Origin of the sequence: Phytomonospora sp. NPDC050363 (genome assembly GCF_040655735.1) — a bacterium.
Lineage (GTDB): Bacteria > Actinomycetota > Actinomycetes > Mycobacteriales > Micromonosporaceae > Phytomonospora.
The window spans coordinates 510332-625674 of record NZ_JBFAKK010000001.1; the positions used below are offsets into that span (position 1 = coordinate 510332).

Annotated in this window: 84 protein-coding genes and 2 pseudogenes (2 of these 86 running past the window's edge); 56 read left to right on the top strand and 30 right to left on the bottom strand. The window is 72.6% G+C overall.

Features of this window, described 5'->3' with window-relative positions; genetic code table 11:
* From AB0I28_RS02270 to AB0I28_RS02305, 8 genes and pseudogenes are all read left to right on the top strand, one after another.
* A protein-coding gene (locus AB0I28_RS02270) for a hypothetical protein (RefSeq protein ID WP_357488858.1) crosses the window boundary here: on the top strand, positions 1 to 448 show its 3' end. Its footprint begins 515 nt before the window's first position; only the last 448 of its 963 coding nucleotides appear in the window; its start codon lies beyond the left edge, outside the window; the stop codon is at positions 446 to 448.
* Position 449: 1 nt separating this feature from the next.
* Complete coding sequence (locus AB0I28_RS02275; protein ID WP_357488859.1) at positions 450 to 2180, top strand: hypothetical protein; 1731 nt, start codon at positions 450 to 452, stop codon at positions 2178 to 2180.
* Positions 2177 to 3070, top strand: a complete 894-nt coding sequence (locus AB0I28_RS02280) for a hypothetical protein (protein WP_357488860.1) — start codon at positions 2177 to 2179, stop codon at positions 3068 to 3070. Before AB0I28_RS02275 ends, AB0I28_RS02280 begins: the two co-directional genes overlap by 4 nt.
* Complete coding sequence (locus AB0I28_RS02285) at positions 3067 to 4566, top strand: hypothetical protein (protein WP_357488861.1); 1500 nt, start codon at positions 3067 to 3069, stop codon at positions 4564 to 4566. Before AB0I28_RS02280 ends, AB0I28_RS02285 begins: the two co-directional genes overlap by 4 nt.
* A complete protein-coding gene (locus tag AB0I28_RS02290; RefSeq protein ID WP_357488862.1) occupies positions 4563 to 7817 on the top strand; it encodes a hypothetical protein in 3255 nt (1084 codons plus the stop codon). The genes AB0I28_RS02285 and AB0I28_RS02290 overlap by 4 nt, the downstream gene beginning before the upstream one ends.
* Positions 7814 to 12934, top strand: coding sequence for a hypothetical protein (locus AB0I28_RS02295; RefSeq protein ID WP_357488863.1), 5121 nt, complete (start codon positions 7814 to 7816; stop codon positions 12932 to 12934). Before AB0I28_RS02290 ends, AB0I28_RS02295 begins: the two co-directional genes overlap by 4 nt.
* 280 nt (positions 12935 to 13214) lie before the next feature.
* Positions 13215 to 13499: pseudogene (locus tag AB0I28_RS02300) on the top strand (sensor histidine kinase); the annotation flags it as partial.
* Between the two features lie 136 nt (positions 13500 to 13635).
* Positions 13636 to 13945: pseudogene (locus AB0I28_RS02305) on the top strand (LuxR C-terminal-related transcriptional regulator); the annotation flags it as partial.
* Positions 13946 to 13949: 4 nt separating this feature from the next.
* On the opposite strand, the gene AB0I28_RS02310 reads toward AB0I28_RS02305, so the two are convergent.
* Positions 13950 to 14486 (bottom strand): AAA family ATPase, encoded by a 537-nt coding sequence (locus AB0I28_RS02310; protein ID WP_357488864.1) that lies wholly within the window; start codon positions 14484 to 14486, stop codon positions 13950 to 13952.
* Positions 14487 to 14716: 230 nt separating this feature from the next.
* Here AB0I28_RS02310 and AB0I28_RS02315 point away from each other — a divergent pair, with 230 nt between their 5' ends.
* Both AB0I28_RS02315 and AB0I28_RS02320 read left to right on the top strand, forming a co-directional pair.
* The gene (locus tag AB0I28_RS02315; RefSeq protein WP_357488865.1) at positions 14717 to 15613 is read left to right on the top strand and encodes an alpha/beta hydrolase; all 897 of its coding nucleotides are present in this window, start codon (positions 14717 to 14719) and stop codon (positions 15611 to 15613) included.
* A 47-nt stretch (positions 15614 to 15660) separates the two neighbouring features.
* Complete coding sequence (locus AB0I28_RS02320; RefSeq protein WP_357488866.1) at positions 15661 to 17148, top strand: FAD-dependent monooxygenase; 1488 nt, start codon at positions 15661 to 15663, stop codon at positions 17146 to 17148.
* Between the two features lie 128 nt (positions 17149 to 17276).
* On the opposite strand, the gene AB0I28_RS02325 is transcribed toward AB0I28_RS02320, so the two are convergent.
* Positions 17277 to 18893, bottom strand: a complete 1617-nt coding sequence (locus AB0I28_RS02325; RefSeq protein WP_357488867.1) for a condensation domain-containing protein — start codon at positions 18891 to 18893, stop codon at positions 17277 to 17279.
* A gap of 146 nt (positions 18894 to 19039) precedes the next feature.
* Here AB0I28_RS02325 and AB0I28_RS02330 point away from each other — a divergent pair, with 146 nt between their 5' ends.
* Genes AB0I28_RS02330 through AB0I28_RS02340 form a run of 3 tightly spaced genes read left to right on the top strand, consistent with a single transcriptional unit; the run spans position 19040 to position 34004 of the window.
* A complete protein-coding gene (locus AB0I28_RS02330) occupies positions 19040 to 19246 on the top strand; it encodes an MbtH family NRPS accessory protein (protein WP_357488868.1) in 207 nt (68 codons plus the stop codon).
* A gap of 49 nt (positions 19247 to 19295) precedes the next feature.
* Positions 19296 to 32717, top strand: a complete 13422-nt coding sequence (locus AB0I28_RS02335) for an amino acid adenylation domain-containing protein (protein ID WP_357488869.1) — start codon at positions 19296 to 19298, stop codon at positions 32715 to 32717.
* Entirely contained in the window at positions 32718 to 34004 is a 1287-nt protein-coding gene (locus AB0I28_RS02340; RefSeq protein WP_357488870.1) for an MFS transporter, read from the top strand. It begins immediately after the preceding gene.
* 61 nt (positions 34005 to 34065) lie between these two features.
* Here the strand turns inward: AB0I28_RS02340 and AB0I28_RS02345 are convergent, their stop codons facing one another.
* On the bottom strand, positions 34066 to 35091 hold the full coding sequence (locus AB0I28_RS02345; protein ID WP_357488871.1) for a TauD/TfdA family dioxygenase: 1026 nt from the start codon (positions 35089 to 35091) through the stop codon (positions 34066 to 34068).
* A gap of 166 nt (positions 35092 to 35257) precedes the next feature.
* Between AB0I28_RS02345 and AB0I28_RS02350 the strand changes: the two genes are divergently transcribed.
* The 4 genes from AB0I28_RS02350 to AB0I28_RS02365 all read left to right on the top strand — a co-directional run bounded on the left by AB0I28_RS02350 (position 35258) and on the right by AB0I28_RS02365 (position 47084).
* The gene (locus tag AB0I28_RS02350; protein ID WP_357488872.1) at positions 35258 to 36025 is read left to right on the top strand and encodes an alpha/beta fold hydrolase; all 768 of its coding nucleotides are present in this window, start codon (positions 35258 to 35260) and stop codon (positions 36023 to 36025) included.
* 28 nt (positions 36026 to 36053) lie between these two features.
* A complete protein-coding gene (locus tag AB0I28_RS02355; RefSeq protein WP_357488873.1) occupies positions 36054 to 37550 on the top strand; it encodes an amino acid adenylation domain-containing protein in 1497 nt (498 codons plus the stop codon).
* Complete coding sequence (locus tag AB0I28_RS02360) at positions 37547 to 43852, top strand: amino acid adenylation domain-containing protein (protein WP_357488874.1); 6306 nt, start codon at positions 37547 to 37549, stop codon at positions 43850 to 43852. Before AB0I28_RS02355 ends, AB0I28_RS02360 begins: the two co-directional genes overlap by 4 nt.
* A 166-nt stretch (positions 43853 to 44018) precedes the next feature.
* The gene (locus AB0I28_RS02365; RefSeq protein WP_357488875.1) at positions 44019 to 47084 is read left to right on the top strand and encodes a BTAD domain-containing putative transcriptional regulator; all 3066 of its coding nucleotides are present in this window, start codon (positions 44019 to 44021) and stop codon (positions 47082 to 47084) included.
* 3 nt (positions 47085 to 47087) lie between these two features.
* Here AB0I28_RS02365 and AB0I28_RS02370 read toward each other — a convergent pair whose 3' ends face one another.
* From AB0I28_RS02370 to AB0I28_RS02405, 8 genes are read right to left on the bottom strand one after another with little or no spacing between them, the layout of a single operon-like run.
* The gene (locus AB0I28_RS02370; RefSeq protein ID WP_357488876.1) at positions 47088 to 48119 is read right to left on the bottom strand and encodes a GntG family PLP-dependent aldolase; all 1032 of its coding nucleotides are present in this window, start codon (positions 48117 to 48119) and stop codon (positions 47088 to 47090) included.
* A complete protein-coding gene (locus tag AB0I28_RS02375) occupies positions 48116 to 49348 on the bottom strand; it encodes an ATP-grasp domain-containing protein (RefSeq protein ID WP_357488877.1) in 1233 nt (410 codons plus the stop codon). The genes AB0I28_RS02370 and AB0I28_RS02375 overlap by 4 nt, the downstream gene beginning before the upstream one ends.
* Entirely contained in the window at positions 49323 to 50381 is a 1059-nt protein-coding gene (locus AB0I28_RS02380; protein ID WP_357488878.1) for a cysteine synthase family protein, read from the bottom strand. The genes AB0I28_RS02375 and AB0I28_RS02380 overlap by 26 nt, the downstream gene beginning before the upstream one ends.
* 17 nt (positions 50382 to 50398) lie before the next feature.
* Positions 50399 to 51304, bottom strand: a complete 906-nt coding sequence (locus AB0I28_RS02385; RefSeq protein WP_357488879.1) for a kinase — start codon at positions 51302 to 51304, stop codon at positions 50399 to 50401.
* Complete coding sequence (locus AB0I28_RS02390) at positions 51301 to 52827, bottom strand: lyase family protein (RefSeq protein WP_357488880.1); 1527 nt, start codon at positions 52825 to 52827, stop codon at positions 51301 to 51303. The genes AB0I28_RS02385 and AB0I28_RS02390 overlap by 4 nt, the downstream gene beginning before the upstream one ends.
* A gap of 55 nt (positions 52828 to 52882) precedes the next feature.
* Entirely contained in the window at positions 52883 to 54682 is a 1800-nt protein-coding gene (locus AB0I28_RS02395) for a non-ribosomal peptide synthetase (RefSeq protein WP_357488881.1), read from the bottom strand.
* A 41-nt stretch (positions 54683 to 54723) separates the two neighbouring features.
* Positions 54724 to 55995 (bottom strand): Zn-dependent hydrolase, encoded by a 1272-nt coding sequence (locus AB0I28_RS02400; protein WP_357488882.1) that lies wholly within the window; start codon positions 55993 to 55995, stop codon positions 54724 to 54726.
* A gap of 4 nt (positions 55996 to 55999) precedes the next feature.
* The gene (locus AB0I28_RS02405) at positions 56000 to 56602 is read right to left on the bottom strand and encodes a TIGR00730 family Rossman fold protein (RefSeq protein WP_357488883.1); all 603 of its coding nucleotides are present in this window, start codon (positions 56600 to 56602) and stop codon (positions 56000 to 56002) included.
* A gap of 357 nt (positions 56603 to 56959) precedes the next feature.
* Here AB0I28_RS02405 and uraD point away from each other — a divergent pair, with 357 nt between their 5' ends.
* From uraD to AB0I28_RS02460, 11 genes are read left to right on the top strand one after another with little or no spacing between them, the layout of a single operon-like run.
* Complete coding sequence (gene uraD, locus AB0I28_RS02410; RefSeq protein WP_357488884.1) at positions 56960 to 57457, top strand: 2-oxo-4-hydroxy-4-carboxy-5-ureidoimidazoline decarboxylase; 498 nt, start codon at positions 56960 to 56962, stop codon at positions 57455 to 57457.
* Complete coding sequence (gene uraH / locus AB0I28_RS02415; RefSeq protein ID WP_357488885.1) at positions 57454 to 57786, top strand: hydroxyisourate hydrolase; 333 nt, start codon at positions 57454 to 57456, stop codon at positions 57784 to 57786. Before uraD ends, uraH begins: the two co-directional genes overlap by 4 nt.
* A gap of 7 nt (positions 57787 to 57793) precedes the next feature.
* Complete coding sequence (gene pucL / locus AB0I28_RS02420) at positions 57794 to 58657, top strand: factor-independent urate hydroxylase (RefSeq protein WP_357488886.1); 864 nt, start codon at positions 57794 to 57796, stop codon at positions 58655 to 58657.
* A gap of 6 nt (positions 58658 to 58663) precedes the next feature.
* Positions 58664 to 59536: an FAD binding domain-containing protein gene (locus AB0I28_RS02425; RefSeq protein ID WP_357488887.1), complete on the top strand. Its 873-nt coding sequence runs from the start codon at positions 58664 to 58666 to the stop codon at positions 59534 to 59536.
* Entirely contained in the window at positions 59533 to 60003 is a 471-nt protein-coding gene (locus tag AB0I28_RS02430; RefSeq protein ID WP_357488888.1) for a (2Fe-2S)-binding protein, read from the top strand. Before AB0I28_RS02425 ends, AB0I28_RS02430 begins: the two co-directional genes overlap by 4 nt.
* A gap of 1 nt (position 60004) precedes the next feature.
* Positions 60005 to 61357, top strand: a complete 1353-nt coding sequence (locus tag AB0I28_RS02435) for an 8-oxoguanine deaminase (protein WP_357488889.1) — start codon at positions 60005 to 60007, stop codon at positions 61355 to 61357.
* Positions 61354 to 63648 carry a xanthine dehydrogenase subunit D gene (gene pucD, locus AB0I28_RS02440; RefSeq protein WP_357488890.1) on the top strand — a complete coding sequence of 765 codons (2295 nt, stop codon included), beginning with the start codon at positions 61354 to 61356 and terminating at the stop codon, positions 63646 to 63648. The genes AB0I28_RS02435 and pucD overlap by 4 nt, the downstream gene beginning before the upstream one ends.
* Complete coding sequence (locus AB0I28_RS02445; RefSeq protein WP_357488891.1) at positions 63648 to 64751, top strand: XdhC family protein; 1104 nt, start codon at positions 63648 to 63650, stop codon at positions 64749 to 64751. Before pucD ends, AB0I28_RS02445 begins: the two co-directional genes overlap by 1 nt.
* Positions 64748 to 66100 (top strand): allantoinase AllB, encoded by a 1353-nt coding sequence (allB, locus tag AB0I28_RS02450; RefSeq protein WP_357488892.1) that lies wholly within the window; start codon positions 64748 to 64750, stop codon positions 66098 to 66100. Before AB0I28_RS02445 ends, allB begins: the two co-directional genes overlap by 4 nt.
* On the top strand, positions 66097 to 66432 hold the full coding sequence (locus AB0I28_RS02455) for a hydroxyisourate hydrolase (protein ID WP_357488893.1): 336 nt from the start codon (positions 66097 to 66099) through the stop codon (positions 66430 to 66432). The genes allB and AB0I28_RS02455 overlap by 4 nt, the downstream gene beginning before the upstream one ends.
* A gap of 4 nt (positions 66433 to 66436) precedes the next feature.
* A complete protein-coding gene (locus AB0I28_RS02460; RefSeq protein WP_357488894.1) occupies positions 66437 to 67090 on the top strand; it encodes a nucleotidyltransferase family protein in 654 nt (217 codons plus the stop codon).
* On the opposite strand, the gene AB0I28_RS02465 is transcribed toward AB0I28_RS02460, so the two are convergent.
* Complete coding sequence (locus AB0I28_RS02465; RefSeq protein ID WP_357488895.1) at positions 67068 to 67286, bottom strand: hypothetical protein; 219 nt, start codon at positions 67284 to 67286, stop codon at positions 67068 to 67070. The genes AB0I28_RS02460 and AB0I28_RS02465 overlap by 23 nt on opposite strands.
* Positions 67287 to 67601: 315 nt before the next feature.
* Positions 67602 to 68480 (bottom strand): pentapeptide repeat-containing protein, encoded by an 879-nt coding sequence (locus tag AB0I28_RS02470; protein ID WP_357488896.1) that lies wholly within the window; start codon positions 68478 to 68480, stop codon positions 67602 to 67604.
* Here AB0I28_RS02470 and AB0I28_RS02475 point away from each other — a divergent pair.
* Complete coding sequence (locus AB0I28_RS02475) at positions 68430 to 68993, top strand: hypothetical protein (protein WP_357488897.1); 564 nt, start codon at positions 68430 to 68432, stop codon at positions 68991 to 68993. The two genes, AB0I28_RS02470 and AB0I28_RS02475, sit on opposite strands and share 51 nt — an antisense overlap.
* A 257-nt stretch (positions 68994 to 69250) precedes the next feature.
* Here AB0I28_RS02475 and AB0I28_RS02480 read toward each other — a convergent pair whose 3' ends face one another.
* The 8 genes from AB0I28_RS02480 to AB0I28_RS02515 all read right to left on the bottom strand — a co-directional run bounded on the left by AB0I28_RS02480 (position 69251) and on the right by AB0I28_RS02515 (position 80311).
* Positions 69251 to 69577 (bottom strand): S8 family serine peptidase, encoded by a 327-nt coding sequence (locus tag AB0I28_RS02480; protein ID WP_357488898.1) that lies wholly within the window; start codon positions 69575 to 69577, stop codon positions 69251 to 69253.
* Positions 69526 to 69855: a S8 family serine peptidase gene (locus tag AB0I28_RS02485; protein WP_357488899.1), complete on the bottom strand. Its 330-nt coding sequence runs from the start codon at positions 69853 to 69855 to the stop codon at positions 69526 to 69528. The genes AB0I28_RS02480 and AB0I28_RS02485 overlap by 52 nt, the downstream gene beginning before the upstream one ends.
* Positions 69856 to 70094: 239 nt before the next feature.
* Positions 70095 to 71885: a S8 family serine peptidase gene (locus tag AB0I28_RS02490; protein ID WP_357488900.1), complete on the bottom strand. Its 1791-nt coding sequence runs from the start codon at positions 71883 to 71885 to the stop codon at positions 70095 to 70097.
* 149 nt (positions 71886 to 72034) lie between these two features.
* The gene (locus AB0I28_RS02495; RefSeq protein ID WP_357489283.1) at positions 72035 to 72214 is read right to left on the bottom strand and encodes a helix-turn-helix transcriptional regulator; all 180 of its coding nucleotides are present in this window, start codon (positions 72212 to 72214) and stop codon (positions 72035 to 72037) included.
* A 15-nt stretch (positions 72215 to 72229) separates the two neighbouring features.
* Positions 72230 to 74767, bottom strand: a complete 2538-nt coding sequence (locus AB0I28_RS02500) for an ATP-binding protein (RefSeq protein ID WP_357488901.1) — start codon at positions 74765 to 74767, stop codon at positions 72230 to 72232.
* A gap of 90 nt (positions 74768 to 74857) precedes the next feature.
* A complete protein-coding gene (uvrA, locus tag AB0I28_RS02505; RefSeq protein WP_357488902.1) occupies positions 74858 to 77332 on the bottom strand; it encodes an excinuclease ABC subunit UvrA in 2475 nt (824 codons plus the stop codon).
* A gap of 487 nt (positions 77333 to 77819) precedes the next feature.
* Positions 77820 to 79277: an NCS2 family permease gene (locus AB0I28_RS02510; protein WP_357488903.1), complete on the bottom strand. Its 1458-nt coding sequence runs from the start codon at positions 79275 to 79277 to the stop codon at positions 77820 to 77822.
* A 155-nt stretch (positions 79278 to 79432) separates the two neighbouring features.
* Positions 79433 to 80311 (bottom strand): LysR family transcriptional regulator, encoded by an 879-nt coding sequence (locus AB0I28_RS02515; RefSeq protein ID WP_357488904.1) that lies wholly within the window; start codon positions 80309 to 80311, stop codon positions 79433 to 79435.
* Between the two features lie 120 nt (positions 80312 to 80431).
* Between AB0I28_RS02515 and AB0I28_RS02520 the strand changes: the two genes are divergently transcribed.
* From AB0I28_RS02520 to AB0I28_RS02550, 7 genes are all read left to right on the top strand, one after another.
* Positions 80432 to 80776 carry a nuclear transport factor 2 family protein gene (locus AB0I28_RS02520; protein ID WP_357489285.1) on the top strand — a complete coding sequence of 115 codons (345 nt, stop codon included), beginning with the start codon at positions 80432 to 80434 and terminating at the stop codon, positions 80774 to 80776.
* Between the two features lie 330 nt (positions 80777 to 81106).
* Positions 81107 to 81607, top strand: a complete 501-nt coding sequence (locus AB0I28_RS02525) for a hypothetical protein (RefSeq protein WP_357488905.1) — start codon at positions 81107 to 81109, stop codon at positions 81605 to 81607.
* Positions 81607 to 83004, top strand: coding sequence for a hypothetical protein (locus AB0I28_RS02530; protein ID WP_357488906.1), 1398 nt, complete (start codon positions 81607 to 81609; stop codon positions 83002 to 83004). The genes AB0I28_RS02525 and AB0I28_RS02530 overlap by 1 nt, the downstream gene beginning before the upstream one ends.
* A complete protein-coding gene (locus AB0I28_RS02535) occupies positions 83001 to 84488 on the top strand; it encodes a VWA domain-containing protein (RefSeq protein WP_357488907.1) in 1488 nt (495 codons plus the stop codon). Before AB0I28_RS02530 ends, AB0I28_RS02535 begins: the two co-directional genes overlap by 4 nt.
* Positions 84489 to 84502: 14 nt before the next feature.
* Positions 84503 to 85618, top strand: a complete 1116-nt coding sequence (locus AB0I28_RS02540) for an AAA family ATPase (protein WP_357488908.1) — start codon at positions 84503 to 84505, stop codon at positions 85616 to 85618.
* On the top strand, positions 85615 to 88449 hold the full coding sequence (locus AB0I28_RS02545) for a DUF5682 family protein (RefSeq protein WP_357488909.1): 2835 nt from the start codon (positions 85615 to 85617) through the stop codon (positions 88447 to 88449). Before AB0I28_RS02540 ends, AB0I28_RS02545 begins: the two co-directional genes overlap by 4 nt.
* Positions 88450 to 88585: 136 nt before the next feature.
* Entirely contained in the window at positions 88586 to 90046 is a 1461-nt protein-coding gene (locus tag AB0I28_RS02550; RefSeq protein ID WP_357488910.1) for a carboxylesterase family protein, read from the top strand.
* On the opposite strand, the gene AB0I28_RS02555 is transcribed toward AB0I28_RS02550, so the two are convergent.
* The 3 genes from AB0I28_RS02555 to AB0I28_RS02565 are packed head-to-tail and all read right to left on the bottom strand — an operon-like array spanning position 90047 to position 92716.
* Positions 90047 to 91102, bottom strand: a complete 1056-nt coding sequence (locus AB0I28_RS02555; protein ID WP_357488911.1) for a hypothetical protein — start codon at positions 91100 to 91102, stop codon at positions 90047 to 90049. It abuts the gene before it with no gap.
* Positions 91099 to 92253 (bottom strand): hypothetical protein, encoded by a 1155-nt coding sequence (locus AB0I28_RS02560; protein ID WP_357488912.1) that lies wholly within the window; start codon positions 92251 to 92253, stop codon positions 91099 to 91101. Before AB0I28_RS02560 ends, AB0I28_RS02555 begins: the two co-directional genes overlap by 4 nt.
* Before the next feature lie 55 nt (positions 92254 to 92308).
* The gene (locus tag AB0I28_RS02565; protein WP_357488913.1) at positions 92309 to 92716 is read right to left on the bottom strand and encodes a MerR family transcriptional regulator; all 408 of its coding nucleotides are present in this window, start codon (positions 92714 to 92716) and stop codon (positions 92309 to 92311) included.
* 28 nt (positions 92717 to 92744) lie between these two features.
* On the opposite strand from AB0I28_RS02565, the gene AB0I28_RS02570 reads away from it, so the two are divergent.
* The 9 genes from AB0I28_RS02570 to AB0I28_RS02610 all read left to right on the top strand — a co-directional run bounded on the left by AB0I28_RS02570 (position 92745) and on the right by AB0I28_RS02610 (position 100091).
* Entirely contained in the window at positions 92745 to 93485 is a 741-nt protein-coding gene (locus tag AB0I28_RS02570) for a methyltransferase domain-containing protein (RefSeq protein WP_357488914.1), read from the top strand.
* A 121-nt stretch (positions 93486 to 93606) separates the two neighbouring features.
* Positions 93607 to 94464, top strand: coding sequence for an NAD(P)-binding protein (locus tag AB0I28_RS02575; protein WP_357488915.1), 858 nt, complete (start codon positions 93607 to 93609; stop codon positions 94462 to 94464).
* Between the two features lie 77 nt (positions 94465 to 94541).
* Positions 94542 to 95555, top strand: coding sequence for a beta-ketoacyl-ACP synthase III (locus tag AB0I28_RS02580; RefSeq protein WP_357488916.1), 1014 nt, complete (start codon positions 94542 to 94544; stop codon positions 95553 to 95555).
* 9 nt (positions 95556 to 95564) lie between these two features.
* The gene (locus AB0I28_RS02585; RefSeq protein WP_357488917.1) at positions 95565 to 95810 is read left to right on the top strand and encodes a phosphopantetheine-binding protein; all 246 of its coding nucleotides are present in this window, start codon (positions 95565 to 95567) and stop codon (positions 95808 to 95810) included.
* A 17-nt stretch (positions 95811 to 95827) separates the two neighbouring features.
* A complete protein-coding gene (locus AB0I28_RS02590) occupies positions 95828 to 97012 on the top strand; it encodes a beta-ketoacyl-[acyl-carrier-protein] synthase family protein (protein ID WP_357488918.1) in 1185 nt (394 codons plus the stop codon).
* Positions 97005 to 98057: a 3-oxoacyl-ACP synthase gene (locus AB0I28_RS02595; RefSeq protein WP_357488919.1), complete on the top strand. Its 1053-nt coding sequence runs from the start codon at positions 97005 to 97007 to the stop codon at positions 98055 to 98057. Before AB0I28_RS02590 ends, AB0I28_RS02595 begins: the two co-directional genes overlap by 8 nt.
* A 1-nt stretch (position 98058) precedes the next feature.
* Positions 98059 to 98922, top strand: a complete 864-nt coding sequence (locus AB0I28_RS02600; RefSeq protein ID WP_357488920.1) for a hypothetical protein — start codon at positions 98059 to 98061, stop codon at positions 98920 to 98922.
* Positions 98923 to 99286: 364 nt separating this feature from the next.
* Positions 99287 to 99442, top strand: coding sequence for a hypothetical protein (locus tag AB0I28_RS02605; protein WP_357488921.1), 156 nt, complete (start codon positions 99287 to 99289; stop codon positions 99440 to 99442).
* A gap of 265 nt (positions 99443 to 99707) precedes the next feature.
* Positions 99708 to 100091, top strand: a complete 384-nt coding sequence (locus AB0I28_RS02610; RefSeq protein WP_357488922.1) for a peptidase inhibitor family I36 protein — start codon at positions 99708 to 99710, stop codon at positions 100089 to 100091.
* A gap of 54 nt (positions 100092 to 100145) precedes the next feature.
* On the opposite strand, the gene AB0I28_RS02615 is transcribed toward AB0I28_RS02610, so the two are convergent.
* Complete coding sequence (locus tag AB0I28_RS02615) at positions 100146 to 100394, bottom strand: hypothetical protein (protein ID WP_357488923.1); 249 nt, start codon at positions 100392 to 100394, stop codon at positions 100146 to 100148.
* The gene (locus tag AB0I28_RS02620; protein ID WP_357488924.1) at positions 100381 to 101367 is read right to left on the bottom strand and encodes a crosslink repair DNA glycosylase YcaQ family protein; all 987 of its coding nucleotides are present in this window, start codon (positions 101365 to 101367) and stop codon (positions 100381 to 100383) included. The genes AB0I28_RS02615 and AB0I28_RS02620 overlap by 14 nt, the downstream gene beginning before the upstream one ends.
* Positions 101368 to 101441: 74 nt before the next feature.
* Here AB0I28_RS02620 and AB0I28_RS02625 point away from each other — a divergent pair, with 74 nt between their 5' ends.
* Together AB0I28_RS02625 and AB0I28_RS02630 are read left to right on the top strand one after the other, a co-directional pair.
* Complete coding sequence (locus AB0I28_RS02625) at positions 101442 to 102377, top strand: GNAT family N-acetyltransferase (protein ID WP_357488925.1); 936 nt, start codon at positions 101442 to 101444, stop codon at positions 102375 to 102377.
* 61 nt (positions 102378 to 102438) lie between these two features.
* The gene (locus AB0I28_RS02630) at positions 102439 to 103191 is read left to right on the top strand and encodes a spermidine synthase (RefSeq protein ID WP_357488926.1); all 753 of its coding nucleotides are present in this window, start codon (positions 102439 to 102441) and stop codon (positions 103189 to 103191) included.
* On the opposite strand, the gene AB0I28_RS02635 is transcribed toward AB0I28_RS02630, so the two are convergent.
* The gene (locus AB0I28_RS02635) at positions 103152 to 103814 is read right to left on the bottom strand and encodes a response regulator transcription factor (RefSeq protein WP_357488927.1); all 663 of its coding nucleotides are present in this window, start codon (positions 103812 to 103814) and stop codon (positions 103152 to 103154) included. The two genes, AB0I28_RS02630 and AB0I28_RS02635, sit on opposite strands and share 40 nt — an antisense overlap.
* Entirely contained in the window at positions 103811 to 104824 is a 1014-nt protein-coding gene (locus AB0I28_RS02640) for a sensor histidine kinase (RefSeq protein WP_357488928.1), read from the bottom strand. Before AB0I28_RS02640 ends, AB0I28_RS02635 begins: the two co-directional genes overlap by 4 nt.
* Before the next feature lie 165 nt (positions 104825 to 104989).
* On the opposite strand from AB0I28_RS02640, the gene AB0I28_RS02645 reads away from it, so the two are divergent.
* The 6 genes from AB0I28_RS02645 (at position 104990) to AB0I28_RS02670 (ending at position 111618) form a co-directional block, all read left to right on the top strand.
* Positions 104990 to 105916 (top strand): ATP-binding cassette domain-containing protein, encoded by a 927-nt coding sequence (locus AB0I28_RS02645; protein ID WP_357488929.1) that lies wholly within the window; start codon positions 104990 to 104992, stop codon positions 105914 to 105916.
* Positions 105913 to 107346 carry a hypothetical protein gene (locus AB0I28_RS02650; RefSeq protein ID WP_357488930.1) on the top strand — a complete coding sequence of 478 codons (1434 nt, stop codon included), beginning with the start codon at positions 105913 to 105915 and terminating at the stop codon, positions 107344 to 107346. Before AB0I28_RS02645 ends, AB0I28_RS02650 begins: the two co-directional genes overlap by 4 nt.
* A complete protein-coding gene (locus AB0I28_RS02655) occupies positions 107343 to 108131 on the top strand; it encodes an ABC transporter permease (RefSeq protein ID WP_357488931.1) in 789 nt (262 codons plus the stop codon). The genes AB0I28_RS02650 and AB0I28_RS02655 overlap by 4 nt, the downstream gene beginning before the upstream one ends.
* Positions 108128 to 109735, top strand: a complete 1608-nt coding sequence (locus AB0I28_RS02660) for a serine hydrolase domain-containing protein (protein ID WP_357488932.1) — start codon at positions 108128 to 108130, stop codon at positions 109733 to 109735. Before AB0I28_RS02655 ends, AB0I28_RS02660 begins: the two co-directional genes overlap by 4 nt.
* A gap of 69 nt (positions 109736 to 109804) precedes the next feature.
* A complete protein-coding gene (locus AB0I28_RS02665; protein ID WP_357488933.1) occupies positions 109805 to 110974 on the top strand; it encodes a histidine kinase in 1170 nt (389 codons plus the stop codon).
* Positions 110965 to 111618 carry a response regulator transcription factor gene (locus AB0I28_RS02670; protein ID WP_357488934.1) on the top strand — a complete coding sequence of 218 codons (654 nt, stop codon included), beginning with the start codon at positions 110965 to 110967 and terminating at the stop codon, positions 111616 to 111618. Before AB0I28_RS02665 ends, AB0I28_RS02670 begins: the two co-directional genes overlap by 10 nt.
* On the opposite strand, the gene AB0I28_RS02675 is transcribed toward AB0I28_RS02670, so the two are convergent.
* Together AB0I28_RS02675 and AB0I28_RS02680 are read right to left on the bottom strand one after the other, a co-directional pair.
* Positions 111603 to 112190, bottom strand: a complete 588-nt coding sequence (locus AB0I28_RS02675) for a DedA family protein (protein WP_357489287.1) — start codon at positions 112188 to 112190, stop codon at positions 111603 to 111605. The two genes, AB0I28_RS02670 and AB0I28_RS02675, sit on opposite strands and share 16 nt — an antisense overlap.
* 188 nt (positions 112191 to 112378) lie before the next feature.
* Positions 112379 to 112561 carry a hypothetical protein gene (locus tag AB0I28_RS02680; RefSeq protein ID WP_357488935.1) on the bottom strand — a complete coding sequence of 61 codons (183 nt, stop codon included), beginning with the start codon at positions 112559 to 112561 and terminating at the stop codon, positions 112379 to 112381.
* A 216-nt stretch (positions 112562 to 112777) separates the two neighbouring features.
* On the opposite strand from AB0I28_RS02680, the gene AB0I28_RS02685 reads away from it, so the two are divergent.
* The 3 genes from AB0I28_RS02685 to AB0I28_RS02695 form a co-directional block, all read left to right on the top strand.
* Positions 112778 to 113284, top strand: coding sequence for an SgcJ/EcaC family oxidoreductase (locus AB0I28_RS02685; protein ID WP_357488936.1), 507 nt, complete (start codon positions 112778 to 112780; stop codon positions 113282 to 113284).
* Between the two features lie 353 nt (positions 113285 to 113637).
* Positions 113638 to 114045 carry a type II toxin-antitoxin system Phd/YefM family antitoxin gene (locus AB0I28_RS02690; RefSeq protein ID WP_357488937.1) on the top strand — a complete coding sequence of 136 codons (408 nt, stop codon included), beginning with the start codon at positions 113638 to 113640 and terminating at the stop codon, positions 114043 to 114045.
* A 435-nt stretch (positions 114046 to 114480) separates the two neighbouring features.
* Positions 114481 to 115343, top strand: the 5' portion of a protein-coding gene (locus AB0I28_RS02695) for a chitinase (RefSeq protein ID WP_357488938.1). The gene runs 148 nt beyond the window's last position; the window shows 863 of its 1011 coding nt (coding positions 1-863); its start codon is at positions 114481 to 114483; the stop codon falls past the right edge of the window.

Below are 115343 nucleotides of genomic sequence, written 5' to 3' on the forward strand. Positions count from 1 at the left end.
GCAGGGCAACCTGCGGCGCTTCGCGGAGTCCTTCGGCCATTCCCTGCTGGAACTGCGCCGCGAGATCGAGGCGGGCACCCTGCACCAGCGCCTCACCGACGTGCTCACCAAGGGCCAGGCCGGGACCGTGCTCAAGGACCGCCTCAACGGACGCGTCCTCGACCTGCACCGCAGCCTCCAGGGCGACACGGTGCTGTTCAGCCAGCAGCTCTCCTCGGCCGGCTCCGACATCATCACCGGCGTCCACGAACTGGCCACCCAGCAAAGCGACGGCGGCGCCGCCTTCCTCGCCGACCCGCAGGTCAAGCAGGTCCTCGCGATGGCCGGCACCTACTTCGAGGCCGGCACACAGACCCGCCAGGAGAGCGAGCTCCAGACCTACCGCAAGAGCACCGTCAACGGCGGCCCGAAGCTCGGCGCCGTCTTCGCCATCCCGCCGGCGGTCTGACATGACCACCACCGCCGACCTCGACCGCCTACAGGCGCTGCTCAGCAGGCTCACCCCCGTCGCCTCCCGCCAACGGGGCGAGGTCATCCGCGCCGACGACTGGAACCTCGTCGTGGGCAGCCTCATCGAACTCGCGCGGGCGGTCCTCGCCGAGGCGGCCTCGCCGACCGTGCCGGCCCACGACCACACCGATCAGGTCCAGCTCTCCTGGCTCGACGGGCGGCTGCGCGGCATCCTGCAGACCGGGCCACTGGGCGACCCGGCCGCCATCACACGGCTGTCGGCGGTGGAGCGCAGGCTGTCCGGCTCGGGCGGGAACCTCGACGAGGTCAAGGCCGAGATCGACGCCCTGCGCGACCGTGTGGGCCAGGTGACGACCAGGGACCTGGTCCGCGAGTCCGACGTGACCCTCGTTCGCCGCTCAATGGCCGCGATCGGTGACACGCGCGGCGACGTGCTGAGCCTGCGCGAGACGCTGGCCGCGATCCGCACCGACCTCACCCGCGCCATCGAGGTCGGCCGCGAACTGGAGGTCGACGGCCGCCGCGTGGACATCCCGGGCCTGGTCGGCACCGTCGCCGAGCTGCAGAACCTGCGCGAGCACCTGACCTTCCCCGACGGCCGTCCCCTCGACGCCGCCGAACTCGAGCGCCGCCTCACCGAGCTGACCAACACCCTGGTCACCGAGGAGGAGCTGGACGCCGCCCTCGAAGAGGTCCGCGGACCGATTCCGGCGGACGTGCTCGAAGGCGTCAAGGGCGACGTGTTGCGCTCCACACTCGCGCAGGTGAACCCGAAGATCGACGACCTGCGCGCCGAGACCTCCGGCACCATAGACGATCGGCTGTCCGATCTGGACGGACGCATCGGCGGCGCCGTCGACGACCGCCTCCCGCAGGTGCGCGACGAGATCCTGTCGGCGGCGCAGTCGCTCGTCGACAGCGCGATCCTCGACGAGGACGCCGCCGTGCGCACACTGCTCGAACAGCGCCTCACCGCGACCTCGGCCGGGCTGCGCACCGAACTCGGCGAACGCGTCGACTCCGTCGAGGACACGATCGCGCCGACCTCGCGGACCGAGGCGTCGAAACTGCTCGACCAGCGGCTCCCGCCGATCATTGCGGCCGTCGCCGGGCTGACCGGCCGAACCGGTGAGCTGGAGTCCGACGTCACCGGCCTCGCCTCGCACAACGGCACCCAGGACGCCGCCATCGGCAAGCACACCGCCGACCTGGCGGCGCTGTCGGGACGCGTCGACCGCGAGATCCCCGCCGCGATCGCCACGGCCGACGTAAACGCGCAGGCCCGCGTCACCGAGGCAGGCGGGAAACTCAGGAACGAGCTGACCGCGTTCTGCGACCAGCGGATCGGCGAGAGCCTGTCCGACGTGCTCACCCAGCTGCGCGGCGAGGTCCGCGAGATCGTGCGCGACGAGATCGAGCCGGTCCGCGAGGAGCTGCGAAAGTACACCGACGAGCGGATCCGCGACCGTTTCGAGCAGTTGCCCGAGGACGTCCTCGACATCTTCAAGGCCGACTTCGCCCGGCAGGGCCCGCTGTACCAGCTCATCGTCGAGCGCAAGGGGATCGCCCCGAAGGCGGCCGCCGAGTCCGCCGGCGACGGGGGAGAGCCCGAGCCCACCGCGAGACCCGCCGCGCGCAAGGCCACGACGAAGAGGTCCGCCGCCAAGAAGTCCGCGCGCCGCAAGGGCTCCGGCGGGGAGAACACATGATCCGCGACCTCGAACTGCGTCTCGCCGAGGTTCTCGGCGAGCGCCTTCCCGCGCCGTTCGGCGGCCGGGTCGAGGCGGCTCCCGCCGAGGGCGCGCCGGGCGCCGAGCCGCGCGTCACCGTCGCGGCCGTCAGCGCCGAACGTGTCGTCGGGCAGCTCGGAGGCGAGGGGACACGCGTCGTCGCCGGTTCGGATCTGCCGCGCCGGGTGCTGCGTCTGGCGTGCGTGCTCACCGCCACGGTCGAGCCCGCCGACGGCGCCGGGCGCGCGCAGGAGGTCGCCGGCCTCGATGCGCTCGGCTACGCGCTCGACGATCCCGGCCTGCTCAAGGCCCTCGACCCGGCTCCCGGCACCGATCCGGGCTTCCAGCTCGACCTGCTCGATCTGACCGGCCTCGCCGCGCCGACCGATACCGCCGAGGGCCCGGCCCTGGCGAGGGTCGCCGCGCTGGGCTCGTTCTGGCCGGTCGGCACGGTCGGCGCGACCGGCCCCGCGATCGTCGAGATCCGTGTTCGCGCCGGACTCGCCCCGATCGAGCTCGTGCTGCCGCCCGACCCGTTCACCGCCGGCGGCCCGGCGGGCACGGTGACGCTGCGGGCCGGTTCCGCCGGAACCCTTCGGCTGCGCGAAAGCGGCCCGTCATCGGAGCCCTTCGGGAAACTCGCGCTGAGGCTGACGGCCGCGGGCGGGAAACCCGGCGCCGGATCACTCGGCGGAGGCGCCGCGGGCGCCGAGCCCGGTGTCCGGATCGTCGACCTGTCCGGCGGTTCGGCGTCGGTGACCTACACGCCGCCGGCCGAGGCGGCGCGCGACTTCCTCGTCGTCTCCCTCGACGACGCCGAGGGCGGCGCCTCCGCCGAACTCGGCCGAGCGCTCCTGGAGGTCCGATGACCGTCCTCACGGTCGCGAATGCCTCGATCGGCGAGGTCGCGATCCTCGCCGCGCCGATCGACATCGGCGCCGGCCACCGGCTCGCCTACGACTGGGCGCCCGTGCCCGGCGCCGACGGTGTCGAGATCGCCTCGGGGGATCTCGCGATCGTGTCGGCCCCGGGGGAGGAGTCGCTGAGCATGCCCGTCACCGCCGACGGGAACTCGCTCATCGTCACCCCGCCGCCCAATGTGGACGTCAAGGCGCTCACCCTCGTCGGCATGCACCGCTTCGACGGTGAGGACAAGGTCGTCATCCGCTCCCAGGCCGACCTCGCCGGCCGTCTGTCGGTGCGCGTCGAACCGGCCACCGGCGGCGGTTTCGCCGCCCCCGTCTACAGCGTCCCGGCCGTCGGGGCACATGGGTCGGTTCCGGCGACGCTCACCGGCGCGAGCCTCGGCTACTCGCCGCAACCCGCCCTGCGCCTGCCGCCAGGGGTCCGTGCCAAACGCCTCCGGCTGAGCCTGGTCACCGGGGGGACACCCGAGGAGTTCGAGGAGCGGCCGTTCGGCGTCGACCGCGTCCAGGGCCTGCTCGTGCGCCCACCGCGAGACATCACCGTCACCGGACCCGATGGCACGAAGGTGCTCGACGTCCCCGGCGAGGCGACCGCGGGTCGCCGCTTCGGCGTCGACCTCCTGCCCGAGGCGCGCAAGCTGCTCTCGGCCGCCCTCTCCGACGGGCGGCCCCTGGCCGGGGAGTTCACCGTGCGCGGTGCCGCCGGTTCCAAGGTCAGGATCACCGGCGGCAAGGTCGTCGGCGCTCTTACCAGGACCTTCACCGGCGTACGCGGCACCGCTCTGCGAGGGCAATCCGTCGTACCCGCCGGCTTCGCCGCCGCCGTTCCCGACGAAGCGCGCGGTGACCTCACCGTCACCTATCTGGGACTGCGCGTCCTTACCGGACTGTCAGACCCGGAACCCACCCGGCAGGGCGGCATCGGCGGGCCCGTCCTCACCCCGGACGGCTCCGCCGCCACACGCCCCTTCCCGCCCGCGGGAATCGGACCGCATCCCCTCGCGCTCATCGGACTGATCGGCCGCGCGACCACCGAGTGCGCGCTCACCGCCACCCTGATCCGCGCCGACGGGACCGCTCTCGGACCGTCCGCCCAGACGCCGATCCCGGCCACCGGGCGGATCGGCCTCACCTGGATCGCCCTCCCGGCACCGATCACGGTGACCGAGCCCGTCTCGCTCACGGTCGCCGTCACCCGCGGCCGCTACCTCTGGGCCGCCGAAACCCACCCGCTGGCCAGACTCGTCGTCGCCGACCCCGCGCCTCCCGCCACACCCCTCAGTCTCGGCGCGACCGTCCTCACCGAGGTCGCCGCCGCCGGGATCCACCTTCCCGCGCACACGCTGCCCCCGGCGCCGCTGGCCACCGGCGCGCCGCTCGCCTCGGACCTGTTCCTCCAGGTCGACCTGTCCGACGTCGTGATGAGGTACCGACGATGAGCCTGCTCGACGACCTCCAGAACATCGACCTCTCCGACATCCTCGACGCCCGCGCCGGCATCAGCGCCTCCGTCTCCACCGACGGAGTACAGGTCGTCATCGACGGCGGCGCCGTCACCAGCGCCCTGGGGCCCCTCGGCGAACAGCTCACCGCCGTCGTCGACGCCCTCGACGACCCCGCCGCCCTGATGGCGCCCCTCCTGGCCCTGTTCACCGAGTTGCTCGACCGCGTCGGAGCCACCGACCTGCCCATCGCCGACCTGGCCCGCGCCGTCACCGAAGGCGTCGAGATCCTCGCCGGTGTCCTCAACGGAATCGCCGACGACCCCCTCTCTGCCGGCGGCGCCCTCGGCCAGGCCCTGCCCCAGGCCCTGGAGACCCTCGGCCGCAACGCCGGCGGCTACGAACTCGCCGGCGGCGAGGGCATCGGTGCCTTCGGCGCGCTCATCACCCGCGCCGACGCCGGCCTCGGCGACCCGGCCGCGATCGCCGAACTCGCCCTCGACGTCCTCTCACCCTTCCCTCGCGACGCCCTCGACGGTCTGCGCGCGGCTGTCGCCGCCGTCCTCGCCGCCACCGGCGGCATCGCCCTTCCGGCCACCCGGACCCGGGGACTCGCCGACCGCTTCGACGCCGTGACCCTCGCCGCCGAGGCGGGAGACGCGGCCGGCGTCCTGCGCGCCGTCGCCGAACTCGACCGCGCCCGCGCGCAGGCGGTCGACGTCATCCGCGCCGACCTCGCCACCGTCACCGCGGCCATCGACCGCCTGCCCGTCGACGCGGTGGCAGGCGCGGTCGCCTCCGCCGGGAACGCGCTGGCCGGCGCCGAGAAGGGCGTCCTCGAACTCTTCGCCGAATGGAGCGCCGACGTCGCGAGCGTCCGCGCCATGATCGAAGGCCTCGACCCCGCTACGGCCCTCGCACAACTCGACCCGCTCGTCGACCGGCTCGAAGCATTCCTCCGCGAGCACTTCGAAGCACCGATCACCGCGCTCGCCGACGTCGTCGGCGACGAGGTCCACGCCCTGTTCGCGCACGTCCCGATCCGCCCGGTGCGGCAGACCATCAGCGACGCCCTGCACGAGGCGGCGCAGGCGATCGCCGACGCCGACCTCGACGCTCCCGCCGAACAGATCCGCGCCGTCCTGGGCTCCCTGCGCGAGCTGATCGCCGACGTCGACCTCGCCGACCGCGTCCGCGACGCCCTCGGCGAGGTGACCGGCACCCTGACGACGGCCCTCGACGGCGTCATCGCCGCCATGGAGAGCGTGGCCGCCGCCGTCAACGCCGTCGCAGGTCCCGCCGCCGACGTGCTCGGCCGGGCCGTCGCCGCCGTCCAGGCGTTCCAGGAGGCCGTCACCGCGGTCACCGCGACCGTCGGCGCGATAGACCTCAACGCCGCCGTCGACGAGGTCATGGCCAAGGTCCGCGAGATCCGCGAGGCCGTCGAAGGCGTGCTCTCCGAGGTCCCGCTCCCCGAACCGGTCCGGCCCCTGGTCACGCAGCTGGCCGAGCAGCTCGAGGCCCTCAACCTCGACGGCGACCTCGCCGACATCCCCATCCTCGCGCCGATGCTCGACGTCGTCGGCCGCCTCGAACTCTCCGAGACCCTCGGCACTGTCGTCCACGAAGGACTCACCGCACTGCGCGACGCCGTCGCGGGCATCGTCCCCGCGCAGATGATCGCCGACATCGAAGCCGAGATCCAAGCCGCCATCGACGTCGTCGCCGGCTTCGACCCCGCGAGCCTGCTGTCCGGCGTCACCGAACTCCTCGACGGCGTCGCCGGCCGGATCGAGGCGATCGACCTCGCCTCCATCGGCGCCGCGGCACACGGACCCTTCACCGAACTCCTCGCCGCCTGGGACCGCGTGCGCCCCAGCACCCTGCTCGCCCCCGTCTCGGCCGCCTACCGATCCATCCTCTCCGGGATCCCGGTGCCCACACCCGAAGCCGCGATCGGCACGGTCGGCGCACGGGTCGACTCCGCCGCGGATCAAGCCGGCCGCGCCGCCACCGCCCCACTCGCCCAGGCCGTCCCCGGCGCCGAACCCGCGCCCGCCGGGAACACCCCGCCCGCCGCCCCCGCACCGCCCACCGAGGCCGACCTCGCCGACCTGCGCCCCGGCGACGTCATCCGCCTCTTCGGCTACCTTCCGGGCAAACTCCGGCAGGCCCTCGCCGAACTCGACGCCGGACCCGCCGGACAGGCACTCGACACGATCGACGCCTTCATCGGCGGCCTCGCCCGCGACCTGCGGCGCCTGGCCACCGAACTCGCCGAGATCGAACGCCGCCTCGACACCGGACTCGACGCCCTCGTCGCACCACTCGCGCCGGCGCACGCGCGCGCTCAGATCGCCGTGCAGGCCAACTTCTCCGGCGGCGGCCTCGACCTGCAGATCGCCCTCGGCGGCGTCAACCGCAGCGGCCCCGCGGCCTTCCGCGCCGACCTTTCCGCGCACACCGCCGAGGCGCGCGGCCGCGTCGCCGGCGCCGGAACCCGCCACGCCTCGATCGCCGCGCGACTCCACCACATCGCCGCCGCCCTCGAAGCCTCCCACCTCGCGCGGCTCTCCGGCGGACTCGACGACCTCCTCGCCGCCCTCGACCCCGAACCCCTCGCCGTCGAGGTCGACGAACTCGTCTACGCCGTCATCCTCAAGGCGCCCGAACTCTTCGAGGCCATCGGCCCCGCCCTCGACGCCGCCGTCGAACGCGCCCGCGCCCTCTTCGGCGCGCTCAACCCCGCGGCCCTCGCCCAACGCGTCCTGCGCGCGGCCGTCGACGCCGTCCAGGAGGAACTCGCCGTCCTCGATCCGGCACTGCTCGCCGCCGAACTCGACGAGATCCACCAGGCCGTCCGCACCTCCCTCGCCGCCTACGACCCCGCCCTGCTCGCCGCCGAACTCGCCGGGGTGCAGGCGGAGGTCGTCGCCGCGCTGCGCGAGATCGACCCGGCCGTGATGCTCGGCGATCTCGGCGACCTGGACGGGCTCCTCGAACGCGCCGCCCAGGCGCTTCCCACCGGCATCCTCACCGGCTTCCCCGAGCAGCTCACGGCGCTCGACGAGGCTTTCGCCGCCGTCGACCTCGACGCGATCCTGGAGACGGTGGCGGGTCTGGCGCCGGAGATCCTCGAAGCCTTCCAGCACGCCCTCGACGGCGTGCGCAACGAGATCGTCGCCCTCCTCGAATCGCTGCGGTACGCCACCGCCCGCATCGAGGCCAGCGTGGAGGTGAGCACATGATCCGCTATCGCCTGACCGTGCCCGGCACGTGTTTCCAGCTCGACGTCGCCCGCGCCGAGGACGGCCGCCTCCTCGAACTGCGCTGCGGCGAGCGCGTGCACGCCCGCTGGGACGGCGAGGCGCTGCATCTCGGCGACGGCCTCGCGCGGATCGCCTCGCGCCCGCACGCCGACGGGTTCAGCCGGACCGTGGAGACGCCCACCGCGCGGTGGACCGAGAACTACCGCTGGGACGGCGACGAGCGGCTCGTCCACGTTGACGGCATGGAGATCCGGCGCGACGAGCAGGGCCGTGTCACGGCCTGCGTCGACGCCGGGCGGGTCTGGCGCTACGGGTACGCCGGCCGCGATCTCGCCGTCATCGACACACCGGACGGGCCCCGGCATCTCACCGCCGCCGAGGACGGCCGACCGGTGGGCGTTCGCGTCCAGGGCGCCCGCCGGCGCCTTGACTACGGTCCGGACGGGGCGCGGCCCGCCGCCGTTCCGGGAAGCTGGCACCACGACGAGGCCGGCCGGCTGTGGACCGTCATCGGCGAGGACGGCCGCGTCGAGGCCACCTATCTCTGGGACGGCGCCGCGTGCCTCGGGCGCGTCGACGGCCCGCCCGATCGTCCACTGTCGACGGTCTACTCGCTGGACCCGAGCGGCACGCCCGTCCGCCTCATCCGGCATGACGAGGCGGTGCGCGTCCCGCGCGACGCCTTCGGCGAATCACTCCTGGCCCACGACGGCGCGCCGGGTCTGTTCGGCGGGGCGGTCCACAGCGGATTCGTGCACCTGCCCGCCCGGACTCTCGATCCGCGCACCGGCTCCTTCTGCGCCGCCGATCCCTTCCACGGCGGCGGCGATGATCCCCGGCGCTCGGAGGGCTACCGGGGAGACCTGCCGATCGAGACCGGCGCCGCCGGGCCCTACGCGATCTGCCGCCACGACCCGGTCGGCCGCACCGACCCGACCGGCGCGATCTCCTGGTGGCTGCCGCTGTCTGACTTCACCTGGGGTCTCCAGAACAACATCGTCTCGCTGCTCGGCCTGGACTTCACGGTGAACTGGTGGGGGAGCCTGTTCAGCGGGCAGCCCGGCCGCTTCTTCCACTTCGACGGGGTGTCCACCAGCGACCGCATCGGCGCCTACGCCCTGCGGCGGGACGGTGTCTTCTCCGGGAGCCGGGCCTTCACCTTCGCCCACACCATGTTCGTCAACGACGAGGGACTGCGCCGCGTCACCAACGCCGAGCTGTTCCACCCCACCGCGGCTTTCAGCCCCACCTACTACGGCAGCGTCCTTCGCATGGCCCGCACCGGGGCCGAGGGACCGCCGCCGCTGCTGCTCGCCGGGGACTCCTCACTCCCCGCGTCGCCGCTGACCTGGGGCCGGGGCGGGGGACCGGCGACCGCCGCGATCCCCGGCACGCCCGCGACGGTCTTCCCCGAAGGCGGCCTGTTCTTCACCCAGCCCGGGGACATGCCGTGGCGGGCCGGGACCGACGCCACCCTCACCGAACTGTTCCCGGCGGGCACGCCCGCGCAGGGCGCCTTCACCGCCGGGACGCTGTCGGCGGCCATCACCGGCGCCGCCGGGCTGGCGGCCGCGCGCACCGAGCAGTACGGCGTCGCCGACCTCGCGGCCCTGGTGGCGGCGACCCCGCGCGAGACCTTCGCCGGCGGCACGGTCAACGGCACCGTCGTCTCCTTCACCGGCGTCGATCCCGGCGATGTGCGGCCGGGCCAGACCGTCCTGTTCGACGGTGTGCCCGAGGTCGTCACCACCGTCACCGTCACCTGCGAGTTCGACCGTGCCCTCACCGGCCTGACCGGGACGCTGACCCTCAGCCAGGTCGCCACGACCGGCCTCGCCTACGACGCGACCCTCCTGCCCGACGGCAGCCTCGCCGTGGCGCCCACGACGACCGCCGGCGGGATACGCACCCAGTTCCCGCGCTTCACCGCCGGGAACCTGGTCCAGGTCGCCTGGGCCTCGGCGACCCAGCCGGGACCCGACGAGTTCGCCGTCGCCGCCGCCGACGGGGGACACCTGACGCTCACCGGCGGCCGTGCTCCGCTCCCCGGCGACGCCACCGGCATCACCGTCACACTTCTCACGCCTTTGGCCGCGCCCGGCGGCAGTGTCGCCCAGGGCCGCGCCGGAGCGCTCGTCGCCGGTGCCACGGCGACCTTCGACCTGTGGCGGGCCGACCAGTCGACCGCCTGGACGGGCGCGAACACGATGCTCGCCGTCAGCGACGCCACCGCATCGCGGCCGGTGCGGATGGCGGCCGCCGCGACCCCGCCGGTCCCGCCCGACTGGAGTCTCACGCTCGCCGCCGCGCCCGCGGTCACCGCACCGGTCACGATCGTCGTGCCGCCGGCTCCGACGTCGACCCAGTACTACGCGACGGTGACCACGATCGGGGCCACCACGTCCCTCGCCGATCCCGACACCAGGGGGACCGAGCCCACCGGCGGCAATCTCGTCATCGCCACCGGCTTCGCGCCCGGCGCGACCCCGGTCGCCGCCGGGCGCGCCGAGAGCGCCGCCAGCCGTGTCGCCGAGGCCGAGGAGGACTTCGAGACCGACAAGTTCCAGGGCCTGATGGACCACGAGCTGATGCACACCGTGCAGTCGCAGCGGCTGGGTCCCTGGTTGCTGGCGTGCTTCCCGCTCGGCCTGTTCGAGCTCGGCCGCATCGCCCCCGCACTGCGCGACTTCGACATGCCCGACTACTCCGCCTTCGGCTCGGCGACCCTCGCGGCAGCCGAACCCGGCAGGCGGATCCTGACCATCGGCGACGCCGCCGGCGTCGGCTACGGCAGCGGGGACGACGTCCAGATCTGGAACGCCGGCCAGCAGTCGGTCGTCAAGCTCGGCGAGGTCTCGGGCGCCGGCGGCTTCGTCGTCAACGTCTCCGGGGTCGGCCCCGACGGGCCGGTGAGCATCCGCAAGGTCAACACCGGCACCGGACTGACCTGGTACCGCTCCTTCTACAACGCCATCAGCCTGCTCACGCACACCGGGATGATGAACCTCGTCGCCGGGACCATCTGGGGCGGACTGTTCTTCCTCATCGGGCGCGGGGTCGAGGCCATCGACCGCGCGTTCAACGAGATCACCAGCCCCGCCGAGTTCGACGGCACCGACGAACTCGTGCTGCGCCTGCGCCCCACCGGCAGCGACACGCAGAAGGAGAACACGATCGGGCACTTCCGCGGCGCGCGGCGGATCCTGATCAAGCAGAACGACAACTCCCTCCTCCGGGAGATCGCCGACGCCTCGGGCTCGCCGCTGCTGCGGCTGGCGACGCCCACCGCCTTGTCCGGCGACGTGACCGTCTCGCTCGACACCACGCAGGGCTCGGTGTGGGACGGCTACGACTACTACCCGGTCTCCGTCCCCGACGGCACAAGCCCCGGCACCGTCAAGGTGGAGCCCGCCGGGAGTAAAACGCTCACCCTCCACATCCACGACCGCGTGGCCGTCGAGTTCGCCGACGCCAACGGATCGAACTCCAACTCGGTGACCACCTACGTCTCCCATGTCCGCCCCGACGGCCTCGTCGAGCTGGAGAACCCGCCGTTCCTGGACGGCCGCCCGGCCGCGATCGGCCGGATCGCCAAGATCGCCTCTACCGACGGCGCCGGCTGGTGGGACAGCTGGCTCATGGAGCGCATGGGCATGGGCTGGATGCGCTGGATCTTCGACCCATACGGGCAGCTCACACTGCGTACCAACCCCGAGCACAACTCCGCCGGGGAGATCGTCGGCCGCGTCTTTCGCTACCTGATCGGCGGGAAGTCGTGGAGCATGGTCCCGCCGGTGTTCGGCTACTTCTGGTGGGACAACCTGTTCAACCAGCCTTCCAACGGCTACCGGTCCAAAATGGAGCAGGAGGCCTCCCAGGAGAGCGGGCGCCTCTACAGCGCCGAAGGGCGCCTGCGGATCGCGCCCGCCGTGGTCGGCGACGTCGGCCGTTACTGGTTCTTCGTCACCAGCAACCAGGATCCGCTGCTGATCGGCAGCCAGGACGAACCCGGCGTGACCGTCCCGCAGGTGCCGACCGTGATGCCGCAGGTGACCGCCGAGACCTCCGGGACCGTCCCGCCGTTCAACAAGGACGCCTCCGGCGGTCCGCGGACCGCCGTGCCCGGGGCACCCGACGACCCGGGCGGGTGCGTGCCCGACGTCTTCTTCGACAAGACCCCCGCCGGCGAGCCGACCGGCCCCGCCCGGTCGTTCCAGTTCACCGACCGGGGCGCCATTCCCGTCGGGCCGGCCACCGCCTACTCGGTCGGGATGCACACCGCCTTCTGCCGTCCCGGCAAGCACCGGATCACCCTCGCCAATGGCTTCACCGACGGTGACAGCGAGACCAAGGCCCGCGACGCCCAAGACCGCGACCTGCAACGCGTTTACTACGAGCCGACAATCGCCGACGTCGCCGTCACCCTCGGCGGGATCCCGGTCGCCGAGGGCGCCACGGTACGGCTCCTCGCCGGGCAGCGCGCGCCGCTCGTCGTGACTCCCGGCGGCGCAGGCCGCAAGCACGCGCTGACCGTCGTGCGCCCCGCCGACGGACCGGTGCGCACGGCCGACGACGGCGACACGCTCATCGCCGCTGCGGCCGTGACCGGCGCGCCCGCCGAGATCACCCGCCGCTACCGTCCCGGCGCCGATGGCCTGCACACCGACGGCGGCCTCGCCGGCCGCCGCGTTCATCTCGGCGGCGATGTGCACATCCCCGTCCGCGTCTTCTCCGTCGACGTGTCCACGACCCTGATCCTGCGGTCGGCGGCCGCGTTCGACCCCGCCGATCCCGAGTCGAACGCGGTCACCACCCTGCATCCCGGCCAGCCGGTCTTCCTGGTCCTGCCGGTGACCACCACGGGAGCGCCGACCGTGTCACCGGCGGGAGCGGTGAACATGACCGTGACGCCCGTGTCGCCCGTGCCCGCAGCTTTGACGGCGTTCGTCGGCGACGGCACGGTCCTCGAACTCTCCTTCGAGGCGCCGACGGCCACGACACCGTTCACGATCGGTGTGCCGGCCGCCATTCCCGGAGCGCCCGCCGAGCCGCCGGTGCCACTGGTCACCGGGGCGCTGACGCTGGAGACGACCTGAGTCCCGGGTGTACCCAGGTACACCCCGATCGGGCAGCCGGGTCCAATGGCGGCGAGTCCGCGCGGGCATCGTCGAAGCCGTCCTCTTCGTGACGGCGAAAGCGAGCCGGCGTGCGCACCCTCCAGATCCCCACGCCCACCCGCGCACCCCTGCGCACGATCCTGCCCCCGGCGGCGGTCTTCTTCGTCCTCGCGCTGGTCCTGTCGGGAGTCTTCGCCGCCGCGCAGACCGCCACCGGCGTCACTGGTACGCCTTCATTTCCGCGAACAGCACCGCGACCATGCTCGCCGCCGCAGCCCTCGGACTGGCGTTCATCGCGGCCGGGCTGCGGCTGTCGGCACCGGTCCTGCGGCTCCACGCCCGCTGGACCCGCCTCCTGCTCGCCGCGCCCCACTCGGCCGAGTTATCCCGCCGCGTCGAGCACCTCACGGACACCCGCGCCGACGCGATCGACACCCAGGCCGCCGAGCTGAGCCGCATCGAACGCGACCTCCACGACGGCGCCCAGGCGCGACTGATCGCCCTCGGCATGACCCTCGACCACGCCGCCCGCCTGCTCGACACCGACCTCGACAGCGCCCGCGATCTCCTCCTCGACGTCCGCGCGACCTCCTCGCGCGCCCTCCCGCACCGGTCGAGCCGGCCGCCTACTTCGCCGTCGCCGAGGCCCTCACCAACACCGCCAAGCACTCCGGCGGACGCTCCTGAAGGACAGGGTCACCGACACCGCCCAGTTCATCGACGCGGTACGACGGGTCGCGGCCGGCGGGACGGTGATGGACCCGCACGTGATCGCGCGCCTGCTCTCGCGTGGGGACGCGCGGCACCATCGGCTCGCTCACCCCTCGCGAGCGCGACGTGCTGGAACTGATGGCGGAGGGCCGGTCGAACGCGGCCATCGCGGCGAGCCTGCACTTCAGCCGGAGCGCGGTCGCCAAGCACACCGCCGGGATCTTCGCCAAGCTCGGCATCGGGGTGTCCGACGATGACAACCGCCGGGTGCCGGCGGTGCAACCTACCTGCGGCGCTGAGACGGCAGGCGGCCGAGCCGTTCCAGCACCTGGGTCAGCAGCTCCTCCACCGGTCCGCTCGTCTCGACGCGCACGACCGAATCCGGCCACGGCGCGTACTCCTCACGGCGGCGGCACACGTCGGCCCAGGTCGGGTCGGCGAAGTCCGGGACCGGCGGCCGGGCCTCCAGTCGCGCGCGGTGCAGGGCGAGGTCGTCGAGGACGCACTCGAACCAGACCACCGGGACCCCGGCCGCCGACCCGACCCGGTCCCAGGTCGCGCGTGCCTCGGCCACCGCGTTGACGGCGTCGACGACCGCGTCCCGGCCCGCCTTGAGCTGAACCTCCGCGACCGCCGCGGCGACCTCGTAGGCCGCGACACCGGCGCCGGCGTCCCGGCCGACACCGCAGCGCCACATCGCCGCCTCGGCGGTGTCGACCGACAGGTGGGTGCAGTCGAGCGCGGCGGCGGTCGCGGCGGCGAGGGTCGTCTTGCCGGCTCCGGGTAGTCCGGAGAAGACCACGAGCGTCGGTTCGGGCACCGTTCCTCCTTCGCGGGCGAGAGGGATCACGCTAGACCACCCTTGTCGGTGGTGCCTGCCGCTTCCGCCCGCTGCGGGCACGATCGTGGTCCCGCGGCGCCGGGCCGACCCGGCAACAGCGGCCGTCCAGCTCAGGCCCGCGCGTTTTCGCTGTCGGCGTAGACCCTCGGCCATGGCCCCGTGCCGGTCGTAGCGTTCCACCCACCCCGTCACGACCGGAAGGCCGAAGCATGCCCCTCTTCGAGGTCAACGGCACCCGCCTGTTCGCCGACGTTCGCGGCGCCGATGACGCGCCCCCGCTGCTCTACGTCCACGGAGGCCCCGGCATGTCGGCCTTCGATTTCATGCACGTTCAGGGCGACCGCCTCGCCGGGACGTCCCGTGTCATCGGCGTAGACCAGCGCGGCCTACTGCGCTCCGACCCCCTGACCGTGGGCACCGAGCTGTCGGCCGAACTGGTCATCGCCGACTTCGAGGCGCTGCGTGAGACGCTGGGATACCGGCGCTGGGCGATCCTCGGCCACTCCTTCGGCGGCTGGCTGGCCACCGCCTACGCCCACCGCCACCCCGAGTCGGTCTCGGCCGTCGTCTTCGACTGCCCCGCCTGGGACGCCGACGTCGCCAACAAGCACCGCCTGGCGCTCGTGGCCGACAAACTGGAGGAGATCGGCGACACGGAGGGCGTCGAGCGCGCGCGGGCGCTGATGACGCTGCCGCGTCGCCTCACCCTCGAAGACGACGCGTGGAGCGTCATCGCCCGGCTCGGCGCGCGCACGCTCGAACTGAACTTCCACCGGCAGGAGGCCGCCGTCGAGTTCACCGCCACCCGCGAGGACTCCGGTTTCACCGACGCCGACTTCGCCAGGGGCACCGCCGAACACGTCGTCGCGCTGCGCGGGTGCATGTTCGACTCCGCCCTGCCGCTGCTGCCCGGGCTGAAGCAGCCGAGCATGCTCGTCTACGGCCGCTACGACCCGGTGATGGCCCCGGTCGCCGTGATGTCCTACCGCGAGTCGCGGCCCGAGCCCGAGATCGCCGTTCTCGAAGGGTCGAGCCACCACACGCACATCGAGGAGCCGGACGCCTACGCGCGGGTCGTCGGCGCCTTCCTGAGCAGCCGGAGCTGACCTCGACCCCACCAGGTACATCCACAATGGACGCGTACGATGAGCCGATGCGCACCCAGGTGACCGTGGCGGGCGCCGGCCCGACCGGCCTCGCGCTCGCCGCCGGCTTATCGGCGCGCGGAGTCTCCGTCCGCGTCGTCGACGCCGCCGAAGGTCCGGCGACGACCTCCCGGGCACTCGGGCTGCAACCGCGCGGAGCCGAGGTCCTCGGCCGCCTGGGAGCCCTCGGCGGGCTGGCCGCCCGCGCGGTCGGCGCCAAGCGCCTCACGGTCAAGGAGGGCGGCCGGACGGTCTTCCGGCTCGACTTCACCAGGGCCGAGGCGGCGCACCGGATCCTGTTCGTCTCCCAGACCGAGGTCGAGGCCGCGCTCCGCGAGCGTCTCACCGGCCTCGGCGGAACCGTCGAGTGGGGCACCGGCGTCACCGGCGCCGAGCAGGACGGCGACGGCGTCAAGGTGACCGTGGCGACCGCAGACGGCACCGGCACCTTCGGTACCGACTGGCTCGTCGGCTGCGACGGCGCGCACAGCGCCGTCCGCGACCTCGCCGGCATCGGCTTCCCCGGCACCCGCATCGTCGAGAACCTGCTGCTGGCCGACCTGCGCGCCGACTGGACCTTCGACCGCGAGGGCTCCACCACCTGGCTCGGCGCGTCCGGCGCGCTGATCGTCATGCCGCTTCCCGACGGCGCCTGGCGCGTCATCACCGAGCCCGCGCACGACGTCGCCGCCGTCACCGCGACCGAGATCGCCGCGGCCGTCCGCGCCGATCTGGCCGCACGAACCGGCGCCGACGGCGAACCGGAAGTGCTGTGGACCTCCCGCTTCCGCGTCCACCGCCGCCTCGCCGACACCTACCGCAGTGGCCGCGTCTTCCTCGCCGGGGACGCCGCGCACGTGCACAGCCCGATCGGCGCGCAGGGCATGAACACCGGGCTCGCCGACGCCGAGAACCTCGCCTGGAAACTCGCCGCCGTCATCGGCGGCAGCGCCTCGCCGAGCCTGCTCCACACCTACGAGGCCGAGCGCAGGCCGCTCGCCGAGGCCGTCCTGGCGAACACCTCGACGGTCACCTCGCTGCTCCTGGCGCCCACCCGCGCCCGCCGCCTCCTGCGCGACCTTCTGATCCGGCCCCTGCTGCGCCTGCCCGCCGTCCAGAAGGGACTGTGGCGGCTCACTTCGCAGCTGGGCCAGCACTATCGCGGCAGCGTCCTCGCCGCCGGCGGCGGACCCCGCCGGGGCCCGCGCCCCGGAGACAGGGCCCCGAACCTCACCTGCCGCCGCCAGGACGGCGCGGCCACCGTGCTGCACGCCGCTCTCGACGGCCGCTGGGCCGTCGTGGCACCCGAAGGCGCCGCCGACTACACCGACGCGGTCGCCGGGGTCGTGGGCTCGGACGACGTGCTCACTCTCGCCCACGACGGGCGCGAAGTCCTCCTCGTCCGTCCCGACGGGCATCTCGCCTGGCGCCGGGACCCCTCCGACGGCGGACCCGCGGCACTCGCCGGCTGGTTGCGCGCGGCACTCGGCCGCTGAGCCCGGCACGCCCCCAGACGCGGGCGGTCCGGCCCCGTCTGCGCGGACGGGGCCGGATCGTTTCGCCTAGGGCGTGTCCGGTGGATCACCGCGGGTGCCCACAGGCCCCACGGGACGAGCGCCGGCCGTCAGGCCGCGTCGACCAGCGCCGTCACGCCGGCGGCGAACCCGCCGAGGGTCGGGCGGTCGAAGATCAGCCGCACGGGCAGCCGCACCCCGAGCTCCGAGCGCAGGCGGATGATCATCCGGGTGGCGGCCAGCGAGTGCCCACCGAGATCGAAGAAGTCGTCGCCGGCGGTGATCCCGGGCCGCTGGAGGACGTCCTCCCACACCGCGGCCACCTTCGCCTCCATCGGTGAGACCTCGGCGACGGGCGCGACCGCGACGGGCCGCGCGGCGGCGTCGCCGGCCACCGCCGGGGTCGCGGCGACCGCCGCTTCGACGGGACCGGCAACCGGCCGGTCGGGGTCGGCGGCGATCTCCTCCAGGATCCGGCGGTACTCGTCCTGGAGGACCGCGACGGCCTCCGCCGAGAGCACCCTCCCGTCGTAGTCCCACACGCCCTGGTGGCCGCCGACCTCGCTCATCACCGTCAGCACCAGGTCCACCGGCGGCGGCTCGGAGGCCATCGCCAGGGGCTCGATGACCGTCCCCGGCAGCTCCACCTCGGCCCGGTCGATGTCGACCAGCTGGAACATCACGTTGAAGAACGGCTGCCGGCCCGGCTCGCGCGGCGGATTGATCTCGGCGACGACGTGCTCGAAAGGCGCGTCCTGGTGAGCGTGCGCGTCGAGGGTGGTCGCCGCGACCGCGCCGATCAGCTCCCGGTAGCTCGGGTGCCCCGCCAGGTCCAGTCGCAGCGCGACGGTGTTGACGAAGAATCCGATCAGCGGCTCGATCTCGGTACGCGTGCGGCCCGACAGCAGCGATCCCACGACCAGGTCGCCGCGCCCGGCGTGCCGCCCGAGCAGCAGGCCGTAGGCGGCCAGCAGCACCGAGAACAGCGAGGCGCCCTCGCCGCGTGCCAGATCCTCCAGCGAGCTGAGCAGCTCCGCCGGGAGGGGCCGGCCGCTCGACCCGGGAATCCGCTCACCCGGACCGACCACGCCCAACGGGATCGGTTCGCTGCCCGACAGGCGCTCGCGCCAGTACCCGGTCTGCCGCGCCAGCTCGGCGCCGGTGAGCCAGTCGCGCTGCCATTCGGCGTAGTCGGCGTACTGGATCGGCGGTTCGGGCAGCGCCGGCGCGCCGCCGGCGGTGTATCCGGCGGTCAGTTCGGCGTGCAGCAGACGCAGGGAGGCCGCGTCGGCGGCGAGATGGTCGAGGGTCACGACAAGGACGTGCTCCTCGGCGCCGAGCCGAACGAGCAGCGCGCGCAGCGGCGGCTCGGCGGCCGCGTCGAAGGAACGCAGCAGCTCGGCCCGGGACACCCGGGCGAGATGGTCGTGGGGATCGGTTTCGGACTCGAGGTCGAGGGTCGACAGGGGCACCGGCGCCGGCGGGGCGATGAGCTGCACCAGCTCGCCGTCGAGGACGTCGAGCGTGGTCCGCAGCATCTCGTGCCGCGCGACGACGCCGTCGAGGGCGCGCCGCAACCGCTCGGCGTCGAAGACGCCGCGGAAGCGCAGGCCGACCTGGACGTTGTAGGTCGGTGCCCCGTCCTCCATCTGCTCCAGCATCCACATCCGCTCCTGAGCGAACGAGGCCCGCGCCACCAGCACTTCTTCCGCTGTCGGGGTAGTCACAGAGGTCTCCATGGGAGCGACCATCCGCTCCTGGGCTATCCGGTCGGTATCGGCTCGCCATCTCGATCGATAGCGCACCGAAAGGCCGCCGATAGACGCCGTCGCGATCGTTTCGGTCAAGCCCCGACAGCGAACAGGAGCACGCCGTGTTCGACGACGACCAGAGCACCTACCGCGTCGTGACCAACGACGAAGAGCAGTACTCGATCTGGCCCGCCCACCGCGACATCCCCGCGGGCTGGCACGACGAGGGCACCTCGGGCACCCGGCAGGTGTGCCTCGACCACATCGAGACCGTGTGGACCGACATGCGCCCACTGAGCCTGCGCCGCCGTATGGCCGACGCAGCCTGAGCCAGCCCCGAACCCCAGCCCGCCGCCTCGCCGCAAGGGATCGCCCATCATGACCTCAGACATCGCCGCCCCCCACCTCAGCGAGGCGAAACGGCTCCTGCTCGAACGCAGGCTCCGCGGTCTCGGCGCGGGCCCCGCACCGGCGGGGATCCCGCGCCGGACCGAGCCGGGACCGGCGCCCCTGTCGCCGGCCCAGCACGGCGTCTGGCTCGCCGACCAGCTCCGCTCCGACAACACGCTGTCGGGGGTCTACCGGGTCATGTGGCTGCGCGGACACGTCGACACCGCCGCCTTCACCGAGGCGGTCGCCGCCCTGGTTCGCCGGCACGAGATCCTGCGCACCACCTACGAATCCACGCCCGGCGGACCCGTGCAGGTCCCGCGCGAACCCGGCGAGGCGCCCCTGACCATCGCCGAGGCGCCCGGCGACACCCTCGCCGAACGCCGCGCGAACGCGCTCGCCGAGGCCGAGCGCCACGCCGGCGAGGCCTTCGACCTGGCGAACGGGCCGCTGTTCACCGCCGCGCTGACCGCCGTCGCCGACGACGAGCACCTGCTCGTCCTGCGAATGCACCACCTGCTCACCGACGAGTGGTCCTGCGGACTGCTCGCCCGCGAACTCGCCGCGCTGTACTCCGCGCGCCGCCGCGGCACCCCCGACGGTCTCGCCGAACTGCCCGTCCAGTACGCCGACTACGCCGCCTGGCTGAGCGAGCCGGCCCAGACCGAGCGCCGCGAGCGCGACACCGGTTACTGGCGCGACGCCCTCGCCGGTGTGCCGCCCGTCCTCGAACTGCCCACCGACCGCATCCGCCCCGACGAGCCGTCCTACCGGGGCGGCGTCGAGCGCCGGACGCTGTCGCCCGAGCTGAGCGCGGGCCTGCGGGCACTGGCCGCCGCCCACAAGACCACGATGTTCAGCGCGCTGATGGCGCTGTTCGGCACGGTCCTGCACCGCTACAGCGGTCAGGGCCGCTTCGCGGTCGGATCGCTGCTGTCGGGCCGGGGGAGGCCCGAGGCGGAGTCGATGATGGGCATGTTCGCCTCCACCGTGGCGATCCCGCTCGACTTCACCGGTTCCCCGTCCTTCGCCGAGGCGCTCGGCCGCGCCGGCTCCTCGGTCACCGGCGCCCTCGACCACCAGGACGCGACCTTCGACCAGGTCGTCGCGGCCCTGCGGCTGCCGCGCGAACCCGGCCGCAACCCGCTGTTCCAGGTCATTTTCCAGTGCGTGGAGGCCAGCGAGCACGAGTGGGACTTCGACGGCCTGAGCTGCGAGCCGGCCTGGTTCGACACCGGACTGGCCAAAGTGGACCTGACCCTGATCGCGGTCAACCACCCCGACGGAGTCACCCTCGACCTGACCTACGCCACCGACCTGTACCGCCCGCACTTCGCCGCGCGGCTCCTCGACCACCTCGCCAACATCGCGGCCGCCGCCGTCGCCGATCCGGGCACCCGTGTCGCCGACGCGGGCATGCTCACCGGCCCCGAGCGGCGCGACGCGCTCGTCGAGTGGAACGCCACCGCGATGGAGTACCCGACCACGGCGACGGTCCACGGCCTGGTCGAGGAGTGGGCGAACCGCGAGCCCGCCCGCCCGGCGATCTGGCGCCTCGACGGGACCGCCGTCACCTTTGGCGAGCTCAACGCCCTCGCCAACAAGACCGCGCACTACCTGCGCGGCCTCGGCGTCGGGCGCGAGACGCTGGTGGGCGTCTGCGCCGACCACTCCGTCGAGATGTTCGTGGCCCTGCTCGGCGTCCTCAAAGCCGGCGGCGCCTACGTGCCGCTCGACGTGGCCCTGCCCCGCCAGCGCGCCGAGTGGATCCTGGCCGACACGGCCGCGCCGATCGTGGTCACCACCGAGGCGCTGCGCGCGTCGATCCCGGAGACCTTCACCGGCCGGATGGTCACCATCGACGGGGACTGGCCGTCGATCGAGGCGTGCTCCGACGCCGATCCGGAGCCGCTGTCGACGGCCGACAACCTGCTCTACATCATCTACACCTCCGGCTCCACCGGCCGCCCGAAAGGCGTGCTGGTCCCGCACCGGGGCGTGGTGAACTACCTCTGGTGGGCCGTCGAGGGCTACGGCCTCGACGGCGAGCGCGGAGCCCCGATGCTGGGGTCGATCGCCTTCGACCTGTCGGTGCCGAACTTCTGGCTGCCGCTGACCGGCGGCAAATGCGTGACGCTGCTGCCGACCGACAAGAGCCTGGAGACGCTCGCCGAGGCGCTCACCGAGCCCGGCGACTTCAGCCTCCTCAAGATCACCCCGGGGCATCTCGACGTCATGCGCGGCATGCTCGAACCCGGCTCCGTCGACTCGGTGCGGACCTTCGTGGTCGGCGCCGACGAGGTGCGCCCCGAGACGGTCTCCGGATGGCGCGCGGTGGCGCCAAACGCCCGCATCATCAACGAGTACGGCCCGACCGAGACGGTCGTCGGCTGCTCGATCTACACCGTGCCGCCGGACTTCGACGCCTCCGTCTCGGTGTCGATCGGCAAGCCCATCGGCAACCTGCGCATGTACGTCCTCGACGCCGGCCTCAACCCCGCGCCCGTGGGCGTGGTCGGCGAGCTCTACATCGGCGGCGACGGCGTCGCGCGCGGCTACCTGCACCGCCCCGCACTCACCGCCGAGAAGTTCGTACCCGACCCCTACGGCGCGCCCGGCGAACGGCTGTACCGCACCGGCGACCTGGCCCGCTACCGCGCCGACGGCGACTTCGAGTTCCTCGGCCGCACCGACTTCCAGGTCAAGATCCGCGGCTACCGGATCGAGCTCGGCGAGGTCGAGGCCCGCCTGGGACTCCACCCCGGCGTCACCGAGGCGGTGGCCGCCGCCGTGACCGGCCGCAACGGGCACAAGCGGCTCGTCGGGTACCTCGTCGCCGCCGACCCGGACGCGGCGCCCGCACCGGCCGAACTGCGCGAGTTCATGGCCGCCGAACTGCCCGAGTACATGGTCCCGTCGGTCTTCGTGACCCTCCCGGCGATGCCCCTGACCTCGGCGGGCAAGGTCGACCGCACGGCGCTGCCCGACCCGGCGACGGCCCGCCGCGACGCCGCGTCCGCCGAACGGCCCGGCACCGCCGCCGAAACCGCGCTCGCCGCGATCTGGGCCGAGGTGCTGGGCGCGACGGCGGTCGGCCCGCACGACAACTTCTTCGAACTCGGCGGCGACTCGATCCTGGCGATCAAGGTCGTCGGCAAGGCCCGCGAGGCCGGACTGGCACTGCGGCCGACCGCTCTCTTCAAGCACCAGACCGTCGCCGAGCTCGCCGCGGCGGCGTCGGCGACGGCCACCGCCGCGCCGGTCGACGCCGAACAGGGCTTCGTCACCGGCGAGGTCCCGCTCACGCCCGTGCAGCACTGGTTCACCGAGCTCGACGTCCCCCGCGACCACTACAACCAGGCCGCGCGCCTGCGCTACGAGCGCGCCCCCGACGAGGCCGCGCTGCGCTCGGCGCTGACCGTCCTCGTCGGACACCACGACGCCTTGCGCTCGCGCCTGTCGAACGAGGACGGGACCTGGCGGCAGTTCATCGCCCCGCCCGGCGAGGCCGAGCTGCTCAGCGTCGTCGACCTGGCCGGCGTCGCCGATCCGGCGGCCGCGGCGCACGAGGCCGCCACCCTCGCCCACACCTCGCTGTCCCTGACCGGCGGGCCGCTGCTGCGCGCGGTGCTCTACCGGCTCGGCGACGGCTCGGCCGAACTGCTGATCGCCGTCCACCACATCGCCGTCGACACCGTCTCCTGGGGCGTCCTGCTCGAAGACCTCGACGCGCTCCTCGAAGGCCGGGCACTGCCGGCGAAGACGACCTCGGTGCGGGCCTGGGCCGAGCGCCTGGCGGCCTACGCCCGCGGTCCGGAGTTCGACGGCGAGGCCGACTTCTGGGCCCGCCGCGACGCCGAACTCGCGCTCGTGCCGCCGATCCCGACCGACCAGCCGCTCGACGGCAACCTGCTCGGCGACACCGCGCACGTCGCCAGTCGCCTGCCGGCCGCCGAGACCGAGGCCCTGCTGCGTCGCCTCCCGACCGCGCATCGCGCCGGCGTCGACGAGATCCTGCTGACCGCGCTGGCGAAGGCCGCGTTGACCCTGTGGGGCGGCACCGCTCTCGCCGTCGACCTGGAAGGGCACGGCCGCGAAGACCTGTTCGCCGACGTCGACCTCACCCGCACCGTCGGCTGGTTCACCACCGTGCAGCCGGTCGTGCTGCGTCCCGAAGGAGCCCGTCCCGGCGAATGGGTCACCGCCGTCAAGGACCACCTGCGCGCCGCCCCACGACGGGGGATCGGTCACGGCGTCGCCCGGCACCTTCGCGGGGGTGAGCGGCCCGCCGCCGGCGCGCCCCAGGTCTGCTTCAACTACCTCAGCGCCATCGACGGCAGCGCCGCCGACGCCCTCGGCGTCGAGCGCTCACCCGCCGGGCACCGCCCCTACCTCCTCGACGTGACCGCATACGTCCTCGACGGTGAGCTGTGGGTCGCCTGGCACTACGGGACCGGCTGCCACGACGAGGCGACCATCGAGAAGCTCGCCGGGCTCTTCGAGGACGCCGTGCGCGAACTGGCCGCCGACGGCGGGGGAGGGCCCGCCGCCGAGGACTTCCCGCTCGCCGGGCTCGCCCGCGACGGCTTCGACATCCTCGACGCCACCCACGACCTGACCGGCGTCACCGACGTCTACCGGCTGTCGCCGCTCCAGGCCGGGATGCTGTTCCAGACCGCAGCCCAGCCCGAACGCGGCGACTACGTCGAGCAGTTCGTCTACACCGTCGAAGGGGAGCTCGACCCGGCCGCGCTGCGCGAGGCCTGCGCGCTCGCGGTCGCCCGCCACCCCGCTCTGCGGACCTCCTTCGCCTGGCGCGGACTGCCGCACCCGGTGCAGCTCGTACACGCGCCCGGCGCTCCACAATGGACCGAGCTGGACTGGACCGGCGTGGCCGGCGGCGATCTCGCCGCCCGGCTGGAGTCCGCGCGGCTCGCGCCGATGTCGCCCGACACCGCCCCACCGCTGGAGTTCACGCTCATCCGTCTCGGCGCGGCCGAGCACCGCCTGGTCTGGCGCTTCCACCACATCCTCCTCGACGGGTGGAGCGTGCCGATCGTCCTCGACGAGATCCTCACCGCCTACCGCGCCCTCGCCGCCGGTGAACCGGTGCCCGCCATGCCCGAGCCCGTCGCCTACCGCGAGCACATCGCCTGGCTCGCCGGGCAGTCCGGCGAGACCGCGGGCGACTTCTGGCGCGCGGCGATGGCCGGCATCGACGGCCCCACGCCGATCTCGGCGGTGCGGCCGGAGAACGACGACGACTCCGCCGAGGTCGGCATCGCCCGCGCGACCTGGCCGCGGGACCGCGCCGAAGGGCTCGTCGCCTTCGCCCGCTCCCAGCGCGTCACACCGGGCACCGTCCTCCAGGCGGCCTGGGCACTGCTCCTGGCCGGCGACAGCGGGCGCGCCGACGTCGTGTTCGGCACCACCTCGGCCGGGCGTTCGGCGCCCGTCGAAGGCATCGACCGCATGGTCGGGCTGCTCATGAACACCCTCCCCGCCCGGGTGACCGTGGCCGACGCGCCCGTCGGCGACTGGCTGCGCGAACTGCACATGTCGCTCGGCGCTCTCCGCGAGCACGAGCACGTCTCCTTGAGCGAGGTCCGCCGCGCCGCGGCCCTGCCGGCCGGCGAGCCGCTGTTCGACAGCATCTTCGTCTACGAGAACTTCGGCGCGCCCTCCACCGAGGTCGCCGAAGGACTCCGCCTCGACCTCGACAGCGCCTACGAGCAGAGCGGATACCCGCTCGTGCTGGGTGCCGGGCTCCACGGCGACCTGCTCCTCAAACTCAACTACGACGTCGCGCGCGTCGGCGCCGACGCGGCTCACCGGCTCCTCGACTCCTACCTCGGGGCCTTGTCGCGGCTGCTCGAACCCGGCGCGGAACTCACCGCGATCGCCCCCGTCGGCCGGCCCCGCCGGGCGCCCGCGCCCCGCCGCGAGGACGCCGGCTTCGCGCCCGTCGCCTACGTCGCGCCCCGCGACGAGACCGAACGCGCACTGGCCGCACTGTGGGCCGACCTGCTCGACGTCCCGCGCGTCGGCGTCCACGACGACTTCGTCGCCCTCGGCGGCGACTCGATCCTCGCGATGCAGGTCGTCGCCCGCGCCCGCGACCTCGGCCTCACCCTGCGACCGCGCGACCTGGTCCGCACGCCAACGATCGCCGCGCTCGCGGCCAAGGCCGACCGCCCCGAGGCGCCGGCGACGGTCGCGCGTCCGTCCGGAGTGGACACCGCGCTGGTCGCCGACCGCTTCGCACCCGGCACGGTCGAGAGCGTCCACCGCCTGGCGCCACTGCAGACCGGCATGCTCTTCCACGTCCTCGGCGACAACGAGGGCAGCGACTACGTCCAGGTCTTCGCCTTCGACGTCGACGGCACCCCCGACACCGACGCCTTCGCCGCGGCCTGGCAGACCGTCGTCGACCGGCACCCGGCCCTGCGCACCGTGTTCGCCTGGCGCGGACTGCCGCACCCGGTCCAGGTCGTCCTGCGCGAGTCCGCGCTCGACTTCCGCGACGTCGACCTCGGCGGACCCGGCGCCCGCGACCGCCTCCTCCGGCTGATCGACGCCGAGAAGACCACTCCCGTCGACCTCGCCGCCGCCCCGGCGACCCGTGTCACTCTCGCCCGCACCGGCCCCGGATCCTGGTCCTTCCTGTGGCGCACGCACCACATCGTCCTCGACGGCGCCAGCGTGCCCGTGGTCCTCGCCGAGGTCTTCGACGCCTACCGCGCGCTCGCCGCCGGGCGGGCCGCCCCCGCCGCACCCGAGCCCGCGTCCTACGGCGGCTACCTCGACTGGATCGCCGGCCACGCCGACGAGAGCACCGGCCGCCACTGGGAGCGGGTCCTCGACGGTTTCACCACACCCACCCCCCTTCCCGCCGCGACAGCCGCGAGCGGCACCGGGGCAGGCCTGCACCACCTCGAAGTCGGCGAAGACCTCGTCGCGAGCCTCACCGACACCGCCCTGCGCCACCGTGTGACCCTCGGCTCCCTCCTGCACGGTGCCTGGGGCCTGCTCCTCGCCCGGCACGCCGGAACCGGCGACGTCGTGTTCGGCAGCACCGTCAGCGGACGCTCGGTGCCCGTACCCGGCGCCGAACGCATAGTCGGCATGCTCATGAACACCCTCCCCGTCCGCGTCCGCCCGTCCAGCGACGGAACCACCGGACAATGGCTGCGCGAGGTCCACGAAGCGCTCGCCGACTCCCGCGAACACGAGCACAGCTCCCTCGTCGAGGTCCAGCGCCGCTCCCGCGTCCCGCAGGGAAGGCGGCTGTTCGAGAGCATCCTGGTCTTCCACAACGTCCGCCACGCCGCGGGCGAGGTCCCCGAGGGCGTCACCGTCATCGAGCAGGACAGCGCCATCGGCACGGCCTACCCACTGGTCCTCGACGCCGTCTGGCACGGCGGGCTGACCCTCCAGCTCAACTACGAGCGCGAGCGCTACGCGCCGGGCGACGTCGCCTCCCTCGTCGACCAGTACCTCGCCCTGCTGCGCGGCCTGGCAGCCGGCACCGCCGAGAGCCCGTCGGCGCTGGCTGCCCGCGTCCTGCCGTACGTCTCACCCGTCAACGCACCGACCACAGTGGACACGCGCCCGGCCGCTCCCGCCGGACACGTCGAACCGGCCGGCGAGACCGAGCGGATCCTGGCCGTGATCTGGGCCGACGTCCTGGGCTATGAGCGCGTCGGCGCCGCCGACAACTTCTTCGACCTCGGCGGCGACTCGATCCTGGCCATCCAGATCGTCTCGCAGGCCAGGGAGGCGGGCCTGGCGCTCACCACCCGGCACCTGTTCGCCCACCACACGGTCGGCGAGCTCGCCCGGGTCGTCCCGCGCTCGGGACAGGCCGTCGCGACCGGCGGGAGAGCATTCGCCGACAGTGGACTCGACGCCCCCGAGCTCGCCGGACTCCTCGACGGAATCGGCGGCGCCGAGGTCGAGGACGTCTATCCACTCTCGACGATGCAGTCCGGGATGCTGTTCCACACCCTCTACGCGCCCGAAGGCGGCGACTACCACCAGCAGTACGTCGTCGACGTCGACGGGGACCTCGACCCCGCCGCCCTCACCCAAGCCTGGCGCCACGTCATCGGCCGCCACGCGATCCTGCGCAGCACCTTCGCCTGGGACGGGCTGCGCGAGCCGGTCCAGATCGTGCGCCGCGCCGCCGAGGTGAACCTCGGGCGGATCGACTGGTCGGACCGGCACCGCACCGACGCGGAGTTCGCCGGCTGGCTTCTCGCCGAACGCGGCCGTCCCTTCGACCTGGGCGCGGCCTCACCCCAGCGCCTCGACCTCATCACGCTCTCGCCCGGACGGCACCGCATGGTGTGGCAGTTCCACCACCTTCTCCTCGACGGGTGGAGCACCACGACGGTCGCCGGCGAGGTCTTCGCCGCCTACGGGTCCATCGTGGACACCGGGGACGCGCCGGACCGCGGGCCCTCGCCCCGTTTCGGCGACTACGTCGCCTGGCAGCGCCGCCAGGACCCCGAGTCCGACCGCGAGTACTGGACCGGGCTGCTCGCCGGTTTCGACTCGCCGACGCCCCTGCCCCTCGACCGCCCGCACGCCGCGCCCGGCGAGACCGGCGCACTCGCCATGGCGATCGGCGAGGACGTCACCGACCGCCTGCGCGAACTCGGCCGCCGCGAGCGCGTCACCGTCGGCGCGATCCTGCACGCGGCCTGGGCGATGCTGCTCAGCCGCTACGCGGGGGAGCGTGACGTCGTCTTCGGCAGCACTCTCGCCGGGCGCTCGGCCGACGTCGGCGGCATCGAGGACATGATCGGCATGCTCATGACCACCCTGCCGCTGCGGATCCGGGTCGACCCGGCCGAACCGCTGCCGCGCTTCCTGCGCGAGGTCCACGAGAGCTACCTGTCCGTCCGCGACCACGAGCACGGAGTCCTCACCGAGGTCCAGCGCTGCGCCGCGCTCCCGGCCGACCGCAGGCTCTTTGACAGCATCTTCGTCTACGAGAACCTCGCACCGGCCGAGCCGCGCACCGGCGGCCTTGAGCTCAGCGCCGGACCCGGCTACGCCCAGACCGGCTACCCGTTGCTGTGCGCCGCCGCGCTGTCCACCGGGATCGACCTGAGCCTCAAGTACCAGACCGGCCTGATCGGCGCGGACACCGCCCGCAGGCTCCTGGCGAACTACGCCGAGATCGTGCGCGGCATCGCCGGGGCCCCGGCGAGCGTCGGCGAGGTCCCGGCGATGACCGCCGCCGAAGGCGAACTCGTCGTCGGCGCCGCCGCAGGTGAGTCCACCGCCGCACCGGGACCCACCGTGCACGCTCTCTTCGAGGAGCAGGCCGCGCTGACCCCCGGATCCGTCGCCGTGACCGCAGCCGACGGCTCCACGGTCACCTACGCCGAACTCGACACCGCCTCCAGCCGGCTCGCCCGGCATCTGCGTTCCCTCGGCTGCGGGGCCGGGACCTTCGTCGGCGTGCACCTGCCGCACTCGGTCGAGGTCGTCACGACACTGCTGGCGATCCTCAAGGCCGGTGGCGTCTACGTTCCGCTCGACCCCGCCCAGCCCGCCGAACGCCTCGACTACATGCTCGCCGACACCGGCGCGGCCATCGTCGTGACCGACGCGGGGCTGTCCGGACCGCCCCCGGCCACCTTCGGCGGCACCCTCGCCGACCTCGCGGCCGACGCCGAAGTCATCGCCGCGAATCCCGCCGGCCGGCTCGAAGCGGTCACCGACGGGGGCGACCTCGCCTACGTCATCTACACCTCAGGGTCCACCGGCCGGCCGAAGGGCGTCCTCGTCGAACACCGCGGCCTGGTGAACTACCTGGCCTGGACCCTCGGCGAGTACGGCATGGACGGCGCCTCCGGTGCCCCGCTGGTCGGCTCGATCGGCTTCGACCTGTCCATCACCGGCACGTTCCTCCCGCTCATCGCCGGACGGGACATCACTCTGCTGCCCACCACCGACACCGTCGAGGCGCTCGCCGCGCTCGTCTCGCGGCCGGGGGACCTCAGCCTCGTCAAGACCACCCCGAGCCACCTCGACGTCCTGCGGTCGATGCTCCCGGCGGGCTCGATGCGCTCGGTGCGGACCTTCGTGGTCGGCGGCGAGGAACTCAAGCCCGACGCGGTCGCCGACTTCCGCCGCATCGCGCCGGGAGCCCGTCTCGTCAACGAGTACGGCCCGACCGAGACGGTCGTCGGCTGCTCCTGGTACGTCGTGCCCGAGGTGGTCGATCCCTCGGTGTCGGTCCTGGAGATCGGCCGGCCGATCGCCAACACGAGCATGTACGTCCTCGACACGAGCCTGCGGCCGGTACCGGTCGGCGCGGTCGGCGAGCTGTTCGTCGGCGGCGAGCAGGTCACGCGCGGCTACCTGAACAAGCCCGCGCTGACCGCCGACAAGTACGTGCCCGACCCCTTCGCGACCCGGCCCGGCGCCCGGCTCTACCGCACCGGAGACCTCGCCCGGTTGCGCGCCGACGGCGTCTTCGAGTTCGCCGGCCGCGTCGACCACCAGGTCAAGATCCGCGGCTACCGCGTGGAACTCGGCGAGATCGAGGCGCGGCTGCTGGCCCACCCCGAGGTCCGGCACGCCGCCGTCACCGTCCACAGCGGACACGACGGCAGGCGGGAGCTGGCCGCCCACGTCGTAGGCGAAGGCACCGGCGTCGACATCGACGCGCTGCGCGACCACCTCAAGGCCGCGCTGCCCGACTACATGGTGCCGCCCGCCATCGCCGTTCTCGACTCCATGCCGCTGACCTCCAACGGGAAGATCGACCGCAAGGCCCTTCCCGCGCCCTGGACCGAGACGACTCCCGCCGCCGGGGAGGCCCCGCGCGAAGGGGCCGAGAAGCTCCTCGCGGCCGTCTGGGCGAAAGTCCTGGGACGCGGCGAACCCGCCCGCTTCGACGACTTCTTCGACCACGGCGGCGACTCCATCCGCGCCATCAGGCTCATCTCCCTCGCCCGTCGCGACGGGCTGCGCCTGACTCTCCGCGACGTGTTCGAACGGCGCACCGTCGCCGGGCTCGCCGAGGCCGCCGGCGTGCCGGGTGCCGCCACGGTGCCCGAGGAGCGGGAGCCGGTGACCGGCGAGGTCGCCCTGACCCCGATCCAGCACTGGTTCACCGCACTCGACATGCCGCACGACCACTACAACCAGACCGCCCTGCTCGCCTGCGCCGAGCCGGTCGACCCGGCTCTGCTCGCTCAGGCGCTCGGCGCCCTGACCGTCCACCACGACGCCCTGCGCACGAGGCTTCGCCGAGACGGTGACGGCTGGCACCAGCATGTCGCGGCGCCCGGCGAAGCCGTGCCCGTCGACGTGACCGACCTCTCCGGCCTCTCCGAGCAGGACCGGGCCACGGCGATGGAGCGCGCCGCGACCGCCGCCAACACCGCGCTCGACCTGGCCGCCGGACCGCTGCTGCGAGCGGTGCTGTTCCAGGGCGGCGGAACCGACACGGTCCTCGTCGTCGCCCACCACCTGGTAGTCGACATCGTCTCCTGGGGCATCCTCCTCGAAGACCTCGACACCGCCTACCGGGCAGCCGCCGACGGCACCGAACCCGCCCTGCCGGCCAAGACCAGCTCCTACCAGAGCTGGGCGCGCCGCCTCGGCGAGTACGCCGCGAGCGAGCGCTTCGCCCCGGAGTCCGCCTACTGGCACGGACGCCCCATGCACGCCGCGCCCCTGCCCGTCGACCACGACACCGGCCCCAATTGCGAGGGATCGGCCGCGACCGTCTCGCTCGCCCTTGCGGCCCAGACCACCTCCGACCTGCTCCTGCGCGCCTCGCAGGCATACCGCACCGGCGTCAACGACCTCCTGCTCGCGGCCCTCGCCCGCACCCTGCGCGACTGGACCGGCCGCGACGACGTCCGCGTCGACCTGGAGGGCCACGGGCGCGAGGACCTGTTCGACGACGTCGACGTCTCCCGGACCGTCGGCTGGTTCACCGCTATCCGTCCCGTCGAGGTCCGACTCGACTCCGGCGACCCGGGAGCCGCGGTCACCGCCGTCCGCGACCGTCTTCGGGCCGTCCCGCACCACGGGATCGGCCACGGCATCGCGAGGCACCTCGCGCCGGCACCGGGCCGCTCGCGCGACGCCGGGCAGATCTCCTTCAACTACCACGGCCAGGACGACGGCGAGACCGCCGCCGGTCTCTTCACCCCTGCTGCCGGGCCCACCGGCGTCATGCGCGCCCCGCGCGGCCTGCGCCCCTACCTCATCGAGGTCGACGCGGCCGTCATCGGCGGCGAGCTGCACGTCGAGTGGCGCTACTCGCCCCGGCGGCACACCGAGGCGACCGTCACCGGCCTCGCGAAGGCCTACCTGACGCACCTGCGCAAGGTGGTCGGCCACTGCCTGGAACGCCTCGCCACGCCCGGCACGGCACGCGCCGGAGCTCTGCTCCCGGCCGGATCCCCGACGCTGCTGGTTCCGCTGGCGCGCAACAGGGTCCCGGGCGTGAGCGTGGCGACCATGCGCGGCGGTGAACCGCACGAGGTGTGGTGCCACGGCGTCACCGACGCCGACGGCGGCGCGCCCGTCGGACCGGGAACCCTGTTCCAGGCCGGCTCGATCAGCAAGCTCGTCACCGCCGCCGGCGTCCTTCGGCTCGTACAGGACGGCGTCCTCGACCTCGACACCGAAGCCGACCGCTACCTGCGCGACTGGCGGATCGGCGCCGGCGTCACCATCCGGCGGCTGCTCACGCACACCGCAGGGCTCACCGAGACCGGATACGACGGCTACGTGCCGGGCGAACCCGTCCCGACACTGCTCGATTCACTGAACGGACGGGCACCGGCGACCACTCCGCCCGTGCGGCGCGAACTGGAGCCCGGCGCGCGAACCCGCTACTCCGGCGCCCACTTCACCGTCCTCCAGCAGGTGATCACCGACGCCACCGCGACCGGCTTCGCCGAGCTGATGCACGGACTCGTGCTGGACCCCTTGGGAATGCGCGAGAGCGGCTACCGGCCACCTGCGGCCGACACCCCGTCGGCGACCGGTCATGACTACAGTGGACAGTCGTATCGGGGGAGGTGGCGGGTCATGCCCGAACTCGCCGCGGCGGGCCTGTGGAGCACACCGCGAGACCTGCTCCGGCTGCTGGCCGAACTGTGCGGCACCGGACCGGGCGACGCCTCGCGCGTCCTGACGCCCGACTCGGCCGCGCTGATCCTCGGCCGCACCGGGGAGGCGGGGGAGAGCCTGCGCATCGACACCGGTGGCACGCCCGGGTACCAGTGCCTGGTCGTCACCGACCGGCGCACCGGCGACGGGCTGGTCGTCATGACCAACGCCGACGGCGGGCGCGAAAGCCTCGATGAGCTGTCGGGAGCACTACTTGACGATTTCGGGGCCGACACGGCCGTCACGAGGAGGAGTTAGATGCGCAGCCTGTGGAAGAACCACAACCTTCGGGTCTATGTGGCCGGTCAGACCCTTTCCGGGATCGGCGACTCCTCACTGTGGCTCGCCGCCGCGATCTGGGTCAACGAGATCACCGGCAGCGCCGGCGCCGCCGGAATCGTGATGTTCTGCTTCGGGGTGAGCGCTCTCGCCGGCCCCGTGGTCGGCCTCGTCGTCGACCGCGTCCGCCGCCGGGAACTGCTCGTCGCCGCCAACCTGCTCGGCGTCGTCCTCGTCCTCCCGATGCTCTTCGTGGACGGCAAGGGCGCGGTCTGGACGGTCTACGCGGTGATGTTCGGCTACGGCGTGCTCAACCGGATCGTCACCTCCGCCCAGAACGCGCTGATCAGCTCGATCGTCCCCGATGAGCTGCTCGCCGACGCCAACGGCGTCCTGCGCACCCTCCAGGAGTCGATGCGGATCCTGCTGCCGTTGGCCGGCGCGGGGCTGTACGTCTGGGCCGGCATCGAGGCCGTCGTCATCCTCGACATCGTCACCTTCATGGCCGCCGCCGGGCTGTTCACCCTGCTCAAGGTCACCCAGGACAAGCCCAAGAAGCCCGAGCCGGGCACCAGCCTGCGCCGCGAGGCGATGGCCGGGATCCACTACCTGCGACGCCAGCCGGTGCTCATGCCGGTCGTCGGCGGCGCCGTCGTGGCCGCGCTCGTCTTCGGCTTCACCGAGTCGGGCCTGTTCGCGGTGGCCACCGACGGCCTCGGGAAGTCCGGCGCCTTCGTCGGCGTGATCGCGATGGTGCAGGGAGTCGGGGCGGTGATCGCCGGACTGTTCACCGGCGCGATCGCCCGGCGCATCGGCGCCGTGCGGCTCACCGCGGTCGGTCTCGGCGGTTTCGCCGTCTCGATGCTGCTGACGACGATCCCTTCGCTGCCGCTGGTCCTGTTCGCGGCCTTCTTCGCCGGGCTGACCGTGCCCCTGTCCAGCGTCGGCGCCGTGACGTGCCTCCAGCGATACACGCCCGACGAGCTCCAGGGCCGCGTCTACTCCGCCGCCGACATGGCCTTCACCGCCGCCTCGACCGCCTCCATCGCCCTCGGCTCGGGCCTGGTCGGCTACATCGGCTACCAGCCGATGTACTTCGTGGGAGCCGCGGTGCTCGTCCTCGGTGCGTTGATCGCGCTCACCGGCCGGGGCGCCGAGGCCCGGGCGACGGCCGCCAAGGCCGCCGAGCCGAAGCCCGGCACCGAGGGTGAGGCCGAGGCCGAGACCCCGGCCGCGAAGCCGTCGCCGGCGCCCTCCGAGGTCTAGGACGCACGACGAAACCGGCCGCCCCCGCCATGTTCGCGGGAGCGGCCGGTTTCGCCGGTGCTCAACCGAGGATGTACCCGTCACCGGCCCGCAATGCCCGCGAGCGGCGCAGGTCCACATTGACGTAGGTCCGCTGGAGCCAGCGGTCGAAACCGTCGTAGCGGGGAACGAAGCGCGTCCTGCCGTGAGCGGCGATCCGGTTGTCCACGATCGCCCAGTCACCGGGCTGCAGCCGGATCGTCGTCGCGACCTCCCCGAAGACCTCCGCCAGCGCCGCCAGGGCCCGCCGTGCTCGGCCGGTCAGCGGCTCGGTGGCCGCGAAGTCCACCCGCAGGTCCGGGTCGGCCGGATCCCCGCCCAGCACCGGATGCGGGTCGGCGCAGGACACGCCCGCGCCGAACGAGGGCGGGGCGGCCGTGGAGAACTCCGGTGCCGACAGCGCCGCCACGGTGGCGGCGTCCAGCAGCGGCCTCGCCCTGCGGATCGAGGCGATCAGCAGACCCGCGACGTTCTCGTGGTCGGAGCGCAGGCACAGCAGCGAGATGTACTCCGGGCGATGCTCGTGGAAGGCGTTCTCCACATGGAAGGACAGCATCGTCTTCGAACCCGCGTTGCCCTGGAACTTCTCCAGACCCGGGACCGGGACGACGTCTTGCACCAGCGCGCCAGACTTCTCCGGCCGATAGGCGACCGGGTCGCCGAGCCCGGTGGCGAACATGGACAGCACCGCCGCGGCCGCCGTCGGCTCCGAGCACACCGAACCGGCCTTCGACGGCGTCGGCTGCGTCGCGCCCGCCGCCACCGGCAGCCCGCGCACCAGCAGGCAGCCGCCCGCGTTGCCGAAGCGTTTGAAACGGCCCACCAGCAGCCGCGCCCGCTCCGGCATCCGCTCCCAGCGGGCCCTGGCGAGCTCGACCCATCCCGGATCGTCGGGACCGGTGTGGCCCGAGGTCTCCAGGTCGAGGGTCAGACCGGACACGATCTCCTGCTCATAGGGGGCGAGCTCGAGGATTCCGTCGTCGACGTCCGGTACGTGGGTGGGGCTGGATAGGGCGTCGACGACGCCCAGCCCGGGTGCGATGGTCACCATGGTTCCTCTCTTGGCGCGCTTGGGAATGCGTTGGCCGAATACCGCGATCGTCCGAGCGCGCGCTATCCGGCCGCTATCGGCCGCCATTCCCGACCCCATCCCGCGCACCGCACCGATAGCGGCTCGACAGCGCCGCGACAGTGTCCCCGCTTTACCTGGCATCATGACGATTCAGCTCATCCGCAGCACCCGGAACAGGACCTGGTTCCCGTTCCCGAGCCGCGCGAGGGACGAACGGGCCCGGCTGATCTGCCTGCCCTTCGCCGGCGGCGGTGCCAGCAGATTCCTGCCCCTGTCCCGGCTCCTCGAACCCGACCTGGGCGTCCATCCCGTCCAGTTCCCCGGCCGTGAGGGCCGCTTCGACGATCCCGCCCACAGCGACGCCGGCGCGCTCGTGACCGAACTCGCCGGTGCCGTCGCCGAACTCGCCGACCGTCCCTACGCCGTCCTCGGCTACAGCCTCGGCGCCTCCTACGCCTACGAGCTGGTCCGCGCCCTGGAGAAGGCCGGCGCACCCGCGCCCCGTGCGCTGTTCGCGGTCGCCTCGCCGGCGCCGCACACCCGCTCGGCCCTGCGCCTCAGCGACGCCACCGACACCGAACTCCTCGAACGCGTCAAGAGCTGGCAGGCCGTCCCCGACGAGGTCCTCGGCGACGCCGAACTGCTCGGCATGGCCCTCAACACGCTGCGCATCGACCTGGGGACCTGGGAGCGCCACCGGCACGACATCAGCACCCGCCTGAGCATCCCGATCCACGTCTACACCGGCGACACCGACCCGACCGTGACCCGGCCGCAGCTGGCCGGCTGGCGCACCCGCACCACCGGGACGGCGCGGTTTCGCACCTTCACCGGCGGCCACTTCTTCGGCTTCGACCAGGGCGAGGTCCTGGCCGCCGCCGTCCGCGCCGACCTGGCCCTCTACACGTGATCCGCCGGACCCCACGGAGTTGATCAGCATGCCCGACACCCTCCACGCCCGTTTCACCGCCGTCGCCGCACGCCATCCCGACCGGATCGCCGTCAGCGACGGCGCCGTTGAGGTGACCTACCGCGAACTCGACGAGGGCAGCGCCGAGGCCGCCGCCGTCCTGGCCGCCGAACTGCGGCCCGGCGAGCGCCTGGTCGCCCTGCGGGCCTCGCGCGGCGTGCTGGCCCCCGCCGGGATGCTCGCGATCATGCGGGCCGGCGCGGGCTACGTCCCGATCGACCCGGGCTACCCCGAGGAGCGGCGCGCCTACATCGCCGCCGACTCCCGGGTGTCGCTGGTCCTCACCGACCGCCTCGCCGAGGGAGAGGAGGCCGTGGCCTCGGTCGGCGGCCTGCACCTGGTACGCCTCGAATCGCCCGGCCCGCACGAGGTCCCCGACGACGTCGCCTACGTCATCTACACCTCCGGGTCGACCGGGAACCCGAAGGGCTGCGTCGTCGGGCACGGCCACGTCCTCAGCCTCATGGACGCCACCGCCGGTCTCTACGACTTCGGCGAGGAGGACGTCTGGACGCTGTTCCACTCCACGAGCTTCGACTTCAGCGTGTGGGAGGTCTGGGGGCCCCTGCTGTCGGGAGGCCGGGCCGTGGTCGTGCACCCCGTACAGCAGCTCGACCCGCTCGACTTCGCCGAACTCCTCGAACGCGAGCGGGTGACCGTCCTCAACCAGGTCCCCTCGGTGTTCGGCAACCTCGTTGTCGAGTGCGCCCGCAACGGTGTCGGACTCCCCGGCCTGCGCTACGTGATCTTCGGCGGCGAGGCGGTCAACCCCGCCGACGTGCGCGCCTGGTGGTCGGCCGGCATCTCCCCGGACTGCGCGCTGGTCAACATGTACGGGATCACCGAGACCACCGTGCACGCCAGCCACTGCCCGCTCGACGAGGACGTGTTCGACGGGCCGGACGCCACCACCCCGATCGGGATCCCGCTGCCCAACCTGGCCTTCTCGCTGCGCGACGAGGACGGCGAGCCCGTCGCCGACGGAGAGGCCGGCGAACTGTGGGTGTCGGGCGGCGGTGCCGCGCACGGCTACCTCGACCGCGCCGAACTGACCGCCGAGCGTTTCGTCACCGACTCCCGCGAAGGCGATGAGCGCCGCTACTACCGCAGCGGCGACTGGGCCGTCCGCGACGAGCGCGGCGCCTACCACTACATCGGCCGCCGTGACGGCCAGGTGAAGCTCAACGGCTTCCGCATCGAACTCGGCGAGGTGGAGTCGACGGTCGCCTCGGCCGACGGCGTGCGCCAGTGCGTGTGCGTCGTCGAGAAGGACTCCACGGGCGGTTCGATCCTGGTCGCGCACATCGCGACCCTCCCCGGACGGGAGGTGGACCTCGGCGCGGTACGGCAGCGCGTCGCGGCCCGGCTGCCCGCCCACATGTGCACCCTGCGCTACCAGATCCACCGGACGCTGCCGCTGACCGGGAACGGCAAGGTCGACCGAAGGGCTTTGGTGTCACGATGAGCACGACTGGTATCCGGCCGCTCTCCTTTGGACAGGAGCGGATGCGGCTGGTCCGGCGGATGGCCGAGGGGTCGTCGGTCGGCAACATGTCCTATGTGTACCGCCTTCGCGGGCCGCTCGACGCCGCGGCGCTCGCCGGCGCGGTGGCCGAGCTGACGCGCCGGCACGAGATCCTCCGGACCGTGCACGGCGACGACGGCCAGCGGGTCCTTCCGGCCCGGTCCGCGGTCTTGTCCACAGTGGATGTCACGGCGGCCGGGCTCGACGCCCTCGTCGCCGACGCCGTCGACGAGCCCTTCGACCTCGACGCCGAGGTTCCCGCCCGCTTCGACCTGCTGCGCCTGTCGGCCGGGGAACACGTGCTGCTGGTGCGGATCCACCACATCGCCACCGACGGATGGTCGGAGTCGGTCCTGCACCGCGAGCTCTCGGCGCTCTACCGCGCCCACCGCGACGGCGCCGCCGCGCCGCTGCCGGAACCGGTCGTCCAGTACGGCGACTACGCCGCCGCGCAGCGCCGCGAGGACCACGCCGAGGGTGTGGCCTACTGGCGATCCGCGCTCGAAGGCGCCCCCGCCGCCGTCGCGCTGCCCTTCGACCGCCAGCCCGCCGTGACCAGCGGCTTTCGGGGTGCGACCGCCCGCGCGGTCGTCCCGGCCGAGGTCACCGCCGCCGCCAACCGCGTCGCGCGCGAGAACCGCACCTCGCTGTTCATGGTCGCCTTCGCAGCTTTCGGCGTGCTGCTGTCGCGCTACGACGGGCAGACCGACGTGGTCGTGGGCACCCCGGTCGCCGGCCGCACCCGCGAGGAGTACGAGAACCTGATCGGCTTCTTCGTCAACACCTTGCCGCTGCGGCTCGACCTCGCCGGAGATCCGAGCTTCGCCGAACTCCTCGACCGCGCCCGCGAGAGCGTCCTCGAAGGGCTCGAATACGCCGAGGTCCCCGTCGAGCGGATCGTCGCCGAGGCGCGCCCGAGCCGCGAACCCGGCAGGCAGCCGCTGACGCAGGTGTTCCTCCAGGTTCACAACACCCCGGCCGAACCGCTGGTCCTCGACGGCCTCGACGTCACCCGCGAACAGCTCTTCCCGGCCGCGTCGGCTCTCGACCTCTCGGTCTCGCTGGTCGAGGAGGACGGCGTCCTCACCGGCTACTGGGAGTACCGCGCCGACCTGTTCGACCGCGCCACGATCGCGCGCCTCCAGGGCCAGTACACACGGCTGCTCGCGGCACTCCTCGCCGACCTCGACGCCCCGGTGTCGCGGGCCGGCGCGCTGTCGGCGAGCGACCGGGAACTGCTGCTGTCGGAGTGGAACGACACCTCCCGCGAGATCCCCGGCACCGACGTCGTGGCCCTCTTCGAGGAGAGGGTCGCCGCCGGGCCGGACGCGATCGCCGTCCGCGCCGGAGACGAGACGCTCACGTACGCCGAACTCAACCGCCGCGCCAACCGCCTCGCGCACCGGCTCATCGCCGAGGGCGCCGGGCCGGAGAAGCTCGTCGGGATCCTCGCCGAGCGCGGGATCGGGCAGATCACCGCCGTGCTGGGCGTGCTGAAGTCGGGCGCGGCCTACCTCCCGCTCGACCCCGCGATGCCGCCCGCGCGGCTGGCGGGGATGGCCGCCGACACCGGGCCCGCGCTGGTGCTCGTCGGGGAAGGCGTCACCGACCCCTTCGGTCCCGACGGCCCGCCACGCCTTCCGCTCGGCCCCGGACTCGGCGCCGGACGGCCGGAGAGCGACCCGGGCCGCTCCGCCGACCCGGCGCGGCTCGCCTACGTCATCTTCACCTCCGGTTCCACCGGCCGTCCGAAAGGCGCGGCCATCACCCACCGGGGCCTGCTCAACTATCTCCAGTGGACACTGCGCGCCTACCCGCCGGCCGAGGGCGCCTCGGGTTCGCTCCTGCACTCGCAGCTCACCTTCGACTTCACCGTCACCCCGCTGTTCTGGCCGCTGGTCACCGGCCGGACCGTCGAGATCGTCGGCGAGGCCGACACCCTCGACCGCGTCGCCGACGCGCTGCGCCGCCCGGGCCGCGCGCTCGACCTGGTGAAGCTCACACCGGCTCACCTGGACGCTCTCGCCGCCCGCTTCGGGACCGGTGACCGGCTCTCCGAGGTCGGCACGCTCGTCGTCGGCGGGGAGCAGTTCCACGGCGCCAAGGCCGACGCGTGGCAGCGGCTCTTCCCCGCGACCCGCATCGTCAACGAGTACGGCCCGACCGAGACCGTGGTCGGCTGCGTCACCCACGTCTTCGGCGACGGTGACGGCCCTGACCGTGCGGTGCCGATCGGCCGCCCCATCGACAACACGTCCGTCTACGTCCTCGACGCCGGGCTGCGGCCGGTGCCCGTCGGTGGTGCGGGCGAGCTGTACATCGGGGGAGAGGGCGTCGGGCGGGGCTACGTGAACCGTCCCGGCCTCACCGCCGAGCGCTTCGTGCCCGACCCCTTCGCCGGTGCCGGCGCCCGCATGTACCGCACCGGCGACCTCGTCCGGTGGCGGGCCGACGGCGTCATGGAGTACATCGGACGCCGCGACGACCAGGTCAAACTGCGCGGCTACCGCATCGAACTCGGTGAGGTCGAGTCGGCGCTGCGCAGGCACCCGGGCGTGGACCGTGCCACCGTCGTCCTCCGCGAGGACGTACCCGGCCTGGCGCGACTCGTCGGCTACTACGTGCCCGCCGCCGGCGCACAGGACGGCCCGGAGGCCGTCACCGCCGGCCTCGGCGCCGAACTGCCCGCGTACATGGTGCCCTCGGCGCTGGTGCCCATGGACGCCATTCCCGTGACGCGCAACGGAAAGGTCGACCGCGCGGCGCTTCCCGTCCCCCCGGGTTCCGCTGCGGCCGGGCATGTCGCGCCCCGCGACGAGCTGGAACGGATCGTCGCGGACGTGTGGGGCGAACTGCTCGGCACGACCGTCGGGGCCCACGACGGCTTCTTCGCGCTCGGCGGCCACTCGCTGGTCGCCGCCCGCGTGGCAACGAGGCTCTCCGGCGCCCTCGCCCTGCCGGCCGACCGGCTGCTCCGGGCGCTCTTCGCCGCGCCGACGGTCGCCGGGCTCGCCGCCGCGATCGGCGTCATGCGCGCCGACGGAATCTCGGCCGCGGCCCGCGAGCCGATCCCGGTCCACGACCGCTCCGGCCCCTTCGAACTCCCACGCGGGCAGGAGCGCGTCTGGTTCCTCGACCAGCTCGACGAGTCCGGCGGCGAGTACGAGATGCCCCTGGCCCTGCGGCTCACCGGCGTTCTCGACGTCGACGCCCTGCGCCGCTCGCTGACCGGCATCGTCGAACGGCACGACGTGCTGCGCACCTCCGTGCGCGTCGTCGACGACCGTCCACTGGGGATACTGCGCCCGGCCGCCGACTTCACCCTCGACGTCGTCGACCTCACCGGACACGGCCCGCTCGGTGCCGGCCGGCTGGAGGCGCTGGCCGCCGAACACACCGGCGAACACCTCGACCTCGCCGGCGGCCCGCCGATCCGCGCCCGCCTCCTGCGGCTCGCCGAGGACGACCACCTGCTGTGCGTGACCTTCCACCACATGGCCTTCGACGGCTGGTCCTACCACCTGTTCTACGCCGAACTGGCCGACGGCTACGCGGGACGGACTCCCGAGGCGCCCCCGGTCGCCTTCCACGACCTCGCCCGCTGGCACGAGGCGGGCACCGACCCCGCGGGCCTGGCGTACTGGCGGGACACCCTCGACGGGCTCACGCCCTTCGAACTGCCCGCCGACAAGCCGCGCGCCGCCCGGCGCCGGGGCCGGGCGCACAGCACGGTCGTCGACGTTCCCGAAGCGGTCGCCACCGCACTGGAACGGCTGGCCGCCGAGCGCGGCGCGACCCTGTTCATGGTCCTGCTCGCCGCCTGCCAGGTTCTGTTCCACCGGCACAGTGGCCGCACCGACGTGACGGTCGGGACCACCGCCGCCGAGCGCACCCACGCCGAGTCCGAAGGGCTCATCGGCCTGTTCGTCAACATGCTCGTCCTGCGCGGCGACCTGTCGGGCGATCCCACCTTCACCGAACTCGTCGACCGGGTCCGCGAGATCGCGGTGGCCGCCTACGCCCACCAGGCCGTCCCCTTTGACCGCCTTGTCGGGGAACTCTCACCTGAGCGGGACCTCTCACGCACCCCGCTGTTCGGCGTGATGGTCAAGCTCAACACCCAGCCGGAGTCGGTGCCGGTGCTGCCGGGCCTGTCGGTCGAGGAGATCCACCTCGACCTGGCGATGACCAAGTACGACGTCGCCGTCGACTTCGACCGCGTTCCCGGCGGCCTGCGCGTCCTCGTCGTCGGCGACGCCGACCTTTACGAGGCCGAGACGGTGCGGCGCTGGGCGGAGCGGCTCTCGGTGCTGTTCTCGACCTTCACCGACGACCCCGGCGCACGGGCCGGCGCCGCGCGCATGCTGCCGGCGGCCGAGGAGGCCGCCGCGCACGAGCTGTCCGGCCCGCCGCTCTCGGAGTTCCCGCGAGTCGGCCTGCACGAACTGTTCGAGGCACAGGCCCGCAGGACTCCCGGGCTCATCGCCGTGCGGGACGACGCCGAGGAACTCACCTACGCCGAACTCGACGACCGCGCCTCCCGGATCGCGGCGACCCTGCGCGGCAGCGGCGTGGGCCCCGACGTGCCGGTCGCGGTCATGCTCGACCGCTCGGCCGGGATGCTCGCCGGGCTCCTCGGTGTGCTCAAGGCCGGCGGCGCCTACGTTCCGATCGAGACGGACACACCCGTCGCGCGGGTGGCGAAACTCCTCACCGAGGCCCGCTGCCCGGTGTCCCTTGTGGATCCCGGCTCGGTCGCGAAGATCCGGCGGGCCGGCGGACGCGCGCTGACCCTCGCCGAAGCGCAGGACGGCCCGCCGCTGGCCGCCGCGGTCCCCGTCGATCCGGGAAACCTCTGCGCGGTCTACTTCACCTCCGGATCGACCGGCCAGCCCAAGGGCGTCGCCTGCACGCACGAGGGCTGGGTCAACAGAATGTGGTGGATGCAGCGCCGGCACGGCATGGCCGCCGGAGAGACGGTGCTGCACAAGACGACCCTCACCTTCGACGACGCGGCCGTGGAACTGTTCTGGCCGCTGCTCGCCGGCGGGCGGGTGGCGATGCTGCCACCGGAGCTGCACCGCGACCCGCGCGCCATCATCGACGCGGCCGTCGCCCACAGCTCGGTTCACCTCAACTTCGTGCCGAGCATGCTCGACCTGGTCCTGGAGAGCCTCGGCGAACCCGACCTCGCCGGACTCGCCGGTCTGCGCAGCGTCCTGTCCAGCGGCGAGGCGCTGCGGCCCGCCCTCGTGGCGCGCTTCCGCGAGCGCTTCGGCGAGCGCGTCTCCCTCGACAACACCTGGGGCGCCACGGAAGTGTCCATCGACTCGACCTGGCGCGTCTGCTCGGCCGCCGACGCGGACTCCCCGAACGCGGCGGTCAGCCTCGGGCGGCCCTTCGACAACAACGACGTCGCCGTCATCGACGAGTACTGGCGCACCCTGCCCGTCGGGGTGCCCGGCGAGCTCGCGATCGGCGGCGTCGGGCTGGCACGCGGATACCTCAACGACCCCGCCCGCACGGCCGCGGCGTTCGTGCCGCACCCGCACCAGCCCGGCGAACGTCTCTACCGCACCGGCGACCAGGGCCGCATGCACGACGACGGGTCGCTGGAGTTCATGGACCGCCGCGACCACCAGGTCAAGATCCGCGGCGTGCGCATCGAACTCGGCGAGGTCGAGAGCGTCCTGCGCCAGCACCCCGCCGTCGCCGACACGGCCGTCATCGCCTGGCAGGCGACCCCGACGGACAAGCGCCTGGCCGCCTACGTCGTCCTCGACGACACCGCGACCGCCGCCGACGTCCGCGAGTTCGCCCGCGAGCACCTGCCGGTCTACGCCGTCCCGAGCTCCATCGCCGCCGTCTCCTCGCTTCCCCGGCTCGCCAGCGGAAAACTCGACCGCAAGTCCCTGCCGACGCCCGACCCCGACGGCGTCCGCGAGACCCCGTACCGGGCCCCGGCCACACCGACGGAGGAGGCGATCGCGGCGATGTGGGCCGAAGTCCTCGGCCTGAGCCGGGTCGGCGGCGACGACGACTTCTTCGCCGTCGGCGGCCATTCACTGATAGCCATCCGCATCGTCACGCGAATGCGCCAGGCCTTCGGACTTGCCCTGCCGCTCAGCCTCATGTTCGAACGGCCCACCGTCGCCGCGGCCGCCGCGCTGGTCGAGGATCTCGTCCTCGCCGAAATAGCCGGACTGTCCGAAGAAGACGCATTGCGACTCAGTGTGAGCTGACCACCACGCCGGGCACCGGTGGCCTGATTCCCTTATGGACTGGTCACCGGTGCCCAAATAGACAATTGGCTCGCATGGCCACGCTCTGTACCCTCATACGCACGGCGCCTTGCCCGCGGGCGCTCCACACCCATGGGGCACGAACGCCCACACGAGGGGAAGTTGCATGCGATTTCGGGTTCTCGGGCCGATGGGCGTCGACGGCGCTCAGGGCCCGGTCGTCATTGCGGCTCAAAGGCAGCAGATCATTCTGATGATGATGCTGGTCGAGGCCAACCGGCCCGTTCCCGTCGACCGTCTCATCGAAGCGGTGTGGGACGATTCGCCACCGGCCACCGCAAAAGGACAGGTTCAGATCTGCGTTTCCATTCTGCGCAGAATGCTGTCCGAGGCGGGTTTGCCTGATTTCATAACAACCGCGCCCTCCGGTTACCTTTCCCGGATTCCCGAAGGCGAACTCGATCTACAGGTCTTCGATGAACTGACCCGAAACGCCCGGAAAGCCTCCGGTGAGGGCCGCTATCCCGAGGCCGAGGAGGACTACCGCACCGCGCTGGGCCTCTGGCAGGGCAACAACCTCACCACCGGCAACAGCCGCGTCCTCCAGGCCGTCGAGGTCCGGCTCCTCGAACAACGCGTCGCGGTCATCGAGGAATGGGCCGACGTGCGGCTGCGCCTGGGCCTCCACGACGAACTCATCGGCGAACTCACCGAGCTCGTCGCGCAGCGGCCGCTGCGCGAGCGCCTCCGCGCCAAGCTCATGCTCGCCCTTTACCGCTCCGGCCGCCAGGCCGAGGCCCTGGAGGTCTACCGCGAGGGCCGGCAGCTCCTCGTCGAGGAGCTCGGCATCGAACCCGGCGACGAACTGCGGCGCCTGGAGAAGGCCATCCTCTCCGGCGCGTCCGAACTCGACGTCTCCGCCCCGCAGTCCTCGCCTTCCCCGGTACAGGCGATGCCCGCGGTGGCCACGGTCCCCAAACTCCTGCCCGGCGACGTCAGCGACTTCACCGGCCAGGTCGAACTCGTCCAGCAGCTCTCCCGGCACCTGCTGCCCGACCCCGAGACCGGTCCGCCCTCGGGCGTCCCCACCGTGACCGTCAGCGGCAAGGCCGGCGTCGGCAAGACCACCCTCGCCGTCCACCTCGGACACGAACTCGCCGACGACTTCCCCGACGGGCAGCTGTTCGTCAAGCTCAACGGTCTGTCCTCCCAGCCGGTCACCCCCGCACAGGCGCTGGAGCGCTTCCTGCGAGCCCTCGGCGTGCCCGGAAACTCCATGCCCGCGGGGATGGAGGAGCGTGCGGAGATGTACCGGCAGCGCGTCGCCGACCGTCGCGTGCTGGTCATCCTCGACGACGCCGCCACCGAGGAGCAGGTCCGTTGGCTCCTGCCCGGCAGTCCGAGCTGCTCGGTGATCGTGACCAGCCGCTTTCGGCTCACGGGCCTCTCGGGGGCCGTGCCGGTCGAGGTGGAGGTGCTCGACAGCGAGCACGCGATGAAGATGTTCGTCAAGATCGTCGGTTCGGCGCGGGTGTACGCCGAACTCAGCAAGTCCCTCGAACTCATCGCCCTGTGCGGCGGGCTGCCGATCGCGCTGCGGATCGCCGCCGCACGGCTGGCCGCCCGTCCCCATTGGACGGTCGAGCAGTTCGTCGACCGCCTGGTCAACGAGAGCCGCCGCCTCGACGAGCTCGTCCACGGCGGGCTCGGCGTGCGCGCCCACCTCGAACTGACCGCCGAGGTGCTGACCGAGCCGGCCCGGACCCTGTTCCGCCGCCTCGGGATGCTGGAGACCGGCGACTTCCCCGGCTGGGTCGCCGCGCCGCTGCTCGGCATCGAGGCTCCCGACGCCGAGGAGGTCCTCGAGGAGCTCATCGACGCCCAGTTCGTCGACGTCGAGCGGGTAGGCCAGGGCCGCCGGGTCCGCTTCCGGCTCCACGACCTGATCCGCGCCTATTCTCGCGAACTCCTCGCGCGCGACGAGTCGCCGGGTTCGCGCATGGAGGCGCTGACCCGCACGCTGGGCTCCTGGCTGTTCCTCACCGAGGAGGCCCACCGCCGCGAGTACGGCGGCGACCACACCCTGATCCACGGCGACGGCGCGCGCTGGAAACTGCCCGACCGGGTGGTCAACCGCGAACTCGTCGACCCGATCGACTGGTACGAGAGCGAGCGCTACGGGATCATCGCCGCCGTCCGCCAGGCCGCCGGCTGCGGCCTCGACGAACTCTGCTGGGACCTCGCGCTGACCGCGGTCACGCTGTTCGAGGCCCGCAGTTACTTCGACGACTGGCGCACCACGCACGAGATCGCCCTGGCCGAGGCCCAGCGGGCGGGGAACCGCCGGGGCGAGGCGGCGATGCTGCACTCGCTGGGCACGCTGCGCCTGTTCGAGCAGCGCTTCGACGACGCCGGTCCGCGGCTGGAGCAGGCCGAGCGGATGTTCGCCGAGATCGGCGACACCCACGGCCACGCGCTCGTGCTGCGCAATCTGGCGTTCCTCGACCGCATCCAGGGTCGCCTCGACGCCGCCGAGGCGCGCTGCTCGCAGGCCCTCTCCGAACTGCGCGTCGTCGGCGACCAGATCGGCGAGGTGCACGCGCTGAGCAGCCTCGCCCAGATCCACATCGACCGCGGATCCTGGGGCACCGCCGAGGAGAAGCTCACCGCCGCGGTCGCGCTGCTCGACGAGACCGACAACCGCCGTGTCCGTGCGCAGGTCCTCTGCCGTCTGGGGGACGTCCACCTGGCCCGCGCCGACCACGCGGCGGCGGAGGCGACCTTCCAGCAGGTGATCGCCGCCGTGCGCTCCTACGGCGACCAGGTGGGCGAGGTCTACGCCTTGCACGGACTCGGCACCGCCGTCTCCCGCCAAGGGCGCGGAACCGAGGCCGAGGACCATCTGCTCAAGGCACAGGCACAGGCGGCCTACCTCGGCCACCGGCTCATGGGGGCCCGCATCGGGCTCACCTTGGGGGAGCTGTTCCTCGACGTCAAGGCCTGGGATCGCGCCCTCGACGCGCTGACCCGGGCCTTGCAGACCTTCGGCGACCTCGACATGCTCCGCTGGCGATGCACGACCCTGCGAGCCATCGGCGACGCCTACGCCGGACTCGAGCAGTCCGACGCCGCCCGCATGGCCTGGCGAGAGGCGCTGGCCCTCGCCGGCGAACTGGAGCCGGCGGTGGCCGAGAAGCTCACCGCCGAACTCGGTGCGCGCCTGGTCGGCTGACGCTCACCCTTCGAGTACGCCCGAGAGGGCTTCGAGCGCGCGGTCGACGTCGCCGGCCGACACCCCCGAGTGCGTCACCGCGCGAACCCGGCCGTGGCCCAGCTCGCTGAGCCGCACACCGGCCTCGTTGGCCGCCGCGATGAATCCCTGCCAGGTGTAGCGCTCGTCCAGGACGTCGAACAGGATGATGTTCGTCGAGACCGGATGGACCTTGAGGCCCGGCAGCGAGGCCAGTCCCTCGGCGAGGCGGCGGGCGTTGGCGTGGTCGGCCGACAGCCGCTCGGGGAACTCGTCGAGGGCCACGAGGCCGGCCGCGGCGATGATCCCGGCCTGCCGCATGCCCCCGCCGAGCATCTTGCGGATGCGGCGGATCCGGCCGACGACCTCCGCCGAGCCGACGACCATCGACCCGATCGGCGCGGCCAGCCCTTTCGAGAGGCAGAACTGGACGGTGTCGGCGGCCTCGGCCACGTCGGCGACCGGCACTCCGAGGGCGACGGCGGCGTTGAAGACGCGCGCGCCGTCGAGATGGAAGGCGACGCCGTGCACGGCGGCGAACCGGCCCACCTCGGTGAGGTAGTCGAGCGGCAGAACCGCGCCACCGCACCGGTTGTGGGTGTTCTCCAGGCACAGCAGCGCCGGTGGCGCGAACTGCGGGTCGTCCGGGTCGTCGTCGAAGGGCCGCGCCAGGTCGGTCAGGTCGACGCGACCGTCGGCCTGCGTCGGCAGGGGCGCGTAGACCGCGCCGCCGCACACCGAGGCGCCGCCCGCCTCGTAGCAGTAGATGTCCGACTCGTCACCGACCATGACCCGGCCGCCGCGCGGCGTCTGGGCCATGATGGCGGCGAGATTGGCCATCGTCCCGCTGGGCATCAGGCACCCCGCCTCTTTGCCGAGGGTCACCGCCGAGCGCTCTTCGAGGGTCCGGACGGTCGGGTCCTCTCCGTAGACGTCGTCGCCCAGGGGTGCCGACACCATCGCGTGCAGCATGGCGGGGGTCGGCAGCGTGAAGGTGTCGCTGCGCAGTTCGATCACGTCGACCGGTCTCCTTGTTCGATGTGGACGGCGATCGCGGCTTTCGCGAGGCCGAGGGACTCGCCGACGGCCCGGGGGTCGCGACCGGCGGCGATGACATGCCCGAGCCGGTGGTAGGCGTCGCGGGCTGGGTGCACCCGGGAGCCCGGTTCGGTGGTGAGGGTGACCCGTTCGACGCCGGGGACGGCGCGGGCCTCGGCGGCGCCGCTCACCGAGGTGAGGACGCCGTCGCCGGGGGAGAGCAGGAAGGCGATGCCGGCGTGCCCGGCGCGGGTCGGGTCCAGCCGTACCGGCAGGCCGGCGGCCGCCCGCAGCTGCTGTTCGAGCAGGTCGACGCCGGTGGCCAGGCGGACCAGTTCGGGGATCATGCCGCCGGCGGCGCGGGCGTTGATCTCGATGAGCACCGGCCCGCGCTCGGTCAGCCGCACCTCGGTATGGGTGGCGCCCAGGCCGATGCCCAGTACCGCGACGGCTTCGCGCACCGCCGAGACGATCGCGGCCGCGTCCGGCCCGTCGAGCGAGGCGGGGAACACGTGCCCCGCCTCGACGAACCAGGGCTCGCCCACCACGGTCTTCTCGGTGATCCCGACGCAGGATGTGACCCCGGCGTGCCCGAACAACTCGACGCTGAACTCCCGACCGTCGACGTACTCCTCGAAGAGCACCAGGCCCGCCGACGGCTGATCGCGGACGTTGCGCGTCACCGCGAGCAGCGCGGCCGCCTGTGTCCGGGCCTCGTCCAGGGTGGAGCACAGGCGGACGCCGGAGGAGCCGGACTCGTCGACGGGCTTGACCACGCAGGGCAGCCCGACCTCGGCGACCGCGCCGGCGACCTCACCGGCCGCCGACGCCACCGCCCACCTCGGCTGCCCGATGCCCGCGCCGGACAGCGCGGCCCGCACCGCCGCCTTGTCGCGGCACCTCCGCGCGGCACCGGGCGGGTTGCCGGGAACGCCGAACTTGGCCGCCAGTTCGGCCGCGGCGGGCAGATAGTACTCACTGGTGGTGGTGATGCCGGCGAGCTCGGTCGCGTCGAGACGGTCGGCGATCTCACCGGTGTCGTTGGTGTCGCAGACGATCACCTCGGCATCCACATCGGACAGACCCCGGTAGCGGCCGGGCCGGCCGGTGACCAGCACCGGCCGCAGTCCGAGGTCGCGGGACTTCGCCAGCGCGAGCATCCCGGTCCCGGTCGTGTTCGACTCAACGAACACCAGCGATGACCGCATCGGCCGCCTCCGTCCGCTCACCGGGATCGGCGCACGACCACCGCGAGACCTGCGTCCCGTAGGCGACCCGCTCCGGCTGCGAGGCCAGCGGCAGCTCGCCGAGGCCCTTGGCCGCGCGGTAGGCGGAGTCGTAGACGGTGTCGACGTAGCGGTCCCCGCGATCGGGGAAGACGCCGACGATCCGGGTGCCGGGCGCGGCGCGGCCGGCGAGGTACCGCAGCACCGTGTAGACCGAGCCGCTGGTGTTCCCGGCGAAGATCTTCTGCTCCCGGGCGAGGTCGGCCGCCCCGGCGAAGGCCTCCCGGTCGTTGAGCCAGTGCACCTCGTCGAGCAGCGCGTGGTCGAGGTTGTCGGGAAGCAGGCTGTTGCCCAGCCCGCTCTGCAGGCGCCCGGGCCGGTCCGGCTGTCCGAACAGGACACTGCCGACGCAGTCGACGGCCACCGAGCGCACGCCCGGGGAGAGCAGCCGCATCGCGCGCGTCGTCCCGCACAGCGAACCGCCGCTGCCGACCGCGCCCACCAGCACGTCGACGTCACCGAGCTCGCGACTCAGCTCGGCGGCGAGACCGGCGTAGGCGGCCGGGTTCTGCGGATTGGAGTACTGGCGGGGCCAGAACGCGCCGGGCAACGTGGCCATCAGCTCGGCGAGCCGTTCGAGACGGGCGCTCTGCCAGCCGCCGCCGGTCATCGCCTCGACGACGTGGACCTCGCAACCCATCGCCGTCAGCTTCGCCAGGGTGATCGGGTCGATGCGGGGATCGGTGACTATGTGCACCGGATGCCCCAGATAGGTTCCGACGAGCGCGACGCCGAGAGCCATCGTGCCCGACGAGCTCTCCACGATCGGTGCGCCGGGCGTCAGCTCGCCCGATTCGAGGGCGCTGAGGATGATGTGCCGGGCCACCCGGTCCTTCATCGCGAAGGGGTTGGCCAACTCCAGTTTCGCGTAGGCCGCGACGCCCGGCGCGGCGTCGAGCCGCAACCGGACCAGCGGTGTGCCGCCGATGGCGGCGATCAAATCGTTGAAGAGCACGGTTCCCTTCCCTTCGGTCAGCCTTCGGAGTGGTAGACGGCCACGCGGGAGGTGAGCCGGCGGCAGCGTTCCAGCGCCTCGGTGACCTTCTCGACGTGGTGGGGGTCGTCGTCGGGGACCAGGAGCCCCACGGTGGTCCCGCTGTGGGCGACCGAGACGCCGATCCCGCCGGTCTCCCGGCAGATCGCGATCATCTCGGGCAGGGTGCGCTTCGGCCGCAGCTTCTGGTTGAGCAGCGCGCTCTCGGTGGCCACGGCCCCGATCAGCGGCAGGTCGCCGGCCCGGATCGCCGTGCCCGCCATCGCCAGCAGCCGCGCGAAGCGGCGCCGTTCGGCGCGCGTGTAGGGCTTGGCGAGCTTGTTGAACGCCACGGTGTCGACCTCGCCGCCCTCGTCGACGGCGATGATCGTGATCGGCGGCAGCGGACCGAAGACCTCCCGCAGCCGAACCTCGCGGTGGTAGAAGGCGACCGCGCCGGGATACATGACCCCGTCGGTCGGCTCGATCTCGCGGAGCATGCCCGCGATCTCCTCGGGCGTGTAAGGCGTGCCGAGAGCGGTGCCGAGAGCGCGCGCGGTGGCCACCAGGTCCGCCGACGAACTCGCGAATCCCTTGCCCACGGGCAGATCCCCGTCGAGGCGCAGCCGTCCTCCGTAGGGCAGACCGGTCTCGGCGAGCGCCTTGGTGACCAGGCCCAGCGACTTGAGCCGGTTCGCCGGTTCCACGTCGAAGCCGGCGAGCCCGGGGTCGAGGGTCAGCGTCGCGACGGCCCGGCGGGTTATCGGCAGGGTGACCAGGAAGTCGCGGCCGTCGGGCAGGGCCCCTTGGAGGAGTTCGCCGAAGGTTCCGCCGGCCGACGCGGTGACGGTGGCCGCGGCGAGCGGGGCGGCGGCGCGGACCCGTGTCGCCGCGGGGCGGGTCATGCCGGGCCTCCCGCCGCGCGCCGCACACCGAGCAGGGCGTCCACCCGGTCGACGGCCGCGCTCACCGTCGCCGAGCGCGCCCGCCACGCCCCGCGCAGCAGCGCCTCCCGCCGGGTCAGTTCGGACAGCAGCTCGCTGACCGCGGCCGGCGCGGTCGACCCCGGGGTGACCTTCACCGACAGTCCGTTCCCGCCGAAGGCCTTGGCGAGCGCCGCGGCGGGGTCGGCGAGTGTGACGCCTTCGGCGGCGGCGACCTCGGCCAGCAGGCCGGGCCCGACGTCGGGCGGCGCGAGCCCCCGCTCCAGCGCCGCCGTCACACAGCGCCCGGCCAGCACTTGCGCCCGGCGCCACGGCACCCCCTCGTGGAGAGTGAGGTGGTTGGCGAGGGTGAATCCGCCGAGGAACTCCCCGGCGCAGGCCGCGCGGGCGCGTTCGGCGTCGATGGACAGCCCGGACAGGACCGCGTCGAGCAGCCGCAGGACCGACCCGAGCGTGCCGAACATGCCGAGCAGCCCGGCGGTGCTCTCCTTGGAGACCTCCACCATGTTCGTGAACGGCGTCGATCGCTGCGCCAGTGCCACGTCGAGGTAGGCCGACGACAGGTGCGCCGTGCGGCCCCGGATCCGTTCCAGGACGGGGTAGTTGCGCTTCTGCGGCATCGCCGAGGAGATGCCGGACAGCTCGTCGGGCAGGACCAGCCAGCCCTGGTCGCCGCCGCCCCAGGCCATCAGGTCGGTCGCGAAGCGGCTGAGGGTCACGCCGAGCACCGAGATGTCGGAGGCCAGCAGCAGCGCCCAGGAACGGGAGGCGACCGAGACCAGGGCGTGCGGCTGCGGGGCGGCGAAACCGCCGAGACGGGCCATCCGCTCGCGGTCGAAGTCGAGTTCCTGCCCGGTCATCGCGCCGGCGCCCAGCGGGCAGCGGTCGACGTGGTCGTAGGTGCCGAGCAGCCGCTCCACCGAGGCGAGGAGCTGGTCGGCGAGTGCCGCCAGGTGGAATCCCGGCGACATCACCTGCGCGGCCTGCATCTGCGTGTAGCCCGGCATGGGCAGGTCGGTCAGTCTCGCGGCGGTGCCGACGGCCGCCCGGGCGGTGTCCAGCAGACGCCCGGCGGCCTCGGCGGCCCAGCCGCGCGCGGCCATGAGCTGTGCGGTCGCCTGGAGGTCGTTGCGGCTGCGGTCGACGTGCCACGCCGGAACGGGACCGGGAAGGTTCTCCTCGACGTGGCGCTCGATCGCGAAGGCCGGATCGGACATGTTGCCGTCCGGGTCGGGTTCGAGCACGCCTTCGGCCAGCCCGCTCAGCAGTTTCGCGATGGAGCGGGCGTCCTCGGCGGACACGAGGCCGAGACGGCGGTACTCGCAGAGCAGGATCTTCTCGATCAGCGCGTACCAGCCGAGCAGGTGCGCGCTCTCGTAGCGAAACTGCGGCGCGAGGACCTCGTCGTGCAGCAGCCGGGCGGGTCCGGAGCCGATCCGCCCGCTGAGCGCCGTCGCGGCGCCCGCCACCGGTGTTCCGTTCATGTCGTCACCTCGCGTTGTGGTGGATGGGGCGCGCCGCAGCCCCCGGCGCGCCCGTTCATCGGGCACCGGCCCGTCGCCGGGCGCGGGGGACCAGCGCGGGCACGGCGGTGCCCGTCGCGATCAGCGCGTCCACGCGTGCCGCCAGGTCGGCCAGGCGCGTCGCCTGGTACACCGCCGGCAGCGGCAGGCTCACGCCGAAGCGGTCGCGGACCCGGTTGGTCATCCGGGTCGCGTGCATGGAGTTGCCGCCGACGACGAGGAAGTCGTCGTGGCGCCCCACCCTGGGCAGCGTGAGCACCTCGGCCCAGATCTCGGCCAGGCGCCGTTCGGTGGCCGTCTCCGGGGCCAGGTACTCCTCTTCGAGGAGCGCGGGCGGGCGCAGCCCTTTCCGGTCGAGCTTCCCGGTGCGGCTCAGCGGAAGCCGGTCGAGCCAGGTGTAGACCGGGGGGACCATCGCCGCCGGCAGCGTCTCCCCGAGGAACGCCCGCAGTTCGGCCGGCTCGGGCCGCTCGGCCCCGCCGACCAGGTAGCCGACCAGCCGGTGCCCGCCCGGGCAGTCCCGGTCCACCGCCACCGCCGCTTCGACGATCGCGGGGTGGCGCGCCAGCGCCCGCTCGATCTCGCCCAGCTCGATGCGGTGGCCGCGCAGCTTGATCTGGTCGTCGTCGCGGCCGACGAAGTCGAGCACGCCGTCGGCCCGGGGCCGCACGGTGTCGCCGCTGCGGTAGAGCCGCGAACCGGGCTCGCCGAAGGGATCGGGCACGAAGCGCTCGGCGGTCAGCCGGGGCAGGCCGAGGTAGCCGTGCGCCACAGCCGGGCCGCCGACCAGCAACTCGCCGCTCTCGCCGGGCGCGACCTCCTCGCCGTCGGCACCGAGGACGTGGACCCGCCGGTCGCCGACCGCGCGGCCGATCGGGATCGCGGGCACCAGGTCGGCGGCGGTGAGCGGGTGGACCGTGGTGAACACCGTGCACTCGGAGGGCCCGTAACAGGCGACGACCCGCACGTCCGGCGCGCCTTCGAGGACCTTCGCCATGTGCGTCGGAGAGATGACCTCACCGCCGGTGAGCAGGAAGCGCAGGCCCGCGAAGTGCTCCGGGCCGGCGTTGACCACGGTGTTGAACGCCTGCGTGGTCATGAACAGCAGGGTCACCCCCGCCTCGGTGGCGGCATTCGCGGTCGCGACCGGGTCGGAGGCCGGTCCTGTGTGGACGACGACCTTGCCACCGGTCAGCAGCGCGGGGTAGATGTCGAGGACGTGGCCGTCCCACGACAACGGGCAGTGGTGCAGGGCCACCGAACCGGGACCCCAGTGCGCGTAGTCGGCGGGCTCGAAGAACCCGACGACGCTGCGATGCGGCACGACCGAGCCTTTCGGGCGGCCGGTCGAACCCGAGGTGTACGGGATGTACATGACGTCGTCGGGATGGACTCGCACGCCCGGGTCGTGCACCGGCCGCGCGTCGATCGCGGCCGCCTCCCCGGCCAGGGACAGCACCGGCGCCGAGGGGTCGTCCCAGTCCAGGCCGGTTCCGGTCACGACCACGCGCGGCGAGCACTCGCCGACGATGTGCCGCAGCCGTTCCAGTGGAACGTCGGCCTCCAGGGGAACGTAGGCGGCGCCCGTGCGCAGCACGGCGAGCATCGCGAGCACGCAGTCGAGGGAGCGGCGCAGCCGCAGGCCGACCCGGTCGCCGGGCACGACGCCGGCGGCGATGAGGTGGTGGGCCAGGCGGTTGACCCGGCGGTCGAGTTCGGCGTAGGTGAGCTCGCGCGCCCCCTCGGAGAGGGCGATCGCGTCGGGCGTCCGGCGGACCTGGCGGGCGAAGCGCTCCGGGACACTTGTCGGGGTCATTGAACTATTCCGTCCTCGCTGGGGCCGGCCGCGCCGGCCGGTCAGAGATTTGCCGCCGTGGAGGCCAGCACGTCGGCGCCCGCCATCAGGTGGACGTCGTCGGTGTGCTCCTCGGGGGAGTGGCTGAGTCCGTTGGCGCTGGGCACGAAGATCATTCCGATGGGCGCGACGGCGCCGATGATCTGCGCGTCGTGGCCCGCGCCGCTCGACAGGGTCATCGTCGGCAGGTCGAGGCGTTCGGCGGTCGCCTCGATCGCCGCCGACAGCAGCGGATCGGTGTGCACCGGGGACGAGCGCATCGTCACCTCGACCGAGACCTCGGTGCCGGTGGCGCGCCCGATCTCGCCGGCCGCGCCGGTCAGCGCCGCCTCGGCTTTGGCGAGCTGCTCGGGCCTGGTGTCGCGGATCTCGACGGACAGGTGGCAGCGGCCGGGCACGACGTTGGTCAGCCCGGGCTCGACGTCGAGCAGCCCGACGGTGCTCACCGAGCACAGGCGCCGCTGCTTGGAGACGTCCTCGACGGCCAGCACGATCTGCGCGGCGGCGACCAGGGCGTCGCTGCGGCAGTCCATCGGGGTCGTGCCGGCGTGGTTCTGTTGTCCGTCGACGGTGAACTCGAAGATGGTGCGGCCGACGATCGCGTCGACCACTCCGATGGGGAACCCTCGTCGTTCGAGGATCGGGCCCTGCTCGATGTGCAGCTCCAGGTAGGCCCCGATGGAACCGGCGGGCCAGGCGGCGCGGTGGATGCTGTCGAGGTCGCCGCCGGCTCGCGCGAGGGGCCCCCGGATCGAGTTCCCCGCCCGGTCGACGGCCTGCTCGGCGTCGGCGAGCACGCCCGCCACGGCCATCGAGCCCCAGAAGGGTTGCGGGAAAAGCGCCCCCTCCTCGTTGGTGAAGGCGATCATGACCGGCTCGAAGCGCGTCCGGACGTCCTGTTCGGCGAAGGAGCGCAGGGTCTCCAGCGCGGCGACCACGCCGTAGGCGCCGTCGTACTTCCCGCCGTTGGTGACGCTGTCGAGATGCGAGCCCATCAGCAAGACCGGGCGCCCGGAGGGCTCGGCCGCCATGCGGACGATGAGGTTTCCCGCCTCGTCGACGCGCGGATACAGTCCGGCGGAGCGGGCGATCCCGGCGAGGTAGTCGCGCGCGGCGTCGTCGGCGAGGCTGAAAGCCTCCCGCGACACGCCGCCCTGTGCGTCAGCGCCGAACTCGGCGAGGCCGGCCAGAGTCTCCAGCAGGCGCAGCCCGTCGACGCGGACGGCGGCCTCTCGCGGATGCGGTGACGCCGACCGCACAGACGTGTTGAGCATGGTGTCACCTCACCGTCGCGACGGGGGCGGTCACCAGTTCGACGGCCTTGACGGGGTCGTCCATCACCTGGAAGAGGTCGCCGGGCAGCGGATCGGCGTAGCCGCCCCGGACCAGCCCGTCGAGAACCTCGGCCAGACCGACCCACTCGCCCTCGACCTGGACCAGTGCCATGGGCTTGCGGTGCTGTTCGAGGTAGGTCAGCGAGATGACGTCGAGGATCTCGTCGACGGTGCCGTAGCCGCCGGGCAGCGCGAGGAAAGCGTCGGCCTCGGCGAGCATCACCGCCTTGCGCTCGTCCATCGACTCGGTCAGCCGCACCGTCTGCGGCGGGGCGGCGATGTTGCGCTCCTTCTCGTGCAGGAATCCGGGGAGCACGCCGAGGATGCCCGCGCCGTGCTCGTAGGCCGACCAGGCGAGCTCGCCCATCAGCCCCGAACCGCCGCCGCCGTAGATGAGCCGGTGGCCGCCGCGGCCGAGGAGTTCACCGACGCGCCGGGCGACGGCGGCGGCCGCGGGTGTGCCCGGGCGGGCGCCGCAGAACACGGCGACGGATGTTCCGGTCGGTCGACGCGGTGAGGCGTGCGTGGACGCCGTCAGGGTCGTCATGTGAGTCCTTCCGAAAGAAACGAGGGGGCCGCCCGGGTCCCGGGCGAGTACCGGCGAGTCCACCAACGCCGGCTATTAGCCGCCTATCGCGGGGCAATCGGCGAAAGCCCTCGTCAGGCACGCCGTGGATCTCTATCTCCGCGCTATCGCCGGCCTGTCTCCGCGCGCCTTCGCGGGGCTTAGCGAGATGGAAGGGGCACGACAGCAGGGGGCCACATTCTTCAACTCAGCCGGAACGAACCGGCCCGATATAAAGGATGTGGACCATGTCGAAGCCCGCGAACTCCAACCTCGGCTGCACCCCCCTCGAGCCCTGCGACGACCCGCACTGCGACGAGACGATCTGGGGCTGAGGACATGTCGCTGACCGCGTTCAACGACATGCCGGCCGAGGAGTGCGCGACCGCGCTCCAGGCGTGCTGCGGATCGCCCCGGTGGGCGAGGGCACTGGCGGACGGGCGGCCCTACCGCTCGGTCCGGGCCCTCGCGGACCGTTCGGCGGACGAGCTGGCGGCGTTGACCGGTGCCGAGATCTGGGCCCTCGCCGACGGCCATCCCCGCATCGGGGAGCGGCCTCGCGGGACCGGCCGGCACGAGGCGTGGTCGCGACGAGAGCAAGCGGGTGTGGCCACCGCGGACGAAGAACTGGCCGAAGAACTGGCCTCGGGCAACAGGGACTACGAGCACCGCTTCGGGCACGTGTTCCTCATCCGGGCCGCCGGCCGCACCGGAACGGAGGTCCTCGCGGCACTCCGCGCCCGTCTCGGGCACGGCGAAGCGCGAGAACTGGCCGTGGTGCGGGCCGAATTGACCGACATCACCCGAGGCCGCCTGGAAGGACTGATCGGATCATGACCATCTCGACCCACGTACTCGACTCCACCCGCGGGCGCCCGGTCTCCGGGATGCTGGTCCTGCTCGACTACCAGGACAAGGGCGACTGGAAGCAGGTCGCCAGCGCCCGAACCGACGCCGACGGACGCATCCGCGACTGGGGCTCGTCCATCAACGGTGCCGGTCTCTTCCGGCTCGCGTTCCATACGGGCGTCTACTTCGGAGCCCTCGGCGTGCACACCATCTATCCCGAGATCGCCGTGTCGGTGCTGGTCACCGAGCCCACCGCGAAGCTGCACGTTCCCCTCCTGCTGAGCCCCTTCGCCTACTCCACCTACCAGGGAAGTTGATCTTGACATGAGCGACAGCCTCCTGCAGAGCCACCGCTACGGGAAACGGGCGATCCGCCTGGTCCACGTGGCCCGCGACGGTGAGCGCCACTTCCTGACCGACCTCGACGTCGACATCGCCCTCACCGGCGATCTCGAGTCCACCTATCTGACCGGCGACAACACCGGCGTGCTCACCACCGACGCGCAGAAGAACACCGTCTACGCCTTCGCCAAGCAGTACGGCGTCGAGCGCATCGAGGACTTCGCCCTCCTCCTGGCCCGGCACTTCGTGCGCAGTCAGCCCACCGTGAGCCGCTCCCGCGTCGGCATCTCCCAGCACCGCTGGGACCGGATCACCCCGCAGCACTCCTTCGTCCGCCAGGACGGCGAGCGCCGCACCGTCGCCGTCACCCACGACGCCGACGAGACCTGGGTCGTCGGCGGACTCAGCGGCCTGACCCTGCTCAACTCCACCGGGTCGGAGTTCCGCGGCTTCGTCAAGGACGAGTACACGACTCTGCCCGAGACCACCGACCGCATCATGGCGACCTCCGTCTCGGCGAACTGGCGCTACCGCGAGACCGCCGGCGACTTCGACACCTGGCACGCCGACATCCGCAGGGCACTGGTCACCGGCTTCGCCGAGACCTACAGCCGCTCTCTCCAGCAGACCCTCTACGCCATGGGCGAGAAGGTGCTCAACACCTGCCCCGCCGTGGTCGAGGTGCGACTGTCGCTGCCCAACCAGCACCACATCCCCGTCGACCTCAGCCACTTCGGCCTCGACAACCCCAACGAGGTCTTCGTGGCCACTGACCAGCCCCACGGCCTCATCGAAGGCGCCCTCATGCGAGAAGGCGTCCCCGCGGCCGACCCGGCGTGGTGGTGACCGGCGATGGACGATCTGCGGCCCCGAAGCTGGGGCGAGGCCCTGGCCATGCGGGCCGCCCACCCCGACGCCCTGCCCGTCGCCGGGGGAACCGACCTCATGCCCAGGATGAACCTCGCCGGCCTGCGGCCAACGGCCCTGCTCGATCTCAGCCGCGTTCCGGACCTCGCCGGCTGGGAGGACCGCTCGGCGTGGCTGTGGATCGGCGCGGCGATGACCTACACCGCCATGCTCGCCGAACTCGGGGAGCACGCCCCGGCGCTCGCGGCGGCCTCGCGTGCCGTCGGCTCGCCCCAGATCCGCAATCGCGGCACCATCGGCGGCAACCTCGGCACCGCCTCACCCGCCGGTGACTGCCACCCGGTCCTGCTCGCCACCCGCGCCACCATCGAGGTCGAGTCGCCGCGGGGCCAGCGCCTGATCCCCGCGCGCGAGTTCTATCTCGGTCCGCGCCGCAACGCCCTGGCCCCCGACGAGCTCATCCGCGGCCTCCTCGTCCCGAAGGCGACCGGTCCCCAGCAGTTCTCCAAGGTGGGCGTGCGCAACGCCATGGTCATCGCCGTCAGCTCCTTCGCCGTCGCCCTGCACCGCGACGAGCGGCGCGTCGGCACCGGCATCGGCTCGGCCGGCCCCACACCGCTGGTCGCCGGAGCCGCCGAGCGCTACCTCAACGCCGAACTCACCGCCGGCGACTACTGGGACCGCAAACGCCCGCTCCCGGGGCCGATCACCTCCCGCTTCGCCGAACTCGTCTCCGCCGCCGCCGAACCCATCGACGACCTCCGCGCGACGGCCGGATACCGCAGGCACTCGCTCGGCGTCCTCGCCTCCCGCGCGCTGCGGTGGTGCTGGACGGACTACCTGAAGGGCCACCGATGAACCTCACCGCGACCGTCAACGGCGTGTCCCGGACCGTCGAGGACGTCCGACCCCACGAGAGCCTCCTGCACGTGCTGCGCGAACGGCTCGGCCTCACCGGCGCCAAGAACGCCTGCGAACAGGGCGAATGCGGATCCTGCACCGTCCGCCTCGACGGCGATGCCGTGTGCGCCTGCCTCGTCCCCGCCGGACAGGCCGACGGCGCCGTCGTCGTGACCGTCGAAGGACTCGCCCAGGGCGGCCGGCTCTGCGCCGCACAGGACTGCTTCCTCAAGGCCGGGGGAGTCCAGTGCGGCTTCTGCACACCCGGCCTGCTGATGAGCCTCGACCACCTCCTCGAACGCAACCCCGACCCCTCCGAGGCCGACATCCGCGAAGGGCTCGCCGGGAACCTCTGCCGGTGCACCGGCTACCAGAAGATCGTCGAAGCGGCCGGCATGGCCGCCGAACGACTGCGAGGGCAGTGACATGGCGACACTCATCATCGAAAACTGCGCGATCGCCACGGTCGACCCCGACGGAACCGAGCACACCCTCGGCCACATCGTCGTCGACGGGAACCGGATCGCCGGCGTCGCCGCCGGTCCCGCCCCGCCGCACCCACACGCGCGACGCGTCGACGGGCGCGGCTGCCTGGCCACGCCCGGACTGGTCAACACACACCACCACCTCTACCAGTGGGCCACCCGCGGCCTCGCCCAGGACTCCACCCTCTTCGGCTGGCTCCAGCATCTCTATCCCATGTGGACGCGGCTGGACGAGCAGATCACCCACGACGCCGCCGCCGCCGGACTCGGCTGGCTGGCCATGTCCGGAACCACCACCACCGCCGACCACCACTACCTCTTCCCCGGCGGCGCCGACCTGCTCACGGCCGAGATCGAGGCCGCCCGGACCGTCGGGCTGCGCTTCCACCCCTGCCGCGGATCCATGGACCGCGGCCAGTCGGCGGGCGGCCTCCCGCCCGACGACGCCGTCGAGGACATCGACGCCATCCTCGACGCCACCTTCGAGGCGATCGACCGCCACCACGACCCCTCGCCCGACTCGATGCTCCGCGTCGCCGTCGCGCCCTGCTCGCCCTTCTCGGTCTCCTCCGAACTGCTCGCCCGCTCGGCCGAACTCGCCCGCGCGGGCCGCGTCCGCATGCACACCCACATCGCCGAGACCCTCGACGAGGAGACCTTCTGCCGCGGCGTCCACGGCTGCGGCCCCGTCGAGTACCTGGAACAGGTCGGCTGGCTCGGCGACGACGCCTGGCTCGCCCACGGCGTGCACCTGTCGGAGACCGAGATCAAGCAGCTCGCCCGCGCCGGCACCGCGATCGCCCACTGCCCGAGCTCCAACGGCCGCCTGGGCGCCGGGATCGCGCCTGTGCGCGCCCTCCTCGACGCCGGCGTCCCTGTGGGCCTCGGCGTCGACGGACCCGCCTCCCAGGAGTCCGGCCTCATGGCGGAGGAACTTCGCCAGGCGCTCTACCTCGCCCGCATCGCCGGCGGGCCCGAGGCCCTCAGCGTCCGTGAAGCCCTCGCCCTCGGCACCGTCGGCGGCGCCCGCTGCCTCGGCCGGGAAGCCGAGATCGGCTCCCTGGAGGCCGGAAAACTCGCCGACATCGCCCTGTGGCGCCTCGACGGCCTCGGCCACCGCGGCATCGCCGACCCCGTCGCCGCGCTCGTCCTCGGCCCGCCCGCGCCCGTCGAACTCCTCATCGTCAACGGGCGCCCCGTCATCGACGGCGGCTCCCCGCGCACCTTCGACCCCATCGAACTCGCGCTGCGCGCCGAGACCGCCGCACGCCGTATCGCCGGAGGAATCCGATGACCGGCAACGCCCTTCGCACTCCCGACCTGCCCGCCTTCCACGGCGGAGCCGTCGGCGACTCCGCGCCCCGACCCGACGGCGAACCGAAGGTCACCGGCGAGTACGACTACGCCTCCGACCTCACCGTCCCCGGCATGCTCCACGGCGCCACCGTCCGCAGCCCGCACGCCCGGGCACTGGTCACCCGCGTCGACACCACCGCAGCGCTCGCTCTGCCCGGCGTGCACGCCGTCTTGACCCACGCCGACATCCCCGGCGCCGCCCACTATGGACTCGACGAGGCCGACCAGCCCGTCCTCGCCCAGGGCGAGGTGCGCTACTGGGGCGAGCCGGTCGCGATCGTCGCCGCCGACGACGCCGAGACGGCTCGCGTGGCCGCGTCGCTCGTCGCGGTCGGCTACGAACCGCTCGAAGCCCTCACCGACCCGCGCCGGGCGGCCTTCGACCCCGACGCGCCCAAGGTCGGCCCGCTGGGCAACCTCGTCCGCCACCAGCCCGTCCGCACCGGTGACCCCAACGGGATGCACGCCGAGATCGTCGTCACCGGCGAGTACGAGGTCGGCATGCAGGACCAGGCGCCGCTCGGGCCGGAGGCCTGCCTCGCGCTGCCCACCGAGGGCGGCGTCGAGATACACGCCGCGACCCAGTGGCTGCACGTCGACCGGGCCCAGATCGCGCCGTGCCTCGGTCTTCCCGAGGAGAGCGTGCGCGTGGTCCTCGCCGGAGTCGGCGGCGCGTTCGGCGCCCGCGAGGACCTCTCGGTTCAGGTGCACGCCGCGATGCTCGCGCTGCGCACCGGACGCCCGGTGCGGATGGTCCTCAACCGCGAGGAGTCCTTCACCGGGCACGTCCACCGCCACCCGGCCCGCATGCGCTACGAGCACGGCGCCACCTCGGCCGGAAAACTCGTCTACGTCAAGGCCGAACTGATCCTCGACGGCGGCGCCTACACCTCCTCGACCGGCGCGGTGGTCGGCAACGCCGCCTCCCTCAGCGTCGGCCCCTATGAGGTCCCGCACGTCCAGATCGACGCCTACGGAGTGCGCACCAACAACCCGCCCTGCGGTGCCATGCGCGGTTTCGGCGCCGTCCAGACCTGCTTCGCCTACGAGTCCCAGATGGACCGCATCGCCGAACGCGTCGGCCTCGACCCCGTCGAGGTGCGCGCCATCAACGCCGTCCGCCAGAACTCGCGCATCATCACCGGCCAGGTCATCTCGGCCCCCGCGCCCCTCGCCCAGATGCTCTACCAGGCACGGGAACTGCCCATGCCCGCCGCCGATCGCGACACCGAGCCGCAGAGCCTGCCCGGCGGAGTCGGGAACACCACCCGTGGCGAAGGCCTCGCCAGGGGCGTCGGCTACGCCGTCGGCATCAAGAACATCTGCTTCTCCGAGGGCTTCGACGACTACTCCACCGCGCGCGTCCGCCTGTCCATCGTGGACGGTGAACCCACCGCGCTCGTCCACACCGCCGCCGCCGAGGTCGGACAGGGCGGCATCACCGTCCAGGCCCAGATCGCCCGCACCGAACTCGGCGTCGACCGCGTCCTGCTCGCCCGTCCCGACACCACCGTCGGCTCGGCCGGCTCCACCTCCGCCTCCCGCCAGTCCTACATGACCGGGGGCGCGGTGAAGGCCGCCTGCGAAGCCGTTCGCGAACAGGTCTTCGCCCTCGCCGGCGGCGGCCGCCCGGACGGCGACCTGTCCCTGCAGGGCGGAAAGGTCGTCTCCGTCCGCGACGGCGTCCTGGCCTCCCTCCACGAACTCCTCGGCGACACCGTCCTCGACGAGACCCGCGAGTTCCACCACCGCCCGACCACCCCCATGCACCCCGTCACCGGACAAGGCGACACCCACACCCAGTTCGCGTTCTGCGTGCACCGGGCCGTCGTCGACGTCGACACCGAACTCGGCCTCGTCAAGGTCGTCGAACTCGCCGCCGTCCAGGACGTCGGCCGCATCCTCAACCGGCGCTCCGTCGAAGGCCAGATCCACGGCGGCACGGCGCAGGGCCTCGGCCTCGCCCTCATGGAGGAGATCCAGGTCGCCGGCGGCGCCATCCGCAACGCCGGCTTCACCGACTACCTGATCCCCACCACCCTCGACATGCCCGCGATGCGCCTGGAGATCCTGGAGTACGCCGACCCCGAGGCCCCCTACGGCCTGCGCGGCGCCGGCGAACCACCGACCCTCTCGGCGACACCGGCCGTCATCGCCGCGATCCGCGCCGCCACCGGCCGCCCGGTGACCCGCGTCCCCGTCCGCCCCTGGGACCTGGTGGGTGCGTGATGAGAGACCTCCACGAACACCTGCGCCGGCGGACCGAGCCCTTCGCGCTCGCCACCGTCCTCGACACGCGCGGCAACACGCCCCGGCCGCCGGGCACCGCCATGGCGGTCACCGCCGAGGGCGCCGTGCACGGCGCGGTCTCCGGCGGCTGCGTCGACGCCGAGGTGCACCGACTCTGCCTCGCCGCCCTCGGCGGCGCGCCGCCCCGCCTGCTCGGCTTCGGCTACGTCCCCGACGATCCCTTCGCCATCGGGCTGAGCTGCGACGGCGCCATGGAGGTCTTCGTGCAGCGCGTCGACCCCTCCCGCGACGAGGCCGCGTCGGCGACCCTGGCCGCGCTGACCGCCGGCCGCGCGGTGGCCCTCACGCGGATCGTGCGCGGCCCCGAGCACCTCATCGGCAGGGGCCTCGCCGTCGACGCCGACGGCTCCGCGTCCGGCGAGGGTCCCGCCGACCCGGTCCTCCGGCGCCGCATCATCGTCACCGCGCGGGCCATGCTCGCCGAGGGGAGCACCGGAGCCCGGCTCTTCCCGCGCGCGGGCGACGCCGCCGAGGTCGAGGTCTTCGTCGAGAGCCTGCCGGCCCCGCCCCGGCTGCTGATCTTCGGCGCGGTCGACTTCGCCGCGGCGCTCAGCGAGACGGCCGCACTGCTCGGCTACCGCGTGACCGTCTGCGACGCCAGGCCGCTGTTCACCCGCTCCGAACGCTTCCCCGCCGGGACCGAACTCGTCACCGACTGGCCGCACCGCTATCTCGCGACCACCGAGACCGGCCCGGACACCGTCGTCTGCGACCTCACCCACGACCCCAAGTTCAGCGTCCCGCTGCTCGCCGAGGCACTGCGCCGCCCCCTCGCCTACGTCGGCGCGCTCGGCTCGCGCGGCAGTTCCCGGCGGCGCGCCGAGCTGCTCACCGAGGCGGGCGTCGGTGCGACCGAACTGGCCGCCCTGCACGCCCCCATCGGCCTCGACCTCGGCGGCCGCACCCCGCAGGAGACGGCGCTGTCGATCATGGCCGAGGTCGTCGCCGTCCGCCACGGCCGCACGGGAAGGCAGCTGTCCTCGCTGACCGGCGCACTGCACCGCAAGGGGGCTACGGCATGACCTTCGACCTCGTACTGCGCTCGCGCCGGGCCGTCCTGCCCGCCGGGGAGGCCCCGGCCGCCGTCGGCGTGCGCGCGGGCCGCATCGCCGCGATCGGCGGATACGACGACTTCCTGCCCGCGGCACAGACCGTCGACCTCGCCGATGACGCGCTCCTGCCCGGCCTCGTCGACACCCACGTCCACATCAACGAACCCGGCCGGACCGAATGGGAGGGATTCGCCACGGCCACCGCGTCGGCCGCCGCCGGGGGAGTGACCACGCTGATCGACATGCCCCTCAACTCCCTCCCGCCGACCGTCGACGCCGCCGCTCTCGACGTCAAACGCGCCGCCGCGAGCGGGCACTGCGCGGTCGACACCGGCTTCTGGGGCGGCGCCGTCCCGGGCAACCTGGGCGAACTCGCCGCGCTGCACGAGGCCGGCGCCTTCGGCTTCAAGTGCTTCCTGTCCGACAGCGGCGTCCCCGAGTTCCCCCCGCTCGACCAGGCCGGGCTGCTCGCCGCCGCGCGCGAGATCGCCCGCCTCGGCAGCGTCCTGCTCGTCCACGCCGAGGATCCCGGCGCGCTCACCGCGGCGCCGGACAGTCCCCGTTACCGCGACTTCCTGGCGTCGCGTCCCGCCCGCGCCGAGGTCGACGCCGTCGCGCGCGTCATCGAGGCCGCCGAGAAGACCGGCGCCCGCGTCCACATCCTGCACCTTTCGGCGGCGGGTGCCGCCGACCTCATCGCGGACGCCAAGGCGAGGGGGACGGCCGTCACCGCCGAGACCTGCCCGCACTTCCTCGTCCTCGACGCCGACGAGGTCCCGTCCGGCGCGACCGAGTTCAAGTGCTGCCCGCCCATCCGCGACGCCGGCAACCGCGACCGGCTATGGGCGGCGCTGGCCGACGGGACCATCGACTGCGTCGTCTCCGATCACTCCCCGGCGACCGAGGACCTCAAGCGCACCGGCAGTTTCGCCACCGCCTGGGGCGGCATCTCCTCACTCCAGCTCGGTCTGAGTCTCATGTGGACCGAGGCGCGGCGGCGCGGGTACGGCCTCGCCGAGGTCACCGCGTGGATGTCCACCGCTCCCGCACGCCTCGCCGGACTCGACACGACCGCCGGCAAGGGTTCGATCGCCGTCGGCAACGCCGCCGACCTGGTCCGCTTCGTGCCTGGGGAGACCGTCACCGTCGACCCCCTCCGACTCGCCCACCGCAACCCCGTGACCCCCTACGCCGGACGCGAACTCACCGGCCGGGTCCGCTCGACCTGGCTCGCCGGAGCACTACCCGGCGCCGGCCGGCTTCTCTCCCGTGAACCCGCACGCCACTTGTCCCCGACACCCGAAAGCGGTCGGTCATGACTGTCTCGATAGAGGTCCACGACGCTCACAGCGGCATGCCGGTGGCCCAGCTCCCGGTCCGCTTCGAGCGCCGCGCCGACGACGGGTGGGAGGTCGTCGCCTGCCATCGCACCGACACCGAGGGCCGGGTCGCCAAATGGGAACCCGAGGACGACTGCGCCCTGTCCTACCGCTGCGTGCTCGACACCGACCGGTACTTCACCGGCCTCGGCCTCAACAGCTTCTATCCCGAGATCATCGTCGCCCTGCGCCTCAGCGACCGCGACCCCAGCCTGCGCGTCACCGTCCTGGCCGCCGCGCACGCCTACCTCGTCCAGAACGAGTACGGGTGACCGGATGCGTTCCCGACCGCGCGTCGCGGGGCTGCTGCTGGCCGCAGGAGCAGGACGCCGCCTCGGCGGCCGCCCCAAGGCACTGCTGCGCCATCGCGGCCGCTCACTGGCCGAACACGCCGCGGCCAACCTCGCCGACGGCGGCTGCGACACCGTCCACATAGTTCTCGGCGCCTCGGCGGCCGAGATACCGACCCCCGGGGGCTGCCACCGTGTCGTCAACCCCGACTGGAGCGACGGAATGGGCTCCTCACTCCGCGCCGGTCTGGCCGCGCTGCCCGAGGACGCCGAGGCGGTCGTCGTCCTCCTCGTCGACCAGCCGGGCATCACCCCGGCCGCCGTCGCGCGGGTCATCGCCGCACACCGTGAGGGCGCCGAACTCGCCGTCGCCGCCTACGAGGGCGCCACGGGCCACCCGGTCTTGTTCACCCGCGCGCACTTCCCCGGCGTCGCCCGCCTCGCGGTCGGCGACGCCGGAGCGCGCGGCCACCTGCGCGCGCACGCCGATCGCGTCGTGCGCGTCCCATGTCACGACGTCGCCTATCCCGCCGACGTCGACACGCCCGCCGATCTCCGTCTGCTGATCGGCGGGGGCCCGGCCGCGCCAACAGGTTCCTGGTGCGGCCGGGTCTCCCTCAGCGCAGATTCCACGCCTTGACGGCGTTGACCATCGCGGTGTCGCCGGCCGTGTCGGCGACCGTCGAGCGGACCGAGACCGACTCGGCGCCCCGGCGATGCGCCAGGACCGTCCACGCCCGGTCGCCCAGACGCAGGACCGCCACGGCCGTCCAGGTCCCGCCCTCGTCGTAGGAGACCTCGAAGTCGAGGTCGGCGGTCCCGGCCGGGCGGACCACTCGAGCGCGACGATCTGCGGAACGACCGCGTGGGCCGCGCCGTCGACGATGCCGGAGGCCCCGACCCGTACGGTGATCAGGCCCACCGGTGTCCAGGCGTCCGGATCCGTGGTGGCCGTGGCGAAGGTCCACTCGCCGGTTATTGCGGCTCATGACACGTCCGTTACCAGCGGACCCACCAGCGCCACATCACCCCCACCACCGCTGTTGATCTCGGGTTGGGTTTAGCGTCGGGTGGATGCAGGAGAACGTGCTACTTGCCGCTCACGGCAGGTTCGATGACCGGTAGACGCCGATTCCCACCGGCCCCGTTCCTCAGCCACTGGAGGAATCGAGAGACACCGCTGAAGAGTTCGAGAACGCCGGGTCCCGCTCCAGCACTCGGCCAGGCCCATCATCGGCGGGCCGTCGGCTTCCCCGGCGACGGCGTGCGGCACGCCACCCCGGCGGCAACAGATGAAGGAACACCAGGTGCAGGCCCACCTCTAGGCCTACTCGATCTGGCATCGCGAAGTTCGCCCCGAGGAACCTGAGGGTCTGGGCGAACTTCGCCCGGCCGAAGCTGGCGGGCCCGGCGAACTTCGCCCCGACGAAGCTGGCATCCTCGCCGAACTCCGCCTCCTGGAACATGGCGTGCCCAGCGAACGCCGCCCCAGCGAACCCGGCCTCCTGGGCGAATTCCACCTCGCAGAACCTGGCGCTATCGGCGAACTCTGCCTCCAGGAACATGGCGAGCCCGGTAAACCTCGTCTTGCTGAAGTCAACGGTCCCGGTAAACGCCACCTCAACGAACCTGGCATACCTGCCGAACGCCGCCCCCCTGAAACTGCTTTGCCTGGCGAACGCCGCGCCACCGAAGTCAACGGACTCGGCGAATCCCGCCCCACCGAAACTGGCGTACCCGGCGAACACCGCCCCCATGAACCTGACATCCCTGGCGAACGTCACCCCGTCGAACCTGGCGGGCCTGGCGAACATCGCCCTGCTGAACACGGCCAGCCCAGCGAACGCCGCCCCAGCGAACCCGGCGAACCCGGCGAAGCGCGTCCCGGCGAAATTGGCGCGCCCAGCAAACCGCGTCCCGTCAAACCCGGCGGACTTGGAGAACGTCGCCTCCCCGAACTCGCCGGTCAGGAGGTGGCAGTGGTTGAAGTCAAGGTTATGGAGGTCGGCGCCAGCGAGGTCGATGTCCATGGCACCCCAGAACCTCTCGAAGGGCTCAGGGCTGGTGTCGTCGCGATCTGCTTCGGGGCGTGGGTCACGGAGGTGGTCGCCTATGAGGCGCTGCGCGGTGGCACGCACCTGCAGCTCCTCCGCCGGCCACACCTGGCGCGACGTCACCACACTCCCGCCTTCACCGTTGAGTTCCAGCTTGGTTGGCTGGCCACTGATTGGCGGGTCGGATGGTGGCATGCGCAGGTAGGAACACCACACGTCCATCACCGCACGCCGGCGCTTGGGGTGTTCTTGACCGAGGTCGTCCAAGGCATGAAGGGCGCCGACCCGTACGGCGGCCTTCTCGCTGCCGAGCTGGTCAACCGACTTGGAGAACAGCTCCTGCGCGCGTTTCTGGATCGCATCATGCTGCGTGGCGGCGGCAACGCGTTCAGCATGTTCGAAGCGGCGTTCGGCATCGGCGATGCGGTGGGTCTGGTCTTCGAGCTGGCGCTTGTGCTCGGCCGAGGCGACGACCTGCCGGTGGATTAGCACCGCGAGAGTAACCGCACCGCCCAAACCGACGACGATGGTGAACGTCCTCTGAGCGGCATCCATCTGCCGCGTGCGGTCAGCGCCGGCCGCCGTCCACAACAGATCGATCATCAACAACGCACCGATGACAAGCACGAGCCCGACCGGGACCGCCCACCACCACCGCCGCCACCAGCCCCGCGACACTTTCCCGACTCGGCCTTCGCCCCCTGAACCCATCCGGTGACCGTCCCCCATGGACACCAAGACCACCATCAACCGAATACCCGATAAATGTCCCTTCTGCGCCAGCCCACCCGCGGCTGCCGACCAACATCGTGGGAACCATTGCTGGCGGACGGTGCCTCAGGGGCCCCGCAGGCCAGCGGCACTACCTTGCCGCGTATGACACGTCTGTTACCAACGGGCCGCCCACGGCTGGTGAACCAGGACAGCGCGTCGCCCTTGGTCACCGAAGCGACCGTCAAAGCGGCGTCGGCCGATCCGGGCGCCAGCACCGTCTCCACGTTCCCCTCGTTGCCCGAGGAGATCACGAACAGCGTCCCCGTCTCGGCGGTGAGGGCGTTGAGCGACAGCGACATCGGGTGCCGTCGGACAGGTAGATGCCGATGCTGGCGTTGACCACGTCGGCGCCGCCCCGCGCGGCCCACTCGACACCGGCGATCACCGCGCTCACCTCGCACATGCCCGCCTTGACGCAGACCTTCCCCGACATCAGCCTCGCGCCCGGCGCCACACCCTTGAACCGGCCGTCGGAGGCGGCCCCCGACCCGGCCACGATGGACGCCACATGCGTCCCGTGCCCGAGGTCGTCGACACCACCCGGCGAGGTGCCGGTGAAGTCCTCCGCCGCCGTCACCAGCCCCGTCAGATCCGGGTGAGCCGCGTCTTAGCCGCTGTCGAGGACCGCGACCCGTGACACCCTCACCGGTGTACCCGGCCTGCCACGCCTGCGGAGCCCCGACCTGCGGCACACTCTGTTCCGCGGGCACCAGTCCACATTGGAAGGTCCGCGAGGGCGGCGGTCGGGACGCACCGAGGGCGGGACGCTCGGCACCGCGCCCCGCCCCGGCCCTCACCGGTTCACTCCGTTCCCACTCAGAGCGTCACCACCTTGGTCACCGTCCCGGTCGCCCCGGTCGAGTCGGTCACCGTCGAGGTCACCCGGTAGCTGCCCGGACCGTTGTAGAAGTGCGAGGTCAGCGAACCCGACCCGCTCGTCCCGTCACCGAAGCTCCACCGGAAACCGGTGATCTGCCCGCCGGGGCTCGACGACGCCGTCCCGTCGAACATGCAGAAGCGGAAACCCTGGTTGAAACAGGTCTGCGTGAAGCTCGCCACCGGATCGCCGGGTTCACCGCCGTCGTCACCGACCACGAGCGTGAAGCCCGCCGTCCGGGTCGCCTTCGTGCCGGTCGCGGTGATCGTCACCGAATATGCGCCCGCCGGAGTGCTCGCCGATGTCGACACGGTCAAGGCCGACGACTGCCCCGAGTCGAGCGTCGCCGGGCTGAACGCGGCCTGCGCGCCGGACGGCAGACCCGAAGCGGTCAGCTTCACCTCCTGCGCGGAACCCTTCGTGATCGTCGTCTTGACCGTCGAACTCGCCGACTGGCCCGGGTCGACGGTCGCCGAGCCGGGGTCGGCGAGCACGGAGAAGTCGTCCTCGGCGGGCGGCGGGCCGCCGATGAAGCCGGTGTAGAGGAGCTTGTTCGGGGAGCCCGAGCCGGGGTTGGTGACCTTCCCCGGCGTGGCGTTGTTCACGATCGCGTCGCGAACCTGTGCGGGGGTCGCGGTCGGGTTGCCCGCGAGGTAGAGCGCGATGGCGCCCGCGACGTGGGGTGCGGCCATGGACGTGCCGCTCATGGTGGCGCGCTGGCTGTCGCCGGCGTTGGCCGAGGACACGATGTTCGAGCCGGGCGCGAACAGGTCAAGGCAGGTGCCGAGGTTGCTGAAACCGCTGCGTGAGTCGTTCTCGGCGCTGGATCCGACCGTGACGGCCGCCGGGAGCCGGGCCGGGGAGAAGTCGCAGGCGTTGCCGCCGTTGTTTCCCGCCGCGAGGGAGTACTGGATGCCTTTGTCGATGGAGCGCTGGACGGCGTCCTCCATGACGGGGTGGCTGCCGTTGTCACCGAGGCTCATGTTCGCGACGGCGGGTTTGACGGCGTTGGCGGTTACCCAGTCGATGCCCTTGGCGATGACGTCGTTGGGAGCGCTGCCGTCGCAGCCGAGGACCCGGACGGCGACGACCTTGGCCTTCTTCGCGACGCCGTACTCGGCGCCCGCCGTGGTGCCGGCCACGTGGGTGCCGTGCCCGTGGCAGTCGGAGGCATTGGAGTCGTTGTCGATGAAGTCGTGGCCGGAGACCGCGCGGCCGCCGAAGGTCTGGTGCGTCATGCGCACGCCGGTGTCGAGGACGTAGATGGTGACGCCCTGTCCGCCGGTGGACGGATAGCCGTACTTCCGGTCGAGGGGCAGGTTCGCCTGGTCGACGCGGTCGAGGCCCCAGCTCGGCGGGTCGGCCTGGTCGTCGGCGAGCCGCACGGTGTGCACGGCCTCGACGTATGAGACGGCGGGGTCGGCGGCCATGCGGCGGGCGTCGGCGGCGTCCATCGTGGTCGAGAAGCCGCGGATGGTGGCGTGGTAGGTCAGGTCGACGGTCCCTCGATACCGCTCGGCGAGGCCCGCCGCCTTCGACTCGACGGAGGCGGCGACGCCGGGCACGGCGGAGTCCTCGAACACCGCGATGTAGCGGCCTTCGACGGCGGACGGGCCGCCGGCGTTGCGGATGTCGCCGGTCTCGGCCCGCGCCGCCGGGGCGGTCAGGAGTACGCAGGCCGCGGCGACGCCGACGGCGGCCGCCGTCCGCCACAGGTTCGTCGTTCTCATGTGCTCGGTCCTTTCGGGACCCGGCGGGGATGGCCGGTCCGGGAAGTGCGGCGCCTCTGCCGGGCGCCGTCGATGAGCCGACGCTATGAGCGCACGCCGGGCGCCGCTACTGGGGAATTCCCTCCGCGAAAGGTAGGGGAGGGGTGGGGTCAGTCCCTCGCCCGGCCGCCGGCGGCGAGCTGTCCGCGCGAGCGGACGCCCAGCTTGCGGTAGATGCGGGTCAGGGTCGCCTCGACGGTCTTGACGCTGACGAACAGTTGCGCGGCGACCTCGCCGTTGGACGCCCCGGCGGCGACCAGGTCGGCGATGCGGGCCTCGGCGGGCGTCAGGCGGGCATCGGCGGGTCAGGGTGCGGTCCCCGGTTCGAGCCGGGCGCGTTCGCGGGCGGTCGACTCCAGCCAGACCGTCGCCTCGCAGCGGCTGAAGATCTCCTCGGCCTCGATGAGCGTCGCCCGCGCCGCCGACCGCCGTCGCCGGCGCCTTTCCAGGCGGGCGAGCGACAGCAGCGCCCGGCCTTCTTCGAGCGGCAGCCCGCGCGCGGCGAAGACCTCGCGTGCCGAGGACAGCAGCGCCGCCGCGCCCTCCACGTCCCCGGTGCCGAGCCGCACGGCAGCCTCGGCGCGGTCGAGCTCGGCGAGGACGGGACGCCGGTCGAACTCGACGGCCGCCGCGCGCGACTTGTCGCAGACCTCGGCGGCACCGGCCAGGTCACCGGCGACGGCGAGCGCCTCGGCGAGTTCGGCGTGCCAGTGCAGGACGGAGGGGTCGGCGACCTCGAAGGCGGTGTGCAGGGTCTGGACCTTGCGCAGCGAGTCGACGGCGGCGGGCGCGTCGCCGAGCGCGGTCTGCACCCGGCCGAGCGCGAAGAGACTGTTGGCGGTGAACCAGATGTCGTGGTCCTCGCGGGATGACCGCAGGCCCTGGCGGGCGTAGGACTCCGCCATGTCGAGGTCGCCGCAGGCTGCTTCGACGAGGGAAGCGGCATAGAGCGCCGAGCCCGGCGAGCCCTGGCTGTCGGCGACGTGGGCGACCGCGCGGCGCGCGTAGTCGCGGGCGACCCCGCAGCGGCCTGCGCGCAGTTCCACCTCGGCGAGACTGCGCCAGACCTCGACCAGTGCCTTCATCTCGCCGAGGCGGTGTGCGACGGGCAGGAGCCGAAGCAGGTCTTCGCGGGCCTCGGTGAGCCGGTCGTCGAAGAGGGCCAGGCGCGCCCGCACGAAGCCGGGCGCCCCGTGTGGGCTGGCCGGTTCGTCCGGTGTGCACAGTGCCTCGGCGCGGGCGAGGATCTCCTCCGAACCGGGTTCGCCGCAGATGAACTGGAAGCGCGCGACGGTGGCCATGGCCTCGACCAGGAAACCGCGCCCCGCGCGGCCGTCGGCCAGTGCGACCGCCTCGCGGGCGAGGCGCGCGGCGGTGCGGGTGTCGCCGTCGCGGAGGTGCGCTCGCCAGGCGAGCCACAGCCGCACCTCGGCGAGCAGTTCGGGATGCCCGGCGGCGTGCACCTCGGCGTCGGCGAAGACCTCGTCGAGAACGTCGAAGGCCTGCCCGGCGACCTCCATGACCGACAGGCGCGCACGCACCCGGTCGGCGGGATCGGTGGCCCGGTCGAGAACCGCCTGCGCGGCGCGCTGGGTCAGCTCGGTGTCCCCGGCCAGGGCGGCCTGCCGCGCGGCGGCGCGATAGCGGCGGACGGCGTCCTCGGTCAGGGACGCGGGCGTGCGCTCGGCGGCCAGCATGGACAGTTCGGCGGCGGTGCGCCGGTCGCCGCGGTGCTGCGCGGTGTCGGCGGCCTCGTCGAGGCGTTCGGCGAGGGGCTCGGAGACCGCGTCGGTGGACAGCGCGCGGTGCCAGGTCGCCGCCACGGGGTCGGCGACGGCGGCGGCGAGCGCGCGGTGGGCGGAGGCCAGCGCCGTCTCGGCAGCGTCGAGGCGCAGGGTGTCGCCGACCAGCCCGGCGCTGAAGCGGATCCCGCCGTCGGCATCGACACCGGCGAGCCCCTCGGCGACCGCGCAGGCGAGATCCTCGTGCACTTGGCGGCGACCGCAGGCGCGCAGCAGCCGCACCGTCGGGCGCTCGGCGAGCGCGGCCAGCAGCAGGGTCTCCCGCCCGCGTCGGGAGAGACGGCCGAGTCTGCGCCGGATCGACTGGCGCGCGGCGGCGCCGATCTCGGGTGGCGCGGGGAGCGGCGCGCGCGGTGGTCCCGTCCCGATGGCGCCGGCGATGCGCAGCGCCAGCGCCGGATTCCCGCCCGCGGCGGCGTGGATGCGCCCGGCCAGGCGCGTCGCGATGCCGACACCGGTGAGCAACTCGGCCATCTCGGCCACGCTCCAGTCCGGGACCAGCAGCTCCTGGCAGGGGCTGCCGCAGATCTCGCCGACGGCACCGAGGTCGTCGGTGGCCAGCAGCACCGCGAGCCGGTCCGGTCGCAGGTTGCGGCATACGAAGCGCAGGACGTCGGCACTGCCCTCGTCGAGCCAGTGAGCGTCGTCGACGGCGACAAGGACCCGCCGGTCGGCCGACAGGGCGCTGAGCGCGTCGAGGACGGCGAGCCGCACCGAGACGCGGTCCGGCGCGAGGGCCTGCCCGGACTGGCGTAATAGGACGGAGAGGGCGGCCCGCCGCGGCTCGCCAAGTTCGGCGAGCGTCTCCGCGGGGATCGCCGCGAGCAGGTCGGTCACCGCCGCGTAAGGCTGGCGCGGGTAGGTCTCGGAGAGGTAGGCGCGCAGCGACAGGGACTCGGGCTGGTCGACGACGGCGTGGAACAGCGTGGTCTTACCGATCCCGTCGGGACCCCACAGGATGACGCGGCCGGTGCCCGACAGGCGATCCCGCAGCTCGGCGAGCACGGCGGCGCGTTCGATGAGACTGCCGTTCGTGCTCATCCGCACTCCTCGTCACCGGCGACGCGCCTTGAAAAGATACCCCGATCTTGGACTTCCCGGCTCGGTCCTTCGGCGCCTTCGACGGGTCCGTCAGAACTCTTCGGCGAGGAAGCGCCCGGTGACGCCTCCGGCGGCCGCCACCTCGTCCGGGCGCCCCTCGGCGACGATCCGGCCGCCCGCGTCACCGCCTCCCGGTCCCATGTCGATCACCCAGTCCGCCGCGGCGACCACCGGCATGTCGTGCTCGATGACGATCACGGTGTTCCCCGCCTCGACCAGTCCCCGCAACTGCGCCATCAGCAGGTCCACATCGGCCGGATGCAGGCCCGTGGTCGGTTCGTCGAGGACGTATAGCGTGCTGCCCCGCCTTCGCCGCTGGAGCTCCGAGGCGAGCTTCACCCGCTGCGCCTCACCGCCCGACAACGTCGTCGCCGGCTGGCCGAGCCGCAGATAGCCCAGGCCGACCTCGTCGAGCACCGACAGCGCCCGCGCCGCGCCCGGCACGTCGGCGAACACCTCCCGCGCCCGCTCCACCGTCATCTCCAGCACGTCGGCGATCGAGTTGCCGCGGACCTCGACCTCCAGCGTCTCGGGATTGTAGCGCCGCCCCCGGCAGACCGGGCAGGGCGCGGCCGCGCCCGGCAGGAACAGCATCTCGATGTGGATCTCGCCCTCGCCCTGGCAGTGCTCGCAGCGCCCGCCCGGCACGTTGAAGGAGAAGCGCCCGGCGTCGAAGCCGCGCTCGCGGGCGGCGTCGGTGGCGGCGAACATCTTGCGGATCGTGTCGAACAGGCCCGTGTAGGTGGCCAGGTTCGAGCGGGAACTGCGGCCGATGGGCCGCTGGTCGACGAGCACGAGCCGGTCGATGGCGTCGAGGCCCGAGGCGGACACCCCCGCCGCCGGGTCGTCCTCGACGAGCGCGCCCTCCGGCGACTCCTCACCCTGCTGGGGCGGTTCACCGCCCAGGTTCGCGGCGACCACCGCCGTGAGGACCTGGCTGACCAGGGTGGACTTCCCCGACCCGGACACCCCCGTCACCGCGGTGAGCGTGCCGAGTGGGAAGCGCGCCGAGAGCCCGCGGAGATTGTGGCGGGTGACGTCGTTCAGTTCCAGCCAGCCGGAAGGCGCGCGGGGTTGCGGGCGAGTGGGCCGCGCGTCGCCGAACAGGTACCGCGCCGTCGCCGAATCGGCGACCTCCGCGAGCCCGTCGACCGCGCCGGAGTAGAGGACGAGCCCGCCGCGCTCACCGGCGCCCGGACCGACGTCGACGATCCAGTCGGCGCGGCGCATCACGTCGAGGTTGTGCTCGACGACCAGCAGTGAGTTCCCGGCCTCACGCAGGCGTCGCAGCGCCGCCAGCAGCGCCTCGGTGTCGGCCGGGTGGAGGCCCGCCGAAGGCTCGTCGAGGACGTAGACGACCCCGAAGAGTCCCGAGCGCAGCTGCGTCGCCAGCCGCAGCCGCTGCAACTCGCCGGGGGAGAGTGTCGACGTCGACCGCGACATCGCCAGGTAGCCCAGGCCGAGGTCGGTCATCGTCGCGACACGCTCGACGAGGTTGGCGATCAGCGCGCGGGCCGCCTCCGCCTCGGCGCCGCCGGCGCGTTCGGGCGACGTCTTCGACAGCAGCTCGGCGAGGTCGGTCAGGGGCAGTCCGGCCAGCTCGCCGATGTCGCGGCCGGCGAAGCGCACCGCGAGTGCCTCCGGCCGCAGGCGTTTCCCGCCGCAGACGGGACAGGGACGCGAACTGAGGAAACGCGCCGCCCGTGCGCGCATGGACGCGCTGCGGGTCGTGGCGTAGGTGTGCAGCACGTAGCGGCGGGCGCTGCTGTAGGTGCCCTGGTAGGGCCGGGTGATCCGGGAGGCGTCGCGGACGGGATGGACGGTGACGACGGGTTGCTCTTCGGTCATCAGGATCCACTCCCGGCGCTCCGCCGGCAGCTCCCGCCACGGCCGGTCGACGTCGACGCCGAGCTCGCCGAGGATGTCGCGGTAGTTCTTGCCCTGCCACGCGCCCGGCCACGCGGCGATCGCGCCCTCGCGGATGCTCAGCGAGGGGTCGGGGACCATCCGTTCGGGGTCGACGTCGTGGACGGTGCCGATGCCGTGGCAGTGCGGGCAGGCACCGATCTGGGTGTTGGGGGAGAAGGAGTCGGAGTCGAGCCGCTCCGCGCCCGGCGGGTAGTCGCCGGCACGCGAGTAGAGCATCCGCAGCACGTTCGACAGGTGCGTCACCGTGCCCACCGACGAGCGGGCGCCGCCGCCCCCACGCGACTGCTGGAGCGCCACCGCGGGCGGCAGGCCGGTGATCTCACCGACCTTCGGCGCGCCGACCTGTTCGATCAGCCGCCGGGCGTAGGGGCTGACCGACTCCAGGTAGCGCCGCTGCGCCTCGGCGTAGATCGTGCCGAAGGCCAGCGAGGACTTGCCCGAGCCCGACACGCCCGTGAACACCACGACCCGGTCGCGCGGGGCGGCGAGGTCGACGTGCCGCAGGTTGTGCTCGCGCGCGTCGCGGACGCGGATGAACGGGTCCGGGTCGGGCGTGCCGGAGTCCGTGGTGATCATGGGTCGACGGTATCGCCCGCGCGACCGGAGGGAAGGCGAACCGCCTTCGACTCGGCGGGCCACGTTGGGCGAGCGTCGCCTCAACAGCGGGAGCGGGAGCGGGTCGCCGCCGCAGCCTCCCCGTCGCCGCACCACCCTGCCGGACGCGCCTCGCCGCAGGGGTCCTCGCTCTCGCATCACCCCGCTGGGCGCCGTCCCACCTCGCAGCGCCCTACTGTCACGCCGCTGATCCGCTGATCCGCTGATCCGCTGCTCCGTCCACGGAGGGACGGCCCGCCGCATTGCGACGGGCCGTCCCAAACGGGCCGTTCCCCGCCGGCCCACTACGCCAAGCGGTTCCAGCCGGCCGGAGCCGCGCCAAGCCGCTCCGGCCGGCCTCCCCGCCGGTCCAACCGACGGCCAACCCTGCGACATCTCACCGCCGCCCAGCGCCCAGTCCCTCAAGCGCCGGCCACAGCGCGGTTCCCGGCGAGCGCCGCACCTACCCCTAGAACACCCACGCCTCGATCGGCGCCGAGAAGAAGTACACCGTGAACAGTGCCGACACGATCCACAGCAGCCAGTGCACCTGCCGCGCCTTCCCCGCCACCAGCTTCAGCACCACGAAGGACACGAAGCCCGCGCCGATGCCGTTGGTGATCGAGTACGTGAACGGCATGACCGCGATCGTCAGGAAGGCCGGGATGGCCACCGTCAGGTCGGACCAGTCGATGTGCCGTACCTGCGTCAGCAGCAGGAAGCCGACCACGACCAACGCCGGCGCGGCGGCCTGCATCGGAACGATCGTCAGCACGGGGGTGAAGAACAGCGCCACGGCGAACAGCACACCCGTGACGACGCTGGCCAGCCCCGTCCTCGCGCCCTCGCCGACACCGGCGGCGGACTCGATGTACGAGGTCGCCGACGAGGACGAACTGGCGCCACCGGCGGCGGAGGCGACGGCGTCGACCATCAGCACGCGGCCGATCCGGGGAACCTGCCCGTTCTCGTCGAGCAGGCCGGCCTCGCCGGACACCGCGACGACGGTGCCCATCGTGTCGAAGAAGTCCGACAGGAGCAGTGTGAAGACCAGCAGCACCACCGTCAGCGCGGTCACCTCGCCGAAGGCGCCGGTGAGGCTGAAGTCGCCGAGCAGCCCGAAGTCGGGCGCGGCGACGGCGGAGTCGGGGAAGGCCGGCTTGGTCAGACCCCACTGCTGTCCGGGCGCGACGGCCTCGATGATGATCGCCACGATCGTCATCCCGAGGATGCTGATCAGGATCGCGCCCTTCACCTTGCGCAACATGAGCGCGAAGGTCAGCAGCACGCCGAGACAGAACACCAGGATCGGCCAGCCCGACAGCTGTCCGTCGGTGCCGAGCTGCACGGGGACGGTCGTGCCGGCGGCGTCGCCGATGCGGCTGACGAAGCCGGCGTCGACGAAGCCGATGAAGGCGAGGAACAGGCCGATGCCGACGGCGATGGCCTGCTTGAGCTGCATGGGGATGGCGTCCATGATCGCCTTGCGGATACCGCCGGCGACCAGCACGCACAGCACGATGCCGGTGATGACGACCAGGCCCATCGCGTCGGCCCACGCCATGCGCGGCGCGAGCTGGTAGGCGACCACGGCGTTGATGCCGAGGCCGGCCGCCAGCGCGACCGGGAGGCGCCCGACGATGCCCATGAGGATCGTCATGATCGCCGCGACCAGCGCCGTCGAGGTGACCAGCTGCACGGTCGACAGGTGCTGCCCGTACTTGTCCTCGGCTCCGGCCAGGATGATCGGGTTGAGCACCAGGATGTAGGCCATGGTGAAGAACGTGGCGAGGCCGCCGCGCAGTTCCCTGCTCAGACTGGAGCCGCGCGCGCTGATCTCGAAGTACCGGTCGAAGGAGTTGGTACCGGCCGCCGGGGGCGGCTGCGGTGGCTGTGGCGTGGATTCTTTGGACGTTGACGAGGGCATGACACTCCCGAGAATGCCGCGGGCGAGAGGTAGATCGACGATGATCTCCGGTCGGTCGCCAAGAGGCTAACCCGCGCGCCGTCCTCCCTGCTCACGGCCCCGATATGGTCTCGGCCAGGTCTCGGGAACCGCACGTTCGCGACCGATGCGGCCGGTCACCCTCCGAAGGCGCGGCGCAGGTGCCCGACGAGCGTGCGCAGCGCGGGACTCGCCGGCGTCTCCGACCACACCAGGGCCAGCACGCCCGGCAGGTCCACGTCGTCGATCACCCCCGTCGACAGGGAGTCGCCCGAGACCACCGTCGACTCGCTCAGCACCGCCACGCCGAGACCGCGTTCGGCCAGCGCGGCGACGGCGTCGGGCGCGCTCGCCTGAAGCGTGATCTCGGGGCGGAGCCCCTGCGCCGCGCAGGCACGGTCGAAGACCTCGCGGATTCCCGTTCCCGTCGGCAGGCACACGATCGGGTGGGCGCAGACCTCGGCGAGTGTCGGGCGTTCCCGCTTCGCCAGCGGATGGTCGGGCGGGACGGCGGCCACGAGGCGCTCACTGACGATCGGGAACGCCGCGAGCCCCGGGGGCGGTTCGCCCGCCGCGCCGATGAGCGCGAGGTCGAGCAGACCGGTGCGGACCCGTTCGGTGAGCAGATCGGAGGTGTCCTCGCTGAGGACGATCTCGACGCCGGGGTGCGCGGCGTGGAAGGACGACAGCCCGTCGAACAGGGGCGTGACCGTGCAGGCGGTGACCATTCCGACCGTGAGCCGCCCGCGCAGCAGCTGGACGACCTCGCCGACGGCCTGCCGCACCGCCTCGGCGGCGGCGAGCGCCGCGCGGGCGTGTTCGAGGGCCGCGGCGCCCGCCGGTGTGAGGCGCGCGCCCCGGCTGGAGCGGTCGATGAGGGCCGCTCCGAGCTCCCGTTCCAGCTGCCGGATCTGGGCGCTCACACCCGACTGACTGATGTGCACGCGCTCGGCCGCGCGGGTGAAGCCGGCCTCCTCCGCGACGGCGACGAAGTACTCCAGCTGCCTCAGTTCCATAAGCCCTGATTCTAACTCCCAGAAGAACCATCTGTTGGACTTCTGTTTCCGGTAGGCGCAGACTGGGAATCGAACAAACGATCTTGAGGAGGAGACACCGTGAGCGAATACGAGAAGGCCATGCGTCCCGAGGACATCACGCGCCTGTTCGTCGAGCGTTCCAACGCCGGAGACGCCGACGGGGTCGCCGCGCTCTACGAGGAGGGCGCCGTGCTCGCCTACCCGCCCGGCGGTCAGACGGTCGGCCGCGAGGCCATCCGGAAACTGTGGGCCTCGGTGCTGGAGCACGGACCGAAGTTCGAACTGGAGACGCCGCTGCCGACCCTGATCAGCGGAGAGCTCGCACTCACCTCCACACCGCCGAAGGACGGCGCCGGCGCCCGCGCCCAGGTGGTCCGCAAGCAGGCCGACGGCAGCTGGCTGCGCGTACTCGATCTGCCGGAGTTCGTCACTCCCAAGGAGTGAGGGACACCGAACTCCCGCCGCATCGCAGGGACCCGGGCGCACGCGCCCGGGTCCCTGCGTTTTCGCGCCCGCCCACCAGTGCACCTCACCACCGGTCGCCACCCGAGCACCTAGCGGTGCCCCCGCGTCCCCGCGACTCCCGACCGTGGACGCCCGCGGACCTGTGCTCCCGCCCACCCGTTCCCACCTGCGGCACCGCTTCCGGCTTCGCACGCACAAGCCGCGGTGTCGCACGTGTCGGGTATAAAAACCGCACCACGGACGCCTTGTCCGTGCCGGCGTGGCCGCCGTGGAGCGGCCCGACGCCGTCCTCACAGCGGTTGGAGGTCGATGGTCTTGGTGTCGGACAGGCCCGGTGACGAGCGGCGGAGCACGGTACGCGTGCTCCCACTCGTACAGGCCCGCAAACTGGCGAAGGTCCCCTTCGTCGAAATGGCCGACGGACGGCTGCAGGGCGTGGTGTCCAGCGGCTCGGACCCCGCCCGCGTGTACGTGTCCTCGATCGGCGCGGCCGATCACGCCCTCAGCTGCAGCACCAACAACAACCGGCCCTGCGGCGGCCTCGGCGGACGCTGGGCCTGTAACCACATCAAGGCAATGGTCACCGAGGCCGTGACCCAGTACGGCGGTGAACGCGTCGGCCGCTTCCTTCGTGTCGAGGCCGACGACACCTTCGAGATCCTCGACCAGATCAACGGGACCAGCTCCTCCACCCAGGCCGCGGTCGTCTTCGCCCGCTTCCTTCGCCACCTGAGCTACCTGGAGCTGCCGACCACCAGCGGCCCCATCCCCGAACTCCACTGGTTCCCGGCGTCCGGGGCGGTGCGCTGATGCTCGCCTCGCAACTGGCCGCCGTCCTCGCCGCCGCCCAGCCGGGCGTCACCGAGACCCTCGCCGTCGTCGACGGACTCGACGACGCCCTCGTCCACGGACTCAGCCGCCTCGGCGGCGAGCAGACCGCGGCCCTCACCGCGCTCGCCTCCGCCGTGGCGGTCACCCCCCTCGGTGACCGGGTCGGCGAGGCCATCGAGAAGATCAAGGCCGGCTCCATCGGCGACGAGCACCTCGCCGCCCTGGCCGCCGCCCGCTCGGCGCTCCTCGGAGCCGTCCACGACGAACTCCTCACCGGCCTCGACACCGCCCTCGGTCGCACCCGCGCGCCCTGGCAGGCGGGCGCCACCCCGGCCCAAGCCGCCGGCGGACCGCGTGGAGGCGCCCGATCCTGGCTCGGCGAACTGGCCATCACCGGCTGGCACGGCGTCGACCACGAACTCGTCTCCGGTGGCGCCCAGGCGATCGACGCGGTCCTGTCCGACCCGGCCTCCCGCCGTCTCGCCGTGCTCCTCGACGGCCTCGCCGCCGAACTGCGCACGGCCAGCCCGGTGGCGACCATGGAGCTCATCCCGGCCCGCCGCTGGGCGGACCTGTGGACGCGCGCGGTCCTGCTGTCCCAGTCGGCGTGGACCGGCGCGGCTACGGCCGAAGCCGTCACCGGCCGCCTCATGGTCCTCGGCGCCGACCTCCACGAGCACGCCACGGCCGTCCAGATCGAGGTGCACGGGATCCTGGAGACCCCCGACGGCGCCGTCCGCCTGGTCCGCGCCGCCGTCTCGGCGGCCAAGGTGGACACCATCGTCGGGCCCGCGGTGTGGAAGCTCTTCGCCGACCACCCGGTCCTCACCACGGCGCTCGCCGAGCGCCGCTCCATAGAGCTCACCGGCATGCCGCTTCTCGACGGCGGCGACCTCGTCTGGATTGAGGAGCACGCCGCCCCGGGCGAGCCCGCCGACCCCTTCACCACCGCCCGCGTTCGGCTGCCGGCGGCTGTCGCGCCCGCATCCCAGCCGCTCGACAGGCACCCGGCCCGCATCGCCGAACCGGTCCTCGTCGAGGGCTACACCGTCTCCGCCGCCGAGGATTCGCTGACCTTCGACCTCGGCGGCGGCACCGTGGCGATCGACCTCGACCGCCTGCCGGCCGCTGGCCCGATCACCAAGGAACTCCTCGCGGCCTCCACGGCCTGCCTCGGCCTGCTCCGCTGGGATGCAGGGGACTGGACCCTCCAGCCGCTGGCGCTCCAGGCGACGGTCAAGAAGAAGCCCGCCGAGGCGCACACGGCCGACTGGGCGCAGGGCCCGACCGACCCGAAGATCGTCAAGGCCGCGGCACGGGCCGGCGACGCCGTCGCGGTCCTGCGCGAGCGAGCGGGACGGTTGCTGCGCAAATGACCGCACCGGAGATCAATCCCGACGAGAACCGCCGCCAGATCCTCTACTGGCGCCTCCTGGCGCGCGTGTTCGGCAGCGAGGAGCAGAACTCGCTGGAGGCGTCGAGCGTCGCGATCGTCGACGACATCGGCCTCCCGCCGGCCCTGCTCGACCCGGGCGTCTCACTGGACAACCTCGTCCAGCGCTTCCCCGAACTGGCCGAGGAGTTCGACGGCCTCATCGCCGAGCAGACCCGTGGCGAGAACGATGCGGTGCGGGCCGCTTCGACCCCTGAGCCGGCGCTCGATTCCGCACCGGAACCCGAGTCCGGCCCCGAGGCGGCCGCGAACGAGCCCGCCGAGACCGAGGACCTCGACGGGTCCCTCACTCTGGCCGGACCCGGCCCCGGTGAGGTCCGGCGGGCCGCCCTGGTCTCGAAGCTGCTGCTCAACGTATTCGCCACCGGCGCCGGCGACGTCAGCGCCGGACAGCTCGCCGACTGGCAGAACGACGCCGGCTGGCTGGAACGCGCGATGGGCTGCAAGCCCGGCGACCTGCGCGGCAGGGGAGCGGGCAACGCCCCCGGCATCGGCACCGGAAACGGAGCCGGCGACGCCGAACTGGCCGCCGTGCTGGCCGGCATCGAAGGCGACCTGGTCAAGCGCATGCGCCTGCGCGAGGTGCTCGGCGATCCCGAGCTGGCCAAGCGGCTCACGCCGAGCATGTCGCTGATCGAGCAGCTGCTGAGGGACAAGGACAACCTCTCCGGCCTCGCCCTGGCCAACGCCAAGGCCCTGATCCGCCGCTACGTCGACGAGGTCGCCGAGGTTCTGCGCACCCAGGTGCAGCAGACCAGTGTCGGCACGATCGACCGCTCGGTGCCGCCGAAGCGGGTGTTCCGCAACCTCGACCTCCAGCGCACGATCTGGAAGAACCTGACCAACTGGAGCCCGGAGGACCAGCGGCTCTACGTCGACCAGCTCTTCTACAAGCAGACCGCCAAGCGGGTCACGCCCGCGCGGCTGATCGTGGTCGTCGACCAGTCCGGTTCGATGGTCGACGCGATGGTCAACTGCACCATCCTCGCCTCGATCTTCACCGGACTGCCCAAGGTGGACGTCCACCTGATCGCCTACGACACGCGCGCGCTCGACCTGACGCCGTGGGTCGCCGACCCTTTCGAGGTGCTGCTGCGCACGAAACTCGGCGGCGGAACCGACGGCACGGCCGCGATGGCGCTGACCGAACCGAAGATCGCCGACCCGCGCAACACGGTCGTGGTCTGGATCTCCGACTACTACGAGTGGCGCGAGCGGGAGCTGTTCGACAGCATGACCGCCCTGCACCGCTCGGGCGTCAAGTTCATCCCGGTCGGCGCGGTCAACGGCCGCGGCGCGCAGAGCGTCAACCCCTGGTTCCGCCAGCGCTTCAAGGACCTGGGCACCCCGGTGCTCTCCGGTCACATCAAGAAACTCGTGTTCGAGCTCAAGTACTTCCTCACCTAGGAGTAGCCACCACAATGTCCAACGAGATCCTGCGCGCGCCCGCCGAGGTCAAGTACGCCGAAGAGCTGGACTGGCTGGAGTCGGTCGACGACGGCCCGAAGCCGTTCTCCTGGCGGCTGAGCCCGAAGATGGTGCGGCTGTTCATCCTCGGCTCGGAGCGCTCCGACGGCCTCGACCGCGAGATCGCCCAGAAGTGGTTCGGTGACCGCAGCTTCGTCGAACGCAGCATCGTCACCCTCGCCTCCGACCGCGGACTGCTGCTCATCGGCGACCCGGGCACCGGCAAGAGCTGGCTGGCCGAACTGCTGTCGGCGGCCATCTCCCGCAACTCGACCCTGGTCGTCCAGGGCACCGCCGGCACCACCGAGGACCACATCAAGTATTCGTGGAACGTCTCGATGGTCATCGCCAAGGGGCAGTCGCGCGAGTCGATGATCCCCTCGCCGATCATGAACGCCATGGAGCAGGGCGTCATCGGGCGCTTCGAGGAGCTGACCCGCTCCACCAGCGACGTCCAGGACGCGCTTATCTCCATCCTGTCGGAGAAGTACGTCTCGATCCCCGAGCTGGAGGACGACAACATCGTCTTCGCCCAGCCCGGCTTCTCGATCATCGCCACCGCCAACAGCCGCGACAAGGGCGTCAACGACCTGTCCTCGGCCCTCAAGCGGCGCTTCAACTTCGTGCGGATCCCGGTGGTGAGCAACAAGAAGAGCGAGACCGAGATCGTCCGCTTCCGCACCACCGAGCTGCTCGACCGCCACCGCATCGAGCTCGACCTGCCGCCGAACCTGCTCGACATCCTGTTGCAGAGCTTCGCCGACCTGCGGGCCGCCGCGGCCTCGGCGACCAGCGATGACGACAAGCTCGAGTCGGCGCTGTCGACGGCCGAGCAGATCGGCGTGCTGGAGGACGCGATCCTGCACAGTCACTTCTTCGGCGACCGTACCCTGCGCGCCGAGACGCTCGCCGGTTCGCTCGTCGGGTCGCTGGCCCGCCGCACACCGGAGGACCTGGCGATCCTCAACAAGTACTGGCACGGGGTCATCGAGCCGCGCAGCAAGAAGGACGGCGGAGAGTGGAACGGCTTCCTCGAGGGCGGCCGTCAGGCGATCGCCACACTCTCATGACCGAAGGTCCCTTCGGAGCGCTCCGCGAACAACTCCTCGACGCGGCGGCCGCCTTCTCCGATGCCCCCGGCGCCCTGCCCGGCATCCTGTCGGGCATGGTCGACGACGTCGACCGGGCCCTGAGCGAGGAGCTGGAGATCTTCCCGGTCTGCCACCATTCGCCCTCGTCAGCGCTGGCGATGGCCCGGCGGCTGCGGGAGAAGCAGCCCAAGGTCGTCTACGTGGAGATGTGCGAGGACCTGCGCCCGCTGCTCGCGGAGCTGACCAACTGCCGCCTCCCCGTGGCGTTGCAGGCGTACGCGACCGACCTGGACGGCTTCCCGCCCGGGTTCGGCCCGCTCAGCGTGATCGCGCCGATCACCGAGTCCTCCGCGGAGTACCAGGCGATCGCCTACGCGCTCACCACGCCCGACGTCGAGCTGGTGTGCGTCGACCGGTCGAGCGACCACGTCTTCAAGTGGCTGCCGAAGAACGACCCCGCCGAGGCGCAGGGTCCGGTGGCCGCCGAGGACGCCGACGCCGACGGTGAGGACCCGGCCGAGGGCCAGGCTTTGCACGGCGACGCCGTCGGCCTGGAGATCGGCGACCTGCGCCCGCGCTTCGCCGAACTGGAGGAGCACCTGCTCCACCACGGCAAGGTGCGGCACTGGTCGGAATGGTGGGACCAGTACGTCGAACAGCCCCTCGCGGGCGCCGACTACCACACCTACCGCCAGGTCATGGTCCTCATCGGCAGCCTCTTTCGCCACTTGCGCCCGGCGGGCTCGGCGAAGAACGACCGCGACGAGGAACGCGAGCGCTACATGTGGACGCGGATGCGGCAGCACCTCGCCGCGACCGGGACGAAGCCGCAGGACGCGCTGTACATCTGCGGCTCCTTCCACGCCGCGAGCAGGGTCGCCGAGTTCGGCGTCGCCGGCAGCGACACCTACGAGATCACCGAGCCGAGCGCGACGCGCTGGCTGTACGGCCTGATCCCGTCGAGCAACTCCGCCATCGAGGCCCAGTTCGGTCTCGCGTCGGGTTCGGTGTCGATCGCCTCGGCGACCTGGACGAAGTCCGTCGCCCGCTACGGCGTCAAACCGTATCGGCTCGAAGGGCAGAAGCCGGCGGCGAAGAAGAAGCCCGCCAAGAAGGCCGCGAAGGCGGTCGCGCCGGCCGCGGCGGGGCCGGTGACCGACCGGCTGTCGGGCTTCCTCGCCAATCCGCCGGCGCCGGGCGGGCTCGACGAGGCCGAGCTGCTCGGCTGGTGCGTCGACATCGTCCGGCTCGCCCGCAGGAACGGCTACCTCGCCAGCACCGCCGACGCCATCGCGGTCTACGAGACGTCGATCCTGCTGGCCGGCATCCGCGACCGCGCGCGGCCGACGCCGTACGACTTCCAGGACGCCGCGGTGACCTGCATCGAGAAGGACAGCGTTCCGGGACGCCGCGACGTGCGGCGCCTGTGCGAGATCCTCCTCGGCGGCGACCGCATCGGCCAGGTCGGCTACCACTCCCTGCCTCCGCTGGCGCGCGACGTCTACGACCGCCTCGCGCCGCTGGGGTACGACCTGACCAAGCGCAACATCCAGCGGGTCCTGCTCGACCTGGCCGCCGACGACGCGCTGCGGCCCTGCTCGGATCTGCTGTGGATGCTGCGCCGCCTCATGCCGGGCGACACCGCGCGCCCGATCATGGGCGCCCGCAAGCTCGGCGAGCGATCCATCCAGGAGAGCTGGGACCTCGCGATCGGCCGCAACCAGCGGGCCCTGATCGAACTCGGCTACGAGGGCGTGACGATCGAGCAGGTCCTCGAACAGCGGCTGCGCAAGGCGGTGTGGGAGGACGGTGCCACGGCCGCCACCGCGTTGCAGGCCGTCGAGGACTCGATCCTGTACCTGTCCAACCCGCGCTTCACCGACGAGCTCGGCGCCCGCGCCGTCGACCTGCTCGCCGCCGAGCGCACCGTCGACGACGCACCGGAGGTGCTCAAGCACATCCGGCGGCTCCAGGCCTACTACCGGGCGAACAGCCCGGAGCTGCCGGCCTGGTGCCAGGACTTCGTCACGGCCGGATACGCCCACTACTGCACGCTCCTGCCGACGGCCTTCATCGACGAGGCCACCGGCATCCGCCAGGTCGCGGCCATGCTGGGCTTCCTGTTCAGCATGGAGAGCCTGGCCCTGTCGCTCGGCTGCGACCGGGCGCAGCTGGAGCTGGCGGTGCAGCAGTCGCACCCGGAGGCGCCGGGCAAGACCGCGTTGCTGTGGGCGGCGCACACGCAACTCGGTCTGCTGCCGATCGCCGAACTACGGGAGCGCTGCGACGCCCTGCTCGCCAACCCGCTGGTGGTGCCTGCGTTCCCGCAGTACCTCAGCGGGTTCGTGCAGGCGCTCGACCCGGTCCCGGTGCTCACGCCCTTCGTGGTCGAACTGATCTCGAACGCGTTCGGCCGGCTTCCCGACAGCGTCCTGCTGCCGTGGCTGCCGACCCTGATCACGACCCTGCGGGAGCACTCGGCCGAACTGGTCCCGGTGCTCATCAAGGAGGCCGGGCGCACCTTCCCGGGCACTTTGGCGGCCGTGGACTCCTGGGTGCCGCCCTGGACGGCTGCACCGGCACGGGAGAACACGTCGGGGCCGGCCGTCGAGAGCGGTCCCGTCACCGAACTCCTGCTGTCCCACCGAGACACCCCCGACGCGCTTGCCGCACTCCTGGGCTGCGAGCCCGGCTGGCGCGAGCCGGGCGCCACCGGTGGCGGTGCCGCCGGCGACCCGAAGGTCGGCGCCCTCCTGACGGCTCACCCGGAGTCGGCCGAAGCTCTGGCGGGACTCCTCGCGGGAGCGTAGAACGCAGACGCGCGGGGGCGGGGACGCATGTCCCCGCCCCCGCGCGTCGAAGAGTCCGGCCCGCGCCCCACGCCTCCCCGAGGACACGCGCGCCCGATGCGGGCGAGGGCGGCCCTTCCCCGGTTACGCTCCCCAAATGCTCGACTTCACCACCACGGGCGGCCGCGTGCACGGACGCCGGGCCGCGGCAGGCGTGGCCGCCGTCCTCGGGATCCCGTACGCCGCACCGCCTTTCGGCCCCCTGCGCTTCACGGCGCCGCGCGCGGCCGCGCGCTGGGACGGGATCCGGGAGTGCACGGCCTTCGGGCCGATCGTGCCGCAGTCGGCAGCACTGCCCGGCGCACCGGCCTGGGCACCGGGCGACACCGACGTGCTCACCCTCAACGTGTGGACGACCGGCGGCGCCGGCGACGGCATGCCGGTGCTGGTCTGGATCCATGGCGGCGCCTACACCTTCGGCTCCTCGGCGCAACCCGACTTCGACGGGACGAACCTGGCCGGGCACGGCCTGGTGGTCGTGACGGTCAACCACCGGCTCGGCTTCGAGGGCTTCGGGCACGTGCCCGGAGGCATGCACCCCGACAACCGCGGACTGCTCGACCAGATCGCCGCGCTGCGGTGGGTGCGCGACAACATCGGCGACTTCGGCGGCGACCCGGACAACGTCACGGTCGCCGGCCAGTCCTCGGGGGCGGCGTCGGTGGCGGCGCTCGCCGTCATGCCCGCGGCGCGCGGCCTGTTCGGGCGGGCGATCCTGCACAGCGTCGCCAGCCCCTTCTACGAGCCGGTGCTCGGGCGGGAGACGGCCCGGCTGATCGCCGCCTCCGCGGGGGTCACCGCCGAGGCGAAGTCACTGCTGGCGGCCACGCCGGCGACGCTGGTCGCGGCCACCGACCGGGTCGCCGCCGGGTACCGCGAGGATCCCGGGTCCGGCTGGCGCCACTACGATCCGGTCCTCTACGCGCCCATCATCGACGGTGACACCCTGCCCGTCGACCCGCTCTCCGGCATCGCCGAATCCGGCGTCGACCTGCTCGTCTGCTCCACCGCCGACGAGTACTGGCTCCTGCACGCCGTGGGCAGCGCCAAGGACGTGACGACTCCCGAGGGACTCGCCGCCTTCGTCAAGGACCACGGCCTTCCCGACGCGATGGCCGACGGCTACCGGACGCTGATGCCCGGCGCGTCGAACCTCGACGTCTACCTGGCGATCTACGGCGACCAGCTCTTCGGCGAGTACGGCGCCCGGCTGGCGGAGAAGGCGCCGCGGGCGCATCTGTCGCGCTTCGAGCGCCGCCGCGCCGGGGTCCGGCCGTGGCACTGCGCCGACGTGCCCTTCGCGTTCGGGACGATCGACGACCCGAGCCTGGAGTTCCTGATCGGCGGTCCGCCCGACGAGGCCGACCGCGACCTGTCCGAACGGATGTCGCGGGCGTGGGCGGACTTCGCCGCGACGGGCGATCCTGGCTGGCCGGCACTGGGCGCCGACGGCGGCCCGGTTCGCTTGTGGCACACCGGTTCCGGGCCCGACCTGGGCGTGGCCGCGCCGTCCCGGCCGCTGTGGCGGGACGTGGGGTTCACGCCGGTCAGGGAGTGATCACAGGTACGGGAGGGCACAGGTGGACGGGTGGGATCCCGGCGCCAGGGCGAAACCGTCGGCGGTGAGCACAGCCGTGGCACCGTCCATCCGGACGGAGCACGTCCCGGTGAACCTTCGCGGCTCCCCGTCGTCCTCGTACCTCGCTTCGCCCTCCCCGCTGATCCGGATCTCGCCCTGCTCGACCACGACGACGTCGAACGCGCCCGTCCTCTGCGTCAGCCGCACCACCGGATAGCTCAGGACCTCCCAGACGACGGTCTCGGCCTCGTAGGCGTTGTCGGCCAGCCGCACGTCGCTGAGATCGTCACCGGCGTGGAACGGGCACTTCCCGGGGTTCGGTTCGGAGGTGGCCGCGCACGCGTCGATCCACGCCTTCACGTCTCGTTCGAAGGCGGCGGCGAAGTCCGGCGCGAAGCCGAACAGTGGCAGGTAGCCCGAGGTGGCGGCCGTGTAGTCCTGGTCCTCGGACCAGCCGCCGCCGTCGACCGGCACGGCGACGAAGTCGGGCAGGTCCACGATCCCTTCGAGGCTCGGATAGGCCCGGTAGACGCCGGGGAAGACCCACAGCTCCTTCTCGGTGCTGCGGATTCCGTTGAACTCGACGAAGTCGGCGGGAATGCCCTCGACGCCGAGTTTCACCAGCGGGTTGAGGATCCGCCAGTCGCCGTCCTCGTCGAGGGCGACCGCGAAGCGTCCTTCCCGCGACGTTCCATCGGCGGCGGTGATCGTCACGTCGACGTTGGCGGGTTCGTCGTCCTCGTTGTGGCGGCGGACCACCCGGGTCGCCGTCCAGCCGGCCGACATCGCCTCGGGGACCAGCAGGTCGTGCGGCAGCGAGTCGAGTCCGCTCACCTCGGAGGCGAACTCGAGGGCGCGCTCGGCGTCGCGGTTCTCCAGGGCGGTCAGGTACTCGACGACGACGCTCTCCGGGCGTTCGCCGAGGACGGCGGCGGTCACGAGCACACCGGCGACGAGGACGGAGACGGCTGCGGCGATCGTCGCCAGCCACCGCAACTGCGTCCACCACGGTGCGGTGATCCCGGTACGGCTCACACTTCCCCCTTGTAGACGCAGGTGCCGATCTCGCCGGTGAGCTGGAAGCCGAACGGCCCGAAGACACCGACGTCGTAGAGCTCCGGCGTCCCGTCGGGCCGCAGCGCGACGCGCAGAGACCCGGTGTCGGCGACGCAGTCGGCGGTGAAGCGGACGTCGTCCCCGTCGATCTCGCCGGTGGCGGTCAGCCGCACGAGACCCGGATCCGTGGTCGTGACGGCCATCCCGGTCGGCGGATCACCGGCCAGGGTTCCGTCCACCAGCAGCGCCGGCCGCCGCAAGACCTCCCACTCGATGTCGTGGAGGTCGTAGACGCCGTTGCGTTCATCCCTGGCGAACACGTCCCCGATCCCGAACGGGCACCCGTGCGGATTGGGTGTCGTGAAGCGCGCGCAGTCGTCGAGCAGTGCGTCGCCCTGCGCCTGAACCGCCGCGGCGGTCTCCGGCGTCAGCGCGACGGCCGGCGGGGACAGCTTGAGCGGATCGGACCGGTCGTCGTCCGGCGGCAGGAGATCCACCGCCGGAGCGGGTGCGCCCGTTGTCCCCGCCGCCGCCCCGAAGAAGTTGTACCGGCCGGGCAGAAGCTCGACCGGGCCACCGGCGAACATGCCGCCCACGTAGTGCTCGTGCAGCCGCGACCACACGACCTGCCGGTCGTTGACGGCCAGGTACGTGAACGCCGTCGCGGAGAACTCGACCTCGACGAAGGGATCGACGATGTTCCACTCGCCACCGAAGTCGGTGACCTCCAGCCGTCCCGAGGTCCGCGACTCCTCGTCGCCGATCGTCACTTCGACATAGGTGTCGATCCCGGAGTCGACGAACTCCGCGTCCAGCAACCGCCACCCGTCGGCGATCGCGTCGGGATGCAGGAAGGCTGCGCGCTCGCCGTACGGGACGCCGTAGCCGATGCGGCCCACTTTCTCCAGTGCGCCCTCGACGTCCTTGGCGACCAGTGCGGCGAAGAAGTCCTCGACCACGTCGACGGCGTCGTCGGAACGCAGCGCGACATAGGCGCCCAGCACGACGACCAGCGCGGTCACCAGAACGAGCACGGTCAGGCCGCGTGGGAGCCTCGCCGTGTCCGGCTGCGAGGGCGAAGGCGGATCGGGGTTCTTCAGGGCATCGGGCGCTTCATCGGCACTAGGCACGCGCAACTCCAGGCTCGGACACTCGCGGAAGACACCCGAAGGGTAAAAGTGTTTGTCAAGGCGACTCGCCCACCGGCAGGCCGACGCGCTCGGCGACCAGCGCCCGAAAGCGCGGACAGGACGCCACATCCTCGTGCCCGCAGGCGAGCGCGTGCTCCAGCAGCGCCAGCGACTCGCGCGCGGCGCAGATGCGGGCGCGCAGCTCGTCGCGGTTGCGTTCGAGGACCGCCCGCCGCGCCGGGGGACCCGAGCCCAGCATCACCGCGATGTCGGCGAGTCCGAGCCCGGCCTCCTTGGCGCGCACGATGATCGCGATGCGCTCCAGGTCGGCGCGGCCGTAGCGGCGGCGCTCGCCCTCGACCCGCGCCGGTGACAGCAGGCCCATCGACTCCCAGTGCCGCAGCACATGCGCGGGAAGACCGAAGCGGGCGGCGGCGTCCCCGATCGCCAGGCTTGACTTCATGCCGACATTAAGTCGCAGCATGTGCGGCATGTCAACCGAAGCGCTCATCCGCCTCCTCGACCGTTCCGACAACCTGCCCGGCGCAGCCGCGCTGCGGGCCCGCACCTACGAACTGCTCCGGACCGGGCCCGGCTCCCGTGTCGCCGACGTCGGCTGCGGCACCGGCCTCGCCGTCGCCGAGCTGGCCTCCTCCGGAGCCGAAGCCGTCGGTGTCGACTCCGACCCGGGCATGGTCGCCGAGGCGGTGTCCCGGCGCCCCGGCGCCGACATCCGGGAGGCCGGCGCCGAGGCGCTTCCCTTCGCCGACGGCGAACTCGCCGGATACCGGGCCGACAAGGTCTTCCACGAGATCCCCGACCCGGCCGGCGCGCTCCGGGAGGCCCACCGCGTGCTCGCGCCGTGCGGCCGGATCGTCCTCGTCGGACACGACTGGGCCTCGCTGATCGTCGAATCCGCCGACCCGGAGCTGACCGCGCGGATCGTATTGGCCCGCGCGGAGACCGTGACCTCGCCCCGGGTGGCGCGGGCCTATCGCAACCTGCTGCTCGACGGCGGTTTCACCGATGTCGCCGTCGAAGTCCACACCGGAGTGTTGACCGGTCCGGCGATGCTTCCGATGGTGACCGGCCTGGTCTCGGCGGCGCGGGCGGCCGGGGCCGTCAGCCGCGACGAGGAGACCCGCTGGACGCTCGAACAGTCCCGCCGGGCGCGGGCCGACCGGATGTTCCTCGCGGTGCCGCTCTTCCTCGCCGCGGCGACGCGGAGCTGAGCCCTCGCGGTCGAGACAGCGGGAGCCGTGAGCGCCCGTCTTGGCGGGTTTTGCCAGGATTTGCTACCCTCCCCGCCGGGAGCGGCCCGCCGGGCCGTGCGGGACCATAGGGGAGGGCGCGGTGTACGAGGTCATCGTCATCGGTGCCGGGCTGGCGGGAATCGGCATGGCGATCGCGCTGAAGCGGGCCGGGCGCCACGACTTCGCGTTGCTGGAGCGCGCCGACGACATCGGCGGCGCCTGGCGCGGCAGCCTGCGTCACTGCGCCGAGGAGTTCGGGGTCACGCCGCACATCCGCTGCGGCGCCGACGTGCGCTCGGCCGTCTACGACGAGGCCGGGGCCGCCTGGACGGTCGGCACCGCCGACGGCGCGCGCCACCGGGCCCGCGCGGTCGTCATGGCCGTCGGGACGCTGTGCGACCCGGCCCGCCCGGCGGACTTCGGGCCGGAGAGCTTCGCCGGTGCGGCATTGCGCTCCGGGCGCCGGGATCGCTCCGTCGACCCGGCGGGAGGGCGGACGCGCGTGACCGGCGTTCTCGGCGACCGGGAGTTCGCCCGGGGGACCGTCGTCGGGCGCGGCGGCCGGAGGCTGGAGGACGCGTGGGGGGAGGGCGCCGAGGCGCTCCTGGGTGTCAGTGTGAGCGGGTTCCCGAACCTGTTCTGGCTCGCCGGGCCGGACATCGCCGGCGCCCGTGACTCGGCGGTCCCCGTCGAACGGCGGATCGGCTACGTCCGGCAGGCTCTCGACGTCCTGGACACCGCCGCCTCCATCGAGGCCCGCGCCGACGCCCCTCGGATGTTCGGCGACGGTTGGCGGACTCTTCTTCGCCGCGCCGTCTGGAGCATCGGCGGCTGCGAGAGCTGGTACCTCGAAGAGCGCCGGCGCATCCGCCTCCGGATGTCCGGATCGACCTGGTGGCAACGAGAGCGGAAGCGGGAGTTGCGTCGCGAGGACTTCCACATCCGACCCCGGGCCTGACCGAATTCCGTACTTGGCTAGGCTATGCGGAGTTGGGGCGTTTCGCCCGTTTACGTCGTCTACTTCGAGGAACGCCCGTGCCGGTCTCCGCCGTCCTCACCGGACTGTCGGGATGGCTGCCGCCCCGCGCGGTGGACAACGACGAGCTCATCGACCGCTTCGGCCTCCCCGAGGAGTGGATCACCCAGCGCACCGGCATCCTCAGCCGCCGGCACGTCGATCCCGGCACGGCCACCTCCGATCTCGCCGTCAAGGCCGCCGCACCGCTCGTCGCCGCCGACGAGGGCCCGATCGACACCGTCGTCCTCGCCACGATGACCCCCGACCATCCCGGCCCGGCGACCGCGCCCATCGTCGCCGCCGAACTCGGCCTCACCGGTGCCGCCGCTTTCGATGTCGGCGCCGCCTGCGCGGGGTTCGTGCACGCCCTGGCCACCGCGACCTCGCTCGTGGTCGCCGGCGTCTCCGAGCGGGCCCTGGTGATCGGCGCCGACGCGATGTCGACCATCGTCGATCCCTCCGACCGCAACACCGCCGTCATCTTCGGCGACGGCGCCGCCGCCGCGCTGATCGAGGCGGCACCGTCCGGCTCCGGTTCCTTCGGTCCCTTCGACCTCGGCTCCGACGGAAGCCAGTCCGGACTCATCACCATCCCCGCCGGCGGATCCCGCCAGCGCACCGACGGCGTCGCGCCCGACGCCTCCGGCCACTACCTCCACATGGCGGGACTGCCGGTCTTCCGGCAGGCCGTCGACCACATGAGCGCCTCGGCCGACCGGGCGCTCAAACAGGCCGGCCTGCCCGCCTCCGACGTGGACTGGCTGGTCGCCCACCAGGCGAACCGGCGCATCCTCGACGCCGTCGCCGACCGCCTCGGCGTCGCGCCCGAACGCCGCGTCGTGCACCTCGACCGCGTCGGCAACACCAGCGCCGCCTCCATCCCCCTGGCCCTGTGGGACCTGTGGCGCTCCGGCCGGGCCCGGCCCGGCGACCGGGTCCTGCTCACATCCTTCGGCGCGGGGCTGGCATGGGGTTCGACGACACTGCGCTGGCCCCGGCGCCCACTGACCCCCGTGGCCGAAACGGAGTAAGGAGAGACCGTGAACCTGACCCGACCGAGCCTCGACGCCGTCGCCGACATCCTCGTCGGCAAACTCGACGTCGAACGCGAGGCCATCGGCCCGGACGTCCCCATGGGCGAACTCGCCGTCGACTCCCTCGCGGTGGTCGAACTGACCCTGCAGCTCAAGGACAGCTTCGGCGTCACGATCGAGGAAGAGGAGATCGGCCTCGTCACCGTCGCCGGGCTCGTCGAACTCATCGAGTCGCGGGACAGCCGCGAGTGAATCCAGAAGGGACGGTCGTGGCGGTGACGGGCGTCGGCCTCGTCACCGCCGGTGGCATGGACGCCCCCTCGACCTGGGGCCACGTCCTCGACGGACGCCCGTCCGCCGCGATCGACCCCGCCCTGACCGGCCTGCCGCCCACCTTGAGCTGCCGCGTACCCGGCACGCCACCGGTCCCGCCCGGTCCCGGCAGCGCGCAGCTCGATCCCTTCGCCCGCCTCGCCCTCGCGGCCACCGCCGAGGCACTGGCCATGGCCGGACTCGGTCCATCCACATGGGACGGCACACGGGTCGCGATCGTCACCGGCTGCGGAATCGGGGGAGTCAACACCTACGACGGCGCCGCCGCCCGCCTCGCCGAAGGCGGACCGCAGGACGTCTCCCCGTACTTCCACCCGTCCTTCCTGCCCAACATGGCCGCCGCCCAGCTTTCGATCCGCTTCGGCACCGGCGGACCGGCCCTCAACGTCGCCACCGCCTGCGCCTCGGGCGCCTCCGCGGTCGCGCTCGCCGCCGATCTGCTGACCGCCGGCCGCTGCGACATCGCCCTCGCCTGCGGTGCCGAGGCCGCCGTCACGCCGCTCGTCACGACCGGCTTCGCGCGCCTGGGCGCGCTGTCGAGCAAGGGATCGCGGCCCTTCGACCGCGACCGGGACGGGTTCGTCATCGCCGAGGGCGCGGGCGCGCTCGTCCTCGAACGGGCCGTCGACGCGCGGGCCAGAGGCGCCGTACCGCTGGCGGTCCTGCGCGGACACGCCACCACCGGCGACACCCACCACCTCGTCGCGCCCCTTCCCGACGGCACGGGAATCGAGCGCGCGCTCCGCGACGCGCTCGCCGACGCCGGCGTCGACCCCGCCGATGTCGACCACGTCAACGCCCACGGCACGTCGACACCGGCGAACGACCGGATCGAGGCCGCCATGATCGCGCGGGTCCTGCCGCACGGTCCGAGCGTGACCTCCGCCAAGGGAGCCCTCGGCCACCCGCTCGGAGCGGCCGGGGCGGTCGAGGCCGCGCTGACCGTGCTGTCCATCCGCGACGGGGTCGTCCCTCCCATCGGAGGACTGACGGTCCCCGATCCCGACCTCGACGTCGATCTGGTCGTCGGGGAGGCGCGCAAGCAGGCCGTCGATATCGCCGTCAGCGACTCCTTCGGGTTCGGCGGCCACAACGTCGTCCTGGTGTTCGCCCGTGCCTGACGCGAAGCCGTCGCACAGCCGCATCGAGTCGCTCGGCTGCGTCCTGCCGCCGACGGTCGTCACCAACGCCGAACTCCTCGCCGGGACCCCCGTACCGGCGGGCGTCGTCGAGAAGGTGACCGGGGTCAAGACCCGGCGCATGTGCGACCCGTCCCTCGGCGAGGACTCGCACAGCCTCGCCGTAGCCGCCGCTGCCGACTGTCTCAGCCGATCGCGCTACGCCGCCGCCGATCTCGACGTCGTGGTGTCCGCCTCCATCACCAGGATCCGCGCGGGCAGGCTCACCTTCGAGCCGTCCTTCGCGGCCGGGATCGCCCGCGAGATAGGCGCCACCGCCGCACTGACCTTCGACGTCGGCAACGCCTGCGCCGGGACGATGACCGGCATCCTCCTCCTCGACCGGCTCATCCGCGCGGGTAAGGCCGGGCGCGGGCTCGTCGTCAGCGGGGAGCAGGCCACCGCCATCAGCCGTACCGCGGCGCGCGAGCTCCGGCAGGCCCGCGATCCCCGGTTCGCCTCCTTGACGGTCGGCGACTCGGGAGTGGCCGTGCTGGTCGACGGCTCGGCCGACCCCGCCGACCGCATCCACGACGTCCACCTCCAGACCTCCGCCGGCTACTCGGGACTGTGCCTGGCACTGCCCAGCGATCAAGGGCCGGGCATCGCCATGTACACCGACACGCGCGGCCAGCAGCACCCCGAACGGATGGAGGGCGGCGCGAGATTCATCGCCGACACCTTCGCCCGCAGCGGCCGGGCCTGGGCGGACGCCCGCCACGAACGCCTGATCCAGCACCAGATCTCGGCGTCCGCGGTCGACCGGATGAACCGCCTCGCCGCGCGCGTCTCCGGCGAGGCCGCGCCGCCCTCGCCGACGGTTCTCGCCGAACTCGGCAACACCGCGACGACCTCGCACTTCGTCGTCCTCCACGACCAGCTCGAACGCGGCGAGCACCCGCTGGGCGGGCCCTTCCTCATGGTCGTGGCCGCCTCGGGCATCGTCAGCGGGTTCCTCTCGGCGACGGTCTCCTCGGTGAAGGTCTGACATGGGACTGCGGATCCGGGCCGTGGGAGTCGAGGCGGGGACCGGCGGCACCGGCGTCTCCCGTGCCGCCTCGGCGGTGCGCCGCGCCCTCGATCTCGCGGGACTGTCCACGGTGCACACGCTGGTGAACGTCGGCGTCTACCGCGACGCCAACCTCATCGAACCCGCCGTCGCCGCGCTCGTGCAGCAGGAGAGCGGATTGCACCTCGACTACCTCGACGGCCGCGACGGACCGCCGCTGATGTCCTTCGACCTGCTCAACGGCGCCTGCGGCCTGCTCACCGCCGTTCACCTCGCCGACGCCCTCACGGGCACCGGCGAGGCGACGCTCATCGTCTCCGGCGACGGACACCCTTCCGGAGAACCCGCCGTCGGTTTCCCCTACACGGCAGCGGCGGCGGCGATGGTCCTCGACCGTGCGGACGGCGGCTTCGGTCCGGTCGCGTTCCGGCCCGTCCGCGAAGAACCGGGCGTGCGCGGATACCTCGACCTGGCCGCCGCCGGGGACACCGGCCGCGCGACGATCACCGTGGAACGCGACCCCGCGCTCGGCACCCGGCTCGCCGAGCAATGCGCCGTCCTGGCCGCGGAACACCTCGCCGGCAACGGTCTGCGGCCCGGGGAGGCCGACATCGTCACCATGCGGCCGACGCCCGGGTTCGGCGCCGAACTCGCCGGCCGGCTCGGCGTCTCGCCGGCCCGCGTGCACGTTCCGGCCGCCGACACGCACACCTCGGCCCTCGCCGTCGCCTTCGGCGAAGCGCTCACCGGTGGCCGCTTCGAGCCGCGCGAGCGGCCGGTCCTCTTCCTGGCCGCCGACGCCGGAGTGCTGACCGCCTGCGCCCTCTACCGCCACGACCGCTGAACTCTGCCCACCTTCCCTACGCCGCCCACTTTCCCTCGCCGCAGGCGCTCCCGGCGCCGATCCGTCCGGGACGAGACTCCCGGTCACTTGGGCACCCACAACAACGGCGATCGCCCCGCCCCTGTTCATCGCCCGCCGCGCAAGGGATCGGGGCCGGCGGAGGCGTCCTCTCGCCGCTCGCCTGCGGATCCGTCCGGAAAACGGCCCCGCGCAGCCCGGACACGCCCGCCTGCGACCGTCGCATTCCTGACCGTGACCGATCCGTGACCGGACGTTCCGGGGCAGGCGTGGGCGGGGCTCACTATTCTCGGTACAGAAGCTCCGATCCGCTCGGAGAACCCACTGCAGAAGGATCGCGACCACGATGAAGAAACTGATTCCATGGGCGGCGCTGGCATTCGTGGTGTTCTTCATCGCGTACCGGCCCTCGGAGGCGGCGAGCATCGTCAGCACCATCCTCAGCGGTATCGGCGATGTCGGCCAGGGCTTCGGGGACTTCGTGTCCAGTCTGTTCGACTGATCGCGCGCCCAGTTCTGTCCACCGCGGACGATGCCGTCAACGGCGTCCGCGCTGTCGACGTACCCGCCCCGGGGCGGCCCCGCGGGCCCGTTGCCACCGTCAGGACTTCCAGGCGCAGAAGTCACCGAACGTCGGATATTACCTGATACTCAAGCATTACGTAGGATTCCCCCCATAGCATGATTTTTCCGCCTGAATCACGTGTGAGGGTGTTCGTGGGTGGCCGCGCTTTCGGTGCGGCCGTACACGAGGGGGGAACGAACAGATGTCAGTGCGCACACGCACTCTGGCCATCGGCGGGCTCGCTGCGGTGGCCGGATCGGCGCTCCTGGCGCCCACGCCGGCGGCGGCCGCGGAGCCCGAGGAGATCTCCTGCAACCGAGGGGCCTTCTGCATCTACACCGACGACGAACCGCCCCGGCAGGGGACGCTGACCGATGGCGTCTACGACCTCGGCGGCTGGGCCGGCGGCGTGCTCAACGACAACGTCAACTGGTTCTGGAACCTGACCGACGACAACTGGTGCGTCTACGAGCACGCCGGCTACGAGGGCGCCGTTCAGGTCGTCTCTCCGGGTTACTCGGGCAACCTCGACGGTTTCGGGGGCAGGACGAGCTCGCTGCGCTCCCGGCCCTGGCACGGCTGCTGACACCAAGCGGGAGGACGCCGCCCGCGCCTGGGCGCGGGCGGCGTCGACGGGGTCTCAGCCCAGGGCCTGGCGGCCCTTCGAGGTGAGGGACTCGATCATCACGGGGTAGTCGCGGTCGTCGGGCACGAAGCCGTCGATGTAGTCGCCTTCGTACAGGCGGCGAAGCGCGTCCTCGACCTGCGTGCGGCGCGGCGAGTCCTCCGCGGCCAGGTCGAGGGCCGGAACGTCGTCGACGTTCTGGAGCCTGCCGTGCAGGTCGCGCAGCAGTTCGGTCTCGAGGTCGCTCAATTCAAGCTCGTCCATGCCCCTGATCGTCCCGCGAGGCGATGTCCACGCGAGGGCGAACAAGCGAAACCGGCCGGCCGAGCGCCGTGCCGAGGGCCGCCAGTTCGTTGTCGAGTTCGGCGGCGGGCACGTCGTCGAAGGCGTCGACGGCGACCTCCACGCCGCCCGCCTTCTGTTCCCGGCTCCAGGTTCCGGCCACGCGGCCGTCGACGAGCACCAGCGGCTGGAGGAAGCCGCCGCCGCGCTGTACCAGTGCAGACCGTCGCGGATCGAGCGCGAACGAACGGTCGGCGTAGCCGAGCAGGTAGGGGTCGAGGTGACCGAGCAGCCGCACCCGTGGCACCGGGTCGGCCTCCGGTGCGGCCGACCGCCCCGGAACGGCGCCGCGCGCCCGCGACAGCGGGAGACCCGACCAGGCGGCGAAGTCGGCCGCCTCTGCCGGACCGTGCGCGGCGAGGTAGCGCGAGGCGAGTTCGGCGAGCGGATCGGCCGGCGTCGAGGTCTCCGGCACCGTCACGAAGCGTTCGCCGGTGTCGATGCAGGCTTCACCGGCCATGCAGGCGTAGGAGAGCAGGTGTGCCCTGGCCTGTCCCTCCGGGACGCCCTCGGCGGCGGCGACGGCGAGGAGTTCGCCGCGGGTCGCCGGAAGCGCGGCGACCACCGCCGGCACCGCGCGGGCGAGCAGCTCGTCGGTGAGACCCAGCTGGAGGCGACGCGGACGGGTCTTCGCGGCGAAGACCGGGCCGAGCAGGGCGACCAGCCAGCCGGCGTCCTCGGCGGCGACCATGTGCAGGGTTCCGCGCATGACCCAGGTCCGGACCACATCGGACGGTTCCAGCCCCGCCCCGGGCGCCACGCGCGGCCGGATCACGTGGGGCGCCACCCACGGACTCTGCGACTGCACCCCGACGAGGTGACGCACGACGGCCGAAGCCGAGGGCAGCGGCCGCGTCAGCGACTGGGCGGTCATCCGGGCGGCGGGGAGATCCATTCCGCGACGATAGCCAGTGCCGGACCGTCGAAGTCACGCGACACCCGGCCGCCCCAACGGGTATAAATCCGAACGTGAGCCTGACCCGACGCCCCTACGCCGACAGTGATCTGCCCCGCGTCCTCGACACCATGTCCCACTGGATCGCCGCCGCGGGCCGGATCGGATACGACCACATCGGCGAGATTCCCCACCGCGTCTACGAGAACCTGCGCGGCCGTCGCCCGGTCGGCGAGACCGTCCACCTCTGGGAGGACACCGAAGGGCTCGCGGGCCTGGCGATCATGACCCGCTTCGGCAACTCCTTCGACGTGTTCACCGCGCCCCGCCACAGGGGCGGCGACGCCGAACTGGAGATGATCGACTTCGCCGCCGCCGGCACCGCGCGGCTGCACGCCCCGGACCCGGCCGACCCCCACATCCTCACCGACGTGTTCGCCGCCGACACCGACCGCCGCCGCCTGCTGTCCGGCGCCGGCTTCACGGAGTTCCGGATCTGGGACGACGTGCGCGAACGCGCGCTCGACGAGCCCTTCGCCGGCCCGCCGGTCGCCGAGGGCTTCACCGTCCGCTCCGCCCGCTTCGACGACGCCGCCGGCCTCGCCGCCGCCCGCAACGCCTCCTTCGACGACGACTGGACCGGCGAGGCCTACCGCGAGCAGTTCATGGACAAACCCGGCTACGACCCGCGACGCGAGATCCTCGCCGTCGCCCACGACGGCCGCGTCGCCGCCTTCACCGTCTACTGGACCGATCCGCGCAACTCCATCGGGCACTTCGAACCCGTCGGCACCCACGCCGACTTCCAGCGGCTCGGCCTCGCCCGCGCCGTCATGCTCCACGCCATGCGCCTCATGACGGACCAGGGCATCGCCACCGTCACGGTCAACCACAACGCCGAGAACGTCCCGGCGCGCCGCCTCTACGAATCCCTCGGCTTCCACCGCGCCCACCAGACCCTCGGCTACCGCAGGCCCCACCCAGGGAACGGCGAACACCGCCCGTCGTGAAATGCTGCTCCCACAACCGCCGGGAGCAGCCCTCGATGCCGCGGCACGACGAGGGGGACACGTGGGCGCTCGCTTCGAGGAACTCGACTTCCGGCCGACGCCGATGGGCGAGATCAGCCTGCGGCGACGCCGCGAACCGGTCACCGGCATCGACATCCTGGAGGTCAAGCTCGGCGAGGAGTTCCTCATGTCGAGCCTGTTCACCGTCGCCGAGGTCGAGGTCGCCCGGCTCGCGCTCGCCGAACTCGGCGGCGCCGGACTCTCCGTGGCCGTCGGCGGGCTGGGCCTGGGATACACCGCCAAGACCGTCCTGGACGACCCCCGCGTCGGCGACCTCATCGTCATCGACGCCATCGGCGAGGTCATCGGCTGGCACGAGGACGGCCTCATCCCGATCGGCGCCGAACTCACCGCCGACCCCCGCTGCCGCCTCCTGCACGGTGACTTCTTCGCGCTCGCCGCGTCCGGCGACGGCCTCGACCCGCAACGTCCCGGCCACCGCTTCGACGCCGTGATCGTCGACATCGACCACTCGCCCCGTCACCTGCTCCACCCTCGCCACGCCGCGTTCTACGAACCCGAGGGCGTCGCCCGCCTCGCCGGGCGACTCAGCCCCGGTGGCGTGTTCAGTCTCTGGTCGAACGACCCGCCCGACGAGGACTACACCGCCGTGCTCGCCTCGGCCTTCGGCGAGGTGAAGACGCACGTGGTCCGCTTCGCCAATCCCCTTCAGGGGGGCGAGTCGGCCAACACCGTCTACACCGCGCGCTCGTCTCACTCCTCGGCGCGCGGCACCACGAGCCCGGACTCGTAGGCGACCGCGACCGCCTGCGCGCGGTCGCGCAGCGCCAGTTTGTGCAGGACCCGGCTCACATGCGTCTTGACGGTCTCCTCGCCGACCACGAGCCGCGCGGCTATCTCACCGTTGGACAGACCGGCCGCGATCAGTTTCAGCACGTCCACCTCGCGCGGTGTCAGCTCGCTCAGCCGGGGAGGGGCCGGTCTCGGCCGCAGCCGCGCGAACTCGCCGATGAGCCGCCGTGTCACGCTCGGCGCCAGCAGCGCCTCCCCGGCCGCCACGACGCGCACGGCGTCGAAGAGGCGCTCGGCGGTCACGTCCTTGAGCAGGAAGCCGCTGGCACCGGCCACCAGGGCGTCGTAGACGTGCTCGTCGAGGTCGAAGGTCGTCAGCATCAGCACCCGGGGCGGGTGTGCCCCGCCGGTGATCACGCGCGTCGCCTCGATCCCGTCCATGGCGGGCATCCGCACGTCCATGAGCACCACGTCCGGTGTGGTATCGCGGCACACCCGTACGGCCTCGGCGCCGTCCCCGGCGGTGCCGACGACGGTCAGGTCCGGCTGGGTGCCCAGCAGCGCGGCGAAACCGGCCCGCACGATCTCCTGGTCGTCGGCGACGACCACCCGCACCGAGTTCATCGCTCGCCCACCGGAATGCTCGCCTCCACCATGAATCCGCCGGCCGGGGCCGGTCCCGTTCGCAAGCGCCCGCCGACGCTGTTCACCCGCTCGCGCATGCCCAGCAGCCCGTGCCCGGCCGAACCCGGGAGCGGTCGCGGGCCGGGTCCGTTGTCGCGCACCCGCAGGCCGAGCCGGTCGGCGGCGTAGTCGAGCTCGACGTCGACGGCCGCGCCCGGCGCGTGCTTGCGCGCGTTGGTCAGCGACTCCTGGACGACACGGTAGGCGGCCAGTTCCACCCCCGCGTCCAGGGGGACCAGCCGCCCCGAGACGATCAGCCGGGTCCGCCCGCCCCCGGCGGCCCGGTTCTCGTCGAGGAGGTCGAGCAGCTGGTGCAGGCCGGGCTGCGGCGCCCGGTCGGGTTCCTCACCGGTGTCCTCGCGGAGCACGCCGAGCAGTCGCCGCATCTCCGTGAGCGCGGTGCGGGCGGTCTCACCTATCGCCAGGAGCCTGCGCGCGCCCTCCTCGGGCATCCCGACCGTGGTCAGCCGGGCTGTCTCGGCCTGTACCGAGATCATCGAGATGTGGTGGGCGACCACGTCATGGAGTTCGCGCGCGATGCGCGCGCGTTCCCCCAGCGCGGTGAACTCCACCATGGACCGCTCCATCTCGCGCCGCGCCTCGTCGCGGGCCACCGCCTCGGCGCGCACCTCGGCGAGGCGGCCGTACAGCAGCGTGAACCAGGCGAGCAGCACGCTGATCACGCCGCTGACCGTCGGGCGCGTGTAGAACACGGGAGTGAGCATCGTGGCGACGGTGACGGCGATCGCGACGGTCACCGGGTAGGCACGTGAGACCACCAGCGGGACCGTCGCGGAGAGACCGGCCAGCAAAGCGACCACCAAGGGCACGTCGCCGACGCGCAGCGCCTCGGCGAAGGCCAGCAGCGACAGCGGAACGGCGGCGAGGGGCTGCCATCCGTAGGTCCCGATGGTCCTCCGGGTCAACGCGGCGGCTCTGGTGGGGTTCACGGTGATCATTCTTCCCAAGGGCGCGGCGCCTGTCGTCCCCCGTGGCCCCGACGCCCGCGTCACGCCCACGGGGGACTCGCGCCGCCGGCGTCCCCCGGGCGGGTAGACCGAAGACGGCTCCGCGGTGGGACGACGCGCACTCAGCGGCCCCATAGCGTCTGGAGCATGGAAGCAACCATCGAAGTCCGGGGCCTGCACAAGCGCTTCGGGCCCACCGTCGCCGTCGACGACCTGAGCTTCACTGTCCCGCCGGGCCAGGTCACCGGTTTCGTCGGCCCCAACGGCGCCGGGAAGTCCACCACCATGCGCGCCATCGTCGGCCTCGACCGGCCCGACCGTGGAACCGCGCTTGTCGGCGGGCGGCCCTACCGGGACCTGCGCGCCCCTCTGCGCGAGATCGGCGTCATGCTCGACGCCTCGGCGATCCACCCCGGCCGCCGCGCCCGCAACCATCTCCTGTGGATGGCCCGCGCCAACGGCCTCCCGGCCTCCCGCGTCGACGAGGTCATCGAGCTCGTCGGACTCGGGTCGGCCGCCCACCGGCCCGCGGGCGGCTACTCCCTTGGCATGTGCCAGCGGCTCGGCATCGCCGCCGCGCTCCTCGGCGACCCGCCCGTGCTCATGCTCGACGAACCGGTCAACGGACTCGATCCCGAAGGCATCCGCTGGATCCGCGGCCTGCTGCGCTCGCTGGCCGCCGAGGGGCGCGCGGTCCTGGTGTCCAGCCACCTGATGAGCGAACTGGAGGGCAGCGCCGACCACCTCCTGGTCATCGGCCGGGGCCGGCTGGTCGCCGACACCGGCGTGCGGGAGCTGCTCGCCTCGGCCTCCGGGGACCGTGTGGAACTGCGCACCGATCAGCGCCGTGAGGCGATGGCCGTCCTCACGGCGGCGGGCGCCACCGTCGCCGTCACCGACGCCGAGACGCTCGTCGTCGCGGAGCTGACCGCCGCGCGCATCGTCGAACTCCTCACCGGCTCCGGTGTCGCCTTCAGCGGCATCGCCGAGCACCGCGCGACCCTGGAAGAGGCTTACATGGAACTGACCCGCGACGCGGTGGAGTTCCGCGCCCTCGCAGGGGAGGCGTCGTGACCACGACCGCCTACCGCAGCCGCGTCGAGACCACCGGAGCCGGCTTCGGCGGCCTCGTCCGAGCCGAACTGACCAAACTGGTCACCGTGCCACGCTGGCTGCTCACCCTCGCCGCCGCCGTCCTGCTCAGCGTCCTCGTCGCCGGACTCGCCGCGCTCGGCGCGGGCCAGGACAACTCCGGTGGCGACGGCGGTGGCCCCCCGGTCGCCCACAACCCGCTCGAACCCTTCCAGGACCGGGGCCACTTCGTCCACCGCGAACTGACCGGCGACGGCGACCTCATCGTCCGCGTCGACTCGCAGGAGGGCGGCGGCTGGGCCAAGGCGGGCCTGATGATCCGTGCCGCCGAGGAGCCGGGCGCCGACTACGCAGCCGTCATGGTCACCCCCGAACACGGCGTGCGCTTCAAGTCCGGCACCGGCACGGACCTGGCCGGCTCGTCAGCGGCCTCGCCCACGTGGCTGCGCCTGACCCTGACGGGCACGACCGTCACCGCCCTCGAATCGCCCGACGGGATCAACTGGACCGGCGTCGGCACCGTCGAACTGCCCGGTCTGCCCGCCAAGACGCTCGCCGGGCTCTTCGTCGCCGTACCCGACGAGGTCGTCGTCACCCGCCAGTTCGGCACCGAGAGCATCTCCGGCAACACCGTCGAGACCACCGCCGTGTTCGGGTCCCTGGCCTTCACCGGCGACCTCGCGCCGGAGTGGGGCGAACGCGAGCACCCCACCGGACCAGCCGTGACCGACGACCGCACCGGCTACACCGTCTCAGGCACCGCCGTCACCGTTACCGGCACCGGGGACCTCGGACCCGACATGTTCTCGCCCGACGCCACCCGCATGACGCTCACCTCCGTCCTCATCGGACTGTGCGCGGTGATCTCGCTGGCGGTCCTGTTCATCACCGCCGAGTACCGGCGCGGCATGATCCGCACGAGCTTCCTGGTCAGTCCGGCGCGCGGCCGCGTCCTTCTGGCCAAGGCCATCGTCATCGGCGGCGCCGGATTCGCCGCGGGCCTGCTCGCCGCGCTCGGATCCTTCGCCCTGGCCTCCGCCGGCGGCGTCGTACCCCCGTTGCCGGACCTCTTCGCCTGGCCCGTGCTGCGGGCGCTCATCGGCACCGGCGTCATGGTCGCCGCCGCCGCGATCCTCGCCCTGGCCGTCGGCTCGCTCATCCGGCACAGCGCCGTCGCCATCGCCCTCGTCCTGCTCGCCCTGCTCGTTCCGCAGGTCGCCGCGTCAGGGCTGCCCCTGTCGGCGGCGAACTGGGTGGAACGGCTCACGCCAGCCGCCGGTTTCGCCGTCCAGCAAACCGTCGCCCGCTACGACGTCGCGATCGGTCCCGAGGCCGGTCTCGCCGTCCTGTGCGCCTACGCGGCGGCCGCCATGGCCTTCGCCCTCTGGCGGCAGAAGCGGAGGGACGCGTGAGGCGCGCGATCCACGCCGAGTGGACGAAACTGCGGACCCTCCCGAGCACCGGCTGGCTGCTGGCCGGCACCGTCCTCGCGATCGTCGCCGCGAGCCTCGTCGGCATCCTGTCGACCGACACCCGGCACTGCCCGACCCCGGCGGAGTGCTTCGAGGACACCGTGAAGCTCAGCCTCGGCGGGATCCGCCTCGGCCAGATCGTCGTGGTCGTCCTGGCCGTGCTCGCCGTCAGCGGCGAGTACGCCACCGGGACCATGCGCCAGACGCTCATCGCCGGCCCTCGGCGCCTGACGGTCCTCGCGGCCAAGGCGGTCGTCGTGGCCGCCGCGGTGGCCGGCGCCGGGACGCTCGGCGTGCTCGGCTCGCTGGTGGCGGGGCGGCTCATCCTCCCCGGCAACGGATTCACCGAGGCCGACGGATACCCGCCGCCGTCCCTCGCCGACGGCCCGACGTTGCGCGCGGCCGGCGGAAGCGTCGGCTACCTCGTCCTCGTCGCACTCCTCGCGCTCGGCGCCGCGCTGGTCATCCGCGACACCGCCGGGACCATCACGGCGGTGTTCGTCCTCCTCTTCGTCGCCCCCATCGCCGGGCTCGTCGTGACCGACCCGGAATGGCGCGAGCTCCTCGACAGGTTCACGCCCATGACGGCCGGCCTCAGCGTCCAGTCGACCGTCGGCCTCGACAGTCTTCCGATCGGCCCGCTGGGCGGCCTCGGCGTCCTCGCCGCCTACTCGGCCGCCGCCCTGGTCGCCGGAAGCGCGCTGTTCGCGGTGAGGGACCAGTGAGGCCGCGGTGCTGGGCGGCGCTGACCGCCGCCGTGTTCCTGCTCGCGGCATGCGAACCCGAGACCGAGCAGATCCTCACGCCCGAGGCCGAGCCCGCGCACGTGTGGGCGCAGTCGCTGGTCCCCTGGGGCCTGCGTGGAGCCGTCGCGATCGTCGAGCATGGCGACACCACCGTCTCCGCCGGGTTCGGGGCGCTCACCCCGGGCGGAGCGGGCACGATCGGCACCGGCACGCGGATGGCCCTCGGCTCCCTGACCAAGCCCGTCACCGCGCTGGCCGTCTGGCGACTGGCCGACCAGGGCCGTGTCGCGCTCGACCAGACGCTCGGCGACCTGCTTCCCGAGGTCACGGGCGCTAAGGCCGCGATCACCGTCGAGCAGCTCATGTCCCATACCGCCGGCCTCGCCGACACCCACGGCGCCGACGAGGAACAGATCGACCGCGCCGAGGCGCTGCGCCGGATCCTCGCACAACCGCTGCTGTTCGAACCGGGCACCGATGAGTCCTACTCCAACAGTGGATACACGCTCCTCGCCATGATCATCGAGAAGGCGTCGGGCCTCGGCTACGAGGACTACCTCACCAGCGAGATCTTCGACCCGGCCGGCATGAGCGGCACCGGATTCCACGCCGAGCCGCCACCGGCAGGCCGCGAGGAGGCACCCGGAAGCAGCGCGGAGGGCCCCGCCGGCGCGCCCTCGCAGCTGCCGCCGGTGAGCTGGTCCCTGCGCGGAGCAGGGGGACTGGTGTCCACCGTGGACGACCTCGTCGCACTCGACCGATCGCTGTTCACCGGCCCCCTCCTCTCACCGCCGACGAGGGAGCTCGCGCTGGAGAGCTCACTGGGCGAACTGCTCCCCGGCATCGAGGCCATCGCCGCCGCCGGAGGCACCCCGGCCATCCACCACAGCAGCATGTGGCTGGCCGTCCCCGACCGCGACCTCACCGTCGTCGTCCTCAGTGCCGACCGCCGTGTTCTCGCCGAAGACGTCGTCGACCGCTTGGCACGCGCCCTACTGTCCGGCGAGGACCTGCCGTCCCCACCGCCCACGGTGGCACCCGATCCCGCCGCCGACGCCGCGCTTGCCGGGACCTACCGCGCCGACACCGGCGCGACCATCACCGTGGCCGCCCACCCCGAAGGAATTCGCCTCACCACCGACCACGCCGAAGCTTTCGGCGACCTGTTCACCGCGACGTCCCCACCCGGACTCGCCACCCCCGAGGAGACGCTGCGCCTCGTCGAAGGACTCACGGACGACGAATACCGGAACTGGCTCACCGCGCGCGAGACCGAGTTCGGGCCCCTCGACCACGTCGAACTCCTCGGCGCGGCCCCCGTCGACTCGCCCGAACCCGCGACCTTCCTGCGCCACCACTTCGCACGAGGCACCGCCCTGACCTTCTGGGCGGTGAGCAGCCCCCACGGCGAAGTGATGAGCGTCGAGCTGGCCGCCGCCCCACCGGGCGTGACCTTTCACCGAGCCGCAGGGGGACACGTCTCCTTCAGCGTCGTGGGAACCCCCGTCGCGAGCCTTGTCACCTTCGACGGCACGACCATGACCGTGCACAACGGTGACCGGACGAGCACCTACCGGCGCTGACCCGGAGGGCCGCCACGCGGCCCTCCGGCTCCCGCCACCGCCCGCGCGGTGGCAACGTACCGTGTCACCGTGCCGCAGCCGACCCTCCGCTCCCGACTGACGCCGCTCGCCCGGCGCGGAGGGCTGCTCGTCGCCGGACTCAGCGTCGGCGCGCTCACCGCGCTCGCCGAACTGTTCTTCCTCGTCGGGCACGGCGTCGCTTACGCGGCCGTCGCCTACTGGAACCGGCCGCGCACGGCCGTCCGGCGCGCCGCCTTCGACCGCGCCCACCGGCTCGCCCGGCTGGAGACCCGCAGGCTGCACTACTTCTTCGGTGACCCGGGCACCGGCACCTACACCGGCAGGCGCGTCCTGGCCTACCTGGGCGCCCGCATCTGGGTCGGCGCGGCCGGCGGGCTCATCGTGTTCCTGCTGGGCATGGGCGCCGTCCTCGCGGGGGTCTTGATCTCGCAGCTCGCCGTCGGAAAGTTCAACGACGGCCTCTCACTGTTCCTGGTCAACGTCTTCCTCGGCCTCGTCCTGCTGTTCATCGACATCCAGGGCATGTCCGGCCTCGCCACGGTCGAGAAGCGGCTCGCCCGCGACCTGCTCGGGCCGAGCGGCACCGAGGAACTGGAGCGGCGAGTCGGGGAGCTGGCCGCCAGCCGCGCCGCGGTGATGTCGGCGGTCAACGACGAGCGCCGCCGCATCGAACGCGACCTCCACGACGGCGTGCAGCAGCGCATGGTCGCCCTCGGGATGCTCCTCGGCCGCGCCCGCCGGGGCGGCGACCCCGGCCGCACGGACGAACTGCTCCGCCAGGCCCACGAGGAGGCCGCCGAGGTCCTGCGGGACCTGCGCGAGGTCTCCTGGCGTGTGTTCCCCACCGCTCTCGACGACGGCGGCCTGCTCCCGGCGCTGGAGGCCGTCGTCGAACGCAGCGTCATCCCCGTCCGGCTCGACTGCCGTCTCGAATCGCGGCTCGACATCGAGCTGGAGACGGTGGCCTATTTCGTGGTCAGCGAGTCGGTGACCAACGCGTCGAAGCACTCCGGTGCCCCGTGGATAGAGGTGGAAGTGAGCGTGAACGGCGACCGGCTGAGCGTGTCGGTGACCGATGCCGGATCGGGCGGGGCCGACCCGGGCGGGGGAGGCCTGTCCGGGCTCGCGCGGAGGGTCGCCGCCGTCGACGGCGTCTTCTCCGTGGACAGCCCGGCCGGAGGACCGACCGTCGTGAGAGCGGAGCTGCCATGCGCGTGATCATCGCCGAGGACTCGACCCTCCTGCGCGAGGGCCTCGTCCGGCTCCTCGCCGAGGAGGGCCACGAGATCGTCGCCGCCGTCGGTGACGCCGACGAGCTGATGGCGGCCCTCGCGGCCATCGGGCCCGAGGGAGTCGACGCGGTCTGCGTCGACGTGCGCATGCCTCCCGGACACACCGACGAAGGGCTGCGCGCGGCCCTCCGCATCCGCCGGGAGATGCCCGGGGTCGGGGTTCTGGTGCTGTCCCAGTACGTCGAGAAGCGGTACGCGACCGAGCTGATCGCCGAGCAGAGCGGGGGAGTGGGCTACCTGCTCAAGGACCGCGTGATGCACGTCGGCGAGTTCCTCGACGCCTTGGAGCGGGTCGCGCGCGGGGGAGGCGCCTTCGACCCCGAGGTCGTGCGGCAGCTGCTCGCCCGCACGACACACGTCGACCCGCTCGCCACGCTGACCGCGCGGGAGCGGGAAGTCCTCGACGTGATGGCCCAGGGGTGGACCAACGCCCGTATCTCGGCGAAACTGCACATGTCGCTCAGTGCGGTCGAAAAGCACGCGGCGGCGATCTTCGGGAAGCTGGGACTGGCACGCGGCGACGGGTACAGCCGCCGCGTGCAGGCCGTGCTGCGCTACCTGGACTCCTGACCTTCGCGCCTGGCGCGCAGTCGCTTGACGATCCACCAGACCACGGCGACGAGCACGGCGCCGAGGATCACCTTCGACAGGACGCCGACGTAGGACTCCACGATGTGCCATTTCTCGCCGAGGTAGTAGCCGGAGAGCACCAGCGCGCTGTTCCAGATGAGGCTCCCGGCCGTCGTGTACAGCAGGAACGCCGGCAGCGACATCCCCGAGACCCCGGCGGGGATGGAGATGAGACTCCTGAAGATCGGGATCATCCGGCCGAAGAACACCGCCTTGCGGCCGTGCCGGTCGAACCACGCCTCGGTGCGGTCCACGTCGGAGAGCTTGACCAGCGGCAGCTTCGCCGCGATCGCGCGCACCCGGTCGCGACCGAGGGCGGCGCCGATGAGGTAGAGGGCGACCGCTCCGACGACCGATCCGAGGGTCGTCCAGAACAGCGCCTCGAAGAGGGTCATGTCGCCCCTGCTGGCGGTGAAGCCGGCCAGGGGAAGGATCAGCTCGCTCGGCAGGGGCGGGAAGAGGTTCTCCAGGGCGATGGCCAGCCCCGCACCGGGTCCGCCGAGCGTCTCCATAAGGCCTACGGCCCAGCCCGCGATGCCGGTGGGTTCATTAGTCAACGTCACAGGAGTGAAGCTATGCGATGGCGACCCCGCGCACCTTGGGGTAAACCACACTTCCGACGTAGGTCACCACTACCCACCCCCGCCGGGCGCCGCCGGGCCGCCCGGGCGCATGTGACCGGGCGGCGTGAAAGTGCAGGTCAGCAGTCCTCACCGGTGTCGGTGCAGCCGATGAAGTTGCCCTCGGCGTCGAAACAGCACCACGAGACGCCGTGGGCGCCGCGGCACTCGAAACGGCAGAAGGGCTCGGCGGCGGCCGAGGCCTTCGACGCGGGCAGGATCCGGGCGAGGAGGCGGTCGCCGATAGCGTTGAGGATGCGCACGTTGACTCCTTGTGAAGATCACGGACGAGACGGTCGGAGCCTACGGGGCCGTGCGCACACGGCGTGCACATCCGTCCACTCAGGACGTACGGGGCCGGGCGGGATACCACCGCGGATGACGGGACGGACGCAACTTCGGGATGACGCCGGGGCGGATGCCGCGCGCTTAGCGTCGGCCGGGCCGGCACCTCCACCGGCCCGACCGAAGGAGCACCGATGCGCAAGCACCGGCACAAGGCGGCGATCGCCCTCGCCGCGCTCGTCTCGACCCTCACCGGATCCGCCGTGGCCTCCGCCGAGCCGGCCGCCGACACGGCGACCGGCCGGCACGCCGACCTCACGGCATTCGCCCGGATCCTCGCCGACCAGCAGGCGGCCTGGTTCGCCGAGGACGGCGCGGGCTTCGCCGCCACCTTCTGGCACGACGCCGACCTGGTCACCTTCAACGGAGACCATCTGAGCACCCGCGACGGTATCGCCACCGGCATGCAGTACTACTTCGACAACTTCATGGATCCGACCCACATCCGGGTCCTCTCCGAGGAGGTGACCTTCGCCGGCCCGAACCTCGCCGTCATCGTCCGAACCTCCTGCCTGCTCATCGAGCCGGACGCGCCGTGCCGGGAGGACTCGGAGTCGGCCAACACCAACGTGATGGTGAAGAAGTGGGGCCGCTGGCTCCAGCAGTCCTTCCAGAACACCCGCAAATTCGCGATCGGCTGACCGCCCGGCCCCGCCCGCCGGGCGGGGCCGCCCACCGAGCACCGGCGCTGCGGCCGGGAGCCCCGATCATGACGGGCACCACCTTGCTGGGCAGGGGCGACGCCGTGTTCGCCGACATGGCCAACCACGCCTCCCTCGTCGACTCGGCCCGCCGGGGTTGGGCTGATCCGCGTCTGCGTGACCGCCACGCACAGCGAGGCCCCGATCGACCGGATCGCCGAGGCCTTCGCGGCGGTCGTCTCGCGACTCGGTCCGCCCTCTCCGGCGCCCTAGCGCTCCCTTGTGGACGGTGTTCGAACAATCCGCCCGGGAACCCGTCGTGAAATGTCGTACCCCTCCGGGACTCTGCGTACATGGCCGCCCGGAATCTCGAACCGGGGCCCGCGTCGATACCGCTGCGCGAGGCTCGCATCCGGTTCACACAGCTCGTGTCCCTCGCCGAACTCAACAACTCGACGACCGTCGTGACCCGCGACGGCGACCCGCGCCCGATCGCCGCGATCGTGCCCGCCTCGGCGCTGCGCGCACAGCACGCCGCGCCCCCACCCGACGCCGACTGGCGTGCGACCGTCAACGCGGGCTGGGCGAACCGGCTCCAGACCCTGCGCGAACAGCTGACCGGCAGACACCACGCCGAACGGCGTGTCCTGCTCGACGCGCTCGCCAAGGCGTGGGAGGAACTCGACCGTCTCGCCCGCCCCGGATCCGACCGCGACATCGAGTCCCTTCGCGCCGCCCAGGCACACCTCCTCGGACGCTGACGGCCCGAATGCGTCCGGTGGATCGCCGGACGAGCCCCGAAGAGCCCTGACCGGCCCCTTCGGCCGGCCGGAATGGCACCGCGGTCTGCTTCGGCGGGGTCCCCGCCGCACGGTTGCGCCGGCAGCAGCCGCGTGCCGCCGCGGGACCGACGACGGGAAGGTCCCCTACTCGTCGCAGCCGAGTCCGATCAGGGCCGCGAGGTCTGCCCGCCTCGACCGCGCCGCACTGAGCGACTGACGGATCTGCGACACCGTCGCAGATCCGTCAGTTCCCGAAAAGCCGGAAACGCACTATGCTCCAAGCCACCGAGCATCCGGTGAGCTTTCCTTACAGTGCACGGCGGCGCCCTCGCGGCGCCACCCGGGAGACCGCCGGATCGACCACCACCATCCCGGCGAGACCCCACAATGTCGTCGCCGGGGGAACGGACGACCATGCGACGACTCCATCCGATCACCGCCCTCACGGCCTTAACAGTCCTCACCGTCGCGTTCCTGGCCCCCGGTACGGGCCAGGCCGCGACACCGGCCGACACCACCGCGAGCACCGAACGCGCCCCGGTGGCGCTCGCCACGAAGACCGCCGCGCCCTACCTCTACCTGGGCTGGGGCGAGCCCCCGAGCCCTTCGACGGTCATGAACGCCACCGGCGTCAAATGGTTCACCATGGCCTTCATCCTGTCCTCCGGCGGCTGCAATCCCGCTTGGGACGGTCAGCGCCCGCTGCAAGGCGGCGCCGATGCCGCGGCCATCGCCGAGATCAAGGCGGCCGGCGGCGACATCGTCCCGTCGATCGGAGGCTGGTCGGGCAACAAGCTCGGCCCGAACTGCTCCAGCGCGCAGGCCCTGGCCGGCGCCTACCAGCAGGTCATCGACGCCTACGGCCTCAAGGCCATCGACGTCGACATCGAGAACACCGACGAGTTCGAGAACGCCGAGGTCCAAGACCGCATTCTGGGCGCGCTCAAGATCGTGGAGCAGAACAATCCGGGCATCACCACGATCCTGACCTTCGGCACGACCACGACCGGTCCCACCTACTGGGGTGGCCGGCTCATCGAGCAGGCCAAGGCCCTGGCGGTCCCGGTCGACGTCTTCACGATCATGCCCTTCGACTTCGGCGGCGGCGCGGACATGTACGGCAACACCGTCAACGCCTCCGAGGGCCTGAAGGACGAGCTGAAGGCGGTCAACGGCTGGACCGACGCGCAGGCCTACGCCCACATGGGCATCTCGGGCATGAACGGCCTGTCCGACCAGCAGGAGCTGACCAGCGTCGCCACCTGGACGCAGATCCG

Excerpts from the sequence above, each read along its gene's own strand:
- AB0I28_RS02355 (WP_357488873.1), top strand. The coding sequence starts at position 36,054 with ATGCCCGACACCCTCCACGCCCGTTTCACCGCCGTCGCCGCACGCCAT.
- AB0I28_RS02425 (WP_357488887.1), top strand. The coding sequence starts at position 58,664 with ATGGACGATCTGCGGCCCCGAAGCTGGGGCGAGGCCCTGGCCATGCGG.
- AB0I28_RS02525 (WP_357488905.1), top strand. The coding sequence starts at position 81,107 with ATGGTCTTGGTGTCGGACAGGCCCGGTGACGAGCGGCGGAGCACGGTA.
- AB0I28_RS02510 (WP_357488903.1), bottom strand. The coding sequence starts at position 79,277 with ATGCCCTCGTCAACGTCCAAAGAATCCACGCCACAGCCACCGCAGCCG.
- AB0I28_RS02685 (WP_357488936.1), top strand. The coding sequence starts at position 112,778 with ATGCGCAAGCACCGGCACAAGGCGGCGATCGCCCTCGCCGCGCTCGTC.
- AB0I28_RS02515 (WP_357488904.1), bottom strand. The coding sequence starts at position 80,311 with ATGGAACTGAGGCAGCTGGAGTACTTCGTCGCCGTCGCGGAGGAGGCC.
- AB0I28_RS02545 (WP_357488909.1), top strand. The coding sequence starts at position 85,615 with ATGACCGAAGGTCCCTTCGGAGCGCTCCGCGAACAACTCCTCGACGCG.
- AB0I28_RS02280 (WP_357488860.1), top strand. The coding sequence starts at position 2,177 with ATGATCCGCGACCTCGAACTGCGTCTCGCCGAGGTTCTCGGCGAGCGC.
- AB0I28_RS02550 (WP_357488910.1), top strand. The coding sequence starts at position 88,586 with ATGCTCGACTTCACCACCACGGGCGGCCGCGTGCACGGACGCCGGGCC.
- AB0I28_RS02375 (WP_357488877.1), bottom strand. The coding sequence starts at position 49,348 with ATGCGGTCATCGCTGGTGTTCGTTGAGTCGAACACGACCGGGACCGGG.
- AB0I28_RS02430 (WP_357488888.1), top strand. The coding sequence starts at position 59,533 with ATGAACCTCACCGCGACCGTCAACGGCGTGTCCCGGACCGTCGAGGAC.
- AB0I28_RS02350 (WP_357488872.1), top strand. The coding sequence starts at position 35,258 with ATGACGATTCAGCTCATCCGCAGCACCCGGAACAGGACCTGGTTCCCG.
- AB0I28_RS02610 (WP_357488922.1), top strand. The coding sequence starts at position 99,708 with ATGTCAGTGCGCACACGCACTCTGGCCATCGGCGGGCTCGCTGCGGTG.
- AB0I28_RS02395 (WP_357488881.1), bottom strand. The coding sequence starts at position 54,682 with ATGACCCCGACAAGTGTCCCGGAGCGCTTCGCCCGCCAGGTCCGCCGG.
- AB0I28_RS02295 (WP_357488863.1), top strand. The coding sequence starts at position 7,814 with ATGATCCGCTATCGCCTGACCGTGCCCGGCACGTGTTTCCAGCTCGAC.
- AB0I28_RS02365 (WP_357488875.1), top strand. The coding sequence starts at position 44,019 with ATGCGATTTCGGGTTCTCGGGCCGATGGGCGTCGACGGCGCTCAGGGC.
- AB0I28_RS02435 (WP_357488889.1), top strand. The coding sequence starts at position 60,005 with ATGGCGACACTCATCATCGAAAACTGCGCGATCGCCACGGTCGACCCC.
- pucD (WP_357488890.1), top strand. The coding sequence starts at position 61,354 with ATGACCGGCAACGCCCTTCGCACTCCCGACCTGCCCGCCTTCCACGGC.
- uvrA (WP_357488902.1), bottom strand. The coding sequence starts at position 77,332 with ATGATCACCACGGACTCCGGCACGCCCGACCCGGACCCGTTCATCCGC.
- AB0I28_RS02405 (WP_357488883.1), bottom strand. The coding sequence starts at position 56,602 with ATGACGACCCTGACGGCGTCCACGCACGCCTCACCGCGTCGACCGACC.
- AB0I28_RS02285 (WP_357488861.1), top strand. The coding sequence starts at position 3,067 with ATGACCGTCCTCACGGTCGCGAATGCCTCGATCGGCGAGGTCGCGATC.
- AB0I28_RS02500 (WP_357488901.1), bottom strand. The coding sequence starts at position 74,767 with ATGAGCACGAACGGCAGTCTCATCGAACGCGCCGCCGTGCTCGCCGAG.
- AB0I28_RS02635 (WP_357488927.1), bottom strand. The coding sequence starts at position 103,814 with ATGAACTCGGTGCGGGTGGTCGTCGCCGACGACCAGGAGATCGTGCGG.
- AB0I28_RS02645 (WP_357488929.1), top strand. The coding sequence starts at position 104,990 with ATGGAAGCAACCATCGAAGTCCGGGGCCTGCACAAGCGCTTCGGGCCC.
- AB0I28_RS02615 (WP_357488923.1), bottom strand. The coding sequence starts at position 100,394 with ATGGACGAGCTTGAATTGAGCGACCTCGAGACCGAACTGCTGCGCGAC.
- AB0I28_RS02670 (WP_357488934.1), top strand. The coding sequence starts at position 110,965 with ATGCGCGTGATCATCGCCGAGGACTCGACCCTCCTGCGCGAGGGCCTC.
- AB0I28_RS02490 (WP_357488900.1), bottom strand. The coding sequence starts at position 71,885 with ATGAGAACGACGAACCTGTGGCGGACGGCGGCCGCCGTCGGCGTCGCC.
- AB0I28_RS02480 (WP_357488898.1), bottom strand. The coding sequence starts at position 69,577 with ATGTCGCTGTCGCTCAACGCCCTCACCGCCGAGACGGGGACGCTGTTC.
- AB0I28_RS02565 (WP_357488913.1), bottom strand. The coding sequence starts at position 92,716 with ATGAAGTCAAGCCTGGCGATCGGGGACGCCGCCGCCCGCTTCGGTCTT.
- AB0I28_RS02540 (WP_357488908.1), top strand. The coding sequence starts at position 84,503 with ATGTCCAACGAGATCCTGCGCGCGCCCGCCGAGGTCAAGTACGCCGAA.
- AB0I28_RS02470 (WP_357488896.1), bottom strand. The coding sequence starts at position 68,480 with ATGGACATCGACCTCGCTGGCGCCGACCTCCATAACCTTGACTTCAAC.
- AB0I28_RS02290 (WP_357488862.1), top strand. The coding sequence starts at position 4,563 with ATGAGCCTGCTCGACGACCTCCAGAACATCGACCTCTCCGACATCCTC.
- AB0I28_RS02390 (WP_357488880.1), bottom strand. The coding sequence starts at position 52,827 with ATGAACGGAACACCGGTGGCGGGCGCCGCGACGGCGCTCAGCGGGCGG.
- AB0I28_RS02520 (WP_357489285.1), top strand. The coding sequence starts at position 80,432 with ATGCGTCCCGAGGACATCACGCGCCTGTTCGTCGAGCGTTCCAACGCC.
- AB0I28_RS02690 (WP_357488937.1), top strand. The coding sequence starts at position 113,638 with ATGGCCGCCCGGAATCTCGAACCGGGGCCCGCGTCGATACCGCTGCGC.
- AB0I28_RS02320 (WP_357488866.1), top strand. The coding sequence starts at position 15,661 with ATGCGCACCCAGGTGACCGTGGCGGGCGCCGGCCCGACCGGCCTCGCG.
- AB0I28_RS02600 (WP_357488920.1), top strand. The coding sequence starts at position 98,059 with ATGGGACTGCGGATCCGGGCCGTGGGAGTCGAGGCGGGGACCGGCGGC.
- AB0I28_RS02570 (WP_357488914.1), top strand. The coding sequence starts at position 92,745 with ATGTCAACCGAAGCGCTCATCCGCCTCCTCGACCGTTCCGACAACCTG.
- AB0I28_RS02315 (WP_357488865.1), top strand. The coding sequence starts at position 14,717 with ATGCCCCTCTTCGAGGTCAACGGCACCCGCCTGTTCGCCGACGTTCGC.
- AB0I28_RS02360 (WP_357488874.1), top strand. The coding sequence starts at position 37,547 with ATGAGCACGACTGGTATCCGGCCGCTCTCCTTTGGACAGGAGCGGATG.
- AB0I28_RS02530 (WP_357488906.1), top strand. The coding sequence starts at position 81,607 with ATGCTCGCCTCGCAACTGGCCGCCGTCCTCGCCGCCGCCCAGCCGGGC.
- AB0I28_RS02620 (WP_357488924.1), bottom strand. The coding sequence starts at position 101,367 with ATGGATCTCCCCGCCGCCCGGATGACCGCCCAGTCGCTGACGCGGCCG.
- uraD (WP_357488884.1), top strand. The coding sequence starts at position 56,960 with ATGTCGCTGACCGCGTTCAACGACATGCCGGCCGAGGAGTGCGCGACC.
- AB0I28_RS02675 (WP_357489287.1), bottom strand. The coding sequence starts at position 112,190 with ATGGAGACGCTCGGCGGACCCGGTGCGGGGCTGGCCATCGCCCTGGAG.
- allB (WP_357488892.1), top strand. The coding sequence starts at position 64,748 with ATGACCTTCGACCTCGTACTGCGCTCGCGCCGGGCCGTCCTGCCCGCC.
- AB0I28_RS02460 (WP_357488894.1), top strand. The coding sequence starts at position 66,437 with ATGCGTTCCCGACCGCGCGTCGCGGGGCTGCTGCTGGCCGCAGGAGCA.
- pucL (WP_357488886.1), top strand. The coding sequence starts at position 57,794 with ATGAGCGACAGCCTCCTGCAGAGCCACCGCTACGGGAAACGGGCGATC.
- AB0I28_RS02445 (WP_357488891.1), top strand. The coding sequence starts at position 63,648 with ATGAGAGACCTCCACGAACACCTGCGCCGGCGGACCGAGCCCTTCGCG.
- AB0I28_RS02335 (WP_357488869.1), top strand. The coding sequence starts at position 19,296 with ATGACCTCAGACATCGCCGCCCCCCACCTCAGCGAGGCGAAACGGCTC.
- AB0I28_RS02385 (WP_357488879.1), bottom strand. The coding sequence starts at position 51,304 with ATGACCCGCCCCGCGGCGACACGGGTCCGCGCCGCCGCCCCGCTCGCC.
- uraH (WP_357488885.1), top strand. The coding sequence starts at position 57,454 with ATGACCATCTCGACCCACGTACTCGACTCCACCCGCGGGCGCCCGGTC.
- AB0I28_RS02605 (WP_357488921.1), top strand. The coding sequence starts at position 99,287 with ATGAAGAAACTGATTCCATGGGCGGCGCTGGCATTCGTGGTGTTCTTC.
- AB0I28_RS02400 (WP_357488882.1), bottom strand. The coding sequence starts at position 55,995 with ATGCTCAACACGTCTGTGCGGTCGGCGTCACCGCATCCGCGAGAGGCC.
- AB0I28_RS02455 (WP_357488893.1), top strand. The coding sequence starts at position 66,097 with ATGACTGTCTCGATAGAGGTCCACGACGCTCACAGCGGCATGCCGGTG.
- AB0I28_RS02275 (WP_357488859.1), top strand. The coding sequence starts at position 450 with ATGACCACCACCGCCGACCTCGACCGCCTACAGGCGCTGCTCAGCAGG.
- AB0I28_RS02340 (WP_357488870.1), top strand. The coding sequence starts at position 32,718 with ATGCGCAGCCTGTGGAAGAACCACAACCTTCGGGTCTATGTGGCCGGT.
- AB0I28_RS02535 (WP_357488907.1), top strand. The coding sequence starts at position 83,001 with ATGACCGCACCGGAGATCAATCCCGACGAGAACCGCCGCCAGATCCTC.